Below are 115343 nucleotides of genomic sequence, written 5' to 3' on the forward strand. Positions count from 1 at the left end.
CACGTGCTTGTTCAGCTGATCCGATAGTTGAGCGGAGCATTTTCCGATAAGGTTACGGCGTGGGCGATCGAAGATAGCTGATCGTGCAAATTGCCGGTAACTTCTGTGGGAATCGAGCAGCCGATACTGCGGTAGTGAGATCGCTTAATGCTGCAAATGTTTATCGCGAGGATGGCGGAGGAGAACCGTGTCGGACTCGTGTTAACATTCTGATTGTTTTTCTTAATTTTAGTTGGCGGCATGTTTCTGGCAGTTATTCTCGCAGCACCTCATAACTGCGGGATTAGGTCACATAACCGTAAATATATTGCGGTTTGAGAAGCTTATGATTCATTGCCTCCAATGATTACGGGCGGTGATGGCGCGCTTCGATCTGACAGAATGTGAAAAGCCATTCGGTATTCCTCAGATCTTCTAAGAAACCACCAGAGGCCAGATGGGGGCTTGGAAATGCAGCGCAAGGAACATTTTTGCTCCGAATTCAGTTGAATCTTTTATCAGTCCAACTGTTGGAGTAGGGAAATGAAACGGGCCATAGTTGTCATGATGCTACTATTAATCTCTTCGAGCATGATTTTCGCACAGGAATCGGGAATGCCAACGCAATCAGGTACGCAAGAACCAGAAGTACCGGGCGACCCGCCACCTGCGCCCGGGCAGCCGCCTTCCGACCCAGATAGTGTTTACGTTCCTCAAAAATCCGGGTCCCAGAAACAGGACCGGCTTCAAATGCCTGAAAAGGATAAATGTGCGCCGGGGCAGGATGCAAAGGAATGTGTTGAACAGCAACGCGATCGCAAATGACGTTTTCTTTTTGCATTCCGACCCTACTGAAGCGCTGCATGTGCTGCATGTGTTGTATAGCGGACAGCGTGTTTCTTCGTGTCGGCGGATGTTAAATCCCACACTAAAGCGGTGAAATCCGATAAAATGACGCTACCATGGTAGCAGGTGGGGGCTTACCGAGACACATCTTCTCTTTGGCTGGGGCTCTGTGTATTCAGGCAGGCGGGCCTTTTGGGGAGGTCGAATAAGATGCCTGGTTCACGCGATGCAATCTATCCGACGTTTCGACGCCATCCAGACAACAAGTCTTCGCCGGTTGTCTGTGCTAGCGACAAATGCAGAATTGTTTCCGGACAGTTTCATAACCGTAAGTGCTCATTCCGCGCAGTGTAGGCATTGCAACTAGAGTTACGATGCGTCTTTCACAGTAATGGCAGGTATGATATTGATTTTATTTGGGATTTTTGGAGGCCTCGCCCGGAATCGAACCGGGGTGCAAGGATTTGCAGTCCTCTGCGTAACCACTCCGCCACGAGGCCTTCCGTAAAGCTGTTGCCAAATCAGTTGGCAGCGCCTTGGTCCGTTCCAATATTGATACAGACCGGTCTCGTCAAGCTGTTAGAGGCAAAAGTAGAAAATTTCTACAGAGGTTTCTACTCGCCGTGAAACCTCAAGACTGTTCGTCTTGATCCGGCGGCATTTGCGGGCGTGCAAGATTGCCCTTGGAGAAAGTATAGCCGGTTTCGACAACGCTAGATCCAAATTTGTTTCGCAAGCGGTCAACGGCGTTTTCGGCGACGGCGCGTTTGGTAGCTTGAGTGTCTACTAGGTCGGGCGGATCTGCGCGATCACTTGAGGAAAGTTCACTAACCCCAATCCCAAGCAAACGAAATCGCGTTCCATCCAGTTCTTTCTCAAGAAGCTGTAACCCATGACGGAAGATTCTGTCGGCAAGCTGGGTTGGATCTGAAAGCTGGCGATTGCGCGTGCGTAACTTGAAATCGTGGGTCTTCAGTTTCAAAACGACCGTTCGTCCGGCTATTTCCCCCGCTTTCAGTCGCCGGGAAACCTTTTCGGCAAGCGCGCGTAAAACCGGGACGAGATCGCTGGCGTCCGACAGATCGTTGTTGAAGGTCGTTTCGGCTGAAACACTTTTCATGTCATGGTCCGGCTCGACCTTGCGGCTGTCCTGTCCTCGGGACAAACGATAAAGACGCTGGCCCATAGTGCCATAGGCTTTCATGAGCGCTCCTTCCTCCATCGTCTGCAGCTGGCCAATTGAACGAATGCCGTCGCTTTCCAATTTGGCTGCAAAGGCTTTGCCGACGCCCCAGATTGTGCTGACAGGTCTGTCCCGCAGAAAAGCCAGTGCTTCCGCCTCACCGATAACGGAAAACCCCCGCGGCTTTTCGATGTCTGATGCAACCTTGGCCAGAAATTTGCAGTAGGATAGCCCAATCGAAGCAGAAATCCCGATTTCATCCTCTACGCGTTTGGCAAAGCGGGCGAGAACAATAGCAGGCGGCGCCTTATGCAGGCGCTCAGTACCACTCAAGTCCAGAAACGCTTCATCAATGGATAGAGGCTCCACAAGGGGCGTGAGGTCACGCATCATCTGTCGGATTTCGCGACCGACGCGGACATATTTTTCCATGTTCGGCTTGACGACGACAGCGTCTGGACAAGCTTCCAGTGCCTTGAACATTGGCATTGCTGATCGTACGCCATGAATGCGGGCGAGATAGCAGGCGGTTGACACGACGCCGCGTTTTCCGCCGCCAATGATGAGCGGCTTGTCCCGCAGTTGCGGATTGTCCCGCTTTTCAACAGAGGCGTAAAACGCGTCGCAATCAACATGCGCCAAGGTGAGCTTATAGAGCTCTTTATGGCGTAGAAGGCGGGGACTGCCACATGCATGGCATCGCCTGATCGTGTCCGATTTTTGCGGCGAAAGACAATCGCGGCATACACCTTTTTCCGGATTGTTTGGGGCAGTGGTGTCAGCCATGTGGACAAACCGTCTGATGAACATAAAAGGAACATCGTTTTATAGCATCGAAAGGCCGGAGCGCCACCGGGATATATGATGCTGGTTGGTCTTACACTTGACATTGCCGGGAATATCACCAAGTTTAGCGTCATGAACAACCGTTTTGCATCCATACTCCATCGGGTTTATCCGATCACGGGATAGCTACCCTCGAGTTCTGCCTAGCGCAGGGGAACTCCGGGGGACGGTACGCCGCTTGTTCGACAGCGGATTTCAAATAAGCGCTTTCACCAAAATCAATCTGAACAGCTTCGTGCCGAAAAACAGCACGCAGACTTATTACCTTTCAACAGCAGTGAGCACTCGCCATGAGCGGAAAGAATCGCAAGAAGCCCAATATCGTCGTCAGCGAAATCGACTATGAACGCCTGATGGGGCTGGCCACCAATGTTTCCGAACGTCTCGAGGAGATTGCCGAGGAACTGATGGTCGAACTCGACCGCGCGAAAGTGGTGCCCGCGAAGCGTTTGCCGCAGAACGTGATTCATATGGGCTCTACCGTGGAGTTTCGCTCCAATGATGGACATGAGCGCCGGGTGACGCTGGTATATCCGGGCGAGGCGGATATTGCGCAAGGCAAGATTTCGATTCTCACGCCCATCGGAACTGCGTTGATCGGCCTTGCGCCTGGCCAGTCAATTTCCTGGACCGCACGCGATGGCAAGCAGCATGAGCTGAACGTGTTATCGGTTTCAGATGAAGCTGAGGCTGCTGCGGCAAATCCTGCCGCTGAATAGTCAATAAAAAGCCCGGCAAGCCGGGCTTTTCAACATAACGATTGGGGCATTGAGCTAAAGGTGCCGGTTTACCCCGCCGGGCAGGTATGTCAGTGCTTTCTCGATTGTTACCGGGTCACGCCCCGCGTCTTCGCAGTAGCGCAGCAATGTCGGCTCATGCGCCAGAAAAAACTGCAATACACCGGCAAGAAAGCCTGGCTCTAGCGCTGCCTGTCGGATTGACGTGGCCTCTATGCCTGTCAGTGCTAGAAAGCGAGGCAGCAGGTCCTTGTCCTGCGCCAGCCAACCTAACGCTTCAATAGCGATCGCTTCAGCATCCGCTTGGCTCATCGGCGCCTTCATGTGGTTTCTCCGCTTCCTTCATAGCTTCGCCGAATGTGTAACGGTCGACTTGTCGAGGAACAACGGAATTATTTGCCTTTCATCAATGAAATGAGGTTAAACTATTCGCAGTCTAAAAAGTGGGGACTTTCTGGCAGACAAGAAAATCGAGAAAATGCCGGGTTGCTACAGGGAATAAGACCAAGGAATTTTCGATGCCGAAAAGCGTAATGATCGTCGAAGACAACGAACTCAATATGAAGTTGTTTCGCGATCTTATCGAAGCCAGCGGATATGAGACGATCAGGACGAGAAACGGGCTTGAGGCGCTGGATCTTGCGCGGGAACATCGGCCTGACCTGATTCTTATGGACATACAGCTACCCGAGGTGTCGGGGCTGGAAGTTACCAAATGGCTGAAGGACGACGACGAATTACGGCATATTCCAGTCATTGCCGTGACGGCGTTTGCAATGAAGGGCGACGAGGAACGCATTCGGCAGGGAGGCTGTGAAGCCTATATATCAAAGCCGATATCTGTTCCCCGCTTCATAGAAACAATTAAATCCTATCTGGGCGACGCTTAGCGGAAATAGGGCGAGGGGCATCATGACTGCACGAATTCTCGTCGTTGACGATGTGGATTCCAATGTAAAACTCCTCGAGGCTCGGCTGCTATCTGAATATTATGAGGTTGTTACGGCTTATAATGGACCTGAGGCCATAGAAATTTGCCTTGGCGGGCAGATTGACGTTGTGCTCCTCGACATATTAATGCCGGATATGGACGGTTTTGAAGTGTGTCGTCGTTTGAAGGATGATCCACGCACGTCCAATATTCCGGTCGTTATGGTCACTTCACTCGATGGTTCCGAGGATAAGATTCGCGGTCTTGAAGCCGGAGCTGACGACTTTCTGTCAAAGCCCGTCAGCGATCTCCAGCTTCTGTCGCGCGTGAAGAGCCTGGCGCGGCTGAAATTGGTTTCTGACGAGCTGTTTCAACGGACTGGTACAATTGCTGATGCCGAGGTGGAAACACTGCTGGCAAGCAAGATGGGCGGCAACTATGCCGATGAGGACGAGGTGGCGCGTATTCTCATCGTTGATGAGGACGAACTGGCGGCTGCACGCCTAAGGCTCATTCTTGGCGAGAACTATCGTGTCGACGTGGCCAGCGATGCCAACACGGCATTAATCCGGGCGATAGATACTGATTACGACAGCATCGTCGTTTCGGCCAATTTCACTTACTACGATCCGCTTCGTCTTTGTTCGCAGCTACGAACCATAGAACGCACGAGGCTGGTGCCGATCATTCTCGTCGTTCGGGAGGATGAGGGAGCACTTGTGGTGCGTGCGCTGGAGCTGGGCGTGAACGACTATCTGATGCGTCCGCTTGAGAAGCTGGAGCTCTTCGCCCGTCTGCGGACCCAGATCAAACGGAAGTGCTATAACGATCTATTGCGGCAGAGCCTCAATCGCACAATCGCCATGGCGGTGACGGATAGTCTCACAGGGCTGCACAACCGCCGTTATCTCGATACGCACATGCCTGTCCTGCTGACGCGCGCCGTGGGGCGTGAGCGTCCATTGTCAGTCATTATGCTCGACTTCGATCACTTCAAACGGATCAATGACCAATATGGGCACGATGCCGGTGACGATGTCCTTCGTGAGTTTGCAGCGCGTCTGCGCAAGAATATTCGCGGAATGGATCTCATGTGTCGCTACGGCGGAGAGGAATTCGTCGTAGTTCTGCCGGACAGTGATGTGGAAGCCGCGAAGGCTGTTGCAGAGCGCATCCGGATTGCTGTGTCGGGCACGCCCTTTGTTGTCGCCAACGGCAAGCACAAGGTCAATCTGACCATCAGCATGGGGGTCGCTGGACTGAGGTTGATGGGAGATAGCGCCGACGCTCTTTTCTCGAGGACAGATGCAGCGCTTTATCAGGCAAAGAAAGGCGGCCGCAACCGCATCGTCTCATCAGCTGCCTGAAGGCTGAACGACGGTCGGAAAACAAAAAAACCGTCTCGAAAGAGACGGTTTTTTATTTCAATCGTCTTGTCGATGACGATCGGAAGCGAATTACTTGATTTTCGTTTCCTTGAAATCGACGTGTTTGCGCGCAATTGGGTCGTACTTGGTCTTTGTCATCTTTTCCGTCATCGTGCGGCTGTTCTTCTTCGTTACGTAGAAGAAGCCGGTGTCAGCGGTCGACAAAAGCTTGATCTTGATCGTCGTAGCCTTGGCCATATCGAATTACCTGCTCTGTATCTTTGCCGGAGCATGATCTTGCCGAAAATCGGTTCCCAACTCTCGGGATCATGCTCAATGGATGGAAACCTCCAGCGATTCCGGTAATCTCATCCGGCAGCGGAAATTTGGCGCGACACTACGTATTGGCGGCGAAAAGTCAAGCCTGCTTCTTCCGCAAAAGCAGTCTTCCTGCTGCAAAGAGTGCATATGCCGCAAAAAACACACCGAGAGTCATAGGGAATCCTTTCGGCCCCAGCATGTCCATGCCGACGCCGACGGCCTGAGGTCCGGCAAGCATGCCGATGGCGTAGCAGAACACAAAGGCGGCATTGGCAGATGCAAGCTCACGGCCAGTCAGTTCCGATCCCAGATGCGCAAGGCCGATCGTGTAGAGGCCTGCGACCACGCCACCCCATAGAAACAGGATGCCGGCCATGAGATACCAATGCTGCATGAGGTAGGGCAGGGCGATCATGCCAATGAGGCCGGTAGTGGCACAGATGAGCAGGAGCTTGCGGCGATCAGAAATGCGGTCGCTGATAATGCCCAATGGAATCTGCATCAGCACATTACCGAGACCGATCATTGTAAGCAGCAGGGCCGCATCGGCCTCTGGATAACCGATGCGGGCGCCGAAGACGGGAAAGAGGGCAAAGCCTCCAGTTTCAACCGCGCCAAAAACAAAGACTGCCATCGTCGCAGTCGGAACGGCAAAGATAAAGGGCAGGAAGGGAACGTGTTCGCCTTCTTCAAAGTCCGGGCTGTCTCGCCATGCGAATGCAACCGGGATGAGGGCGATTAGGATAATGACGAAGCCAACATAGAAAGGCAGGCCGCCGGTGCTCCCAATCTTCGAGAACAGCCACGGTCCAAGCGCAAAGCCAAGTGAAAGGGATGTGGAGTAGATTCCGAGTACTAGCCCGCGTTTTTCAGGCGGTGCGGAAGCGTTTATCCAGTACTCGGACAGCACAAAGAGCACTGTCAGCGCGAAGTGGAGCACGATGCGCAGCGCAAACCACGCCCATAGCGGTTGAAAGAAGTGGAAACCCAGAAAGGCCGCACTCCCGATGAGGAGCATGAGAAAGATCGCCTTGACCACACCCAGTCGTGCAGCGATGGGGGCTGCAAGAGGAGCAGCAACGATGGAAGCCAGACCTGCAACGGCAGTGTTGGCGCCGATCAGACTTGCGGAATGACCGCGACCTTCCAGTAGAACGCTCAAAAGCGGAATGCCTAGGCCGATTGCTGCTCCTACTGCGCTGATCGTGGCTATGGCTGCAGCAAGCGAGCGCCAATGCATCTGGCCCTGTGCAGGTCCGCCGCCTGGTTCTTGCGGGACAAGATCGGCGGGTTGGATTTCTTTATTCATCGGGTTCAGATCACTTCGCGAACAAAGCGGCCATGCCGCTTGGTATATTGCACCACTGGTAAGGTGGCGGGCAGTTCGGCTTCGGTGTCCATCAGAAGCACGCGCGCTTCTTTCAGGATCGCCTGAGTAATATGGGCAACGTCGAGTTCATTGATATGGTCGATGGAAACCCAGTCCAGATCTTCCAGTTCACCACTGGGAACGAGCGGTTGCTGCTCCAGTTCCGGTATATGATCGCAAAATGCGATAAAAAACCGGGTATCGAAACGACGAACATAGTCCGGCGGTGTTATAGCACGCGCAAAATAGCGTAGACTGTTCAGCGCCGGTACCATACCGCCGTCGAGGAATGCCGACCAGTCGTGGTGCGAGGGCGAAGAAATTGGCGCTGAAGCTGCTTGCCCGATGCGAAGTCCCGTCTCCTCAAAGGTTTCGCGAATAGCACAAAGGCCAAGCGCCCGGGCGCGGCGCAGCGACGCGCGCGAGCCCATGCCCGCAAGCAGTTTGACAACATCGGTGTCATTCAGTTCGGCTGAAGCCGCAATAGCACCATCTATGGGGTCTGCCCGACCACCGGGGAAAACAAATTTTCCTGGCATAAACGCAAGACTGGCGTGACGTCTGCCCATGAGAATACGCGGCTTGCCGCCGGACCTGTCGACGAGCAGCAGTGACGCAGCATCGCGTGGCCGCAAAGCTTTGGCTGGAGAGGATGGAAGCTGAATCATGGCGGTCACGGTGACGTTCAGGTCACATCGCCATATTCACCTTCGCCCTTGCCCCCGAAACCGTGCATGTAAAGTGCCCATTGCAGACCGATGGTCGCCCCCTTCATCGGCTGCAACAGGAGCAACGACATAATAACGGTCAGCGGCCCCCAGATTGCCATATGCGCCCAGAGCGGCAGATTGGTTGTCGCTTCTACGCCCATGAAAGCGCCAACAACCACGTGTCCCACGATCAAAATGGTGAGATAGGCTGGAAGATCGTCGGCACGCTGTTCCATGTAGTCTTCATCACAGACAGAACATTGCGCCACCGGCTTCACAAAAGCCCGGAAAAGCTTTCCTTCACCGCAATGCGGGCAGCGTCCGCGAAAGCCACGCCACAACGCTTCACCCAAAGGACGTTTCGGGTGGGCAGCCTTGGGGTTTTCACCTCCGAAAACTTGTACATCTTGCGCGGAATTGGCCTCCAGCGTGCTCATCAGCGACCTCTTCTCTTCTGACGCGGAATACCCGCGGGTTTACCTCTTCGCCCACGCATCGTCCGACTCGCCTTATGGTGCGAACGGGTCGACATTGGCAGAGGATGCGGTTCCGAAACCATCTCAAAACGAAGCGCGCCCGCGATGGGGAGCGCTTCTACAAGACGAACCGTCACGGTGTCGCCGAGCCGGAAGCCTTTACCGCTCCGTTCACCGGCAATCGAATGGTTCGCTTCGTCGTATAAATAGTATTCATGACCTAAAGTTGAAATGGGTACCAGCCCATCCGCGCCATATGTCGCAAGGTTAACGAAAAGGCCCGCTCGCGTGACACCTGTAACACGTCCTTCATATTCATCACCGAGATGCGCGGCAAGGAAGTGCGCGATGAGGCGGTCTACGGTTTCGCGTTCGGCAAGCATTGCCCGACGCTCGGTCGAGGAGATCAACGCGGAGATTTCTTCGAGATGCGCTTCTTCATCCGTGGTCAGGCCGTCGCCGCCAAGGTTCAAGGTCTTGATCAGGGCGCGGTGAACGATGAGGTCGGCGTAACGGCGGATCGGTGAGGTGAAATGTGCATAACGGTGCAAATGCAGACCGAAATGTCCAATATTGTCAGGACTATATTCCGCCTGGCTCTGCGTGCGCAGCACGACTTGATTGACCAGCTCCTGATGATCGGAGCCTTCGACGGCCTCAAGAATTCGATTGAATTGCGCTGGCTGGAGTTCGGCACCTTTGGCGAGGCTCAAATCAAGTGTACGCAGGAATTCACGCAAGGTTTCCTGCTTGGCAAGCGCGGGTGCATCATGAATGCGGAAAATCAACGGCTGGCGGCGCGCTTCCAGCGTTTCGGCAGCGGCGACGTTTGCTTGAATCATGAACTCTTCGATGAGCTTGTGCGCATCAAGCCGTTCAGGAACGATCACCTTGTCAACCTTGCCGTCTGGCGTGAGCAGGATTTTCTTTTCCGGCAGGTCCAGTTCCAGTGGTTCGCGAACATCACGCCCCCGTTTCAGTACGGCATAGGCGTTCCAGAGCGGTTTCAGTATACTGTCGAGAATGGGAGTGGTCTTGTCATCCGGCGCGCCATCAATGGCAGCCTGGGCCTGTGAATAAGCAAGCTTTGCTGCCGACTTCATCATGATGCGATGGAACTTGTGCGATTTCTTGCGTCCGTCCGCCGCAAAAACCATGCGGACGGCGAGGGCAGGGCGATCTTCCAACTCACGAAGCGAGCAGAGATTGTTCGAAATCCGCTCCGGCAACATCGGCACGACGCGGTCCGGAAAATAGACCGAATTACCGCGCTTCTGTGCTTCACGGTCAAGTGCGGAATCAGGGCGCACATAGGCGGCGACATCGGCAATAGCCACGATCACAATCTGACCGCCTGGATTCTCTGGATCTTTATCTGGCTCGGCGTAAACCGCGTCGTCATGATCCTTGGCATCAGCCGGATCGATGGTGAGAAGAGGAATGTCGCGCCAGTCCTCACGGTCTTCCATCGTCGCAGGCTGGGCGGCTTCCGCTTCGCTAATTGCCTCAGTCGGGAAAACATGCGGAATTTCATGCTCGTGAATGGCAATCATCGACAGGGCTTTCTCGCTGTCGATAGATCCAACCACCTGCCGAATTTTGCCGCGTGGCAATCCCTGACGACGCGAGGAGATCAGGTCTACTTCGACAAGATCACCAGCTTCGGCATTTTCCAGCTGTGCCGGATCGAGCTGCACTTCCGGCTGCTTCCGATTGACCGGATCGAGGCGCCATTCACCGTTGCCGAGCTTGCGCACAACGCCAAGCACTGCATTCGTGCGATGCTCCAGACGCTTCATGACGCGAGCGGTATAATCCGGTCCGTCGCGATCCTCATTACGGAATATTTTTGCCAGGACACGATCCCCGACTCCGACAGCCGGACCGCCTTCCGAAGCTTTATTAAGCCGGGTACGGCGGATCAGAACAATAGGCGGCTTCCCATAACCAGCTTCGTCCCATTCCGATGGACGAGCGAGCAAGCTACCGTCCTCATCGCGCCCGGTGATATCAAGCACGGTGACGGCAGGCAATGCACCGGGGCGAGACAATTTGCGGGCGCGTTTTTCAACCAAGCCCTCGTCCGAAAGCTCGCGTAGGAGATCTTTTAGATAGATCCGCGCATCGCCCTTGATGTTGAATGCTTTCGCCAGTTCACGCTTGCCTGCCCGGTCGGGGTTCTCCTCGATATATTTGAGAACCTCTTCGCGGGTCGGCAAGAACGCATTGGGATCATTCTTTGCGTCGACGGACTTTGCTTCGGCTGCACGCCGCTCGGTCCGCGCGGACCGACCGGTATCGGATTTGGGAAAACGGCGCGCCAATTGCTACTCCTCTATCGCCTCGGCCTTGGACTTGGCTTTCGACTTCGCTTTTGCTGGTGCCTTTTTGGCAGCCGGCTTCTTCGCGGCAGTTTTCTTTTCAGCGCTGGATGAAGCTTTGCGGGCAGGGGCTTTTTTACTCTTAGAAGAGCCAGCTTTCTCCGTAATCAACGCCAATGCTTCTTCCAGCGTGACACTTGCCGGATCTTTACCCTTTGGCAAAGTGGCATTGACCTTGCCCCAGTTGACATAAGGCCCATAACGACCGTCGCGAACGGTGATCGAACCGCCTTCGGGATGGTCGCCGAGCGTTGCCAATGCCGCTGGGGTAGACCGACCACGACCGCCCTTGGACTGCTTGTCTGCAAGGACAGAAACGGCACGATTAAGGCCGACCGAGAAAACTTCCTCGGCGTTTTCCAGATTGGCGAAAGTGCCGTCGTGACTGACATAGGGACCATAGCGGCCAATACCGGCCGAAATCATTTTGCCAGTTTCTGGATGCTGCCCGATGTCGCGCGGCAGAGACAGAAGTGCAACAGCTTTTTCGTGGTCAAGCGTATCGACTGTCCAGCCTTTCGGAAGGCTGGCGCGCTTGGCTTCCTTGCCTTCGCCACGCTGGACATAGGGACCGAAACGGCCGGTCCGTGCGGTGATTTCCTCGCCAGTGAACGGATCCTTGCCGAGTGACTTCGGTTCGTCGGCAGCCGCAGATTCGCCATTGGCATCGCCGCCGAGCTGGCGCGTATATTTGCATTCCGGATAGTTGGAACAGCCAACGAACGCACCGTACTTGCCAAGCTTCAGCGAGAGCATGCCTGTGCCACAAGTCGGGCACGAGCGAGGGTCGCTGCCGTCCTCGCGTGCCGGGAACACCAGCGGCGCCAGCTCTTCGTTCAGGGCGTCGAGAACATTGGTGACACGCAGTTCCTTGATGTCATCGACAGAGCCGGAGAAGTCGCGCCAGAAATCGCGCAGCACATCTTTCCAGGAGAGTTTGCCGTCCGAAATGAGATCGAGTTTTTCCTCAAGGTCCGCTGTGAAATCATATTCCACATAACGCTCGAAAAAGCTTTCAAGGAAGGCTGTGACCAGACGGCCCTTGGGTTCGGGAATGAGCTTGCGCTTGTCGATCGTGATATATTCGCGGTCGCGTAGCGTGGCGAGCGTCGCGGCATATGTCGAAGGGCGGCCGATGCCAAGTTCTTCCATCTTCTTGATGAGCGAAGCTTCCGAATAGCGCGGTGGCGGTTCGGTTGAATGCTGGGTGGCATCGATCTTTTCGCGTGCCAGCGCTTCGCCGGAACGGATTTCCGGCAGCTTTGCGCTATCCTCGTCGTCGTCCTCTTCCTCGCGATGATCCATATAGGCTGCAAGGAAGCCGTCGAACTTCGTTACCGAGCCATTAGCGCGCAGCATTGCCGAGCGCGAGCCGTTGACGGCTTCGATGTCAGCCGTGGTGCGCTCGATATCGGCAGCCTGCATCTGGCTGGCGATGGCGCGCTTCCAGATCAGTTCATAAAGCCGGGCCTGATCTTCGTCGAGATAACGGCGCACTTCCTTCGGATGGCGCGAAAACTCGGTCGGACGAATGGCTTCGTGCGCTTCCTGAGCGTTCTTTGCTTTGCTGGAATAATAGCGCGGCTTTTCCGGCACATATTTCGCGCCGAATGTTTCGCCAATTGCCTGACGTGCGGCAGTGACTGCTTCCGGCGCCATTTGCACGCCGTCGGTACGCATATAGGTGATAAGACCGGCAGTTTCGCCGCCAATATCCACGCCTTCATAAAGGCGCTGTGCCACCTGCATGGTGCGCGATGCCGAGAAACCAAGCTGGCCGGAGGCGGCCTGCTGCAAGGTCGAGGTAGTGAAAGGTGGTCCCGGATTGCGCTTTGTCGGCTTGGCTTCGACCGAAACGGCCTTGAAGCTGGCGCTTTCCAGCATGGCGCGAATGCCGGCGGCCTGTTCGCCATTCTTGATGTCGAGCTTGCCAAGCTTCTTTCCATCGACAGCAGTCAGACGGGCGGTAAAGCTGTCATTGCGCGGCGTCTTCAAAAGTGCTGCGATATTCCAGTATTCTTCACGAATGAACCGCTCGATTTCCGACTCGCGGTCGGCAACAAGGCGCAGCGCTACCGATTGAACACGACCAGCCGAACGTGCGCCCGGTAGTTTGCGCCAGAGAACGGGCGAAAGCGTGAACCCGACGAGATAATCCAGCGCACGGCGGGCCAGATAGGCATCGACCAGAGGTTCATCGATGTCTCGCGGATTGGCGATGGCATCAAGAACAGCCTTTTTGGTGATGGCATTGAACGCCACCCGCTTGACCGTCTTGCCCTTGAGCGCCTTTTTCTGGTTGAGCACTTCAAGCACATGCCAGGAAATGGCTTCACCTTCGCGATCCGGATCGGTCGCGAGAATGATGCCGTCGCTGTCTTTCAGCGCTTTGACAATATCAGCGAGGCGCTTGGAGGAATTGCTATCCACCTCCCACGACATCGCAAAATCTTCATCTGGACGAACCGAGCCATCCTTGGCTGGCAGGTCTCGCACGTGACCGAACGAGGCCAGAACCTTATAGTTCGAGCCCAGATACTTATTGATGGTTTTAGCCTTGGCAGGCGATTCGACAACGACGACGTTCATTTAAAGCAGCCCAGATTCGCGCCCCATGGAGATAAAATACCTCCTCTCCGCGTGAAATTCGTTGCCTTCACATGAACAGCGGGCAGCGTTTGGTCAAGAGCAGGACGACAAAAATCACGAAATACAACTTAAGATTGCTGTTAAGTTGAGTGAAACCAATAGTAGCATATGATGCGAAGAAATCAGTTTATCTCTCGAGGAGATAGGTATGGACGATACGGCGAGTTTTCCAGAGATGGAAGACGGTGAGGATATGGAAACCGCGACTCGCTTCGAGACGGTAACATATATCGAGCAGATGCTCGAACAGCTCAGTTTAATGGCGAAGAATACGAATCATATGTTCCTGGCCTATATGATCGAGATGGCTCTCGTTGAGGCTCGAGAGGTCCTTCATAGTGAAGCCGAGGCCTAATTATCTTTATTCATGAGGAATCAAAGCCACCTGATTGCCCGCATAGCGGTGCAGCCTTCCGGCCAAATCTAGTTCCAATAGAACGAGCTGAACAGCTCCAGTATCCATACCTGTATGGCGAACGAGCGTGTCGATGTCGGTCGGCACGGGCCCGAGCGCATCGATGACGATATCCCGTTGCGCCTCTGTTGCAATCGGTTGGAACTCTTCTGGCTCTTCCTTGACCGGCGGCAAAAGATCGGGCTGCATTGGCATGGCCGCCTGATATATGCTTGAACCCGCCAGTGGCTGGAGTGCCTCGATAACGTCGTTCGCTTCTGTCACCAATGTTGCGCCTTGTTTCAGAAGCAGATTCGTACCGCGTGCTCGAGGATCAAGCGGAGAGCCGGGAACAGCAAACACGATGCGCCCCATGTCTCCGGCCATGCGTGCACTGATGAGCGAGCCGGAACGCTCGGCGGCTTCCACGACGATTAATCCCAGCGACAAGCCTGCAATAATACGGTTGCGGCGTGGAAAGTCACGGGAGCGGGGTTCTGCTCCCATCGGCATTTCACTTATGAGTGCTCCGCCTTGTTCGGGGATATCACGGTAAAGTGGAAGGTTTTCCGGTGGGTAGGGACGATCAAGCCCGCCTGCCAGTACTGCGACGGTTCCCGTCTTCATGCTTGCGCGATGCGCTGCGGCATCGATACCGCGAGCAAGCCCGGAAATCACTGTAAATCCGGCTTCACCGAGATCATGCGCCAGACGTTCGGTGAAGCGTGCGCCGATCACTGACGCGTTGCGCGAGCCAACGATGGCAACCGGTGGCTTGCCAAAAGCTGCGGCATTTCCTTTGATTGTAACCAGCGGCGGTGGGGCTTCACAGTTTTTAAGCTGTGGCGGATAATCCGGCTCGCCCATTCCGACGAGGCGGGCACCAGCACGTTGGATGGCTTCAAGCTCGCGCTCCGCATCGTCCATGGACATGACGCGGATCGGACGGGCACTACCGCCTCTGATGTTGAGATCGGGTAGCATTTCTATTGCGCTTGAGGCTGAGCCGCAAAACAGAATCAGATCGCGAAAAGTAACGGGTCCGATATTGTCGGTTCGGATGAGACGCAGCCAGTTGAGCCGTTGGCGATCAGAGAGGCGAATTCCAGTTTTCGAATTCGCGCTCTCCTTCATCCCTTGGCTCCGATCTTGCTTTCGGTGCCGTTCAGGAGGCGCGTGATATTGGCCTTATGTTTGACGATCACTATGATGGTCATGATCGCAAAGAGCACAGCTATCGCAGGATACCCCCGAAAATAGAGCCCAATGGGGACAACGATGCTGGCGATAAGTGCTGCAAGGGAGGAATAACGGGTCAGGAGGGCTGTTACGATCCATACTGCGGCGAAGACTAGCGCCCCGGGCCATGCAAGCCCGATAAGGACGCCCAAATAGGTAGCGACGCCTTTGCCGCCCTTAAATCCGATCCATACCGGAAAGAGATGGCCGATAAAGGCACCGAAGCCCGCGCCGATGGCAGCATCCGGACCGTAACGCGAAGCGACTAGAACGGCGACAGTGCCTTTGAGCATGTCAAAAATCAACGTCGCTGCGGCGAGCTTCTTGTTGCCAGTGCGTAGCACATTTGTCGCGCCGATATTGCCCGAACCGATGGAACGGACATCGCCCAGCCCGGCGAACCGGGTCAGAATCAAGCCAAATGGAATAGATCCAAGAAAATAGCCGAAGACGAGCGCTCCTATGAGCGTCATGCTAAGGAATCCCGGTTCGGCCATGAACGTCCCCTTGTTTATTGATTCCGCCTACCCGGAATTTTCTAATGATTGTTCCGGGTTATGCGGTGTTTTTCAAGCCGAGTAAACGGTTTTGCCGGCCACTAAGGTGTGGACGACGCGACCTTGAAAACGTGCATTTTCGAAGCAGCTGTTCTTCGAGAGTGAATGCAGGGCTTCTTCGCGCACCACCCATGGCTCGTCCAGATCGACGATAGCGAGGTCGGCCTTGGCTCCTGGCTTGAGCGTACCGGCATCAAGACCGAAAATACGCGCCGGGGCTGTCGACAGAACCTCAGCCAGACGTAACAGCGGGATGCTCTCATTGTGATAGAGGCGAAGGGCCGCGCCGAGAAGGGTTTCCAGGCCGATGGCTCCGGCTTCGGCATCTGCAAAAGGCAGGCGCTTGGTGTCAACGTCCTGCGGATCATGGGCGGAGACGACAATATCGATCGTGCCGTTCTTGATCGCCTCGACCATGGCAAGCCGGTCCTGTTCGCTGCGCAGCGGCGGCGACAAGCGGAAGAAGGTGCGGAATTCGCCAATGTCGTTTTCATTGAGCGACAAATGATTGATCGACACGCCTGCCGTCACCTTGGCACCCATATCCTTGGCACGGCGCATGGCATCCGCCGACATGGCGCAGGAAAGCTGTGCTGCGTGATAGTTACTGTTGGTCAGCGCGGCGAGGCGCAGATCACGTTCCAGCGGAATCACTTCTGCTTCACGCGGGCTGCCTGAAAGACCAAGCCAGCTTGCGAACAGGCCTTCGTTCATCACGCCGTTCGCGCCAAGGTAAGGATCGCGTGTTTCACAGGCGATGACCGCGTTGAAATCGCGGGCATAGGTCAGCGCACGCCGCATGAGCTGGGTATTGGCGATTGTCTGGCGACCTTCGGTGAAGGCAACGGCACCGGCATCCCGTAGCAGGCCGATTTCTGTCATCTCTTCGCCGTGCAGACCTTTTGTGATGGCTGCTGCCGGGTGCACATTGACGATGGCTGTATCACGCGCCGTTCGCTTGACGAATTCCACGAGCGCCACATCGTCGATGACCGGATCAGTATCCGGCATCATGATGATGGAGGTTACGCCGCCGGCTGCGGCAGCGCGGCTGGCTGACGCGATGGTTTCGCGGTGCTCTGCGCCAGGCTCGCCGATAAATACCCTCGAGTCGACCAGACCCGGCAGGATAGCCATACCGTTCAGATCGATGATTTCCGCACCTTCCGGTGCGCCCTGATTGCGGGCGTCCACCCCGGCGGCAACAATCTTTCCATCTTGGATCAAAACACTGCCGGTTTCATCCAGACCGCGCGACGGATCGACGATGCGCGCGTTTTCGAACAGGATCGCGCTCATGCTGCTTCTCCGTTGCTTGGATTACGGCGCGGATCGAGCAAGGCTTCCATCACGGCCATACGCACGGCAACGCCCATTTCCACCTGTTGCTGGATCGCACTTTGCGGTCCATCGGCAACGTCGGATGCGATCTCAACGCCGCGGTTCATCGGGCCCGGATGCATGACGAGCGCGTCAGGCTTGGCATGTTTCAGTTTTTCCTTGTCGAGACCGTAGAAGCGGAAATATTCGCGTACCGAAGGCACGAAGGAACCGGCCATACGCTCGCGCTGAAGGCGCAGCATCATAACTACATCGGCATCTTTCAGTCCTTCTTCCATCGAATTGAAGACCTCGACGCTCATATCGGACATACCGGAAGGTAAGAGCGTGGATGGCGCGACGACACGTACGCGGGCGCCAAGCGCGTTGAGAAGAAGAATGTTGGAGCGTGCGACGCGCGAATGCAGCACATCACCGCAGATAGCGACGATCAGATTTTCGATCTGTCCTTTGGTACGGCGGATGGTGAGCGCGTCGAGAAGTGCCTGCGTAGGGTGTTCGTGCGCGCCATCACCCGCATTGACCACAGAACAGCCGACTTTCTGTGCGAGCAGGGCAGCAGCCCCTGCCGAGGCGTGACGGATAACCAGTATATCCGGCTGCATGGCGTTCAGCGTCATCGCGGTATCGATGAGCGTTTCGCCTTTCTTGACCGATGAATTGCCGACCGACATATTCATAACGTCAGCGCCGAGCCGTTTTCCGGCCAGTTCGAACGACGATTGCGTTCGTGTCGATGCTTCGAAGAAGAGGTTGATTTGCGTGCGACCGCGCAGGACGGACTTTTTCTTCTCGGGCTGTCTGGAAACAGCGACTTCCTGATCTGCAAGATCAAGAAGGCAGAGAATGTCCAGGGGCGAAAGCCCCTTGATGCCTAGCAGGTGGCGGTGAGGGAAAAGCGGAGGGACCGTTTGATTTGTCATGGCAAGTCACCCGTATAGGGCCTGCAGTCGGGCCCGGCAACCGTCCTTATAGTGACTTCGGCCAATTCGCCAAGAAAAACCTGTGCTGTCTTGACGACAAATCGCGTTCGGGATGGCAAAATTTTAGCAAATGCAATGCAAGAAACATAAGCTGAACTGAATCGCACAATACGGAACGAGCTTTTGAAAACGCACGACGTTACCAACCAGACGCCGCCCATGACGGGTAACAATGCCTATCTGGGTGATCCGCTTCTAATGCAGATTGCGGCACGATTCCCAAAGGAGCTGCATGCAGATCTGGAGCAAACGGGCCGTTTCGTGTCGTCGGCTGAAGCACAGGATCTCGCTCGTCTGGCCAATACCGAACTGCCGAAATTGCGCACACACGATCGTCAGGGCAACCGTATCGACCTTGTCGAATATCATCCGGCCTATCATGCGCTGATGCGCCGTTCCATCGCGGCGGGCCTGCATTGCTCCATATGGGAAGGCAATCCACTCGAAAGCGGTCGTCGTCACCAGGCACGCGCATCGCGTTTTTTCCTGACGGCTCAGCTTGAGGCGGGGCATCTTTGTCCGCTTACCATGACCAATGCGTCGCTTGCAGCGCTCATGGCATCGCCGGAGACATATAAGGAATGGTCGCCGATCATTCTGTCGCGCAAGTACGATTTTTCGCAGAAACCCGCATTCGCCAAGCAGGGCATTACCCTCGGGATGGGTATGACCGAAAAGCAGGGCGGAACCGATGTGCGCACCAATACAACGCGCGCGACCCGCAATGACGATGGCACCTATACCATTACTGGCCACAAGTGGTTCATGTCCGCGCCAATGTCGGATGCTTTTCTGACGCTGGCGCAGGCAGAAGACGGCCTTTCCTGTTTTCTGCTCCCGCGTCTCACTGCGGAGGGAAGCGGTAATGGTTTTTTTTTCCAGCGTCTGAAAGACAAGCTCGGCAACAAATCCAACGCCTCTTCGGAAGTTGAGTTTGACGGTGCGGTCGGTCATCTGATTGGCAATCCGGGTGAAGGCGTCAAAACCATCATGGATATGGTCACGCTGACACGGCTCGATTGTGCTGTCGCGTCCGCGGGATTGATGCGTTCAGGCCTCGCCGAGGCCGTGCATCATAGCCGTCATCGTCAGATATTCGGCAAGGCTCTCGTTGAACAACCCTTGATGCAACGAGTCCTTGCCGACATGGCGCTCGATGTTGCCGGTGCGACTGCGCTTTCCATGCGGTTGGCACGTGCTTTCGATATGGCTGCCAGTGATCGTGCCGAAGCGGCTTTTGCGCGATGCATGACCCCGGTTGTTAAATACTGGGTGTGCAAGATCGCGCCAGCGCTTCTCTATGAAGCGATGGAGTGCCTTGGCGGCAACGGTTACATCGAGGAAGGCAATCTCGCGCGTGCCTATCGCGAAGCGCCGGTCAATGCGATCTGGGAGGGTTCCGGCAATGTCATGGCATTGGATGTGGCGCGTGTGTTGTCGCGTGCGCCTGGCCTTTTCGACGAAGTGCTGGAATGGATCGGAGGACAGCTTGGCCCACGCGGACAGGGGACGCTCGATGTGTTGCGTGCTGCATTGCAACTGACCGAAACTGATCCGGGTGTCGCACGCCTTCTGACTGAGCAACTGGCCTATGCGGCAGCGGCAGCGGAATTGCGCCAGTTAGGGGCCGACGACGTGGCCGATGCGTTCATCGAGACCCGTCTCGGCGGTCAATGGCGTTCGACCTATGGCATGCTGGATGCGCGCCACAACGCCGAGCGGATTCTCGACCAACTCTATCCTGCGTCGTAATCGTCAGATGCCGACCGCCTGATGCTATGCAGGCGGTCGAGTGCACCTTGAAGAATAAAGGCTGCTGCGGCTGAATCAATGCGCTCGGCCCGCTTGCCGCGTGAAACATCCATGCCGATCAGTGCGCGTTCGGCGGCGACGGTCGAGAGACGCTCATCCCAGAAAACGAATGGCAAATCGGTCAATGGCTGCATGGTTCGCACAAATGCCCGCGTGGCCTGAACGCGGGGACCGGATGTTCCGTCCATATTCACAGGCAAACCGATAACGATAATGCCGGCCTTCTCGGCGTCGAGCGCTTTCAAAAGCACCTGCGCATCGATAGAAAATTTCACCCGTTTGATGACGGGACGGGGGTTCGCGAAGGAAAACCCAAGGTCCGACACAGCAAATCCGATGGTCTTGGTGCCCAGATCCAGTCCGGCAATCGTCTGTCCAGGCTGGAGTAGCGCAGGAACTTCCTCGATTTCAACGACAGCCATCGGTCCTCATCGGATTTTGAAGTGGTTTCATATTGCCTTCAACTTTATCGGCGTCATATCTGTTCGCAAGCCGGAAATCGAGCCGGAAACAGAGATTGAGGAGAGACTTTATGAAACTTACCTGGCTTGGCCATGCAGCTTTTCGCATCGAAACCGCAAAGGCTGTCATTCTCATCGATCCGTTTCTGAACGGTAATCCCGGTGCAAAGGGTATAGATTTCAAAGAAGCAACCAAGGGCGTAACCCATATAGCGCTTACCCACGGCCATGGCGACCATGTCGGCGATACAGTAGCAATCGCCGAGGAACATGGCGCGACAGTCATCGCGAATGCCGATCTTGCGAGCTGGCTTGGCAGTCAGGGCGTGGAAAAAATCGATCCCGGCAATACGGGCGGAACGGTGGCGCATAACGGATTTACCGTCACCTTCGTCAATGCACTCCACTCCTCGGCAATGCTGACCGAAAATGGTGTCTCGCAGTCGCTGGGCAATCCGAATGGTCTGGTGTTCCATTTCGAGGATGCGCCGACGCTTTATCACATGGGTGACACGGATATCTTTTCGGATATGGGGCTTATCAACGAGCTTCACCAACCTGAGATCGGTATCGTTCCCATTGGTGATCGCTTCACGATGGGTGGTGCGGTTGCAGCTCTTGCCTGCCAGCGCTATTTCAACTTCACCACCGTGCTGCCCTGCCATTACGCTTCGTTCCCGATCATCGATAAGACGGCTGACAAGTTTGTAGCCGGAATGGCCGATCATCGGGAAACCAAAGTGCTGACCGATCCTGCAGGAACGGTTCATAGCTTCTAATGGCCTCTTGAAGCGCAAGAAATGTTGCGCTTCAACAATCGCGCCGTTATAGCCGGTAAGAAAACCTTACAGGGTGGCGGTTCGCCGCCCGATCTAGCATTTGCGGAGAACAGGATGTCCGTCGATATTTCCACCGTCAAGCGCGTCGCGCATCTGGCGCGTATCGCCGTCAGTGATGACGATGCCGAACGTATGACCGGCGAACTCAATGCTATTCTGGGCTTTGTCGAGCAACTGAATGAAGTTAATGTCGACGGTATTGAACCGATGACTTCAGTAACGCCGATGGAAATGCGCACTCGCGAGGACAAGGTAACGGATGGCGGCATTGCTGCTGCAGTGGTCGCCAATGCGCCGGTCACGGAAGATAATTTCTTCGTCGTGCCCAAAGTCGTGGAGTAGATCATGGCCATTCGGGTTTCTGTCGAGACCCCACTGCAGGATGACGTGCGCATGCTGGTCGAGGGCCTGAATGCGCATCTCCTGCCGCTGTCACCGTTGGAATTCCAGTTCAAGATGACGGTTGAGCAGATGGCGGCCCCTGATACCACGGTCTTCGTGGCCCGTGACGAAGATGGCAAGGCTGTTGGCTGTGGTGCCTTGAAGATGCATGCCGAAGGTATCGGCGAGGTGAAGCGCATGTTCACTCGACCCGAAGTACGCGGAAAGCGTGTTGGTTCGGTTCTGGTCGATGCGATTGTCGATCTGGCAAAAGCCAAAGGCATGTCCCGCCTTGTACTCGAAACAGGTATGGGTTCCGGTTTTGACAGTGCCTGGCGGCTTTATGAGAATTCAGGTTTTACGCGCTGCGGTGTGGTTCTGGATTATCCGGATTCCGAGTACAGCGCTTTTTTTGAAAAGCGTCTCGCTGAGGCGCACTGACAGGATTTGACGATGAGCGAACTGACCGCACTGACCATTGCCGAAGCGCGCGACAAGCTGAAGGCCAAGGCCATCACCGCGACCGAACTTACAGACGCCTATCTTTCCGCTATCGATTCTGCGAATGAAGCCCTCAACGCTTATGTAAAAGTGACTCACGATCAGGCACGTTCGATGGCCAAGGCTTCGGATGAGCGCATCGCGAAGGGCGAAGCGGGCGCGTTGGAAGGCATTCCGCTCGGCGTGAAGGACCTGTTTGCGACCAAGGGCGTGCATACGCAGGCCTGTTCTCACATTCTCGATGGTTTCACGCCGGAATATGAGTCGACCGTCACGGCAAATCTGTGGGCCGACGGTGCGGTAATGCTCGGCAAGCTCAACATGGACGAATTCGCCATGGGCTCGTCCAACGAGACGTCCTATTATGGTTCGGTCAAGAATCCTTGGCGTGCCAATGGTTCCAACGCCGATCTGGTACCGGGTGGCTCGTCGGGCGGCTCGGCTGCTGCTGTTGCCGCACAGCTTTGCGCTGGCGCAACCGCAACCGATACCGGCGGCTCGATCCGTCAACCGGCGGCATTTACCGGCACGGTTGGCATCAAGCCAACCTATGGCCGTGTGTCGCGCTGGGGCACGGTTGCCTTCGCTTCGTCGCTCGATCAGGCCGGACCGATTGCGCGCGACGTGCGCGATGCTGCTATCTTGTTGAAATCCATGGCTTCGCTCGATCTCAAGGATACGACATCGGTCGATCTGCCTATTCCGGATTATGAAGCTGCCATCGGCAAGTCGCTCAAAGGCATGAAGATCGGCATTCCGAAAGAATATCGCGTCGATGGCATGCCGGACGAGATCGAGGAACTGTGGCAGAAAGGCATCCAGTATCTGAAGGATGCTGGTGCTGAAATCGTCGATATTTCACTGCCGCACACGAAATATGCGCTGGCCGCCTACTATATCGTCGCTCCTGCAGAAGCCTCATCGAACCTCGCTCGCTATGATGGTGTGCGTTACGGTTTGCGCGTACCGGGCAAGGACATTGCCGATATGTACGAACAGACCCGTGCCGCTGGCTTCGGCAAGGAAGTAAAGCGCCGCATCATGATCGGCACCTATGTGCTGTCGGCAGGCTATTACGACGCCTATTACCTGCGAGCGCAGAAGGTGCGTACGTTGATCAAGAAGGACTTTGAAGACGTATTTGCCCAAGGCGTTCACGCGATCTTGACCCCTGCAACGCCGTCGGCTGCCTTTGGTCTCGCCGACGAAGACCTCGCCAATGATCCGGTCAAGATGTATCTCAACGACATCTTCACGGTCACGGTCAACATGGCGGGCCTTCCAGGTATTGCCGTGCCCGCCGGTATTAATGAGAAAGGCTTGCCGCTCGGCCTTCAGTTGATCGGACGCCCATTCGAGGAAGAGACGCTGTTTCAGGCGGCGCACGCTATTGAACAGGCTGCCGGACGGTTTACTCCGTCAAAGTGGTGGTAAAAGCCGATTTTCTTATTCGCCGGGGTCTCCCCGGCGAATTTGTTTCTATGGCTGCATTAGCGGTTCGGGCCTGGAGAGTTGCGGCTCGCAATATTGAACTGTCCTCCGAGGGGCAAGACGCTCTGGAAGCTAAGTTCCAGCGCGATCTTCATGCGAATAAAGATTGTGTCCTGATTGCCGAAAGGGCCGGGATCATTGCGGGTTGGGGCGCGAGGGTGCCTCAAAGCAATTACATTTCCGATTTATGGGTCGATCCACGCTATCACGGACAGGGAATTGGTCGGCAGTTGCTTGATGCGCTGATGGCTCAAATCCTGCTCGATGGCTTTGACGAAGCGGTGATTGGCACTCACGCGGACAATCTTCCCGCTCTCAACCTCTACAAAAGGGCAGGTTTTCGGATCGATTGGCGCGGCGAGGAATGGTCTGAAAGCATCGGAAGAACAGTTGAAAAAGTGAGGATGTGCACCAAGCTTTGAAATCCCATACTGTCGCAACCGTTGCCGAATGTTCCATCACGCCTATTCTTCTCTAGAGAGGATAATATCAGGAGGAGGGCAGGCGATGTGGATTATGCTGACGGAAGTGAACGGTGAAAAACTTGCCGTGAATTTTAATCACGTTCTTTCCTATAATGCTTATGGAACCGGCACACGCATTGTGACGCTGAGCACGGATCTAACATTCTTTGTCAAGGAATCGATTGAGGAGATTGAAGCCAAGCTCGGTATCGATGTGAAAAGCTAAAGCTAGCTTTTATCAATGGTTTGATTAGAGCGTTTCACCTTTTAACGGAACCATATCCGGCGTTTACCAAATAGTTTTGGCATTCGGCGGGCTGGATGGTTTCGACCAGCCTGCCGATATGACGCCATGTGTCTTCGATGGTGCGCTTTTGTGCATTTCTCATCCAATGCTTGATCTTGGAAAAGGCTTGTTCGATCGGATTGAGGTCCGGCGAATAGGGTGGCAGGAACCAGAGCCGCGCACCGGCGGCTTTGATCAATTGACGGATGGTTGCCGACTTATGGCTGCCGAGATTGTCCATGACGACAATGTCGCCTGGCTTGAGCACCGGGACCAACTGCTGCTCGACATAGGCGCGGAAACACTGGCCGTTCATCGGTCCGTCGAAGACACAGGGTGCTGTAAGCTGATCGTTCCTCAAAGCGCCCAGGAATGTCAGCGTGCGCCAATGGCCATGCGGTGCAAATGCCCGCAGTCGCTTGCCTTTTGGACCCCAGCCTCTGATCGGCGACATGTTGGTCTTGATCCAGGTCTCATCAATGAAGACCAGCCGTTCGGGATCGAGATGATTTTGCAGGGTCTTCCAGCGCTGTCTTTTGCGAGCGACGTCGGCACGAGCTTGCTCAAGGGCGAATAGTGTTTTTTTTGAAGCGCAGCCCTTCACTGCGAATGAATTCCCAGATCGTATTGTGCGAGACGGAAATACCCCGCTCGGTCAACGCCGCCTTCAGGCCATGGAGTGTCAGGTGTGGGTTCTCGGCGAGCCGTTGCACAATGATATCACGATGCGGTTCGAGTATCCGCTTGCGGTGGCCGCCCATCTTGCCGGGATGAACCGATCCGGTCGCACGATGGCGCTGGGACCATTTTACGACTGAAGATGCGGCAATTTCAAACCGCGTCGCCACTGAACGAACGCTTTCGCCACTCAGCACGGCGGCAACAACGCGCTCTCGAAGATCATTCGATATCGGTGCGGTCATCCAACGCTGGCCTCCATCCAGCCAGCATCAGTGAATCAGAACAAAACTGATTTGGGAAGCCCATTCGATTCAGAGAAAAACGGAAACGCTCTAGCTTTACTGAAAAAGAAAATGAACGGCATCACGCTTGCGAATTGCCGTTCATGCGGCCTGAGCATTATTGCAGGTTTTCTCTATTAGCTTTCCAGATTTTGTAGGGACATTACTGGAGACGCACTCTAGATATCCAGCTCTTCCACGAAAGCTGCTCGGTCCTGGATGAAACGGAAACGCGCTTCCGGTTTGGTGCCCATCAGTTCATCGACAGTGTTGCGGGTCTCATCAACATAATCTTCGTCCACGTGAACACGCAGAAGCGTGCGCTTCCTGGGGTCCATGGTCGTTTCTTTGAGCTGCTCGGCGCGCATTTCGCCTAGGCCTTTGAAGCGCCCGATTTCCACTTTTCCACGTCCGGTGAACATGGTGCGCAGAAGCTCGTCCTTATGCGCTTCATCTCGCGCATAGGCGACCTTCCCGCCCTGGCTCAGACGGAAAAGCGGAGGCACTGCCAGATAGAGATGACCGTTACGGATCAGATCGGACATCTCCTGATAGAAAAATGTGATGAGTAGCGATGCAATATGCGCACCATCGACGTCGGCGTCGGTCATGACGATAACGCGATCGTAACGCAGGTCGTCTTCCCGATAATTCTTACGCGTGCCGCAGCCGAGCGCCTGAACCAGATCGGCGATTTGCTGGTTCGCCGTCAGCTTTTCGCGTCCGGCACTGGCAACGTTCAAAATCTTGCCACGCAATGGCAAAATAGCCTGATTGGCGCGATTACGCGCCTGTTTGGCTGATCCACCTGCCGAGTCGCCCTCGACGATGAACAGTTCTGCCCCGGCGGCTGCGTTTTGCGTACAATCGGCAAGCTTGCCGGGCAGGCGCAGCTTGCGCGTTGCGCTTTTGCGGACTGTTTCTTTCTCTTGCCGGCGGCGTAAGCGTTCGTCCGCCCGGTCAATCACCCATTCCAGAAGGCGGGACGCTTCCTGCGGAGAGGCGGCAAGCCAGTGGTCGAATGGATCGCGGATCGCGTTTTCCACGATGCGCTGTGCCTCGACGGTCGCAAGCTTGTCTTTGGTCTGGCCGACGAATTCCGGCTCGCGGATGAAGACCGACAACATCCCCGCAGCCGATACCATCACGTCATCGGTCGTGATGATCGACGCGCGCTTGTTATTTGTCAGTTCTGCATAGGCTTTCAGCCCTCGCGTCAAGGCAATACGCAGGCCCGCTTCATGCGTGCCACCATCCCCGGTGGGAATGGTGTTACAGTAGGAATGGACGAAACCGTCACCACCGAACCACGAAACGGCCCATTCGACAGCGCCATGACCACCTTGTTTCTCGGTCTTTCCCGCGAAAATCTCACGTGTGACCTGGTGTTCCTTGCCAAGCGATGCCTCAAGATAGTCCTTCAGGCCACCCGGGAAGTGGAAAACGGCTTTTTCAGGCGTCTCCTTTTTCGGGTCGAGTAGAGAAGGATCGCAGTTCCAGCGAATTTCAACCCCGCCGAACAGGTAGGCCTTTGACCGCGCCATGCGATAAAGGCGATGCGGATCGAACTGTGCCGTCTTGCCGAAAATATCAGGATCGGGGTGGAAGCGGACGCGGGTGCCACGACGATTGTGCACTTCACCGAGCTCTTCCAGCCCGCCTTGTGGAATGCCGCGCGAGAAACGCTGGCGATAAAGACGGCGATTGCGTGCGACTTCCACTTCCAACATGTCGGAAAGGGCATTCACCACCGAAACGCCGACGCCGTGCAAGCCGCCAGACGTTTCATAGGCCTTGCCGTCGAACTTGCCGCCCGCGTGCAGCTTGGTCATGATGACTTCGAGAGTAGACTTTCCGGGCACCTGCGGATGTTCGTCCACAGGAATGCCGCGTCCATTGTCCGAAACAGTAACGAAACCATCGGCATCAAAACTGACTTCGATAAAATTGGCATGCCCCGCGACCGCTTCGTCCATCGAGTTATCGATGACTTCAGCGAAGAGATGATGGAGAGCCTTTTCGTCCGTGCCGCCAATATACATGCCGGGACGCAAGCGCACCGGCTCCAGCCCTTCCAGAACACGGATGGATGATGCGTTATAGTCGTCGCCTGCCGATGAAGCCGGCGGCGCTTTGACCGTTGCGGGTTTCTGAACAGAAAGCGACGGCACGGCCGTTGGCTGCGCAACACGCTGTGGCGCCACAGGTTTTTCACCCTGTCGCCCCTGTTCCCGTTCCCGGGCATTGCTGACCACTCTCGAGAAGAGATCGTTGCTATCGTCCATTTGTTCCGAAAAGCTCTCTATCTGAATTTCAGGGGGCGCTGCCGAGCCTGCTCGCCATCGACCGGAAAATACTGTTCGCGAATCATCTGAATGATGCCATGCGCGGCCATGAAAGGCGACTAAAGTTCGCCTTACGTTCCGTTTTCGCACGGTTTTTTCAAAGGGTTTTGTTTAGAACGGCACTGATTTGCACCAGAAAGAAGGCGAAAGTCAAACAAGCAGGACATTTCCGATCAAATTGGATGGAAACGCTGCGGCAGTTCGCATAGAGCGATGACGGGGAATGTTCCGAATACCGAGAGTTTGAAATGCAGAGCAGCGCAACAAGCGGCATGGAAGCGCACGTAAAGGGCATGGCGATTATGGTGCTCTCGGTGCTCCTGCTGCCGCTGATGGATGCCATCGGCAAGTGGCTTGCCATGGCGGACAACATGCCTCCGGCAACTGTCACCTTCATGCGGTTCTTCATTCAATGCTGGCTGATGTTCTTCATCCTGCTCATCGTGGGCGGCTTTGCTGCGCTGCGAACACAGCATCTGGCGGGCAACCTCATTCGAGGCGCGTTAATGGGGTTCGGCGGACTCTGCTTCTTTACGGCGGTGAAATACATGCCGCTGGCGGATGCGATGGCTGTCTTCTTTGCCGAGCCGCTTATTCTGACGCTCTTTTCGGCCATTTTCCTGAAGGAAAAAGTGGGTTGGAGGAGATTCAGCGCTGTTGGTATTGGCCTCATAGGCACGATGATCGTGATCCAGCCAAGTTTTGAGATTTTTGGCGCTGTCTCGCTTCTGCCGCTGGCAACAGCCGTAACCTTCGCGATCTACCTGATCCTGAACCGCAAATACGGTGCCAAGGAAAGCCCGCTTGTAATGCAGTTCTACGCGGGCGTCGGCGGGTGGGTGCTTGCCGGGATTGCCATGATTTTTGGAACTGCGGCGGGTCTTGGCGACTTGAGTTTCGGTCTGCCGCAAGGCATCCAGCCCTGGCTGCTCTTGTTGCTTCTTGGAACCATTGGCACAGTTAGCCATCTGATGGTCGTGCAGGCATTCAAGCTTGCACCAGCATCCATGCTCGCACCGTTCCAATATCTGGAAATCGTCAATGCTGTTCTGGTGGGCCTGATCGTGTTCGGCGACTTTCCGACTCCGTCGAAATGGTGCGGCATCGCGATCATTGTTGGATCGGGCTTCTATGTTTTCATGCGCGAGCGCCGCGTGAAAGTTGACGCATTGGCTTGAGGCAGGGCTAAACAGCTATTTGAGCTGACGCGCGCCGAAGACTGCCTCGAAAGCTTTTCCCATAGCGACGTCCAGGTCGCCCATCGTCACCGGTAATCCGAGATCAACAAGGCTGGTGATGCCATGTTCCGAGATTCCGCAAGGAACAATGCCGGAATAATGGCTGAGATCGGGTTCGACATTAATGGCAATGCCGTGAAAGCTGACCCAGCGGCGAAGGCGGATGCCTATGGCCGCGATCTTATCTTCGCACATGGTGCCATTTGGAAGGCGGGGCTTTTCTGGCCGTGCCACCCATACGCCGACGCGGTCCTCGCGGCGCTCGCCTCTGACGTTAAACTCGGCAAGGCTCTCGATGATCCATTGCTCAAGGGCTGTCACGAACGCGCGCACGTCCTCGCGGCGACGTTTCAGATCGAGCATCACATAGGCGACGCGCTGGCCGGGGCCATGATAGGTATATTCACCGCCGCGCCCCGTGTTGAAGACAGGAAGGCTGTCCGGAGTCAGGAGATCGGTTGCATTGGCGCTGGTGCCTGCTGTGTAGAGCGACGGATGTTCGACCAGCCAAACAAGTTCATTTGCCGTGCCTTCCCGAATGGCTTGGACACGCGCTTCCATGAAGGCGAGGGCATCCTCATAGTCCGTAAGGCCTTCTGTGACGACCCAGTCCACCGGAGGCGCATCCGCCAGGATCGGTAGAAAATGAGTATCCAGCGAATCGCGTTGACGCGGCTTTTGTGAAGCTGTCTCGAAAATGGGGGGGGCGGAACTATTCGTCATGATGAGAGCATATGGCGGTTTTGCAGCCTGACCACCAGATGTCAAAATGCCTCCCCGATCAATGAATCGCGAGCGGTACTTCCTTTTCGCATCGATTACGCCCCGCCTGCTTTGCCCGGTATAGGGCGCGATCAGCTGCGTCGACGAGATGACTATAGTCTGGGTGACCGTTGAATGCTGCAATGCCGATAGACAAAGTCACAGACTGGTGCGCACCGTCGGGAAGATTCATTGGCTGTTGCGCTATCTGGTTGCGCAGTTCCTCACCAATTGCAAAAGCCTTGTTTTCGTCGGCCTCCACAAGAGCGACCAGAAACTCTTCCCCGCCATAGCGGAACACGAAATCACTCGGGCGGCATAGTGACAGGATCGCCCCGGCAACTTGCTGAAGGACTGCATCGCCAGCACTGTGCCCATAGGTGTCGTTGATGTTCTTGAAATGATCAATGTCGATCATCAGAACGCTCAGATCCATAGCTCTTTGTGACGCCATACGTACTTCGCGGGTCAATATGGAGGGCATGAAACGGCGGTTGAGTGCGCGTGTCAGCGGATCGCGACCCGTCTCCATTGCGGCTGCCGCCTGAAACAGTTCAGACAGCAGGAACTTCACCTCACCGATCTTGGTTTGAAACAGTGCAAGCGAGGCGGCAAGTTTGGCGGGATTGTCCCTGCGCGCATTGTTGATGGCCGGCAGCAGATCAGCGTCTATATGTTCTACGTTCCGGCGGATATTCTCCAATGTACAGGAGTTGGAGAACATAAGGTCGGCCTTGTGCTGCAACCACAATCCGAAATCCGAGCTTGCGAGCGAGTGAAGCGGACTATCGGAATTGCCGTACAGGTTGAAGAGGAGTGACTGGCTCCATTCCATAAGCGCGGCGCGTTGCGATTCGCGCTCAAGTGGAAAATCGTGGCTGAGCGTGAAGGCCCGGTAAGCTTCGTCGGTCTGCGCACTTTCGCGCGCGTCCTTGACGAAAGCTTGGCTCATAATTTCAATCGCGATGTCGATGGCATTGCTGACATGCACGATAAGGTGCGCCAGGACCTCACGTGAAGCAACCTCCAGCTTCAGTTGACGAATGATCTCGTTTTTGAGCAGACGCGCGCCCTGCATAACGACATGGATCGGCACATCAATACGGGCGTGAACTTCGCCTACCTTGCGCTGTTCGCCGATGAATGCTTCGACATCGCCTGCGTTTCTCTGGAACATTTTCAGAAGCCAGTCGCTCAGTGAATTATGCAGTCGCTCCTGTACCATTTTCTGGGAGAGAAAAGTTGCGGCATCGCGGTTGCTCATGAGGCGGCTATAGAAAACGCCGACAAATTGCTCACGATGATGGCTGATCAGGTCACGGAGAAGGCGCGCGTGTTCTTCGGGCAGACCGCTGACTAGCTCGACCCATTCGGCCTGGGTGGTGCCCAGTCCTGTTTTCGACCCCCATGTGGTGTCGATTTCAGAGGTCGAATAATCCATGTTCCTACTCCTTGCGATCACCGCACAGCTCCGCTCGCTACCGGTTTTTGGAACCGGCGCCGGATCGGCTTCGCGGATTGGAGATTCTGCGGTCCCCCTTACTTCAAGAGGGCTGTATGCGAACTCAACGGGCTCCTGATATCTCGACTTTCTTAAAAATCTTTCCGCAAAATTGCAGGTTATTAGTTGGGGAGCAATCGAGGGCATTTTTTGTAGGTCGCGCTCGAGATTGATAGAGCGTCGTAAGATTAAGTGACTTTACCACATGGCTGTTTGGCCTACCTATCTGCGGGCAAGATTCCAATTCTGGCCAATTCTCGAAAGGAACCCGGAATGAGATTTAAGTTACTTTCTGCAGTTGTCGCGCTCTTCGCGGTTACCGCTGTTGCCGAAGCGGGTACGCCCGTTGCGCCGGCTCCGATTGCGGCAATTGCCGCCGATGGCACCGGCTCGGCTATTCAAGTTGATTATCGCTGCCGTCGCGGCATGGTCCGCACGCCGAGCGGTCGTTGCGTTACGGATCGTCGCTGGCGGGATGATCGTCGTGGATGGGATCGTCATTCACCACGTTATTATCGCGAACGGGACCGTGATCGCCGTTGGCGTCACGATCGCGACCGTCATCGTGATCGAATCTATATCGAGCCGCGCCGTCGTGGTCCGCACAACTAAAGAAAGCAAAGAGCAGCGATTTCGCTGCTCTTTTTTATACCGGCTCAGTTTGTGTGCCTGAAATAATGTCAATTTGCGGGAAAACATCCGGCATTATGGGCGCCAGCACATCAATGACGAGACCGCTTGGCGCGAAATTCACATCGCAATTGGCTTTCAATTCCCCGGTCAGTACGGAATAGAGCAGCCTTTGACCGAATCCGCGGCGTGCGGGGCGTTCGACTGTTGGACCACCACTTTCGACCCAGCACATGTGGAATTTCCGCTCCCCCTGCGTTTCGATGACATCCCAACTGAAGTGGACTGTGCCGTTTTCATTGGAGAGTGCGCCGTATTTCACGGCGTTGGTTGCGAGTTCGTACAAGCCAAGCGAAAGCGAAACCGTCACCCGGTCGCTCACCACAAGCGCCGGACCGTGCACGCGGATGCGATGACCGAATGTGCTGTTAAATGGGGCAAGGGCTGTTTCGCATATCTGATTGATCGTCGTCCCCGTCCAATCGTCCTTGAGCAGCATGTCGTGGGCCTGGCTGAGTGCTCGAAGCCTTTCGCTGAACAGTTCGTTGGCCATTTGGGGATTGGTAGCATTGCGCAAGGTCTGGTTGGCTATCGACTGTACCATCGCCATCGAGTTCTTGAAGCGATGCGATATTTCGCGTGTAACCAGCGCCCTATCTGCCTCGACTTTTTTACGTTCGGTGACATCAATGACGATGCCGAGAAGAGCAGGGGTTTTGCCGAGGAGAGCTTTGGCGCGGGTTTCGACCCAGCGCACCTGACCTAGCCTGTTGGTGATGCGATACTCAACTCTGAAAGGCTTGTTGGTGGCGAAAGATTCCTGAGAACGCTGGATCAGTGCCATTCGGTCTTCGAGCATCACCATTTCAATGATCTTGTCGTAGTTGACGGGTTCGTCGGGCGTCAGTCCGAAAATGCGCCTGTATTCTGCCGAGCAGCTAATTTCCCCTGTATGGTAATCCCGTGTCCAGAAACCGACATTAGCCACTTCAATGATGTATTGGAGCTGATCGAAACTACGCTGCATTTCGATTGAAAGCGTTTCGCGTTCTTTTTCAAGCTCAACCAGTTTGCCCAGTTCCAGCGTCACATCAAGCTGCGATGAAACGAAGTGATGAAGCTCACCTGCGTCTGTTTTAACCGGGGAGATATGAAGCCGGTTCCAGAATGCTTCACCTGACTTTTTGTAGTTGAGGATATCGATATCGACAGACTGTTCGGCTTCCATAGCCGTCCGGACGATCTCGATATGTTTAGGATCTGTGCCTGGGCCTTGAAGGAACCGGCAATTTTTTCCGATGATTTCGTCGGCTTCATAGCCAGTAAGGTTCTGGAATGCCTTGTTTGCAAAGATGATCGGATTGTCTGGCAGGCGCGGATTTGTGATGAGCATTGGCATGGGCGTCAGTTCAACTGCCGCCGTGAAAGGGTTCGCTTCCTGCGAGAAGGACGCTCCCAACACTTTTACGGACGGCTGTACTCCTGCTGCCAATGCAAAACCCCACTCGCTAAAAACACTTTACCAGCTGCCCTACTTCACGCAAGTTATCCCATTGTCGCTTAATTTGCTAACAAAAATAATGGAATAGCCTGAACGAAATGCCATCCTGTTCGTTAAGCGATAGATAAAAAGATCATACTTCGCGAGGCAATAACTAGGTGAAAATAAGGTGCGCACATAATTGCCCGCCGATATTCAGCGTGCATTCATAAACGGATAGCAATAATGGCATCATTGAAATGGAGAAGCACAGGATGAACACCTTCAAAAAGATGATGGTCGGTCTTGTCGGTGCGAGCTTTCTGATCGGCGCAATGGTTCCGGTCTCGGCTGCGCCTGTCATGCCGACTGCGCCTGCCGCAAGCCCGACGACTGGCAACGAGAATGTTCAGCAGGTTCGTGATGACCGCTGGCGTCGCGGACCGGGGCATGGACATTGGGGTGGACACCGGCCTGGGCCTCGTCCGGGTTGGCATGGCCGTCCTTACCGTCCGGGACCGGGTTATTGGCACGGCTACCGCGGTGATCGGTACTATCGTCATGGCTATCGTCGCCACAATGACGGGTGGTGGTATCCGCTTGCAGCTTTTGGCGCAGGAGCAATTATTGGTGGTGCGATTGCAGCTCCGCCCCCGCCCCCTCCGCCAGTCTATCGCGCGCCGGCCTATGGCTACAGCAATGCGCATGTCCAGTGGTGCTACAATCGTTATCGCTCCTATCGGGCCTCGGACAATAGTTTCCAGCCATATAACGGCCCTCGCCAACAGTGTTATTCGCCATACTGACGGTGGGAAAATGCAAAGAAGCCGCCCTTTCGGGGGCGGCTTTGTTTTTGTGGAATAAGTCTAGCAACTGTATCTATGAGTAATTGTCATCCATATCAGCGCATTCTAAAAGGCGATCGAGGCGGAGTTTCGGGGCGCACTTGTTGAATCGCTATCGGTCCCGCCATTTCACTAGCGAGCGCCAGAGGAGACGGGATGCGCCAGATTTTACCCAAAGCATTGGCCGGTGTAATTATACTCGGAATACTGAGCGTAGTACTTGGCTCATGGTACACGATTGACGAAGGTGAGCGCGGCGTTGTTTTGCGCTACGGTGCAGTTTCCGGCGTCGCACAGCCGGGGCTTGGCTTCAAAATTCCGCTGATCGATTCGATCATACGCATATCCGTGCAATCCAAGGCTGCGATTTACAACAGCATGGAAGCTTATAGCCGCGATCAGCAACCTGCCACGATGAACCTTTCCGTCAACTATCGTATTCCACCGGATCGTGTGGAAGAAGTATACGCGACCTATGGCGGCGAAGACGGCCTCCTGTCACGTCTTGTCGAGCGGCGCGTCTTTGAGGAAAGCAAAACCGTTTTTGGCAAGTTCAATGCTGTGACGGCCATTCAGGAACGCAGCCGTCTCAATCAGGAGATAGCGGAAGCGATCCAGAATAGCGTTCGCGGTCCCGTCATCATTGATACGGTACAGATCGAGAATATCGATTTCTCGGATGCCTATGAGCAATCCATCGAACAGCGCATGCTGGCGGAAGTCGAGGTGCAGCGTCTCCGTCAAAATGCAGAACGTGAAAAGGTGCAGGCTGAAATCACCGTTACACAGGCAAAAGCACAGGCCGATGCGCGCCGGGCCGAAGCCCAGGCCCAGGCCGATGCCGTGCGTCTTCAGGCTGAAGCCGAGGCTGAGGCGATACAGGTGAAGGGTGAAGCAGAGGCAACAGCCATCAAAGCACGTGGCGATGCACTTCGCGATAATCCGGGTCTCGTCGCATTGACGCAGGCTGAACGATGGGATGGTCAACTGCCAAGCACGATGCTGCCAAATGGAGCAGTTCCTATGCTGAACCTGAACAGCTCTCAGCCGCAGCAGAAATCCCCTGACTACTGATATGGTCGAGCAAAAGACCAGCGCGGCGCTTATCCGCCGCGCTGGTCATAGCCTTCGACGTTTTCCCCATCCATTTTCTGACGTAAGTGCTGCTTGAGCGCCTTGATCTTGTCTGTGTCCCAGCCCGTTACGCCGGTCACTTCCAACCACGCGTCGACGTAGTGTTCCGGAGCGTAGACATGCCCATGTCCCATCGGTGTGGTCGTCCCAAAAGCCATATCGAGTGCCAGCTGAAGCATGGTGACGACGGGATACCATCGCAATTCCGGTGAAACATCCGGGCCGCGCGGTTCGTGCATCCAGTCAGGCTGTCGATAGAGCGACCGGCTTTCAAAGAACGTCACCGGGTCGCTGGCATATTGCAGATAAACCACGCGCATCGGCCCCCAGCGTGTTCCGTTTCCGGGCGCTTCGCCGTTCTGATTCATGAAACGTGCAAAGGAACCGTCGCGGAAAACCGGCAGCCATTCGGGTGTTCCTGGGTTCCTCCGCCTGGTCATGGCTTTCCAATCGCGGCTCGGGAAGGGGGGGCCGCTCCAGAGAGCACCATTGATCGGATCATCGAGCATTTCAAACAGTTCGGCCGAAACCTCGGAGTTCATTGCACCGAGGCTCAAACCATATAGATACAGGCGAGGGCGCTGGTCGTGTGGTAGCTCTTTCCAGTAGTTGTAGATGGTAATGAACAGGGCCCGCGACGCCTCTGCTCCATATTCTGGTTGAAAAAACAGCGACAATGGACTGGAAAGATAAGAATATTGCATGGCAACGCTGGCAACATCGCCATTGTGCAGAAATTCCAGTCCGTTCATTGCTGCCGGATCTACCCATCCTGTGCCTGTTGGCGTGATAACGACCAGTACGGAGCGCTCGAACCCTTTCTGTCGCTTGAGCTCCTCAAGCGCGAGTTTCGCCCGTTGTTCGGGCGTGTCAGCTACTTGTAGCCCAGCATAGACACGTATTGGATCAACAGCCTTCTCGCCTGTCAGTGCCATGATATCCGCTGCAACAGGACCCGAGGCAACAAATTCACGTCCAGCCCGTCCAAGTTCGTTCCAGTGTAAAAGTGAAGCAGTGCTACCGGTCGCGTTCGGTGCCGTTGGTTGCGGACTATCCGGCTCGATCAGAGCATCGTATTCTCGAAACGAACGGTCCAGAATCTTGAAAGTAGATTGGATGAGCAGACCGTTGGCGATGGTCCAGATGAGCACGACCGTGATTGTGACGCCCAGGACATTTGCTACGCGCCGCGGCATGATGAGTTGCACTTTTGCCGAGACGAATCTCCCCAAGCGGATGAGGAGACGAACCAGAATCAGCAGAACCAAAAATGTCAGCACTGCTAAAGCGGACACACTTGTTGGATATGCGCTAGGCACGGGTTCCATGTTCATGACTGCGCGAACTGAGTTCTGCCAACCAGCGGCGAAATAAAGCGCTGCAATAACCACCGCAAAACAGACAACGCTGACGACGAGATTGACCCGGCTGCGCAACCGATTTCGAGGTTCGGGCAATTCTAAATATTGCCACAGCCACCGCCACAGTACGCCAATGCCGTAACCGGCTCCGAAGGCGACCCCTCCCAGTATTCCTTGCATGACGTAGGTGCGTGGAATGAGGCTTGGTGTCAGTGCAGCAGCGAAGAACAGCGTGCCGAGTGCTATGCCTACGCCGGACAAGGAGCGTCGGAAATGAGAAAATGCCTTGGTGGCCAGAGACATGAAACACCGTGCTGTTAGATTATTCCAATGAAACTAGCTGTAGCATGGACTGGCGGCAAGGTCCGACATAGAGAAGCAGAAGCTGGATAATCTCGTGTCGGGGCGTCTCGCGATTCAGAATCATATTTTCTCCGAGGGCGTTCAGTGCTCAAACGAGCCTGGAAAGTGCCTGTTTACCGTCATTACGAAGGCGCGGCGCGGCATGTGGTGTTCCAGGCCCTTAATTTTTTGAATTTATCTTGGAGAAACCTGATTTTATGGTGTTGACCAATCAACAAGCCGCCCTTATGTTCCGCCGCACTTCCAGGGGCGATTTGCTCCTCTTGGGAGCGCGTAGCTCAGCCGGTAGAGCAACTGACTTTTAATCAGTAGGTCCAGGGTTCGAATCCCTGCGCGCTCACCACTTCTCCAAATCAGTTTACTTCACCTTTGCCGCAGTGACTTTACTCCGTAAGAATGTCATGAGCCATTATGACCTTGCGTAGAAGAATTATTGGCGACCGGTCGGATACAGCCCTTTGGGTCGTGTCGTTGGCGCTTGTTATTCTTCTGCAGGGGCTGGTAACGGCATATGCGCAAGCGTCCATGGCTGCGTGGAGCGCCGGTCCTTCGTCCGTGATCTGTTCGCTTCATTCGACGCAGACTGATGACGACGCTCCTCTGAAAGACCTCGCCAGGCATTGCTGTTCGACCTTGTGTCAGGCAGCCTGCGCTATCGGAACCGGGCTCATGGAACAGCCGGTCACCATGTCTTTCGATTCCATTGTTGCGAAAGACACGGTTGCATTTCCTCTGGCTGTTCGTGCGCCACCTGGTCAGTTTGTTACTGTTACGCAGGCCAGAGGTCCACCCGTTCTGCACGATCTTTGAAAAACGACGCCGCCGCTTCGCGACGGCAATTTCATATCGTTTGGAGATATCAATGCAAAATCATCGTCTTATCGTGGTGAGAGCGGCTGGCTACACAGGCAATTTCACAGATCACGCGCTACACTTCCCTCTCTGTTCAGGAGGGTTCCGTGACGGATACGCTTCTTGAAGGAAAAGCTGGCATACATGCGCAGTCAAATGCCGCGAGTTCTGCGAGCATCGGCTTCCACGCCTTCGTCGCCCGACTTCATTTCTATGTCGGTCTGTTTGTCGGTCCTTTTATTCTGATAGCAGCCGTGACGGGCACACTTTACGTGCTGACGCCGCAGCTTGAAAACTACATTTATCGTGAGCAGTTGCGCGCCGCGTCGCTTGGAACCTTGCAGCCACTGGCAGAACAGGTGAAAGCGGCGGAGGCATTTATAGGCGAGGGCCCGAAACTTTTCGCCGTGAGGCCTTCGACCGCTCCGGGCTGGAATACACGGGTCATGTTCAACCAGCCTGAACTGGGAGAATCCGAAAGTCGGGCAATTTTCGTCGATCCTGTCACGCTGGCCGTGAAAGGTGATCTCGTTGCCTATGGCACAAGTGGAACATTGCCGTTTCGTGCAGCAATCGACTATCTGCACCGCAATCTAATGCTCGGGGATTTCGGGCGTTATTACAGCGAGCTTGCTGCATCCTGGCTCTGGATCGCAGCGCTCGGAGGTGTGCTGCTTTGGTGGTGGAAACGGGACATCCGGCGAAAACAAAAAAAAGCGAAAAACATACACCTGAAGACTCGTCGTTTTCACGGTCAGGTCGGAATCTGGATTGCTGTCGGGCTTTTATTCCTCTCGGCAACCGGTATGACCTGGTCACAACTGGCTGGTGGAAGAATTGACCAGTTCAGAGCTGGGGTAGGCTGGACTACGCCTTCGGTCTCGACCGCTTTGAACAAGGTGAACGAATCCGAGCAAGGACATGACGCACATCAAGGCCACGGTTCTATGCCGATGTCGTCCGGCACGGGGGATGTGAAGAATTATGTCCGGCAACTGGATGTTGTGTATCTGGCCGCACGGCAGGCAGGAATCGATTCATCCATGGTCGAGATCCGACTGCCGCGTTCATGGGATCAAGGCTGGGTGGTACGTGAATACGACCGTTCCTGGCCGACACACGTAGATACTATTGTTCTCGATCCAAGGAATATGAGTGTTATCAGCCGTGCGGATTTTGAAACCTTCCCGATCATCGCAAAATTGATCCGCTGGGGTATCGATCTTCATATGGGCGTGCTGTTCGGGGTGGCCAATCAGATCGTGATGGTTGCACTTGGCCTTTCGCTCATTGTGATGATTGTCTACGGCTACCGCATCTGGTGGCAGCGACGCCCGCCTGCCGGATCAATGCCGAGAACGTTGATCGCCAGCTGGTATCGCCTCTCTGTCGTGCAGCAAATCGGGGTTGCAGTGGCTTCTGTTACTATCGGTTGGACTTTGCCGCTGGTCGGAATCAGTCTGGTTGCGTTCCTGATGATTGATTTTGTGCGCTGGCAATTCGCTGGTCAAAAGCCTGCTGTTGGCTGAAGCATCAAGCTGACGCCCGCCAAGGGGGCGTCAGTTCCGGTTGCCGTCAACTAGCCGGGCGTGGTGGCAGTCCGGCACGGGCTCGCATCTTTTCCAGAAGGCTGGCGGCAATAGGTTCATAGTTTTCATCGAAATGATGACCACCAGCCAGTTTCATGACTTCCATGCCCTTCAACTCGGCTGCAGTGCAAGCGGTATCATCTTCTTCTTCGCCATAGACACAAACCACACGATCGAGCGGGATCGTCGATATGGCCGGAACGACGTCCTTGTCGCCGTCCATTCCGAGCCAGCCCTCGATGGAAACCTGGAACGTCGTCGTCGTCTCGACGCCGAGGAGCCCAATCATTTTCGTGCGGTCCTGTATGGCTGGCCCCAGAAATTTCCACGCAAAAGGGAATGTATCGGCACCGAATGAATAGCCCAACACCGCGACCGGCAATTTGTTCGTCGGGTCGGCCTTCTTGATCATGGCCGTTGTGTCGTTGGCTATTTCTTCCGGTGTCCGTTCCGACCAGAAATAGCGCAGCGAATCCACGCCGATCACATGGACGCCATGGGCCTGCAACCATTCCCCAATGGATTTGTCGAGATCACGCCAGCCACCGTCTCCCGAATAGAAAACCGCAACCATATCCGCTTTTCTGCCTTTGGCGGGAAGGTCAACGATAGGCAAGGCTTCGTTCTTGGCATCCTGATCTGCCATAGCTACGACATTATCGACGGCCATTTTCAGACGCACGGGGAATTCCGGAGCGGATTGAAGCACGGCGACATTTTCCTGGCGAGCTGTAACCGGATTGTTGACCGGCGATCCCGCCGGTCCGATCACAAGAGCTGGGGCTGGAATTGCTGCATTGAAGCCATAGGTGAAGCCTCCATCAGGAGCTTTGACGGCGTCGGCCTTCTCCGTGCACGAAGGCAGACGGGTTTTGGCTGGAGCCGGATCAAGCGACACGGCACCGGCAATGGTCGCATCGGGCGAATCCGAGGCTGCCGCATAAGCGATGGTCGCGCCTTGTCCAATACCTGTCAGAACGGGATGAAAATAAACGCCCAGATCGAGCCCGCGTAACGCTTCCTTGGCGATGGCTTCGAAATCGGAGTCCAGATAATTGCACTCGCCGTCTTCCTTATCGAGGGCGGCGCGCCAGGGGCCGAGGTCGACGGGCAGGACGATCAAATTCCGGGCAAGCATCGCATCCATGAAATTTTTTTCCCGGTCACCAACGCCACCGTCGTCGCTCAACAGAATTGCCAAGCCGACGGGGTCGTTCTTCGGCATATAAACCGGGATATTGGACAGCCTTTCGGCGCTGGCGTGAATAACCGGTTCGTCGGAATCGGTGATTTTTGTCCAGAGGCGGGCAATTTTGCCTGTGTGCATTGCACCATAAACGCCCGCGGCAGCCAACAATGCCAGCCCAAGCAGAGTAAAAAGAACGCGTCGTTTCTTCATTTGCGGATGAACTCCAGAGGGCTGCCATTGATAAGAGTGGTGGCATCGAGCAGGGCGCGTGGTGTTTCCAGTCCCCCCGGGCAAACCATGTAGTGCGGCGTCCAGACTGGATCGAATTTTTCTTTGAAAGCTTTCAGGCCGTCAAAATGATAAAGGTCGGCACCACGCTTGTAGATGAACGAACCGAAGCGGTTCCAGCGCGACGCCAATCTGCTGCCGCTCAGGCCAGAAAGAGGAGCAGCGCCGAGATTGAACCACTTGTAGCCTTCCTCCTTACTGGCCATCAGTAATTTTGCAAAAAGCGCGTCCATCATGAGTTTGTGCACATTGGGCATATAGCGCATGAGATCGACGGTGATTTCATACTTGTCCGCACCGCGCCACATATTGGCGAAAGCCACGATTTCTCCGTCACTTTTCAACACCGCCACGTCGAAACGTTTCATGTACTCGTCATCAAAGTAACCGAGCGAGAAGCCTTTTTCGCTGCCGGACTTGAAGTCGAGCCAAGCGTCAGAAATCTCGCGCAGGCGCGGAACGAGCGGTGGCACATCCGCAGCCGGAATGATTTCAAACGTCAGGCCATCCTTGTCGATCTTGCGATCGGCATAGCGGAATGGCTGACGACGTGGACCCTCGAGAGAGAAGTTGGCGAGGTCAACACGGGCAACTTCGCCAAGCTTAAGCGCAGTCAGCCCCATATCCAGAAACAGGGGCAGGCTTTGCGGGCCAACACCGTAGAAGACAGTTCGCAAGGCAAGTTTGTCGGCGAGCCCGTGAAACGACCAAGCAAGCTCCTTGCCTGTCTGTGCGTCGCCGATGGGGTCCCCAAGCGCGATCAGACTGCCTCCTGATTGCGCGTACATGACGAAGGCGCTCTTGTCGGCTGCGAGAAGAAATTGTTTGTCGCCCAGAAGAGCCAGAGCGGCATCGGTATGCGGCCATTGGGCGACGAGAGCTGGCACGGCATCGGGTATCGAATAATCCACCTTCCGTCTGCGGTGTCCAGTTCTGTTGATAATCGAATAAAGGCCGACTGCGGCGACCACTGCAAAGACAAGAACAGTCGCCCGTAGGAACCGCGGTGCATTGCCATTCCAGGCGAAATCCCACCAGAGATCGTTGGAATATTCCACGTGGCGATAAACGAAGAAGCCGAGCCATGTAGAGACGAGCACCGTCGTGCCGACAGTCGCAATCCAGTTCCAGCTCAAGTCGAACGGCCCAGAAATCGGTCGGCGGTAGAACGAGTCGCGGAAACCCCAAAGCGTGAAGGCGAAAATGCAGAGGATGGTTGCTTCTTCCCAGTCGAGGCCTTTGGCCAGAGAAAACGCAGCGCCGCTCAGGAGAAGGATTTGTGCGGCCACCCAGGCGCGTGCAAGCCGCTTCGACAGGCCGCGCGCAACGATGAGCAGCGCTACACCGACCAAGCTGGCGGCAAGATGCGACATCTCCATCAACGACTCAGGGACGATGTCAGAAAGCAGTTTCACGCGGTAGCGGAGGTCCGGCGTTGCACCAGAAACAAGAAGAATGATGCCGCCGAGAAAGATGATGCTGGCAGACAGGCTGGGGATGAGTGGCTCGACCAGACGTTTGGCGAAGCGCGCCTGCTTCCCGAGCATATGGCGACGACGCATGATCTCCCATACGAGAATACCTGCCGTCGCCACAACGAGCGGCAAAACGGTATAGATAAGCCGGTAAGCAAGTAGACCCGCAATCGCATCCGGCTTCCCGCCAAGGCCGAGACCCGCAATGATCGTTGCTTCAAATGCGCCAAGACCACCCGGGGCATGACTGGCGATTCCCAATACGATGGCGATGACATAGACCAGTGCGAAAACAGCAAAGCTTGGCACTGCGTCGGCAGGCATGAGGACATAAAGCGTAGCGGCTGCGGCGCCCACATCCACAAGTCCAGCAAATATCTGGGTCAACGCTCCTTTGGAGTTGGGCAGACGCAGACTGAACGAACCAATCGTAAAACTGCGTTGTCCATGCGACAGCCAGTAGATCAGCCAGCCGATGCCGCCCAGTATAACGATGCCTGCGACAATATCGATTCGGGAATCGATGGCGGACAGCCACGGAACATCCTGCGGGTCGATGAGAAGCGCGGCACCAACCATGATGATCAGTGCGAACCAGATCGCGAACCACGATGTTCCGACGATCTTGCCGATATCGGCAAGACTAACGCCTTCGGCAGCATAGATACGATAACGCAGAGCGCCACCGGTCAGCAGGGAAAAGCCAAGTGCATTGGAGATCGCATAACCCGCGGCGCCTGCAACGGCAGCAAGGCGACGCGGTATCTGATTGGGCGCAATCGTATCGACAGCCACGACATCGTAGAGGGCGACGGCGGCATAGCTTAAAGCCGTGAAGAACACGGCCAGGCAAAGCGTCTTCCATGAGATGTTGTGGAAGGCAGCGAGTGTTTCCGTGCGAGATGTGTGCTGGAGCAGGTTTTCCAGCACATAAATCGCAAGTAAAGCGATTGCGATGCCTGCTATCGGGAACAGAAAATGTTGGTATCGCTTGAACCAGCCGGAATGTCTCGTCGACGTTGCAGGTGGTGTTGAAGGCACGTCATCATCAATAAGGCTCATAGGAACATCGTCCGGTTGGAGCAATATATTATAAATCGCGCAATGATCTCGATTTAGGGCGAACTTGTGTTCGAGCGAGATGCCGCATTGAAAATATTCAAAGTAGAGCAGAAGTTGGTCTATATAAGCCAGCGGTTGGGCCAGACCGCAAGTGATTTGATGAAGTGAAAGAGGTATTGGTGCTCGATATTTCATATATGACCGCAGCCGGAGCCGGTGCGTTGTCGTTTCTGTCACCCTGCGTCCTACCGCTTGTGCCACCCTATCTGTGTTACATGGCGGGCGTGAGTGTTGAGGATTTCCGTGCGGAGAAAGCGACAGCGGTTGTGGCAGCTCCTTCTGCTCGCCGTTCGCTGGCGTTTGCGGCAATCTGTTTTGTTCTCGGTTTCACGACTGTTTTCGTGGCACTTGGCGCGGGCGCTTCGTCGATAGGAGCTTTCCTGCGCGCATGGCAGCAGGAGATCGCCATCGTTGCCGGTGTCGTTATCATATTGATGGGGCTGAACTTCCTCGGCATCTTGCGCCTGTCGTTCCTGTCCCGCGAAGCGCGCTTTCAGGCACGTAATGCTCCCGCATCGCCGCTTGGAGCCTATATTATGGGCCTCGCATTCGCCTTCGGCTGGACACCGTGCATCGGACCTGTTCTTGGACCGATCCTGACACTTGCGGGTGGCAGCAGCACAGTCGGTGAGGGCGCTCTATTGCTGGCGACCTATTCGCTTGGCCTTGGTATTCCGTTTTTGATTGCTGCTCTTTTTTCTGGCGCATTCATGCGGTTTCTTTCGCGGTTCCGAGTGCATCTCGGCAAGGTGGAGAAAGCCATGGGCGCGCTTCTGGTCGCAGCAGGTGTCTTGTTCCTGACCGGCGGCATGCAATCCTTCTCATTCTGGCTGCTTGAAAATTTTCCGGCGCTTGGACGGCTGGGTTAGAGTTCGAGGGCAATCCGTAAGTTTTCATAGACGCTTTGATGTTATGAGCGAAGATCATCTCAATTTTTCTGGACCACACCATGACAGACCGTACCTGCCTTTCCATCGTACTTGCTGCTGGCGAAGGCACACGCATGAAATCCAGCTTGCCGAAAGTGCTGCACGCGGTCGCGGGCCTGCCGCTGGTCTGCCATGTGGTCAAAGCCGTGCGGGGGACAGGCAAGAGCGATGTCGCGCTGGTCGTCGGACGCGGTGCAGAAGACGTGCGCGGCGCGGTTGAGAAAATCGCAGGTCCGGTTTCAGCCTTTGAGCAGACGGAGCGTCTCGGTACGGCTCATGCTGTGCTTGCTGCGCGCGAGGCGATTGCAAATGGCTATGACGATCTGCTGATCGTGTTTGGCGATACGCCTCTGATTGAAGCGCAGTCACTGCAGGCCGCGCGTGCGCGCCTGGCCGATGGCGCTGATATCGTTGTGATCGGTTTCCGCCCGGCCAGTCCGCACGGCTATGGCCGCCTGATTGAAGATGGTGACCAGCTGGTCGCCATCGTAGAGGAAAAGGAAGCGACGGACGCCCAGAAGCAGATCGGTTTCTGCAATGGTGGTTTGATGGCCGTGCGGGGTAGTCACGCTCTGGCGCTGCTGGACGCGGTTGGCAACGACAATGCCAAGGGCGAATATTACCTCACCGATATTGTTGCCATCGCGCATGACAAGGGCCTCAACGTAACGGCTATCGAAGTGCCGGTCGATAACGTGATCGGCATCAACAACCGTGCAGAACTCGCCGAGGCGGAAGCCATCTGGCAGAACCGCAAGCGCCGCGAGATGATGCTGGCCGGTGTGACGCTGATCGCGCCGGAAACGGTGTTCTTCAGCCATGATACGCTGGTTGAAGCTGATGTCATCATCGAACCGAGCGTGTTCTTCGGTCCGGGTGTACATATTGCAACGGGTGCGCTCATTCATTCCTTCTCGCATATGGAAGGCGCGAATGTTGGTCCAAGCGCGGAAATCGGGCCTTTTGCACGTCTGCGTCCGGGTGCAAAGCTTGGTGAAAAAACCAAGGTTGGCAATTTCTGCGAAGTGAAGAACGCCGATGTGCGCAAGGGCGCCAAGATCAATCACCTGACCTATATCGGTGATGCGACCGTCGGTGCTTCCAGCAATATCGGGGCAGGGACGATCACTTGCAACTACGACGGTTACAACAAGTATAAGACGATCATCGGCGAAAATGCCTTTATCGGCTCCAATTCTTCTTTGGTGGCACCGGTGGAAATTGGCGATAACGCCTATATCGCATCCGGCAGCACGATCACCGACAATGTTCCGGCTGATGCGCTGGCTTTTGGTCGCGCGCGACAGGAAACCAAGGAAGGCCGGGGAAAGATCCTGCGAGAGAAGTATGCCGCCATCAAAGCGGCTAAAATCTCATTGAAGTAAATCGACTATCAGACGACCCGGGTGAGGATGGCCTGGCTTGCCGTTCCGCCCTAGAGTCTTTAAACCGGCTGGCAAAAAGCAAGCGACCCAGATCTGGAGCACCCTATGTGTGGAATTATTGGTATTATCGGCAAGGATGAAGTCGCGCCGCTTCTGGTCGATGCTCTGAAAAGGCTCGAATATCGCGGCTACGATTCCGCCGGTATCGCCACCCTGCAAAATGGCAGACTTGATCGCCGCCGTGCCGAAGGCAAGCTCGTCAATCTTGAAAAGCGTCTGGCCGGTGAGCCGCTTCCGGGCGTGATTGGTATCGGTCATACGCGCTGGGCAACCCATGGCAAGCCGGTGGAGCGCAATGCGCATCCGCATATTACCGAACGCCTTGCGGTCGTTCACAACGGCATCATCGAGAACTTTGCCGAACTGCGCGCAATGCTGGAAGCCGAAGGCCGCAAGTTCCAGACTGAAACCGACACCGAAGCCGTCGCGCATCTGGTGACGCGTGAGTTGGAAAAGGGCAAGTCGCCGGTTGAGGCGGTGCGAGATTGCCTGCCGCTGCTTCATGGCGCTTTCGCACTCGCATTCCTGTTTGAAGGCGACGAAGAACTGCTCATCGGCGCTCGTCAGGGGCCGCCACTGGCTGTCGGCTATGGCGATGGCGAAATGTTCCTCGGCTCCGATGCGATTGCGCTGTCGCCCTTCACCGACACCATTGCCTATCTTGAAGATGGCGACTGGGCTGTACTGACCCGCAAGGGCGTCACCATTTATGACGAGAGCAACAATCAGGCCGAGCGTACGATCCAGAAGACGCAGACCGCCAATATGCTCGTTTCCAAGGGCAATCATCGTCACTTCATGCAGAAGGAGATGTTTGAGCAGCCGGAAGTGATTTCTCACACGCTTGCCAATTATCTCGATTTCACCACCGGCAAAGTGCGTCAAGAGGCTATTGGCCTCGATTTCAGCAAAATCGATCGTCTGACAATTTCAGCCTGCGGTACGGCCTATTATGCCGCATCGGTCGGCAAATACTGGTTCGAACAGATCGCTCGCCTGCCGGTCGATAGCGATATCGCATCGGAATTCCGTTATCGCGAAATGCCGCTGTCGAAGGATTCGCTTGCGGTTTTTGTTTCGCAATCCGGTGAAACGGCGGATACGCTAGCGTCTCTGCGTTATTGCAAGTCGCAAGGGCTGAAGATCGCGTCCATCGTCAACGTGACCGGCTCGACCATCGCCCGCGAATCCGATGCCGTGTTCCCGACGCTGGCCGGTCCGGAAATTGGCGTTGCCTCCACCAAGGCATTCACCTGCCAGCTTTCGGCCATGGCATCGCTCGCCATCGCTGCCGCCAAGGCGCGCGGCGCGATTGACGATGCCCGCGAACAGGAACTGGTGCGCCAGCTTTCCGAGGCGCCGCGTTTCCTCAATCAGGTGCTGAAGCTGGAAGACCAGATCGCTGCGGTTTGCACTGATCTCGCCAAGGTCAATCACGTTCTTTATCTGGGTCGTGGCACGTCTTTCCCGCTTGCCATGGAAGGCGCGCTGAAGCTCAAGGAAATCTCCTATATCCACGCAGAAGGCTATGCTGCGGGCGAGTTGAAGCACGGTCCAATCGCTCTGATCGATGAGACCATGCCGGTCATCGTCATTGCGCCGTCCGACCGTCTTTATGAAAAGACTGTCTCCAACATGCAGGAAGTCGCGGCCCGTGGCGGACGCATCATCCTGATCACTGACAAGAAGGGCGCTGAAAGCGCTAGCGTCGACACGATGGCAACCATCGTCCTGCCGGACGTGCCGGAATTCATCACGCCGCTGGTTTATGCCCTGCCGATCCAGATGTTGGCCTATCACACCGCCGTCCTGATGGGCACGGATGTCGATCAGCCGCGCAATCTGGCAAAATCGGTTACAGTTGAATAAAATCAGTCTATTACAAGATTAGCTTTATAACGTGATTGAAGTGGCCACGTGAACGGCCATTTTGCTACCCAGCTCTCAAGAGCCTGATCGCCTCGTCGCGTCCGAAGAGATAGAGCAGCACGCGCAGCGCCTGTCCGCGTTCGGATTCCAGATCGGGATCGCTGGTCAAAACATAGCGCGCATCCTTGCGGGCGATTTCCAGAAGATCGCCATGGGCTTCGATGGAAGCGAGGCGGAAACCCGGCGTGCCGGACTGGCGGGTGCCGAGCAACTCGCCTTCGCCGCGCAGTTTCAGATCTTCCTCGGCGATGCGGAAACCGTCTTCCGTCTCGCGCATGACCTTCAGTCGCGCCTGACCGATTTCGCCCAGCGGTCCCTTGTAGAGCAGGAGGCAGGTCGATGGCTTGTCGCCGCGCCCCACGCGCCCGCGCAACTGGTGCAGTTGCGACAGGCCAAACCGTTCGGCGTGTTCGATCACGATGATGGTTGCGTCGGGCACGTCCACGCCGACTTCAATAACGGTGGTGGCAACCAGAAGCCGCGTTTCGCCTTGCTTGAAGGCGCGCATGGCTTCGTCCTTTTCGGTCCCATTCATGCGGCCATGGATAAGGCCGATCCGGTCGCCGAAGACGGATTTGAGGCTTTCGAAACGCTCTTCCGCCGAGGTCAGCTCAACAAGCTCCGATTCCTCTACCAACGGGCAGATCCAGTAAATTTTCTGCCCTTCCAGCACCGCTTTGCGGATGCGCTCCACCAGTTCGCCCATGCGCTCCATCGGCAGGATTGCCGTGGTGATTGGCTGGCGCCCGGCTGGCTTTTCGGTCAGCTTGGATACGTCCATATCGCCGAAGGCGGTCAGAACCAGCGTGCGCGGGATCGGCGTTGCCGTCATCACCAGCATATCGGGGGCGGAGCCCTTTGCAGTTAGCATCAGACGCTGATGCACGCCAAAGCGGTGCTGTTCGTCGATGATGACCAGAACGAGGTCGTGATACTCGACCTTTTCCTGAAACAGCGCATGCGTGCCGATGACGATATCAATCTCGCCGCTTTTCAAGCCTTCCAGCACGGCATTGCGGTCTCGGCCCTTTTCGCGGCCCGTCAAAAGCGCGGCTTTCAGCCCGGCTTTTTCGGCAAGTGGCGCGATGGTTGCAAAGTGCTGGCGGGCAAGCACTTCGGTCGGAGCCATCAGGGCGGATTGACCACCGGATTCCGCAGCATGCGCCATGGAAAGCAGACCCACGACGGTTTTGCCGGAGCCGACATCGCCCTGCAAAAGCCGGAGCATTCGTTCCGGTGATTTGAGGTCTGTGATGATTTCACGAACGGCCTGATCCTGCCCTTGGGTCAGGCGATAGGGCAGGTTGCGCATGATTTCGGTCATAATGCGCCCGGTGCCTCCCAGCGGCCGCCCCGAAAGCCTGCGTGTCTTGGCGCGCACGAGGGCAAGCGCCAATTGTCCGGCCAGAAATTCATCATAAGCAAGCCTGCGCCGCGTAATGCCTTCAAGTGCAATGTCGGAGGGATCTTCCGGCTGGTGCAGGGTATTAAGCGCGTCCTGAAAGCTTGGAAAACGCTCGCGCGCCAGCAAGGGGCCGTCGATCCATTCCGGCAGCGGTGGAACACGCGTCAGCGCTTCCTTGATCGCACGCCCCAGTGTTTTCGGCGACAGACCGGCTGTCAGCGGATAGACCGGCTCGACCATCGGTAGATTGGCGGCGTCTTCGAGGCTCGCAATATAATCGGGATGCACCATGGAGGCGCGCCCGTTGAACCACTCCACCTTGCCGGACACGATGACGGTTTCGCCTTCAGGCAGCATCTTTTGCAGCCACGGCAATTGCGCATGGAAGAAAGTCAGCGCAATCTCGCCGGTATCGTCATGGGCAAAGACGCGATGCGGAACATTGCCTCTGCCGGGCGGGGCGGGCTGGTGCTGATCAACGACCACTTCCAACGTGACGATAGCGCCTTCCTGCGCCAGCGCAATGCCGGGACGGTTGCGCCGGTCGATGACGCTGTTCGGCGGCAGGAACAGAAGCTGGCCGACTTTCGGTTCCGCGCCGGGCCCATCGGTGCCCAGAAGTTTACCAAGCAAAACCGCAACTTTCGGGCCAATGCCGGAAAGCGAACGGACGGAAGCGAAAAACGGGTCGAGCGAAGATGGGCGCATGGCTCAGACCATTAACTGCTTCGCGGTCAGGTGCAAGTCTGCGTCATCATCTTTTCGTGCTCTTTTTGTTCTTGTCTGATAAACAGGTTCCCTGTTCGGTCCCAGATGTTATATACCGGCAGCGATTTTGATAAATGGAGCAGTTCCGACATGACTGGCAGCACACTTGCGACGGGAAATCTGGATGTACGGCGTCGCAAGCTTTTGTTTCGTGCCTGGCATCGCGGTATGCGCGAGATGGATTTGATTCTGGGCCAATATGCAGATGAGTATATTGTCAGCTTCACCGATCCCCAGCTGGATGAGTTCGAACAGATTCTGGAAGTGCTGGATCGTGATCTTCTTAAATGGGTGACGGGTGAAAGCCCTATCCCCGCAGAACATGACACGCCGCTGTTCCGCGATATCGTTGCTTTCCGTGACCGCATAGAGTTTTAAGAAATCCATGCCCGTTTTCAGCAAATTTGGTCTCAAGCCCAATACGGATACGAAGGCCGGACGTCACATCGTCATCGACGGTGTTGCCGATGGCTTCGAGGCGTTCTGTCTCGCGCGTCTGGTGGACGAGATCGGTGAACGCGGGCCACTCATGTATATCGTGCGCGACGGGCAGCGCATTGCGGATCTGGAGCAGGTGTTGGGCTTCGTCGCGCCAGACCTGCCGGTGCTGCATCTGCCCGCATGGGACTGCTTGCCCTATGATCGCGTATCGCCCGGTGCCGACGCATCGGCGCGCAGACTGACCGCGCTCGGTGCTCTGGCGGCGCTCAAGAAAACACCGCATCCGGCCATCGTTCTGACGACGGCCAATGCCGTGCTGCAAAAACTGCCGCCACAAGCGGCCATTGCCGAACAGGTGATTTCGGCGCGCCCCGGTAACCAGCTCGACATGAACGATCTGGCTTCGCGGCTGGAGCGCAACGGCTTCGAGCGTGTGTCAACCGTGCGCGATATTGGCGAATTTGCCGTGCGCGGCGGTATCCTCGATCTTTACGCACCGGGTGCGGAAGAACCTCTGCGGCTTGATTTCTTCGGCGATACGCTGGAAACGATCCGCGCTTTCGATCCCGCTTCGCAGCGTACGACGGGCACACGCAAGGAATTCGTTCTGCAGCCGATGAGCGAAATCACGCTCTCGCCCGACATGATCAGCCGTTTCCGCAAGAATTACGTGGCGATGTTCGGCGCGCCGCAGCGTGACGACGCGCTGTATCAGGCGATCAGCGAAGGCCGTCGCTTTGCCGGTATGGAACACTGGCTGCCGCTGTTTTACGATCATCTGGAAACTGTTTTCGACCATGCTGGCGGCATGCCGGTGGTGTTTGATCATCTGGTGCATGAGGCGCTGACCGAGCGCCACACCATGGTCGTTGATCACTACGAATCCCGGCTGCGTCAGGCGGAAGGCAAGGAAGCAGGCAGCGAGGCCGTTCCGTATAAGCCGGTCAAGCCGGAAACCCTTTATCTCACGCCGCAGGCGGTTGAAGATGCCGTCCAGGCGAGTGGGTTGCGCATCGACCTCACTCCTTTTGGCGCGCCGGGAGTATCGAACCGCACCATCGTTCATGCCGATGCGCATAAGGGCCGCAATTTCGCCGAGGAACGGGCCGCAACCGATGTGAACTTGTTCGAAGCAGCAGTGAAGCACATCGCCGATCTGCGCGCCTCCGGCAAAAAAGTGCTGGTTGCTGCCTGGACGGAAGGCTCGCTCGACCGTCTGTTGCAGGTTCTCGACGAACACGGGCTGGAAAAGATCGAGACGGTTGACCGACTTTCAACCGTCAAGGCTTTGTCGCGCGACAAGGTCACCGCTGCGGTACTGGCCGTGGAAAGCGGTTTTGATGCCGGCGATCTCGCAGTCGTTGCTGAACAGGATATTCTGGGCGACCGTCTTATCCGCCGGTCCAAGCGCCGCAAGCGCGATCAGGACTTCATTTCAGAAGTGGCTTCGCTGACGGCTGGCGATATTGTTGTCCATGTCGATCATGGTATAGGGCGTTTCATCGGCCTCAAGACCATCACCGCAGCGGGCGCCCCCCACGACTGTCTTGAAATCCATTATGCGGGTGATGACAGGCTGTTCCTGCCGGTCGAAAATATCGAGCTTCTGTCACGTTATGGCTCGGAAGGCTCCGAGGCCGTTCTCGACAAGCTTGGCGGTGGCGCATGGCAAATGCGCAAGGCCAAGCTCAAGAAACGACTGCTTGAGATTGCAGGCCATCTGATCCAGATCGCCGCCGAGCGCCAGATGCGCGGTGCGCCGGTGATGACGCCGCCGGATGGGCTTTATGCGGAATTCTCCGCGCGCTTCCCATATGACGAGACCGAAGACCAGATGACGGCGATCGAAGCGGTGGCTGACGATCTTGCAGCTGGTAGGCCGATGGATCGCCTGATCTGCGGCGATGTCGGCTTCGGCAAGACGGAAGTGGCGCTGCGCGCGGCCTTCATCGCCGCGATGTGCGGCGTTCAGGTTGCGGTCGTCGTGCCAACGACGCTTCTATCACGCCAGCATTTCAAAACCTTCTCGAAGCGCTTCCATGGTCTGCCGATCAATGTCGCGCATGCCTCCCGTCTTGTTGGCACGAAGGAGCTTGCGACTACCAAGAAAGGTCTGGAAGAGGGCACCGTCGATATTGTCGTCGGCACCCATGCGCTGCTCGGCAATTCGATCAAATTCAAGAATCTCGGTCTGCTCATCATCGATGAGGAGCAGCATTTCGGCGTCAAGCACAAGGAACGGCTCAAGGAGCTGAAATCCGACGTGCATGTGCTGACCCTGTCGGCAACACCAATTCCGCGCACCTTGCAGCTTGCACTGACCGGCGTGCGCGAACTGTCGCTCATCACCACGCCGCCGGTGGATCGCATGGCGGTGCGCACCTTCGTTTCGCCGTTTGATCCACTGGTCATTCGCGAAACGCTGCTGCGCGAGCGTTATCGCGGCGGCCAGAGCTTCTATGTCTGCCCGCGCATTTCCGATCTGGGTGATATTGAAGAGTTTCTGAAAGAGCATGTGCCGGAACTGAAAGTCGCCGTCGCGCATGGTCAGATGGCGCCGGGCGTGCTCGACGATATCATGAACGCCTTCTATGACGGTCAGTATGACGTGCTTCTTTCCACGACGATCGTGGAATCCGGCCTCGATATTCCGACTGCAAACACGATGATCGTGCACCGCGCCGACATGTTCGGTCTGTCACAGCTCTATCAGCTGCGCGGCCGTGTCGGACGCTCCAAGCAGCGCGCTTTCGCACTCTTCACGCTGCCGGCGGGCAAGATGTTGACGCAGATGGCGGAACGTCGCCTGAAAGTGCTGCAATCGCTGGATACGCTTGGCGCAGGCTTCCAGCTTGCCAGCCACGACATGGATATTCGCGGCGCGGGCAATCTGTTGGGCGAGGAACAGTCGGGCCATATCAAGGAAGTCGGTTTCGAGCTTTATCAGCAGATGCTGGAAGAAGCGGTCGCGACGCTCAAGGGTTCCGGCGAAGTGGAAGATAGCCAGTGGTCGCCGCAGATCGCCATTGGCACGGCGGTTATGATCCCGGAAGCCTATGTGCCGGATCTGCAATTGCGCCTTGGCCTTTATCGGCGCCTTGCCGATCTGGAAGAGCCGCAGGATATCGACGCATTCGGCGCAGAACTCATCGACCGCTTCGGCCCGATGCCGGAAGAAGTGCAGCATCTGCTCAAGATCGTCTATATCAAGGCGCTTTGCCGTCGCGCCAATGTCGAGAAGCTGGATGCCGGTCCGAAGGGTGTCGTCATCCAGTTCCGTCACGCGACGTTCAACAATCCGGTCGGTCTGGTGAAGATGATCGGCGAGCAGGGCTCTATGGCCAAGATCAGGCCGGATCAGAGCATTGTGTTCATCCGCGACTGGCCGACACCGGAAAAACGCCTCAACGGCGCTGCCGTTATCATGACTCAAATGGCGAAAATCGCGGCGGGCTAACCCGCCGCCAAATCAGTCTATCGATCCTCGGTCATCCCCGGCTCGAAACCTTCCGCTGTCTGGCGAATGGCGTCGGCTAGAGCATCGGCAGTTTGCGCGCCCATGACGGCATATTTCTGATCGATGATAAAGCAGGGAACGCCGCGCACGCCAATGCGGTTGGCGGTGTCGATTTCCTCGCGGATCGTCGCCTTGTCAGCGTCGCTTTCCAGCAGACGGGCGACGACGGCTGCGTCCATGCCGGCGCTCGCCGCGGCATCGACCAGCACTTCATGGTCGCCGATGTCTTGCCCTTGCTCAAAATAGAGCGAGAACAGCAGACCGACCATCCGATCCTGCGTATCCGGGGCAGCCTGTGCGGCCCAGTGGATGACACGATGCGCATCCAGCGTATTCGGTGCCCGGGCGATCGCATCAAAATCGAAGACGATACCGTTTTCTTCGCCGAGCTGGGTCAGCTGCTTGTGGATGTCATCGATCTTTGAGCTGCTGCCGAATTTCTCCCGCATATAGCTTTGGCGATCCTTGCCGTGCGGAGGCAGGGTAGGGTCAAGCTGGAAGGGACGCCACCGCACTTCCGCTTCTACGTCGGGCACCACGGCAAGAGCCGCTTCCAAGCGCTTGCGTCCTAGAAAACACCAAGGGCAGACGACGTCCGATACGACATCAATGGTTATCTTTCTGGTGGCCATGGCAGGTGTCTCCGTGCAGGAACCGGAGGCTCGGCCTCCCGTCGAATATCCATCATATATCGGGTGCATGTAGGGCGAATTACATCAACAATAGAGCATTTCCTGTTTTGATTGAATCATTGGAAATGCTCTATCCATTCGTTTTTCGTGCATCTCGGTCCGAAAACCGCTTCGCACTTTCAAGATGCGCTCTAGAGCCCGGTCATTGCTTCGCGCGCCACCATGTAGGCAGCTGATAGCCATAGAGTGACGTCTTTTGCGGATGTTCTATACGATCCCAGCGCGCCACCCACTGGTAGGGCAGGTGGTAAAGCGGAATATAATAGTCACCGGAGATAAGCACGCGATCAAGCGCGCGCACGGCGCTCACAAAATCAGCCCGGCTTCTTGCTGCCAGCAAAGCTTCGATCATTGCGTCGACAGCCGGGTCAGCCACGCCTGGATAGTTGAAACTTCCCTGAACATCGCGTGAGGCTGCGCCCCAGCGCATCCACTGTTCGTTGCCGGGCGAAAGTGATCCCGTCAGCGCGCCGAGAATCATGTCGTAGTCGAATGTCTGGAGGCGCTGCTGATATTGAGCGTCATCTGCGGTGCGTATTTCGGCCGTGATACCCAGTCGTGCGAGATTGCGTTTATAGGCCAGCGCGACTTTTTCTTCGTCGGGCGAGCGCGTCATGATCTCAAATGTCAGCGGCTTTCCGGATGCATCGACGGCGAGGCCATGTTCGAAGTGGAAACGGGCTTCCGTCAGCAGGTCATAGGCTTTTTTTGCCGGCGTGCGATCATGGCCGCTGCCGTCCGTCACGGGTGGGTGCCATGTGCCATTCATGACGTCTTCACGAACGGCCTCGGGGAACGGCTCCAGTAGCTGTTTCTCGCGGGTATCGGCTGGCTTGCCGACGGAAGAAAGTTGCGAACCTTCCCAGAAACTCTGTGTGCGTCGGTATTGATCGGCGAAGAGGTTGCGGTTTGCCCATTCGAAGTCGAACAGCAGCCCGAGCGCCTGCCGAACGCGACGGTCGGCGAAAATCGGGCGACGTGTATTGAACACGAAACCCAGCATGTTGGCTGGCGTGCCTTTTTCAAAGCTGTCCTTGATGACCCGTCCTTGTTTTACAGCCGGGAAATCATAAAGCTTTTCCCAGCGTGTCGGGTTTGCTTCGATGAAAACATCAAGGAGACCTTTCTTGAACGACTCAAACAGGGACGTTTCGTTTCGATAGTATTCAATCGTCAGCGTATCGAAATTGTTGAGGCCACGCTGCGACGGTAGTTCCTTGCCCCAATAGTCAGGGTTACGTTTGTAGATGATCCGCTGACCGGGCTGCACGCTGGAAACGATATAGGGGCCACTGCCGACTGGTGGTTTCAGTGAGGAATTGCCAAAGGTTTCATGGTCGATGGCGTGCTTGGGCAGCACCGGCATCGATGAAGCGATCAGCATCGGGAACTCGCGGTCCGACTTGTCGTTGAAGGTGAAGCGAACGGAGCGCTCACCCGTCCTTTCGATCTTTTCGACGCGACTCATCCGGTTGTTGTAGGGAGGTCGTCCCTTTTCCGTCAGGATTTCATAGGTGAAAAGCACGTCGTCTACCGTAACCGGCTGGCCGTCCGACCATTTCGCTTTTGGATTCAGTGTGAACTCAACCCATTTGCGCTCCGGGTCGACAGCAATTTTCTCAGCCAGCAGGCCGTAAAGGGTAAATGGTTCATCCCGCGAGCGCTGCATGAGCGTTTCATAGACCAGATTACCGAGATCGACATCCCCGAACAGGCCACGCGCTGTCGTGCGCATGCTTTTCAGCACAAATGGATTGAGGCTGTCGAACGTGCCCACAACCCCCATCGTGAGCGCGCCGCCCTTGGGTGCGTTGGCGCTGGCATATGGAAAATGGGTGAAGTCAGCTGGTAACGCCACGTCCCCATGCATGGAGAGTGCATAGTCCGGCTGTGCTTCGGCTATCGCCTGCGCCGGCACCGCGCCGACGACAGCTCCGGTAAGGCTCGCAAGAACCAATTTGCGGAGAAAGGCAATCAATCCGTTCAACTTCAATCGTCCATTGTAAATAAGTTTGATGGTCGTCGCCCGGAAGCGTCGATTCGGAACCGGAAACTAGCATGATCGTACATTATGTGCGGAATTAGGGCGTGTCCGTCACGTGACAGTAGGGGCTAAAATAAAGATTTTGGCGGATTCCGCGCGCGGAATGTCGAAACTCATCTGGATTCATACCCCTAGTCGTTGTAACACGGCTCCGAACTAGGCTCGGATAGGGCCTTGATGGGGTCCAAAATCCCCAAGGTCACGCTGTTGCCGCATTTTCAAACCAGTGACGGTCTATCGCTGACTTAAATACAGAACGGGAACTATAGATCAGAGCGTTGAAAGGAACCTGTTGATCATGTCCAGCACGAAGACAATCGCTGCCGCATCTGCCATTGCTGGCGCGTTCGCCCTGCTTGCCACCGCGACGATGCCTGCATCGGCACAGCAGCCGCCACAGGGCTGGTTCAAGGTCTGCTCGAAGCAGGAAGACAATGACATCTGCAACACGCAGAACATCGTCACTGCGGATTCCGGCCAGCTCCTGACCGCCGTCAATCTCATCGAGATCAAAGGCAAGATCAACCGCAAGATCTTCCAGGTGACTGTTCCTATCGGTCGCCTGATTCCTGCCGGCGTCGGCCTTCAGATCGACAACAACAAGCCAGTCAAACTCGAATACGGTATCTGCTTCCCGGATCGCTGCATTGCCGAAGCTCCGCTGACCGACGATCTCATCAATGCACTCAAGAAGGGCGGCAAGCTGACCCTGACTTCGGTCAACTATCAGAACAAGCCGAACCCGATTCCGGTCGCGCTCACCGGTTTCTCCGGCGCCTTGACCGGCCCGGCTCTCAAGCAGTCGGAACTGGAAGAACGCCAGAAGGAACTTCAGGACGCCGTCCAGAAGCGCCAGAAGGATTTCGAAGCCAAGATGAAGGCTGAACAGGACAAGGCAAAGGGCGCAGCGAACTAAGCTGTTCTACTACCTGTTATAAAAGAGGGGCGCTTCGAGCGCCCCTTTTTGGTTTCAACTGTACTTTAGAAGAAAGCTCTATCTTAGTTCGAATGCTGTGATTTTACGCGATAGGAGCCATTGTCCAGCCGATCGAACATATCCTCGATCTGGGGGTGGCGTAGAGGCTCGCCGCTTAAATCCGGTACAAGATTCTGTTCCGACACATAGGCGACGTATTCGGACTCCGCATTTTCAGCGAGTAGATGGTAGAAAGGCTGGTCGCGATGCGGGCGCGCCTCCTCCGGAATGGACTCATACCATTCTTCCGTATTCGCAAATTCGGGGTCCACGTCGAAGATAACCCCGCGGAACGGGAACAACCGGTGCTTGACGACCTGACCGATCTGAAATTTCGCGTGTTTTATCTGTGTCATACCCATGCAACGTTATGTAGTTCACCGCGAGACAAATTAAAGTCGGCGGGAGCCGGCAATTCTTTCAGTTTGATGTCTTGGATTACCAGACGAGTGTTCTAGTCGGGGCGCCTTCCGTTACGTCGATCCGGAAGGCTCGGGAGTTTCGGAAGAAAATGCGTGAAACCGCTGCCGGGGCGAAGGCCCTCACGCATGAAGAACGCGCGCAACGGCGCGAATGAGCGAAGCATTTCCAGCCCGACGCCACGCATGATCTGTGCCGGAAGTATGCTGGAGAGAAGCGAACGATTGAGTGCATCGACCGAGCCGGTTCTGGCCAGAATGTCTGGGCGCCTTGCGCGGTCATAGGCGCGAATGACTTGATCCGAGCCGGGATCGACAGGATCACTCTCGATCGCCTTGACCAGCGTTTCGACATCGCGTGAACCAAGATTGAGGCCTTGCGCGCCGATTGGCGGGAACACGTGCGCGGCTTCGCCGATCAGGATTGTGCGCTTGGCCGCAAAGACGTGAGGCACGAGGCCTGAAAGGGGCCAGGCCTGCGGCTTGATTTCGAGTCTGATCTTGCCCAGCATGGACTGCATCATATCCTCGATGCGTGCAGCGAGCGCAGTTTCATCAAGCGCGAGAAGCGATTCGGCACGAGCCGGATTGACCACCCAGACAAGACTTGAGCGTTTGCCTTTCAATGGCACCTGAGTGAATGGGCCTTCTTCGGTGTGAAATTCCGTCGAGATGTTTTCATGATCGACACTATGCGAGAAGGAAAGCACGACGGCTGTCTGCGGATAGCTCCAGCGGCGCGTGCGGATGCCTGCCGCTTCGCGAGCCATGGAATTGCGCCCGTCCGCCGCAACGACCAGCCGTGTATGCAACGTGTCGCCGCTTGCAAGTGTTATGGTGACATGGTTGCCATTATGGCGATACTCGATAACTGAGGCATTGATGCGTTGAACATTCGGACTACGTGCGACGGCCTCTGCCAGTTTCTCGTTCAACACGGCATTCGGGATATTGTAGCCAAATGCGACTTCATCGATTTCGCCGGCGCGGAAGGTCACGACAGGGCTTCTCACGAGGCGCCGCGTCGCGTCGATAATGCGCATGGAGGCAAGAGCTGCCGCTTCCGGCTCGATATCCGACCAAACGCCCAGCCCTTCCAGCAGTCGGATGGCAGGCATCATGAGCGCCGTGGTGCGACGATCACCTTTGTCGGTCTCCGGTCCCAGCAACACGGTGCGATAGCCTTTTGCGCCAAGTGCCAGAGCGGCCATCATTCCGGCAGGACCGCTGCCGCTGATGACAATATCGGTGAGAGGTTTGTTCACAACAAGATCGTTCATCGTGTTTCATCCCTGGTCCGGCGGTACGGACCTCGTAACCGTTCGCTACACATATCGCATCGTCTGATGATTCCAGCCGGGTGCGTTTGACCCGCACTTAACCCGAAATGTAGCCCAAAGACCATTCTTCCGTGGGATTATGGCGGATTTGCCTCACGCCTTACTTGCTCTTTTGTGCTTATTCAGGGAAAGCTGCTGTAGGATCATGGCTTTCCTTGGTGGAAGGCTCCGGGATTGATCTTGAGGGTGGGGGACGTCAGTTTGTTTGGTGTACGCGTTCCCCTATAGATGAAATGTACTTGCCGCGTTAGAGCGTCCTTTGTGCGTCTTTCCGGGCGCACAAAGGACGCTCTAACATATTGAATCTATGCACCGTGCCTTTCGAAAATCGGTTCCGATTTTCGAGCCGATGCTGTAGGAAATGTCTTGGGCGGGATATGCGCGGCGATAAATTGAAATGGCGGACGGCGTGAAAACCAGACTGACCGGAAAACTCAAAGCCAAAAAAGTCACCGCACCGCAAGCCAAGGCGTTTTCGGTTCATCTTCTGACGGCATCGGGTTCGTTTCTGGCGTTTCTTTCCATAGTGGCGGCCAGTGACGGGCGCTACACAGCGATGTGGTGGTGGTTGGGGCTGGCGCTTTTCGTCGATGGCATCGACGGTCCCATCGCACGCAAGCTCGAAGTCAAATATGTTCTGCCAAACTGGTCTGGAGAGCTTCTCGACAACATCATCGACTACGTAACCTATGTTCTGATACCGGCTTTCGCGCTTTATCAAAGCGGCTTCATGGGAACGTATCTGTCGTTCATATCAGGTGCCATCATCGTCGTATCGAGCGCGATCTATTATGCCGATACCGGCATGAAGACGAAGGAGAACTTCTTCAAGGGCTTTCCGGTCGTCTGGAACATGGTGGTATTCACTCTCTTCATCGTCAGGCCGGGTGAGTGGGTTGCCTTCGCAACGGTTGTCGTGTCGGCGATCCTGTCGTTCCTGCCGATCAACTTCCTGCATCCAGTGCGGGTTGTGCGGCTGCGCCCGCTTAATCTTACGGTTTTCCTGCTTTGGTGTGCTTTTGGCGCGGCTGCTCTCTATTATACTCTGGACGCGCCGTTATGGGTCCGCGTCGGCATATCCGTGACGGGCCTCTACATCTACTTCATCGGCGCTGTCATGCAGTTTTTCCCGGGATTGGGGCGGACTGCCACTGTCATCGCGGCTGAGAAAGCAGATGCCGCAAAGAAGAGTGGAGAAGCATGATGATCAACGCCATTCGCGTCCATCAGACCGGTGGGCCGGAAGTCATGAAATATGAACAGATCGAGATAGGTGAGCCTGGTCCTGGTGAGGCGAAGGTGCGCCACGAAGCTGTCGGCCTCAACTTCATCGACGTCTATTTTCGCACCGGGCTCTACAAGGCGGCCCAAATGCCTTTTACACCCGGCAATGAAGGCGCAGGGACGGTCATAGCGGTTGGTCCCGGTGTTGATGAGGTTCGCGTCGGCGACCGCGTTGCCTATGTCGCAACGCCGGGTTCCTATGCGGACGAGCGCATTCTGCTTGCTGATCGGCTGGTCAAAGTCCCGGATAATGTCGATCTGAAAACTGCCGCCTCCATGATGCTGAAAGGCATGACGGCGCAATATCTTCTGCGGCGTACCTTCAAGGTGGAGCCGGGGCAGACGATCCTGTTTCATGCTGCTGCCGGTGGTGTGGGGCTCATTGCAGGGCAATGGGCGAAGCTTCTGGGTGCCACCGTTATCGGTACGGCTGGATCAGAAGAAAAGATCGCGCTGGCCAGACAGCATGGCTACGACCATGTCATCAACTACCGCACCGAAAACTTCGCCGAAAGGGTGCGTGAACTGACCAATGGCACGGGCGTGGATGTGGTCTACGATTCTGTTGGCCGCGATACCTATATGGGATCGCTGGACGTCCTGAAGCCACTTGGCATGTTTGCCTGTTTCGGCCAGTCATCGGGCGTCATTCCGCCGTTCGATCTCGGCATTCTGGCGCAGAAAGGCTCGTTGTTCGCGACCCGCCCGACCCTGTTCAATTATATTGCCAAGCGGGCGGACCTCGAAAGGACAGCCGCAGAGCTTTTCGATGTGGTGGGAAGCGGAGCCGTCAAAATAGCAATCAACCAGACCTATCCGCTCAAGGATGCGAGCAAAGCGCATGAGGATCTGGAGGCTCGCAAGACGACAGGAACCACGATTCTGCTTCCATGATATGGGTGATGATTGCAGCGGTGTGCATATGTCCACCGCTGTTTGCTTTTGGGCTTTTCAAGAGCAAAGTTGCTGGATAAGGTCGCTCAAAAATACAATTGGGGAACAATGACAGCTCCTTTAACCGACCGGCCTCTTCTGGACGTCCGCCGGCTCACGAAAGTATTTGGTCAGCTGCGGGCCTGCGACGGTGTCGACCTCACCATCGGGGAAGGTGAGATTCACGCACTTCTGGGTGAAAACGGCGCCGGAAAATCCACTTTCGTGAAAATGCTGTTCGGCGCGCTTCAGCCCCTTGAAGGCGAAATTGTCTGGAAGGGACAGCCCGTCACGATTGACGAACCTGCCGCTGCAAGAAAACTCGGCATCGGTATGGTTTTCCAGCATTTTTCTCTGTTCGACTCACTTACTGCCGCCGAAAACATCGCCTTGTCGCTCGACCGCTCACTATCGCTTTGGGAGGTCGCAAAGCGTGCGCGGGAGGTTGGCAAGACTTATGGTCTTCCAGTCGATCCGCAGGCTCATGTCGGCGATCTGTCGGTTGGCGAGCGTCAGCGTATCGAAATCGTGCGTTGCCTTCTTCAGGAACCGAATCTCATCATCCTTGATGAGCCAACTTCGGTGCTGACGCCGCAGGAAGCCGACAAGCTGTTTGAAACGCTGGAACGATTGAAGGTCGAAGGCAAGTCGATCCTCTATATCAGCCATCGTCTGGAGGAAGTGAAGCGCCTGTGTGACCGAGCTACCGTGTTGCGGCATGGTAAGGTCGTCGCGCATTGCGACCCACGCAAAGAAACCGCCGCATCGCTGGCCCGGATGATGGTTGGCAATGATATCAACGTTGTGGCACGCAGCCCCATCGCGGTAGCAAATGTCGGTAACGATGCGCTTTTTGAAATCAGGTCACTGTCACAACCGCCGCGCGGACCGTTTTCGACCGCGCTCAAAGGTATTTCTCTCTCGGTTGCCGCTGGCGAAGTCGTTGGCATTGCGGGTGTTGCCGGTAACGGGCAGGGCGAATTCTTCGAGGCTGTTTCCGGTGAAGTGCTGCAGTCGAATTCATCGAATGTGCTCATTCGCGGGAAAGATGCAGGCAAGGCCGGCATCAGCGAAAGGCGCATGATGGGAGCAGCCTTCGTTCCGGAAGAGCGGCTTGGTCATGGTGCGGTCCCGACCATGACATTGACCGACAATCTGTTCCTGTCCCGGTACAAGACCGATGCGAAAGTCTTCCTGCGCGGCGGCAAAATGAAATTGATCGCAGAAAGTGCACTTCGGTCGGCTGCGAAACGCATCGTTGAACGAATGGATGTGCGCAAGAGCGCCGAAAATCCGCCTGCGTCCGCACTTTCCGGCGGAAATCTGCAGAAATTCATCATCGGTCGTGAGCTCGACCGCTCACCGTCGGTCATGGTCGTGAACCAGCCGACGTGGGGCGTGGATGCCGGTGCTGCAGCGCATATCCGTCAGGCGCTCGTCGATCTTGCGCGTTCCGGTTCCGCAGTTCTTGTCATCAGTCAGGATCTCGATGAGCTTCTTGAGATCAGCGACCGCATTGCCGTTATGAATCACGGCCAGCTTTCCGATCCTATGCCGATTGCCGATGTAACGCTCGAAAAGATCGGTCTTTTGATGGGCGGTATCTCAGGAGAGGCGGGAGCTGCATGATGCGGATCGAACTCGTTAAACGCCCGCAACCGTCGAGACTTTTCAGTGCCTTGTCGCCATTGTTAGCATTGTCGCTGACACTGATTTTCGGCGGTCTTGCTTTTGCGCTGATGGGCAAAGCGCCGCTGCATGCGCTTTACGTCTTCTTTGTCGAGCCCTTGTTCGACATCTGGTCGTGGCATGAACTGCTCGTTAAGGCCGCGCCGCTGATCTTGATTGCTGTCGGCCTCTGCGTGTGTTTCCTGTCAAATAACTGGAATATCGGTGCTGAAGGGCAGTTCATCACCGGTGCCATAGCGGGTTCGATCCTGCCCGTCATGTTTCCCGACCTGCAGTCATGGGTGGTTCTGCCCTTGATGATGCTGATGGGGATGGTAGGCGGGGCGGCATATGCATCAATTCCCGCTTTGCTGAAAGTGCGTTTCAACACCAATGAAATTCTGACCAGCCTCATGCTCGTCTACGTTGCCCAGCTGTTCCTGGATTGGTTGGTGCGTGGGCCGTGGCGCAATCCAGAAGGATATAATTTCCCGGAAACCCGGCAGTTCAGCGATAGCGCTATTCTGCCGGAAATCTGGAGTGCGTCCGGGCGCGCGCATTGGGGCTTCATCTTTGCGCTTGTTGCAGCGGTTGTCGTCTGGTTTCTGCTCAAGCACACGCTGAAAGGATTTGAGGTCAAGGTTATCGGCCAGAGCCCGAGGGCAGGCCGTTTTGCGGGTTTCAGCGCAGGCAAGATTGTTTTCTTCGTCTTCGCGGTTTCCGGTGCCCTTGCTGGCCTCGCCGGTATTGCGGAAACCTCCGGTGCCATCGGCCAGCTCCGTCCGGTAATTTCGCCGGGCTATGGCTTCACAGCAATCATCGTCGCTTTTTTGGGGCGTCTCAATCCGTTGGGAGCGATTGCAGCCGGTCTTGTACTGGCGCTTTCCTATCTTGGGGGCGAAGCCGCACAGGTTTCCATCGGCATCTCGGAAAAATCTGCACGCGTGTTTCAGGGCATGATCCTGTTCTTCGTTCTCGCTTGCGATACACTCATTCTCTATCGCATTCGCTTCATATCCGGCCGCCAAGCGGGAAGGGCCTGATCTCATGGATTTGACACAGGCTATCCTTCTCACGATTGCAACAGCAGCGACGCCACTCCTGATTGCGGCTATCGGTGAACTGGTGGTGGAGCGATCCGGCGTGCTCAATCTCGGTGTCGAAGGCATGATGCTGATGGGTGCGGTATCTGGTTTCGCCATTGCGCAGATGACCGGATCGGCCTGGCTGGGTTTGATTGCCGCTGTTCTGGTCGGAGCTCTCTTCTCGGCTGTCTTCGGGTTTTTGACGCTCACTCTTGTCACCAATCAGGTCGCAACCGGTCTTGCACTCACAATTTTGGGTGTTGGTGCGTCCGCCTTGTTGGGCGAAAGCTTCGTTGGGCTTCCCGGTGTCCGGCTTGAGGCCATCCATATTCCTTATCTGACCGATCTGCCGCTTGTGGGGCGCTTCCTATTCGGTCAGGATCCGATCTTTTATCTTTCCATCCTGCTGGTCATCGGTGTGGCCTGGTTTCTGTTCCGCACGCGGGCAGGACTTACACTGCGCGCCATCGGCGATAGCCATGGCTCGGCCCATGCGCTGGGTGTGCATGTGGTGCGCACGCGCTATCTGGCGGTGCTGTTCGGCGGCGCTTGTGCCGGTCTTGCCGGAGCGCAATTGTCGCTCGTCTACGTGCCGCAATGGGTGGAGAATATGACAGCCGGTCGCGGCTGGATTGCACTCGCTCTCGTCGTGTTCGCATCGTGGCGACCATGGCGTGTCTTGATCGGCGCTTACTTGTTTGGCGCGGTGACCATTGGCCAGCTTCACGCGCAGGCACTGGGCTTTGGCCTGCCATCGCAGTTTTTATCTGCGTTGCCTTATCTTGCGACGATCGTGGTGCTGGTCATCATCTCGCGCAACAAGCGCCTGACAATGATGAATACGCCGACTTCGCTCGGCAAACCGTTCGTTCCGGATCGTTAGAACGAATGGGTGAGGGGTAAACGCAAACCATCCCAAGGGTTTTCGTTTTGGTTAGTGGGTAAAAACAAGGAGTGCAGGGAACATGAAAAAGACGCTTATGGCCATCGCCACTGCGGCGAGCTTTATGCTCGGCGGCGCGGCGCATGCAGAAGAAAAACTGAAAGTCGGCTTCATCTATATCGGACCTCCGGGCGATTTCGGCTGGACCTATCAGCATGATCAGGCTCGCAAGGAACTTGTAGAGGCGCTCGGCGACAAGATTGAAACCACCTTTCTGGAAAGCGTGCCGGAAGGTGCCGACGCTGAACGTTCCATCGAACGCCTTGCACGTGCTGGCAACAAACTGATCTTTACGACGTCGTTCGGTTACATGGATCCGACCCTTAAGGTCGCCAAGAAATTCCCGGACGTGAAGTTCGAGCACGCGACGGGTTACAAGACTGCCGATAATATGTCCGCCTACAATGCGCGCTTCTATGAAGGCCGTTATGTGCAGGGTGTGATCGCTGCCAAGATGTCGACCAAGGGTGTGGCTGGTTACATCGCTTCCGTGCCGGTTCCGGAAGTCGTGCAGGGCATCAATGCATTTATGCTCGGCGCGCAGTCGGTCAATCCTGACTTCAAGGTCAAGGTGATCTGGGTCAATTCCTGGTTTGATCCGGGCAAGGAAGCCGATGCCGCCAAGGCCCTAATCGATCAGGGCGTCGACATCATCACCCAGCACACCGACTCCACGGCTGCCATTCAGGTGGCACATGATCGCGGAATCAAGGCGTTCGGTCAGGCTTCGGACATGATCAAGTTCGCTCCCGACACGCAGCTCACCGCTGTGGTGGACGAATGGGGCCCGTACTACATCGATCGCGCCAAGGCCGTTCTCGATGGTTCGTGGAAAAGCCAGAACATCTGGTGGGGCATGAAGGAAGGCCTCGTGAAGATGGCGCCTTATACCAACATGCCGGACGACGTGAAGAAACTGGCTGAGGAAACCGAAGCCAAGATCAAGTCGGGCGAGCTCAAGCCTTTCACCGGCCCAATCACGAAGCAGGACGGTTCCGTTTGGCTCAAAGCAGGCGAACAGGCTGACGACAAGACCCTTCTTGGTCTGAACTTCTACGTCGCTGGCGTGGACGACAAGCTGCCGCAGTAAACGCTGCTTCATCGCAAAAAAAGAAGGGCGCTGAAAGCGCCCTTTTTGTTTTCTTACAATGTAATGAAACCGCTTGTTAAAGCGATAGCTTAAGCCCCTCGTGACTATCCGTGAAGCCGAGCGACTGATAGAAACGCAGCGCATCGGAACGGGATTTGTCGGTGGTAAGCTGCACCAGTCCACAGTCCCGTTCACGGCACCGCTCGATTGCCCATGCGATCATCTGGCGGCCTATGCCGCCGCCGCGAATGTGGCTTGCGATCCGCACGCTTTCGATTTGTCCGCGCCACATGCCTCTGCGTGACAAGCCGGGTATGAAGCTGATCTGCATGCAGCCGATGATCTCTCCATCGTGTTCAACAACAGCCAGAAGCTGATTTGGATCGGCGTCGATAGCTGCAAAGGCGCTGCGATAGGAATCCCGCAAGGGGAGACCTGCATCTTCGCGTCGTGCGCCCAGCGCATCATCGGCAAGCATGGCGACAATTGCCGCCAGGTCGCCCGAAACGGCTTTTCTGATTGTTATAGCCGTTTCCGCCACCATCAGACAGCAATGCCATGCAGATCGTAGGCATCGCTCGCTTCGATCTTTACAGTTACAATATCGCCGACGCGAAGCGGACGGCGCGACTGGATGTGAACACTACCATCGATTTCCGGAGCATCGTACCGCGTACGGCCCTTGCCGATTGTGCCGTTCGCTTCATCGATGATGACGGGCAGGCGCTTGCCAACCTTCTTCTTGAGAAGATTGGTCGAAATCTGCTGCTGCTTGGCCATGAAACGATGCCAGCGGGCTTCCTTGACTTCTTCGGGCACCTGCTCAAGGCCGAGATCATTGGCCTTTGCGCCCTTGACCGGTTCATACTTGAAGCAGCCGGCACGTTCGATCTTGGCTTCGTCGAGCCAGTCGAGGAGGAGCTGGAAATCTTCTTCTGTCTCACCGGGATAGCCGACGATGAAGGTCGAACGAACCGCTAGATCAGGGCAGGTTTCACGCCAGGCCTGAATGCGACGCGAGGTCTTTTCCTGATGCGCAGGACGGCGCATGTTTTTCAGAACTGCCGGTGAAGCGTGCTGGAAGGGAATATCCAGATAAGGCAGGATCTTGCCTTCCGCCATCAGCGGAATGACTTCATCGACATGAGGATAAGGGTAGACATAGTGCATGCGCACCCAGACGCCCATGTCACCCAGCTCGCGCGAGAGATCGAGAAATTTGGTGCGGACCGTGCGGTCCTGCCACATGGCTTCCTGATATTTGATGTCGAGACCGTAGGCGCTCGTATCCTGCGAGATGACGAGGATCTCCTTCACACCTGCGCTGACCAGTTTCTCTGCCTCACGCAGCACCTGATCGATCGGGCGTGACACCAGATCGCCGCGCAACGCCGGGATGATGCAGAAAGAACAACGGTTTGAGCAGCCTTCGGAGATCTTGAGATAGGCATAGTGGCGCGGCGTCAGCTTCACGCCCTGCGGTGGCACCAGATCGACATATGGATCATGCGCGGGCGGGGCCGCTTCATGCACTGCGCTCATCACGCTTTCATAGGCTTGCGGGCCGGTGATGGCGAGCACATTCGGGTGGCGCTGGCGGATAACATCGGGTTCCGCGCCAAGGCAACCGGTCACGATGACCTTGCCATTTTCATTGAGCGCAAGCCCAATGGCATCAAGCGATTCATCGCGCGCGGAATCGAGAAAGCCGCAGGTGTTGACAATTACCAGGTCGGCGCCGTCATGCTTGCGGGAGATTTCGTAGCCTTCCGAACGGAGGCTGGTGATAATGCGTTCGGAATCAACAAGCGCTTTGGGGCAGCCAAGAGAAACGAAACTGACGCGCGGTGCGCTCATTGGAAGAACCTTGCATAATATCGGAAATTGCGCGCGCAATATCACGATAAAGGGGCAACGGTAAAGTTGAGATGATAAAAAAGCCGGAGCGCAAGGCTCCGGCTTTTGTTCGTAACGTTGGATTGGCTTATTCAGCCTGATCGGCCGGAGCCGCATTGAGCTGGCCATAGCGCTCTTCACCGATCTTGGCGAGGAGGTCGAGCTGGGTTTCGAGGAAGTCGATATGCCCCTCCTCATCAGCCAGAAGCTCATCGAAAAGCTGCTTGGAAACATAGTCGCCGAGTTCGTCGCAGATCTCGCGGGACTTCTTGTAGGAAGCGCGTGCGTCGTACTCACCTGCAAGGTCGGCTTCCAGAACTTCCTTGACGTTCTGGCCGATGCGTAGCGGAGCTACGGTCTGCAGGTTCGGAAAGCCTTCGAGGAAGATGATGCGGTCAATCAGCTTGTCAGCATGATGCATTTCTTCGATGGACTCTTCGCGTTCCTTCTTGGCAAGACGCGTGAAGCCCCAGTCGTTGAGGAGGCGGTAGTGAAGCCAGTACTGGTTTACAGCGCCAAGCTCGAGGAACAGTGCCTCGTTAAGCCGCTCGATGACCTTTGGTTCGCCTTTCATTCCATGAACTCCCGAATTTGTCGCGTAGAGAACGTACACGATCCATGAACTGGACCACGTTTTCGTCCATTTGGTTATGACGAAGATGATACTCTTCAGTCACCCTTATGATCGTTTCCACGACGTTTGGGAAGCAGCCACAGCAACGGCCGCGCTTGGACATGACATTATAGACGGTGCCAGGAACGATAAGCTGCCAGCAATCCTGATCAAGAAGCTCGATAACAACGGCTTCGATGTCTTTATCGGTAATAACGTTGCAGCTACAGACTAGCATGAGGAGCTATCCCCCGTGCTTGTAAAGCAGAAATCAGATGCGAAAAGCATCGAATGGAGAGACTTTATCGGCTCATTCTGTACTTTAACTGTACTACCGTCCCGAAAAACTGGCAGCTTTATTTCACTCGTGGCGCAAGGCCGAACTGAACCGGTCAATGGTTCCTCCAACTGCAAGGGTTAAAGGCCCGAACATTAAAGGCATTACTTAAGTGGCATTTATAAAACCCACCAAATTAAGTCAGGTTATGGCCGGTAGGGCTCTGTTCTGTCAATTTTTATGTTTTTGAAACGTTCTAAAAATCAATAACTTGGAATCATTCTAAATATGAGTTAACTACCCATCTTTAAACGATAATTGGTATTTTACGATGGTCGCGGCGGCAACCAAATGGAGCTGCCACGACATTGTGCGCTATTTCGCCGCACCTTGTGGATAGAAGCTTCTTTTAGTCATCAGGAGCCGAGCACGGCGCTGAAACCTTCAAACTGCGGAGGTCCAAGATAGAGCGGCTTGTTGTCACCGGCATTGCGATGCGCATCGCGGAACTGTTCGGACTTGGTCCAGGCGACGAAATCGTCACGATTGCGCCAGACCGTGTGCGAAGCATAAAGCGTGTAGCCTTCTTCTTCGTTGGTCGCGCGCAGCAGGTGAAAGCTTTCGAAACCGGGAAGCTCGGACAGTTTCGAGTCACGATTTTTCCAGACGGTTTCGAAATCGGATTCGCTGCCGACGCGAACTTTGAAGCGATTCATGGCTATGAACATTGCTGATCCTTTTCCATCAGGTTTGGGACTGGCTACTTTATATAGTTTCCGGCGAGTGCAGCGGTAGGGCTGCACTCGCCGCGCCACATCTCTGGATCCGAAGGCCGCCGCGGTCAGGTTGGTCGGTCTTCGTGGATGTGACGATCATGAGAGGGAGGCGTTCTCGCCTCTCAGGGTCTTTGTTATCGCATTATCCCACGCAAAACCGCTTCGCGCTTTTGCTGGAAATGCTTCAGAACTGGAACTGTGTCGAGACGAGGAATGTGCGTCCGCGACCAGAACCGTAGGTGCTGAGGGCAGGGGTGTATTCCTTATCTGCGATATTGAGCACCTGAAGCGAGAGATCGACCGTGTCGGTGAACTTGTACTTCGCGAAGACATCCACCAGCGTGTAGGGATCGGTGTCATCCCCACTGATGTTTCTGCCACTCGAAACATGCTGCACACGCAGGCCGCTTTCAAGTTTGCGCTCGAAGAAGCGCGCACCTGCAGTAACCGTTACAACATCTTCCGGAAGATACTGGTTGGCACCCATACCGGCGGTCTGTTCGGGCAGTTCGGAGGTGGAATGCGTATAAGCAATGCCACCGAACGCGAAGCCTGCATCGTAACGTGCGTCGAGTTCGAAGCCCTTGACCGTCGAAGTGCCGTCGACATTGATGAACTGGCTGTAGTCGGACGCAGCGGTGATGTAGTCTTCAACGCGCATCGTGTAGTAATTGGCCTTGAGGCGCAGTCCGTCTTCAGCAGTCAGGATGCTGTCGCGCGCAATATTGACACCGAATTCCCAGCCGCGCTGTTTTTCAGGGCGAAGATTAGGATTGCCGTGCATCATACCCGTTCCAGCATGTGCCACGCCACCGAGGAATGTTTCCTGCAGGCTGGGTGAGCGCATCGAGTGGGCATAGGTGATATAAGGCTGCAGCCAGTCAGTCACGTTATAGGCAACGGTAACCTTGGGGCTGAATTCGCTGTCGCTATTCGAGATCGAGCTGTCTTCGCTTTCGAGCTTGAAATAATCGTAGCGGAGGCCGGTGACGACCTGCAGGGCCTGGTAATTCCAGGTGGCTTCCGAGAAGACCGCGCCGCGATTAGACGTAGCATCCGTCGGATTGACCCCCGTTTTGGTGCCGCCAGCGGTGTCGCGATTGATTTCAAAACCATTTTTCCAGGCGACGGCCACTTCGCCAAAGGTGAAGCGTGATGTGTTCGATGCGGTCATGCCAGTGGTTTCGGTGGAAACCTGCCGCCCCACAAAGCTGCCATTGCCGTCTTCCCAGTTCTGCAACGTGGTGTTGTGGTAGAGGTTGACGTCGAGGCCGATGAGATCGTTATCGGACGGATTGTAGTTGTACTGTGCGAAGAATGTGCGGTTCTGCAGGAACATATCGTAAATCGTATAGGTTCCCGGACGATAACCGTTCGCATATGTTCCATAGTGGTTGTTGTAGAGGACGCCGCCAAGCGTCAGCTTCTGGTCTTCGCCAAGGCCGAATTCGGCTTTAAACAGGCCGGAAGTCAGTTCTTCGCCGGTCTTTTCGACGGTCACACCGTCGCCGTTCTTGTAATCGTTGGAATCGTGACGGCTGATTGCTGCAACAATCCCGATGGAATTGACGCGCGCTGCGCCAGCCAGCATTTCTGAGAAGCCGGTTCCATTGCTGCCCCAAGAAGCACGACCAAGAACGCCCTTGTCCTTGCCGTCGAGAATGACGTCATCGACTCCGAGCGTGCGGAAATTGACACTACCGGCAAGACCTGTGCCGCCTTCGGTCGTCACGGCGCCGCGTGTCACATCGATTTCCGACAGCAGGTTGGGGTCTATATAGGCATAGCCCTGCGCATCGTGCGCGGTGTTGCGATAGCTCTGCGGTACACCGTCGATCATCATATTGACGCGACCGGAACCTTCGAAGCCACGAATATTAACGGCCACACCCGGATTGGACGCATTCTGAAGGGTGAACACGCCTGCGGTTCCGCGCAATACATCATCGAGCTTTGTGCCACCGAAACGATCAATCGCTTCGCGGTCGATCCTGCCGACCGGCGCCGGAACAGAGGTCGGTGCCTGTGTGTCTCCCGCCCTGCGAATGGTGATTGTCTTCAGCGCAACGCCTGCTTCTTCTTCAGAAGCCTTTTGTTCCTGCGCGAATGATTGTGACGTCATCGCCACAAGAATGACAGCAAGCCCCGTGCTCGCCAGAATTGACCGTTTATGAACCCCACCAGTCGCCCGCATTTCCAATGTTTCCTTCATGACCCAGACGCGCTTCGCCGACCAGGCTGGCGGCGAAAAACTTAAAAAATCAATTGCTTGTCACTTCCCCCTCAAGAGAAGGTTGCGTGCTGGCTGGGAGGAAATTTCTTCCTGGCTTGCGCTGAAATAACGAGATTTAAACTTGACTCGTTTATTCCAGTAATGCAGTGATTAATAAACATGACCATTGATGTCAACAAAACAAATTTGCTGTCATCACCGTGTGGAAAGTCGATGCTGAGGCGAGAAAATGAACAGGCGAATCCATATCGACATGCAGGTGCGGTTACCGCGCGGACCTGTTTCCGAGAGAACCGCAAATCGCATTCCTGAAAGCCAGCTCAGCGGCGATTCAACGGGGTCTATTCCGGCTCAGATAAAACCTCGTTTCGGCGAGAGTGCGCTTGAGCCGCAACTGAAAACCTATGGCAGCCGCGAGCTCTTCGACGGTTCCCGGGAAGTGGGTATAGAGCACGGCGGCTCGCTCTATCGCCTCAAGATCACCCGCCAAGGCAAGCTAATCCTCAACAAGTAGGCAACCATCAGATGACGACCCATTCCAAGCCCTCCCCAGAGCAGATTCTCAAGGCACGGGCTGATAATCCGAAAATGCGCGAACGCGATTTTGCGCAGAGCCTCGGTATATCAGAGGCCGATTTTGTAGCAGCGCATTGCGGACAGGATGTAACGATGCCGATTTCGGCGCGGCGTATTCGCGCCGATGTTGAAACGTTGTTGAACCGCATTGGCTCTGTCGGCGAGATCATGGCGCTGACGCGCAATGAAAGTGTCGTCCATGAAAAGATCGGGCCTTTTGAAAAGACTATTTGGGGCCCGCATGCTTCATTGGCGCTCGGCAAGGAAATCGATCTCCGCATTTTCCCAAAGCACTGGGTTCACGGTTTTGCGGTCTCCAAGCAGGATGGCGAAGCAACGCGCCGCAGCCTGCAGTTCTTCGATGCCGCGGGCGAGGCAGTTTTCAAGATTCATCTGCGTCCGGCTTCCAATATTGAAGCCTACGAGGCGCTTGTCAGCGATTTGCTGCTGGACGATCAGTCACCTGCCGTTGAGATCAGCGCAGTTGCACCAAGGGGACCGAAGGCGGACGTATCACTCCTGGATATTGACGCATTCCGTGAACGCTGGGGTTCTCTAACCGATGTGCACCAGTTCATCGGCTTGTTGAAGGATTTCGGCGTGGATCGGCATCAGGCCGTGCATCTCGCCGGTCATGACTTCGCTTGGCGAGTCGATACATCGTCCGTCGAAGCCATGATGAACCATGCGGTGCAGGAAAAGCTGCCTATCATGTGCTTTGTCGGCAGCCGTGGTTGCATCCAGATCCATACTGGTCCGATCCACGAGATCAAGATGATGGGACCATGGCTGAACGTACTGGATCCCACGTTCCATATGCATCTGCGCGTCGATCACATCGCCGATGTCTGGGTCGTACGCAAGCCGACGAAGGACGGTCATGTGACATCGCTGGAAGCCTACGATGCCAACGGCGAACTGATCGTTCAGTTCTTCGGTGAGCGTCACGAAGGCGAAGCAGAACTGGCCGACTGGCGCATGATCGCGGAAAATCTTCCGCGTCTGCCGCAGTCGTCTGCTGCGTAAGGTGACGGCAATGTCGTTCATTTCCTCGCGCTACAGGCGCGGAGCTACCCTGGCTGCCATCGCATTGTCGCTGGCGGCTGGTGGTGTCGTGCAGGCCGAGACTGTCGACCATTTCGCTGATACTTCGCGCATAGTTTCCGTCGGTGGCTCGCTGACGGAAATAGTCTACGCTCTGGGTGCGGAAAAAATGCTCACCGCGCGTGACCAGACGAGTGCCTATCCCGAAGAGGTGAAGAAGCTGCCGGATATCGGATATATGCGTCAGCTCGCCCCCGAAGGTGTGCTTTCGGTCAATCCGACTGGCATTCTGCTCCTTGAAGGCAGCGGTCCACAGGACACACTCGATGTTCTGAAAAAGGCGTCCGTTCCGATGATTGTTGTGCCGGAAACCTATACTGGCGAAAGCGTCGTCAAGAAAATCGAGATCGTGGGAAAGGCTCTTGGCCTCGAAGACAAGGCCAGGGAACTCGCGGTCGAAGTCTCGCGCGATATAGAAGCGGCCGAGAAGGCTGCGGCAAGCCACAGCCTACGCAAGCGCGTGCTTTTCGTGCTGTCGGCTCCTGGCGGGCGCATGATGGCATCGGGCACAGGCACGGCAGCCAACGGAATGATCGAGCTTGCCGGTGGAGAAAACGTCATCACCGAATATCACGGATACAAGCAACTGACGGACGAGGCAGTCGAGAAAGCTGCGCCCGACATGGTCCTGATGATGGATACAGGTGCGGATGGGATGACGCCGGAATCGCTGCTCAAAAATCCCATTATTGCCGCAACACCGGCGGGGCGTAACAAGAATGTCGTTTCGATGGACGCGACTTATCTGTTGGGATTTGGGCCACGAACCGGTGCTGCCATTCGTGATCTGTCAGCAAAACTTTATGGTGCTCCCACGGGGCAATAACATGATCTGGCTTGTGGGTTTGAAAACCGCACAAGCCAGATTTGTAAGGATTTTTCGAAATGACCAGCCAAGGTCGCGTTGCGCGCGAACAGCGCTTCGCAGTGCGTCATTCAGCAAACGATACCGATGATGTGGCGGGAGACCGCGCCGCGCGCGCGCGGTTAACCATCATATTACTCGCAGTCGCTTTATGCATGGCGGCTTTGTTCAGCCTGACGGCTGGTGCTTCTGATGCGTCCGTGCTTTCGGTTCTGCGCGCTCTGACCTCCTCCGGCGCAGCCGAAGGCATGGACGCATTTCGCCGCGATCATCTGATTATCATGGAGATCCGCCTGCCGCGTATCGTCATGGGTATTTTGATTGGAGCCGGGCTTGCCGTATCCGGTGCCGTGATGCAGGGCCTTTTTCGCAATCCGCTGGCCGATCCGGGTCTCGTGGGTGTATCCGCCGGTGCCGGTCTTGGTGCTGTCTCGATGATTGTTCTTGGCGGTACCGTCCTTGCTCCCGTCATCGCGATCCTCGGCGTTTACGCGTTGCCGCTCGCCGCATTCCTCGGCGGGCTTGCCAGTACTCTGCTGCTTTATCGTGTTGCTACGCGTCGCGGGCGTACCTCTGTTGCAACCATGCTACTTGCAGGCATCGCGCTAGGTGCGTTGGCAGGTGCAGCGACCGGTGGACTCATCTATCTGGCCGATGATCGCCAGTTGCGCGACCTGACGTTCTGGGGGCTCGGTTCGCTCGCGGGTTCCACCTGGGGCAAGATTGGTGCTGCGGGACCGATCATTGCCGTCGTTCTTGTTGTTTCGCCGCTGCTTGCGCGTGGCCTCAATGCCTTGGCTCTGGGAGAAGCGGCCGCCGGTCATCTTGGCGTTCAGGTGCAGCGCATCAAAAACATAGCCATTGTGACCGTGGCTGCTGCTACTGGTGCAACGGTTGCCGTTGCTGGCGGGATTGGTTTTGTCGGTATTGTGGTGCCGCATATGTTGCGCCTCAGTATCGGCCCGGACCATCGCTATCTCCTGCCAGCGTCAGCCCTGCTTGGCGCGACGCTTCTGCTTCTGGCTGATGCGGTAAGTCGCACGATTGTGGCCCCGGCAGAATTGCCGATCGGCATTATCACCGCGCTTTTCGGAGCGCCGTTCTTCCTCTGGATATTGCTGCGCCAGCGCGGCCTGCTTGATCTTTGAGACCATCATGATTGAAACGAAAGCATTGGGCGTAAGCCTGTCGGGAAAGGCCATCATCAGCGATATCGCCTTTTCGGCGAAGCCGGGTGAGGTGACCGCAATCGTCGGACCAAACGGTTCAGGCAAAACCACGCTGTTGCGCGCGCTTTCCGGTGACATTGCATATACAGGAATGGCCTATCTCGATGGGCGATCCTTCGCAGAAATCAGGCCGTGGCAGATGGCGGCGCGCCGGGCGGTGCTTCCACAGGCAAGCGCCCTGTCATTTCCGTTCACGGTTCGTGAGATCGTAAAGATCGGGCTTACCGGCGGTTATAGCGGCGTTTCTCGCGATGAAGAAAAGCGTTTGCCCGATTTCGCACTGCAGAGGGTCGATCTTGCTGGCTTCAGCGGGCGGCTTTATCAGGAGCTTTCTGGTGGAGAGCAGCAGCGCGTGCAACTCGCCCGTGTTCTTTGCCAGGTCTGGAAACCAGTCGTAGACGGTAAGCCGCGCTATCTGTTTCTGGATGAACCGATTTCAAGTCTCGATATCCGGCACCAGATCGTCGTGATGGAGATTGCGAAGGATTTTGCGGCGGCAGGCGGCGGGGTGATTGCCATCCTGCACGATCTCAACCTGACTGCCATGTTTGCAGATCGCATTGCGGTCATGAACAAGGGCAGGCTCGATATAATGGGCACGCCGCGTGAGGCCCTGACCGACGAACGGCTCGAACGTGTCTATGAATGCTCGTTGCGCGTGGGAGTTCCACCGGAAAAGGGTGTGCCTTTTGTATTGCCGCAGTCTGCTTATCGTGCAGCCGTAGAATAGAAAAAGGTCCGGCTGTAAGCCGGACCTTTTCGTTTAAAATTTGTACTGAAATATCAGCTAGCTACGCGCTCTTCTTCCATTTCATCGAGACCAAGCAGGTGACGCACATTCGGGCGCGCCTTAACGAGGTCTGCGATGCTGTATTTCATCAGCACGCCGAAGAAAGCATTGAGGGCTTCACGCAGCGCGGAATTAAGCGCACAGCTATCAACAAGCGGGCATTCCGTGGCTTCATTTTCGAAGCACTCTGCCATGGCGAAATTTTCTTCGGTTACACGCACGACATCAAACAGTGAAATGTCCTGAGCCGCGCGACCAAGGCGCACGCCGCCATTGCGTCCGCGTACTGTTTCCACCAGTTTGTGCTCGACGAGCGGCTGAAGAATCTTGAACAAAAACAGCTCAGAAACGCCGTAGGCGCGCGCAATTTCTGGAATACGGCTAAGTTTGCCGTCATTGGCAGCGCAATACATGAGCATACGAACGGCATAATTCGTCTGGCGGGTAAGACGCATCACTGTTCCTTTCAACACGTCTCGGAGCGAATGCATACCTCGATGTCGAGGAGGACGACGCTCCAATCCTTGAGTTCGCAACTCCAAACCGAAATCGGAGTATTCCCTGTTTCGGTCTGTTTCGGAATTGCTCCAAAATTCTGGTCTTGTCGCATTTACGATCCGCAAAAGGTTCAAGGCCCGGTCGGATCATGCGCTAAAGCGAATATCTGTTTCTTAATCCACTTTAGAATCATTCTTAAAATATATGAAGTCTTTTCTCACCTTTAAAGGGGAAAATTTGTTACCGGTATCAATTAACTGCGAGTTCCTCCCAGACCCGCTACAAATGCCCAGTTGGGCCTATTGGCAGACGTCTATCCATTGGGCACTGACGAGTTCAGCCATTTTGTGCGGAGCAATGCGCACGGCACTGTTGGTGGCTCCGGCCGCAGGTACGACTTCCTCGAAATTCTTCAGCGATATATCGCAATAGACGGGCAGGGCCCTCGGCAGACCGAACGGGCAAACGCCTCCTACCGGGTGGCTGGTTTCTGCAAGAACAGTCTCGGCATCCAGCATGCGCGGCTTGGTTCCAAACTGATCCTTGAACTTGCGATTATCGATGCGGGCGTCTCCACGGGTAACGACGAGAATGGTCCGATCCTTGGCAGAAAAGGAAAGTGTTTTGGCAATCTGCCCCGGTTCCACGCCATGCGCTTCGGCGGCTAGAATAACAGTGGCAGTACTGGTCGGCAGCTCAATTACTTTGATTTCGGGCGCCTTGGCTGCAAAAAAGGCCTTAACGGAATCCAGACTCATAGCTTCCCTTCTTCTTATTTTGATTATTAAACTCAAGTTTAAGCCGCAACGAGCCAAAGAACAAGCCTGGTCGTTTCCTTGCGGCATTTTGGCATTGAGTTTCTATCAGATCGAAGTCTCGATCTGCAATAATCTCAAAAGAGAATGGACGGAAGATAAGCGAGGCGGCCTTGGCTCATAACACAGCAGCCGCTGCCCTGTGTTATGAGCAGGCTCTTGGGCCGATGTTAGAGATCTACCGGGCGACCCGAAGCTTCTTCTTCCAGGGTTACTGCCACGTCGGCATTGGCTGACAATCTTACCTTGTTACCTTCGATGTCGGCAACAAAGCCGAGCTCTATATAGTGATGATGATTACTATGCATTCCGGAATTATCGGTCTTTTTCAGCTTGATACGGTTATCTTCAATGCGGTCGACCGTGCCGACATGCACGCCATCGGCTCCGATGACTTCCATATTCTCCCGGATTTTCTGCTGCATGGGGAATCCTCCGTGTTGAATGATGCCGCAAGGGCAATCTGCGATTAAGGCTGCATGAGGGAACTTAGCGCGCTTTCTGCAGCCGCCCATGGCTGCAACATTGAAAGTTTTGTTCTTGGGGCTGGATCGAACTTTTGGATTGGGTGCCTAACACTGACTTTCTCCTCCGGTGTTCAGAATGCTGGCAAATGGAACAGTGCACGTTGACGCGACAAGAAAAGCTGCTAAGAAGTCACTCGCTGAGCGATTGGGCGCAAATCGGTAGCTTGCTGCGATTTGGTGCTTTTCCAAACTTTGGAAAAGCATAAATAAAACAGTTGCCTGGAGGGGTGGCCGAGCGGTTTAAGGCACCGGTCTTGAAAACCGGCGTGCAGGAGACTGTACCGTGGGTTCGAATCCCACCCCCTCCGCCATTGATTTCCATGGAATTTTCACAAAAGTTGATGAGTTCCAAGGTCCTAGAGCAAACTTTGTACGCCCCTCAACTATTCGCGCATCAATTCGTGTTTCCAGGTCGTCCACATATTTGCAGCGGTTGAAGTGAACATATGCTTTGTGAAAACAAACCAAAAATCTCACAATGTTCCATTGGTGTTAATTCCAATAATTATCATGAACATTATCACTATTATGGCCGCAAACAGCACAAAATATTGGATAAAAGAGAATGTATCAATATCCATATTCTTAAATCCTAAAATATTATATAAATAAAGAATATCATATAACTTGTTATATTTACATTAAAATGAGCTATACAATTTTGTATCGTTTTTTGATTGATATAGGTGAAATTAATTTCAGTAAAAACTCGGAATTATCTGGTGGTTATCTTACTAGTGCTCGCAGTTCTGGAGGTCGTGTACGAATGACGTAGGCAACACAGGGTAAGAACCGGGAATGAACGCACGTGCACCGCCTACGACGCTTCTTCTTCGATAGCATTTTGTGCGACTTGTTCGATGCCGCCATTGAAACGTTCTGCGGCAAGCAATCCGAGCCATACGGCGATGAGGCAAAGCACGACAGAAAAGCCAATATTGAACAAGGCTTTGCCCGGTTGCCCGGCACGCAGAAGGTCCATTGTCTGCAGGCTGAAAGAGGAGAAAGTGGTAAAGCCACCACAGATCCCAACCATGAATGCAATGCGCCAGACTTCCGGTACGGGAAAGCGGCCTTGTTCCAGCGTCAAGGCACCGAAAAAAGAGATTGCAAAAGAACCGACAATATTGATGACAATAGTGCCCCAGGGAAGTTCGCGGCTTATCGGCAACATCAGCAGGGCTAGCCAGTATCGCGCGACGCTTCCGATTGCTCCTCCGAGCGCCACCATGAGGGTTGCTTGCATTGTTCTGTGTCCATTCAATAATGGATTGAGGCTTCGACCGGTGACTTCTGAAAGCTTGATATAGAATCTCGCATCAAGAGGTCTTGCGACGCACTCTTCTCCTGTTTCAATTCAAGCAGGAGTCATCAGCCAATTGCTGGCAGTTTCGGGAGAACCCCATTCCCATCATGCGCGGCGAAAGCCATTATCGTTTATACTGAAAAGTAAGGTTGCCCGTCAATCTGGTGAACGCGGATGCAACGCCGTTGCTGATCACAAACCGGTAATCAGTTGAGCGCACCGCTCTTGTGGCGCCCGAGCCGACGTCTTGCCGCGTCGTTTACCCTGTAAATGAACGAGGCAGGCGCTGGCAAAGTGCGTCGCATGAAAGCGACCTTGCGCAGATAGGTGTCGATTTTCCAGATTGCCCATGTACCGCCACGGAAATAGGCGACGTCGCCAGCTCGTAAAGTGCGCGTGCCGCCATCTGCATCGGTGACATGGACTTCGCCTTCCAGAATATAGACGGTTTCATCCCAGCCGAAATACCAGCGGAACGTGCCAGCAGTGCAATCCCAAATGGCTGTATAAGCTGCACGGTCATTGCTTGCCGATTGCTCGCAGGAGCGCGCCTGCGGATTACCGTCCAGCACCCAGTCGGGATTGATAGGTGCGGATTTGAGTGTCATCTCCGTGGCATTGTCGGAAACCACAGCCGGTCCCCTGGGCGCAACGAAGGCTCTCGGCATCGTTCGCGCAACAGCGAGAACGGCGCTTGCTAGCATGAATTTCCAAGCCATGATTTCCCCCCGATTGGCAATCGTATTTCTGAATAACGGCAATTCGTCAGAAATGCGTTAAAGCGCGGGGAGAAATCGCGCTTTCCATGCAACTGTTGCAGTACTTCGAGCCCGATACGACAGTATCAAGCAGCGACTATACTATCACTGCTGGCAGGCAGTTCGAAGAGCCGAGCGCCGTTATCTGTTCCCATTTCCTTATAGCCGATGATCTTGAACCATTTCACGATATCGGACCGGTCGAGCCAGCTTCGCGAATGGACGGGCAGGTCGCCCGCCAAGGCTTGAATCTGCCGGATATGCTGTTTGCAGAAGCGGACCGTATTTCGGTTGAAGAACGCTTCCTTCGCCGCAAAAAGCGTATCCGTGGCGCCGTTTGCCTCATGCCAAGCGATGATTGCGACCACTTTGTCGTTCTGCAGCAGAGCATGCGCCCGGCCTTCCCGCAGGTTCATCATCAGGTTGTCATAGGCAGCCTTGGTATCCTTACCGGCCGCGATATACTCTATCGCCATACGCCTCGAAAGGTCGTGAAAAACGCTTTCAAGATCACCGACAGTCGCTGTACGTGCTTTCATTTTTCTGACCTCCCTTCACTTCGCATTCGTCGTGGAAACACGACGGCACCATATTGGCCACTTCTGGCCATCGCTTTCAACGCGAAAAGCCCGTGTCGGTTCCGCTCAGTCGAAGCAAGTTCCGCTATAACTATGAGGCAGGGCGGCAAGAGCAGTGAATGTCCGTCGGTTGAAACCTGTGTTCACGTGATTGTGAGATCAGCGTGCAACGAGATTTTATTCAGCACGATTTTGGACATTTACCGGGCTTTTCAGATTCCATCAGGGCGCTAGTTTTACAGTGAATCTCGGTTGGTTTTGCACAACTAGGGTACAAGATATTTGAACTATTCTGGAGGTGTGTGTATCCAACGTATATGTTTCTCATCTGCGCATCGTGGATTTTTCTCGGAAACACCTCAAAAAGTCTTACCCACCTAATCGGCAGGAAACGACAATGACCGACCTTCCCGGATATCCAAGTCGGCGTAGTTTTCTGAAAGCTTCCGCAGTAAGTGTGATGCTTTCGGGACTCGCTGTTTCGGCAAAAGCGGAACCCCAAACGCCTCCGGTTCCTCTTGAACAATATGAACGCCAGTATTTTAACGAGGTCGAATGGGCTTTCATTCTGGCCGCAACGGCGAGACTGATCCCGTCTGACGGTGATGGCCCTGGTGCTATCGAAGCCCGTGTTCCCGTGTTCATCGATCTCCAGCTTGCCGGCGATTTCGGTCGCGCGGACGATTGGTACATGGTCGGCCCTCACGATGCTTCTGCCGATCCGACCCGCGGCTGGCAAACGCCGCTCAATCCGGCGCAGATCTACCGTCAGGGCATTCCTGCCTTCAATGCATGGTGTGAACAGAAGCACGGTACAGCCTTTTCCGCACTGACGGCGGAACAGCAGGATGCGGCGCTGACTTCGCTGCAAAAAGGGGAGGTGGGTCTGCAGCCTGAACTGCGCGACTTCTTCACGCTCCTCTTGCAGAACACCAAGGAAGGCTATTTCGCTGATCCGATGTATGGCGGCAATCACGGCATGCAGGCGTGGAGTTATATCGGTTTCCCCGGTGCGCGCGGCAGCTACAAGGAATGGGTCGAACGCTACAACGTTCGTTATCCGCTGGGCCCGATTTCGATCAAGGGCGAGAGGGCTTAACAATGGCACGTCAGGAAAAGAAAAAAGACGTGGTCGTGGTCGGCCTCGGCTGGACCGGGGCCATTCTGGCTATGGAGCTGGCGCAGGACGGGCTTGAAATCGTTGCGCTTGAGCGCGGGCGCGATCAGAACACCGTTCCCGATTTCCAATATCCGAATATGATCGACGAGCTGAAATATGGCGTGCGCCTGAAATTGATGCAACGCGCCAGCCAGCAGACGGTCACGATCCGGCGCAACGAGAACGAAATTGCGTTGCCTTATCGCAGCTTTGGTTCGTTTCTGCCCGGCAACGGTGTCGGTGGTGCGGGCACGCACTGGAACGGCCTGAACTGGCGTCCTCAGCCGGAAGAACTGCGCCTGCGTTCTTACGTCAAGGAACGCTGGGGCGAGCAGATTATCCCTGAAGATATGCTTCTGGGCGATTATCCGATCCATTATGACGAGCTGGAACCGTTCTTTGACCGTTTCGAGCGTATCGCTGGCATTTCCGGCAAGGCAGGCAATCTCAAGGGAAAGACTGCCGAAGGCGGCAATCCGTTTGAGGGATGGCGTTCGAACGATTATCCAATGCCGCCGATGCACACGACCTGGGACGGGCGGAAATTTGCCGATGCCGCTCAGGGGATGGGGTATCATCCGTTCCCGTCGCCGGGCGGCATTGCCTCGACCGCCTATGTCAACGAGTACGGCATGCAGATGGGGCCGTGCAATCATTGTGGCTTCTGCGAGCGCTTTGGCTGCTACCAATATTCCAAGTCTTCGCCACAAACGGCAATTCTCGATGCGCTGAAGCGTATGCCTAATTTCTCCTATCGCACGGAGTCGGAAGTTCTGCGCGTCGAAATGGCGCCGGACGGCAAGACGGCCACCGGCGTGACCTATTTCGACGAGGCGACGCAAGAAGAAGTCTTCCAGCCAGCGGATATCGTCATTCTCGCCTCCTTTTCGCTTAACAACGTGCATCTGGCGCTGCTTTCCGGGATCGGTCAGCCTTACGATCCGGCGACCGGCGAGGGTGTTACCGGGCGTAACTACGCCTATCAGATGAATGGCGGTGTGACGCTCTTCTTCAAGGATGAAGAGTTCAATCCGTTCATCGGCACGGGCGCAAACGGCATGTGCATAGATGACTTCGGTGTTAACCAGATTGATTTCGGACGGGAAGGCTTCATTGGTGGTTCATACTGGCGCTCGGGCCAGACCAACGGCCAGCCAATCCGTAGCATGCCGCTGCCGTCCGGTACGCCGGGTTGGGGCGGGGCGTGGAAAAAGGCCATTGCCGAATGGTACGGCCACGCCATGTCCATCGGCAGCCATGGTTCCCATATGTCTTACAAGACGAACCATCTCGATCTGGACCCGACCTACAAGGACCGTCACGGTCGCCCGCTCATGCGCATGACCTTCAACTGGAATCCGAACGATATCCGGATGACCCAGTACATGAGGACCAAGATGGAAGAGCTGGCCAAGACGATGAAACCGGATCTGATGCAGTCGTCCTTCAAGAAGGAGGGTGCACAATATGACGTGCGCCCATACCAGACGACACATAATACCGGCGGCCATATCATGTCGGAGAATCCGCGTGAGGGCGTGGTCAACCGCTATTCGCAGGCATGGGACAAGCACAATGTGTTCATGACTGGTGCGGGTAATTTCGTGCAGAACACGCAGTACAATCCGACAGGTCTGCTCGGTGGGCTTGCCTATTCGACTGCTCACGCGATCCGCACGCAATATCTGTCCAATCCGCGTCCGCTGATCTGAGGAGAATGGTGATGAAAACTTTTCTTCGCATAATCGGCGCTCTGGGCGTCATCGGGATTGTCGCGCTGCTGGCCTTCATCTTCGTGCCGGTACAACTGACCAAACCGACGAAAGAACTGGCTGCAGACTGGAAGCCCGCCGAAGGGCAGGGCCAATATGTCATGTATGCCTCCGACTGCATGGCCTGCCATACGGCAGAGGGTGGCAAGCCTTTTGCGGGTGGACGCCCGATTGCAAGCCCGATGGGGACAATCTGGACGACCAACATCACGCCTGACAAGGAAAGCGGCATTGGAAACTGGACGCTCGATCAGTTCCGTGCTGCTCTCTATGACGGCATTCGTGCCGATGGCTCGCATCTCTATCCGGCAATGCCTTACGAAAACTATCGCAAACTGACAGAGGAAGATGTCCGCGCGCTGTATGATTATTTCATGCATCAGGTAGAGCCAGTGAACAATGTGGTTCAGGAAACCAAGCTCGGCTTTCCGTTTAACATGCGTTTCGGCATTCGTGCCTGGAACTGGCTGGCTCTCGGTCAGGAGGCGGGCTTCAAGGCCGCTGGCAAGTCGGAAGCCCAGGATCGAGGTCAGTATCTGGTGGAAGGACCGGCTCACTGCGCCGCCTGCCACAGCCCGCGCAATCCTCTCATGGCGCAGAGCGGCACGCAGATCGGTGACAAGGACTTCCTTACCGGTGGCGTTGTCGATGGCTGGAATGCACCGTCACTGCGTGGCGCTAACTCCGCTCCGCAGAAATGGTCCATTGAGGAACTGGCCACTTATCTCGCAACGGGTCGCAACTCCTACTCCACGGCCAACGGTGAAATGGGTCTCGCGGTCGAGCACTCGCTGCAGCATCTCACAGATGCCGACAATCTGGCTATTGCTGCCTTCCTGAAGGGGATCGACGGAGCGGCTGTCGAAGTGCCGCAGAGCTTTGCTTCAAAGGCATCGATGGCGCTGCCAGCAGCTCCGGCAGATGCTGCCGGTGAAGAAACGGCAAAGATGTTGACGGAAGCTTCTCCGGATATGCCCCTTGGCGCGCGCCTCTATATCGACAACTGTGCCGCCTGCCATTTCGTGACGGGCAAGGGGGCGCCGGGAATCTTCCCTGAGCTTGCCGGTAATGATCTTGTGACAGGTTCGGAAACGAAGCCACTGATCTCGATCATCCTGCACGGTGCAGAGGTCCCGTCCACGGCGAAGCGTCCAATGCGTCTGGTGATGCAGGGCTATGCTGACCGTCTGTCGGACGACGAAGTTGGCGAACTGGCCACATTCGTCCGTTCTGCATGGGGTAACAGCGCTGGACCGGTGAAGGCGGCAGACGTCGCAGCGGTCCGCAACAGCCAGGCTCACTGACAATAAAAACGGCGGAACGAGAGTTCCGCCGTTTTTCTTTATGCGATTTAAGCCGCTTCGATGTCTCGCATCGGCGGGTTTCCATAGAACCGGCTATATTCACGACTGAACTGCGACGGGCTTTGATAGCCCACGCGATGGCCTGCCGTACCGGCATCCAGCCTTTCGACCAGCATGAGCCTGCGTGCTTCGTTCAGGCGAAGCTGCTTTTGATACTGAACCGGTGTCATTGCTGTGATCGCCTTGAAATGATGATGAAAGGACGACGCGCTCATATTGACGTGTTCGGCAAGCTGTTCGATGCGCAACGGTGCCGCAAAATTCTGCCGAAGCCATGCGATTGCCCGCGCTATGCGGTTGGCCTGACTGTCGGCAGTTGCAATATTGATCAATCGTTCTCCGCCGGGACCTGTCAAAAGGCGATAGAGGATTTCCTGTTCGATCAGCGGCGCCATCACCGGAATATCGTCCGGGCTGTCGAGAAGCCGCAACAGGCGCAGGACCGCATCCAGCAGTCCCGCAGGCGCGGCATTGACGGTGATGCCCCATTGATCATCATCGCTCATTGTGTGTCTGCGAACATCGACGCGCCCGATCAGGTCGGTCAGCTTTTCGCTGTCGATGGCGAGGGCCAGACAAAGATGCGGTGCTTCCGGACTTGCCTCGACCACGCGCCAAGTGACGGGCAGATCGAGGGACGTCACAAGATATTCGCCCTTGGTATAGTTGATCGTCTCGGAACCGAGACGCAGGGATTTCGCACCCTGCAGCACCATGGCGAGGCAAGGACGATAGCTGCTATGGCACGGTATGCTTGGCGTTGTCCGCCTGCTGATCCCCAGACCTTCGATCGGTGTGCGATATTCACCGTCCTGCACGGTGAAACGCTTCGCAAGAGCGGCAAGCTCCTCATAGGTGTCTGTCAGTGACGTCATAGGTATTCCGCTTCAGATGAGGTAGAATGCTGTGATTATTTATCAGGCTGTATATATCGGCAATCTCGAAGCAGGCAGTTTTGCAGGATCGTGCAAGAAGCTTGCAGGATCGGTCTACCGCTTCTGCCCTTGCTTCCGGCATATTCCGCGTGCTTCCCCAATCCAATAAATGGAGTCTATCATGGCCATAGCAAGAGGTTACGCTGCTACGGATGCAGATGAGCCGTTGGTTCCGTTCACTTTTGAGCGGCGCGAGCCCAATGCGGATGACGTGGTCATCTCGATCCAGTATTGCGGCGTTTGCCATTCCGACATCCATACCGTCCGTGATGAATGGAAGAACGCCGTTTATCCAATCGTTCCGGGGCATGAAATCGCTGGCGTCGTTACCGCCGTCGGCGGTGCGGTCACCAAATTCAAGGTCGGCGACAAGGTCGGCGTCGGCTGTTTCGTGGATTCCTGTGTTGGCTGTGCCAGCCGGGATCTCGATAACGAGCACTATCTTCCAGGCCTCATCCAGACCTACAATACCTTCGATGCCGAGGGAAAAGACCGGACGCAGGGCGGATACTCCGATCATATCGTCGTCAAGGAAGGCTACGTCCTTTCCATGCCGGACAATCTTCCGCTCGATGCGGCGGCGCCCCTGCTTTGCGCGGGTATCACCCTTTATTCGCCGCTGCGCCACTGGAATGCAGGCCCCGGCAAGCGTGTCGCCATCGTCGGCATGGGTGGGCTTGGGCATATGGGCGTCAAGCTCGCCAATGCCATGGGCGCGCATGTTACGGTTTTGAGCCAGTCACTTTCCAAGAAGGAAGACGGTCTCAAACTTGGCGCCCACGAATATTATGCCACCAGTGATGCAACCACTTTCGAGAAGCTGGCGGGATCGTTTGATCTCATCATCTGCACGGTCGGTGTTGCCATTGACTGGAATGCTTATCTTGGCCTGCTTAAAGTGAACGGCACGATGGTTGTTGTCGGCGTTCCTGAGAACATGGTGCCCGTGCACGCGTTCTCGCTTATTCCCGGTCGCAAGTCACTGGCAGGGTCGATGATCGGATCGATCAAGGAAACACAGGAAATGCTGGACTTCTGCGGTCAGCACAACATCGTTTCCGAGATTGAGAAGATCAAGATTCAGGACATTAACGAAGCCTACGAACGTGTTCTGAAGAGCGATGTGCGCTATCGCTTCGTCATCGATATGGCTTCGCTCGCAGCCTGATCAAATAGCCTGCGCGGCGCTCTTTCACGGTGCCGCGCAGGCAGAGCCATTCTAGTCTGTTTTGGTTACGTCGTTGTCGGCACCGGAGATCGAGATGGTCGGTTCAGTGGAGCCGCCGGCGAGCGACCAACTCACCTGATGGCTCACGCCGCTCACATCGAACTGCGAAGGTCCATCGACCTTTACATTCACGATATTCTCCGCACCGGTAACCTCCAGAGTTGAAGGAGCTGTTCCTTCCTTCAAAGTGGCGGTGACCTGATTGTTCGATACTCCAACGATCAGCTTCCCCGTCGTTCCTCCCGAAACCGTGTTGTTCGTACCGGATATCGAAAGCTGCTGTGCGTTTTCGAAAGTCACGGTTTGCGAGACGCCATGAACGGTGACATGGCCGCATTCTCCTGTGAGCTTAATCGTATTTTCCGCGCCGTAGATCCCGACATCGCCGGATGTGCAGGTGATTTCCCTGCCAAGATCGACACCTTCGATTTTTTGTTCGTCGGCGAGAGATGAGGTAGCGGTGAGAAGTGTCAGGCCGCCTGCCATCAACGCAATTTTCAACATGTCAATCTCTTTCACCAAAACCATATGTGGCAATTGTTAACCATAGCGCATCTGATCTGTATAGATATGGCGTCACCAAGGCCGATGTCTGTTCGATATGAACATTTTGCTTATCGCTTATTATCAATGACTGAATTACACTTGGGTGTGTAGCGGGCATGTGGCAGGGGAATACTACTTGGGATTCGACCAGAATACGTTGTTTTTTGCGACTGGTATCTGCTCTCTGGCAGTCGGCCTTACGATTCTCAGCGTCTGGTATCAGAACTCGCGTGACAAATTCCTGCTTTGGGGCTGTCTCGGCATGATCCTGCTCGGCGCAGGAGCGGTGCTTTATTATGCTGGGCCTTTGTCGCTGGTCACGGCCTCCATTGTTGCCTTCGGTTTGGAGAGCGTGGGTTTCGTCCTTCTGATTGTCGGTTCACGGCATATTTCCGGGCGTCCGATACACCGCAGCTCTCTGGTCGTTCTGGCGATTGCCGTCATATGTGCCACGACGCTACCCATTCTGGCCGGACAGACTGGCACGGGCACGGCGATCTTCAACCTGACTTCGGCCCTGTTGCTCCTGCTGACGGCGAAGGAATATTTCCATGTCTTTCGCGAAGCGCCGGTTCCGGTCACTGGCATGGTTATTCTCTACGCTCTGACGGCCATTTCATTCTTTCTTTGCGGCGCTGTCATCCTGCATGAGCGGCAATGGGTAATGACCGCGATTCCAAGTAATTGGGCCGAGGATATCAATGCCATCACCGCCATTATAGGCATTACCGGCATTGGCGCTCTATCGCTGAATTTCACCCAGTCACGCATTGCGCGCCGCCATGCCACTGAGGCACGCACAGACAGTCTGACGGGATTGCTGAACCGGCGCGCTCTTTATGATGTGCTGGGCGACAATGAACTGCAGCTCGGGGATTCGGTTGTGATCTTCGACCTTGATGCGTTCAAATCCATCAATGATACGCATGGCCACATTATCGGCGATCAGGTGTTGGGCACCTTTTCCGACGTTTTGCGCAGCCATGTCAAAGGCGCGGCTCTCATCTCCCGCATCGGCGGTGAGGAGTTTGTTCTGATCTTGAGGCAGAGACACAACAGCGACGTTCTCGCTCTGGCCGACACGATCCGCAGAGCCTTTGCGGCGATTGCCTTTGAGGCTTCGGCTGGGGAGTTTTCAACGACGACAAGTGCCGGGATCGCTTTCTGCATGCCGGGAGGGGATGACTTCCAGACTGTCTTCCGCAGAGCGGATGCCGCGCTTTATCGCGCCAAGCATCTTGGCCGCAACAAGGTCTGCACCGAACTGCACAGCGTCGCTTGAGCTTCTTGCAAACGACGAATGAATAGGGGCCTGAAATCAGGCCCCTATCGGTTTATTCCGTTATGACATCACGTGCCGAAGCGCTCTTCACTGAGTGCTGCCGCCATCAGGGCTTTGGTATAGTCCTCACGTGGATGATCGAAGACCTGTTCGGTATCGCCCTGTTCTACTATCTTGCCGTTTTTCATCACGATCACATAGTCCGAAACCGCGCGCACGACAGCCATGTCGTGGCTGATGAAGAGATAGGACAGGCCATGATCCGTCTGCAAATCGCGCAACAGGGTGACGATCTGTTTCTGTACCGAGCGATCCAGCGCACTTGTCGGCTCGTCGAGCACGATCACACGCGGCTTCAGGATCATCGTGCGCGCAATGGCAATGCGCTGACGCTGGCCGCCTGAAAACTCGTGTGGATAGCGATTGCGCATGGCTGGGTCCATGCCGACCTCTCGCAAGGCTTCCTGTGCACGGCGATCGCGCTCCTTCGCCGAAAGCGCCGGTTCGTGAATCAAAAGCCCTTCGGTGATGATGCGCCCAACAGTCATACGGGGGCTGAGCGAGCCGAACGGGTCCTGAAAGACGAGCTGCAGCTCACGGCGTTTTGGACGCATCGCCTGCGATTCATGCGGCAATTCCTGTCCGAGATAGGCGATGCGGCCTTCTGACGGAAGAAGACGTAGGATTGCGCGGCCTAGTGTGGACTTGCCGGAACCGGATTCGCCCACGATGCCGATGGTCTGGCCTTCCTTCAGCGTCAGCGAAACATTGTTGACGGCCGTGAGATAATTCGCAGCGCCAATCCAAGGCTTGTTGATGAGGAAGTTGACCTTCACATTGTCGGCGCGAATGAGCACCGGCGCATCGTCGGGAGGAGGAGCTTTCTCGCCTTCGGGTTCTGCATCGAGCAGCATCTTCGTATAGGGATGCTCAGGCGCGGTGAAAAGCTTCTCCGTCTCGTTGGTTTCAACCACTTCGCCAGAACGCATGACATAAACCCGGTCGGCAAAGCGCCGCACGATGCCAAGATCATGCGTGATGAAGACCACAGCCATTCCCAACCGTTCCTGCAGATCGGCCAGAAGGTCCAGAATCTGCGCTTGAATGGTGACGTCGAGCGCCGTCGTTGGTTCGTCCGCGATCAGAATGTCGGGTTCATTTGCGAGTGCCATGGCGATCATGACGCGCTGGCGCTGTCCGCCAGACAGCTCGTAGGGATAGCTGTCGATGCGGCGCTCCGGTTCTGGAATGCCAACCAGCTTCAACAGCTCAAGAATACGCGGGCGCGCCTGCTTCTTGTTCATGCCGCGATGGTAGCGAAGCGGCTCGGCAAGCTGATCACCGATGCGGTAAAGCGGATCAAGCGACGTCATCGGCTCCTGAAAGATCATAGTGATCTTTGCGCCGCGGATATTGTTCAGCTTCTTTTCGGTCATGCCGATCAGATCCTGACCGCGATAGAGCGCCTGGCCGGTCGCTTTGCCGTTCTGCGCCAGAAGGCCCATCATCGCCATGGTCGTCTGGCTCTTGCCCGAGCCGGACTCGCCGACGATGGCAATGGTCTCACCGGCTTTGACATCAAGATCGATGCCGCGCACCGCCTCTACCGGGCCGTCATGCGTGTCGAAAGTGACCTTCAGGTCGCGTACGCTCAGAATGTTTTCCTTCGTCATCTCAGCGATCCTTCGGGTCGAGGCTGTCGCGCAGGCCGTCACCAAGGAAGTTTAGCGCAAACAGGATGATGGTCAGCGTTGCGGCAGGCCAGATCAATTGCCAGCCTGCGCCGCGCATGTTCTGGGCGCCTTCAGAGATCAGCAGCCCCAGAGAGGTGAGGGGGTCCTGAACGCCGAGGCCAAGGAAGGAGAGGAGACTTTCGAGCAGGATTGCCTTCGGCACCAGCAATGTCACGAAAACGATGACAGGACCGAGCGCATTGGGAATGATATGGCGAGTGATGACGCCGCGCCGCGTCGCGCCAAGTGCTTCTGCCGCCTGCACGAATTCCTGGCGCTTGAGGCTCAATGTCTGTCCGCGCACGATGCGCGCCATATCCAGCCATTCCGTCGCACCAATGGCGATGAAGATGATGAAAATGGATCGCCCGAAGAAGACGAGCATCAATATCACGAAGAAGATGAAAGGCAGCGAATAGAGAATATCGACCAGTCGCATCATCACATTGTCGGCACGCCCGCCCAGGTAGCCGGAGACGGCGCCATAGGACACACCCAGAACCAGCGCCATTGCGGAAGCGAGCAAGCCGATGGCAAGCGACATGCGTACACCGATGAAGATGCGCGTCATCAGATCGCGCCCCAGATTATCTGTGCCGAGCGGGAAGTAATTGCGTGTCACGTCGAGGGTCAGCTTGCCCGATAGGCCGTCTGAAGCGATGTCGATTTTGGGATTGCTGAAAAGATCAGAGCGCTGGAAATAGCGCAGCACACGTTCGTCTGTCGGACGCTGCGCGGTGAAGTCGACAACGACATTGTTGCCGTTCAATTCCGGTTCGCCGGCAGCTTTCAGTCGTGCGCGGGCGAGTTCGCGTTCAAGGCCGGGCATGATCGTATCCGAACGCGGATAGGCCTCAAGGCTCGGTGCCACACGCACGAACTGCGGGTAGATCTTGTCATAAGGATGCGGGCTCAGCATTGGGCCGAATACGCCCAGAAAAGCCATCAGCAGAAGGACGATGGCGCTTGCCACGGCAGCCTTGTTCTTACGCAGGCGCAGCCATGCATCCTGCCAGAGCGAACGGCTGGGAACTTCCAACCGGGCTGTTTCCGTCGGTACAGAAAGATCAGTCATAGCGAACCCTCGGATCAAGCCATGCATAAAGAAGGTCGACGATCAGGTTGAACACCACGACGAAGACCGAAATAACGACAACAGTTCCCATGACGAGGGTGTAATCGCGGCTGAGCGCGCCCTGCACGAAGTAACGGCCGATGCCGGGAATGCCGAAGATTGTCTCGACGACGACCGAACCCGTCAGCAGGGCTGCAGCAGTCGGGCCGAGATAGGAAACGGCGGGGAGCATGGCGGCGCGCAATGCGTGCACACCCACCACCACGCGCGAAGGCAGGCCATAAGCGCGCGCGGTGCGCACGTGATTGGCGCGCAATGCTTCGATCGTGGCGCCGCGTACGAGGCGCGCAATGACGCCGACCTGCGGCAATGCAAGCGTCAGGACCGGCAATATCCAGTAGGTTATATTGGCCGAGGACCAGCCGCCCGCCGGAACCCATCCGAGTATGACGCCGAACAGAAGGCTGAGGAGCGGGGCCACGACGAAATTCGGCGTGGTGATACCGAATGTGGCCAGCGCAACGACGAAATAATCGACGGCCGAATTCTGCTTCAGCGCTGCCAGGGTGCCGAGAAACGTTCCGATGATTGCCGCAAGTGTCAGGCCCAATGTACCGAGCATGATCGAAACCGGCAGGCCGGATGCGAAGAGATCGTTCACCGTGAAGTCGCGCCGGGTGAAGCTTGGCCCAAGATCGCCGTGCAGAAGATTGCCCAGATAAATCAGGTACTGCTGCCAGAGCGGCGCATCCATATTATAGGCTTTCTTGAGGTTCTCCAGGATCAGCGGATCGATTGGCCGTTCAAGGTCGAAAGGTCCGCCGGGCGCCAGTCGGATCAGAAAGAATGTCAGCGTGATGATGATGAAGATCGTGGGTATCGCACTACCCAATCGTCGGAGCGTATAGCCCAGCATGTTCTTTTCCCTTCTTTGTCGAACCATCTTGCGATGGTTCGACAAATCCCGATCCCTTTTTTACGCATTATCCTATGCAAACGGCTTCGCACTGTTGCTGGAAATGCTCCTTGGGTATTATTTTTCTTGTGTTTTTTAATTCTTGACTGATAGCCAGCGCGTGCCGTGTGAATTCATCAGGTTATCTTCGTAACCTTGGATACGGTCGGCAACGAGTGCGGTGGACGAATAGTACATCAACGGCACAACGGCCCCATCGCTGAGCAGGATTTTCTCTGCTTCGGCGAGGATTTTCGCCCGTTCTGCGAGATCGGTCGTTGTCGCGGATTTCGCCATCAGCGCGTCGTAATCCTTGTTCGACCATTCGGCATAATTGAAGTAATTGCCGGTGGTATAAAGCTCCAGGAACGAATTCGGATCGTTGTAATCGCCGATCCAGCCGTCACGGGTGATGTCGAACATCCCCTTTTCCTGAAGGTAGTTGTAGAAGGTAGCACCTTCGACTTCATTGAGCGTTGCCTTGATGCCGATATTGCCCAGCATGTTGGCAAGCGCGGCCATGGTATTCTTGTGGTTTTCGGAGGTGTTGTAACGCAGGGTCACCGAAAGGGTGCCGGGCTGCACACCGGCTTCCTCCAGCAGTTCCTTGGCCTTGTCTTCGCGATCCAGCACATCCTCATCAGCGAAATCCAGCTTCGGTGCGTCCTTGACGTAATTGGCAATACCGGGCGGCACCATCGAATTGGCTGGCAGCATCACGCCGCGCCAGACTTCATTGGCGATGAAATCGCGGTCGACAGCCATCGATATGGCACGGCGCACACGCGGATCGCGCAGCTTGCTCGACGGTTCGCCTTTGATGTCGACATAGTAAATGCCCAGATAAGGAGCGAGGTGGAACTGACCACTGAGATTCTTTTTCACATAGTCCATCTGTTCGGCTGGAACATCGGAGCAGATATCTACCTCTTTCGCCTCGAAGCGGCGCATGCAGCTCGCACGATCTTCAAACGGTATCCAGTTCACGGCATCGACCTTCACATTGGAAGCATCCCAGTAGTTCGGGTTCTTCTTCATGGCGATCTTGTCATTTGGAGTAAAGCTGACCAGCGTATAGGCGCCATTGGTCACCATATTGCCGGGCAGGGTGAACTTGTCGCCGAACTTCTCGACTGCCTTCTTGTTGATCGGAAAACCGGTCTGATGGGTGAGGAGTTCAAGGAAATAGGGGGCAGGGTTCTTGAGGCTTATCTGAAGCGTCTTGTCATCAAGCGCCTTCACGCCAAGCTGATCGGCCGGCATCTTGCCGGTGGCAACTTCCTCGGCGTTCTTGATGGCGTAAAGGACGCTGGCATAACCGGCGGCTGTTTTGGGGTCCATGATGCGGCGGAAGGAAAATTCGAAATCACCAGCGGTAACGGGATCGCCGTTCGACCATTTGGCATTCTCGCGCATATGGAAAGTGTAGGTGAGGCCGTCTTCGGAAATATCCCACGAGGACGCCGCACCGGGAATAGATTCGCCCTTCTCGTTCTGCGCGAGCAAACCTTCATAAAGGTCGCGCAGAACACGGTTTTCCGAAACAGTTGTGGTGTGATGCTGGTCCAACGTGGCGGGGTCGGTATCGTTTCCCCGGTTAAGCACTGTTTCTGCCGCTGCGGCACTGCTCAGCGCTATCAGGCAAACGCCTGTCATCAAGAATCCGCGAACCATTGAAAAACTCCCATATGCTTTTTAAAAATGTTTGCCCCGATAAATGAGGGCCCTCCGGAACTGCCGGAAGAAAAAAGGGCCGCGCCAACAGGCGCAGCCCAAGCTGAAAATTTATTGTTTAAACGAGAGCCAGCGCGTCTTGTGGCTATCCATGAGGTTGTCGTTCCAGCCGTCGATCTTGTCTGAAACAAGGGCGCGCGACGAATAATAGAGGACTGGGATATTGCTCATCTCATTGAGCTTCAGCTGTTCAGCTTCTGCCAGTGTCTTGGCGCGCTCATTGAGATCGAGAATTTTTTCGGCCTTCGCCATCAGCGCATCGTAATCGGCGTTCTTCACCTTGGAGTAGTTGAAGCTCACATTGCTCTGGCTGATGAAAAGGAAGTTCTGCGGATCGTTGTAGTCGCCGATCCAGCCCGCACGGGCGATATCGAACGGGCCATCATCACGCATGAAGTTGAAGTAAGTCGCGCCTTCGGTTTCGTTCAGCGAAGCCTTGATGCCGACATTGCCGAGCTGATCGGCGATAGCGGCCATCGTGTTCTTGTTGTTTTCCGAGGTGTTATACAGCAGTTCGATTGAAAGCGTGTTCGGTTCGACGCCTGCTTCCTTCAACAGTTCCTTGGCCTTGTCTTCCCGCTCCAGCATATCGTCGGAATAGTCGAGCTTTGGCGCATCCTTCACGTAGTTGGCGATGCCCGGAGGAACCATCGAATAGCCCGGCAGCATGGTGCCTTGCCAGACCTGGTCGGCGATGAAATCACGGTCGATCGCCATGGAAATCGCCTGACGGACGCGTGGGTCCTTCAGCTTGCTGTCCGCAGTCTTGCCCTTTACCGGCAGATAATAGACGCCGAGGTACGGCGCCATGCGGAATTCCTTGGAAAGGTTCTTCTTCACGTAGTCCATCTGCTCGGCCGGAACGTCGGAGCAGATCTGCACTTCTTTCGCTTCGAAGCGACGCATGCAGCTTGCGCGGTCTTCGAACGGTATCCAGTTGACCGTATCGATCTTTACCTGATCCGCTTCGTAGTAATACGGGTTCTTCTTCATCACGATCTTGTCGTTCGGCGTGAAGCTTTCCAGCATGTAGGCGCCATTCGTCACCATTTTGCCGGGCGTGGTGAACTTGTCACCATTTTCCTCGACGCTTTTCTGGTTCATCGGAAAACCGGTCTGGTGGGTCAGAAGTTCAAGGAAATACGGAGCAGGAGCATTCAACGTAACCTTGAGGGTATGGTCATCGACAGCTTCGACGCCGAGCTGGTCAATCGGCTTCTTGCCACCGGCAATGTCTTCAGCGTTTTTGATGATGAACAGCATGCTGGCATAACCAGCGGCGGTCTTCGGGTCCATAAGGCGGCGGAAGGTGAACTGGAAATCACCGGCTGTAACCGGATCGCCGTTCGACCATTTTGCGTCATCGCGCAGATGGAAGGTGTAGATGGTGCCGTCTTCGGAAACATCCCAGGACTTTGCTACGCCCGGAACTGCCTCGCCATTTGCATTCTGAATGGTCAGGCCGTCATACAAGTCGCGCATGACATTGCCTTCAGCCACTGTTGAAGTGCGGTGATGGTCCAATGTCGCCGGATCGGTGTCGTTACCGCGATTGAGAACGACTTCAGCCGAAGCTGCACCGGCTAGCGCCAGAAGACACACACCTGTCAGTAGAAATTTACGATACATCTGAGAACCCCTCCATTGTAATTTTTGAAATGGCTCGCATCTTATGGATAAGCACGCTACTTGCAAGAGAACTTATCAACGCTTTGACTTAATTAACATATTCACATTTTACTGGGCAATTTCCGCGCCTGTTTTCTGGTACGGAACGATGCGGTTTTATCAAATTTACAAACGAAGAACACCGACCCTGCGTGTCAGAAAAACGCCGCAATTTCCGAGATTTGCGACGTTTGAATGACAGCCGGATTGATGTCGAAAGTCACCCGATTCGCTGAAAGTTACATGTGCGATTTTGGCGGGCGCTATCCTGTGAATAGTCTGCGTCCTGTGCGAAAAATGCGCGGGTTTTGATACCAGACCTTGATAGGTACTGCTCGTGTTACGGGATCAGGAGTGCCCGACAGGGATTTGATTCAACAGTGCGAACAGTATGGCGGAGAGGATTGCGGCAGCAGGAACCGTTACCACCCAGGCTGCGGCAATCGTCAATGCGTGCGAGCGGCGGACCAGCTTGCGACGACGGCGTTCTTCAACCGGAATGGAATCGTCTACCGGCAGCGCTTGGCGTGCCTTTTTCAATCGGCGTTCCGTATCCCATTCGCGAAAGAACCCGACGCCAAAGATTGCGCCAATAGCGATGTGGGTCGAACTGACCGGCAAGCCCAGCCAGCTCGCCAGAATGACCGTAATCGCGGCTGAAAGAGACACGCAGTATGCTCGCATCGGGTTCAGCTTGGTAATTTGATTGCCAACCATTCGAATGAGCTTGGGGCCAAATAGACATAGCCCAAATGAAATGCCAATTGCGCCGATCAACATAACCCAGAGCGGAATTACGACGCCATCGTTCAACATGCCGGTCTGCGATGTCTGGACAATTGCAGCGAGCGGCCCGACAGCATTTGCCACATCATTTGCGCCGTGGGCAAAGCTAAGCAACGCAGCTGAAACGACCAGCGGGATGCTAAACAGCACTTTGAGCGACTTGTTACGGTTTTCGAGTCCATGTGACTGGCGGCGGATGACAGGGATTAAAGTAAACCAGCTCCCGACACCGACAGCCAATCCGATGATCAGGGCCACGCCAATCGAAACATCGATCAACTGCTTGAGCCCCTTCATGATCAGGTAGGTTGCAAAGGTTCCGGCCATAAGGCCAACAAGGATTGGCACCCACACCCGAGCAGCCGCAATTTTATCTGGGCGATAGACGATACGGGCTTTGATCAACCAGAGAAAACCAGCAGCTATGATCGCGCCCAGCAAAGGCGAAATAACCCAGCTTGCGGCGATGGCCGTCATCTGGGACCAGTTTACGGCTCCAAAGCCTGCTGCAACGATACCGGCCCCTACGACCCCTCCGACAACGGCATGTGTGGTCGAAACAGGAGCGCCGATCCATGTGGCAAGGTTGACCCAAAGGGCGGAGGCGAGCAAAGCTGCCATCATTGCCCAGATGAAGGTAATCGGGGTTGCGAGTGTTTCCGGCGCAATGATGCCGGTTGCCACCGTCGACACCACATCGGCTCCGGCAATGAGAGCGCCTGCGCTTTCAAACACGGCGGCAATCGCGATCGCGCCCCCCATGCTCAGCGCATTGGCACCAACAGCCGGTCCCATATTGTTTGCCACGTCATTGGCGCCGATGTTCAAAGCCATGTAGGCGCCGAAAACGGCCGCAGCTACTACAATGAGCATTTGGCTGGTCTGGCCCAGCAGTACTGCCGCGCCAAGCCCGGCAAGCATGATGAATACAAGAGCGATACCTGGTGCAATGAGTGGGCGTGAGACGTAACTCGCCGCTGTTTCCAGCTTGGCGAAGCGGCCTAAGTCCCGATCCAGAGTCTCTAGATGCCGAGCTTCGAGATCTTCATTTGCCATGATTTACTCTTGATTTCTAACGCAGCGTGCCGGTCAATATGGACGCTTTTGAATGACCCGTTCCGGGAATTTGCCCCGTGTTTAAATGCGGCCGTTTTGAAAAGTCAAGGATTCGGTTCTGCGACCATCGAGATGGACAGCTACCTTTGTCTACAGGACAGAGAGAGCGTTTGCTTTCCTCACCTTGTCAGGTAGGGAAAAGGCGGGCGGTACGCTTGTTGCCTTTATGAGAGCAAAAGCCTCTACCGATGGCGTTATCCGGGTGTGTTCGCGGCCGCTTCAAGCTCAGACGTGCGATGGCGCCACCCAATGTTCTCCGCCGATCGCCGGTCGATCTGCAGGCGGGCAATCAATACAAAATCAAAAAACGCTCAGATTGCACTTCCTTGGCTCGACGTAAAGCTTTGCCGTGCCAAGGAATCCTGCCGCTGATGCGGGTATCAGGCGTTTATCCCTGAACGACGAGTGCGAGCGCTCGGACTGGCGACCCGGTGCCCTTCACGAACTTCAAGGGCGCAGCGATCAGTATGGCGCCCTTGGCGGGCAATTGGTCGAGGTTGCTCAGGCTTGCCAGCCCATATCGGTTTGCCTTGTGCATTAGATTGTGTGCGGGAAACGGTGGAGTCATGGCTCCCGCAGATCCTGCGTCCGTGCCGACTGTTTCCTGGCCCCAACCGATGATGCCCTTGGAGAGCAGGTACTCGATTGCTTCGACCGTCGGTCCTGGAGAATGTGGACCGTTTTCATCGGCGTTCAGAAATGTATCGACCGAGCCATTGCGCTTGTACCAGTCGGTGCGCATCAAAACCCATGACCCGGCTTCAATTTCGCCATGCTCCGCTTCCCATTCCTTGATGCTGTCCACCGTCAGCAGATAATCGGCGTCAGCGGCGGCCTGCACAGAACGGTCGATTACGTTTACGGGGGCAACGAAGTTCTGCGGCGGGATCGTATCGGTGGTGTTGTTGGGGTGATCCTTACCGGTAATCCAATGGCAGGGAGCATCGAAATGGGTGCCAGTGTGTTCGCCAAGCTCTATCCAGTTCCAGGCCCAGAACGGACCGTCCTGATCGTACTGGCTGATAGTATGAACTTTAACGTTAGGCGTGTTTCTGCCGAATTGCGGGGGAAGGTAGAGGACGGGCGTATCCGGGCCGAGCGGCGCGGTGATGTCAACCACTTTGACAGCGCCAGACAGCAATCCGGACGCGAGGCTGGAAAGAGCAGATGTATCGTTCATGAAGTCCCCATTTCGTCCTGAGCCGGCGCCGGCATTATTGTACGGTCCTTGATGAACCGGTCTCTTTCGGACGTTGGCTCGAAGCCTATGGCAGAGAATATGCTCTTGCAAGTATCTCTTTTGCAGAATCTCCATGGAATTTACTCAAGGCCGAAGGAGAGGCGACGTAAACCCCAATTTTCCGGAGTTCATGATTGGGGTGACCTGGCGTAACTGGCAGCAAAACCTCACCCAAGGAGATCTTATTATATGCATTCAGGTATAATATCGGCCAGGCTGTACAAACTGAGCCCGCATGTCGGGGCGCAAGAACAGCGTTTTTGAACGCTCGATTGCGTTATGATGAGATTTTGGCGCGGTCTATCAGCGGATAAGGGATGGCGGACGGTGGTCCGGATTGATTTAGACTTGAAATATCTGTTGCTTGGCGCAATTCTTGTCGATTGCAGCGCAACGATAGGTACCGGACAGTAATAATGGATCTTGAATTTATAGTCACCGAAGCCGATGAGGGCGAAAAGCAGGAACTGCGTCTCTGGCTGCGTATGCTGGCAACAACCAGGCTGATTTCACAGGAGATCCGTCGCCGTCTGCGCAATGAATTCGGTGCCACGCTGCCGCAATTTGATATTCTTGCTCAGCTTTATCGAGAGCCGGACGGGCTGCGGCTAGGGGAACTCTCGCGCCGGACCATGGTGACCAATGGCAACATTACCGGCTTAATCGAACGACTGGAAGCCGACGGGCTGGTGCGTCGCGAGACACCCGGTACTGACAGGCGCGTTACTGTCGCGCGATTGACCGATACGGGGCAGACGGTTTTTGCAAAAATGGCACAGGTCCATGAAGGTTGGTTGCGTGATCTGATGGCTGAGGTTGACCACGACACAATCGGTTCGCTGTTGAAAGATATGAAGCTCGTCAAGACGTCCGTAGGCAATCACCTTGTGGATAACGATGAAGAATAACGTCCCCTCATTATCCGTTGTTCCACTGGGCCCCGATCTTTCTCCTGCTCTCGTACCGTAAGCGAGATGAAAATATTAATAAAACCTATTAGTTCTAGATAGTTAGGTTGTTTCTATGCGAGCGGAAGTTTTCATGGAAGATTCTACTTGCTTATTTGATCAAATGATCTTTAGATATGTACGAACGTTGGATGACGATCCAGATTGGAGCCGCATTGGTGCGGTCTGCTCAGAACAAATATGTGAGAACAGCGGAACAGGGCGACGCTGGCTTGAGTGCGCCGACTGACCAAGTCGCTGGAATGCCGGCTTTGATCGTCGCTGCGGGGCGAAGTGCAAAGGCGGAAAACAACAGGAGAGATAGATTCATGGTTCGGCTTGCCAAACGTATCACCGAAAGCTCCAGAAAATCGTTTGGCATGTATGCCCGGGCGGCGGCGCTTGGCACAGATGCTGGCGACCTCATTCACATGGAATTAGGCAGCCCACATGCCGATACGCCACTGCATATCAAGCAGGCGACGATCAATGCACTGATGGCAGGCGATGTCCATTACTCGCATTTTCAGGGCATTCCGAAATTGCGCGAAGCGCTCGCGACCCGTTTGCGTGAAAAGAATGATATGGATGTTTCGGCTTCCGATGTCGTCGTCACCAACGGGCTGACCCATGCGTCCTTTGCCGCTTTCATGGCACTGCTTGACCCGGGTGATGAGGCAATCCTGCTGGAACCTTATTACCCCCAACATATAGGCAAGATAGAGCTCGCTGGAGCCAAACCCGTTCTTGCGCCGTTGGATGCCAGCGACCGGTTTTCGATCAAGGCGGAACTGATCGAACCGAAGATCACAGCCCGCACGAAAATGATTGTTCTGATCAATCCGTGTAACCCGACGGGTCGGGTCTATAGTCGCGAGGAACTGGAAGTTCTGGCGGATATCGCCCGTCGTCACGATCTTGTCGTGGTTTCGGACGAGGTTTACGAAGAGATACTGTTCGATGGCGCGCGCCATGTTTCAATCGCTTCGTTGCCCGGTATGAAGGAGCGAACGATTTCAATGTTTGCTTTCACCAAGAGTTTCGCCATGGATGGCTGGCGGCTTGGCTACCTGACGGCACCCGCGCATCTGATCGAAGGCATCTTGAAGATCACGACCAACGACGTCACTCATGTGAACACATTCATCCAGGCGGGCGCGTTGGCGGCAGTCTCCGGCCCGGAGGAGATATTGGCCGAACTGGTGACGGAAGACAAAGTGAAACGCGACATTGTCGTATCGCGATTAAACCAGATGTCTGGCGTCACATGCGACTGGCCAGAAGGCACGATTTACGCGTTTCCCAAAATCGCCGCGCTGGGTCTCAAGTCTCAGGACATGGCCGAGCGTATCATGACAGAGGCAGGCGTTGTCGTAGAGGCGGGGAGCTTTTACGGAGCGTGCGGCGAAGGGCATCTGCGTGTCTGTTTCGGTTCGCAATCGCTTGCGCGTGTCAATGAGGCTATGGATCGTCTCCAGCGATTCTTTGGTTCCCTTTGAGTGTAAGCGTGTTCGTGACGGTGCGGTTGCCCCACAATGCGATTTTAGTTGAAACTTAAAATTCCATGTGATCAAATAATCAAATAGGTCGGCACTGGTAGGGTTAGAGACTTCTACCGAAAAGAAACGACCCATAGAGGGAATAACAATATGATGATCTGTCGTCGTACTTTTCTGGCTATGGCAGGCCTTGCGAGCGCCCTTGCCATGACATCTGCGTCGCTGGCTGCCGATGCGCTCAATATTGGTGCTTATCCCAGCAATCCTCCTTTCGAGCTGAAAAATGCCGATGGGACATTCGAAGGCTTCGAAATCGATATGGCGACCGAGGCAGCAAAACGGGCTGGTCTGGAGCCGGAAATTGCCGATTACGGGTTTCAGGCCCTGTTCGCTGCAACCACTTCACGACGTATCGACGTGGCGGTTTCATCCATAACAATCACGCCGGAACGCCTGAAATCGCAGTCCTTTACCCAGCCTTATTACGATTCCGACATCGGGGTCGCCACCAAGGCGGATAGTGCCATTACGGGACTGGCCGATCTGAAAGGCAAGACCGTTGGTGCCCTTTCTGGCTCTACCGGCGAGAAATGGGTCAAGGAAAACAAGGAGGCCAAAGGCTTCGCCGATATCAAGGGCTATAACTCGCAACAGGATCTGTTTCTCGATCTGGGTGCAGGCCGTATCGATGCGGTCATTTCTGACATACCCGGCATGGAGCATCTCTTTCTCAAGATGAAGGGGTATGCCGTGAAAGACCGGATCCAGACCGGCGAACAATATGGTCTGATGATGGCGAAAGACCATCCGTTGCTCGGCAAGCTCAACGACGCAATCACCGCCATGAAGCAGGACGGTACCACAGCGGCTATTCACAAAAAGTGGTTCGGGACGGACCCTGCAGCCAATTCATCGACGGTTACCGTCGTACCGATCCCGCAGCCATAATCTTTTGACGTTGGTGACAGATGGGCCGCATTTGCAGGATCGGCCCATCTTCGACCGTTGCTTGTGAAACTGACCGGTCGTGCGCTCCCGGGATTTGCCTGCGAAGGACGCCAATATGACATTCGCCGAAACCTTCCTGAACGCCGATGTTCTCGCTTCGAGCCTGCCGGCGCTCGGACGCGGCCTGCTCAATACGTTTCTTATCGGTATCGCCAGCATTTTCTTTGGAGTTCTGTCGGGCTTGCTGATCAGTATTGTCCGTATCTATGGACCGAAACTGCTGCGTTATCTCGCGATTGCCTATATTGACGTATTCCGCGCCATGCCGGTTCTGGTCGTGCTGATCCTGATCTATTATGCACTGCCATTCATCGGGATACGCCTTTCCGCCTGGACCTCCGCTATCCTGTCTTTTTCCATGGTTATGGCGGCATATTCGGCGGAAGTGTTCCGGTCCGGCATTGAAAGTGTGCCGCGCGGCCAGTTCGAAGCCGCTTCGGCCCTCGGGATTCCATTCCCGATTACTCTGTGGAAAGTGGTTTTGCCACAGGCAATCCGTATCATCATTCCGCCGACTACCAGCAATTGCGTTTCCATGTTCAAGGACACCGCCCTGGCGTCTACCGTGGCTCTGCCTGAGCTTTTGAAGGAAGCGCAAGACGCACAGGCACTTTATGCCAACCCAACGCCGTTGATTGGCGCGGCGCTTATCTATCTCATCCTCCTGTTGCCGCTGGTGCGCCTTGTGGCGCTTCTTGAGGCGCGCTTCAAAAAGGAGAAAGTCCGATAGATCCAATTCCGGTTTCATCGGCGGCATCGGCAACAGCAATATGGCGGACAGAACATGAGCGGTTATTTTCTCTATCACTCGATAGGTACCTTTCCGGGTAAAGCGGAAAAAGTGAAAACGGCACTCGACCGTTACTCGGATATATGGTCGGCAGAAAATGACGCTCAGTGGCCGGCAATGCTGGCGGAGCGCGGACATTTCATCCGAAGCTGGGAGAAGCTGATTGATGCTCCTGCCGGATCCATGACGACTGCGGAGAATGTGACGCTCGCCCTTTACAATCTGATCGGTGCGCTGCCTGAGGAATTATTACGCGGACGCCGAATTCTGGCTGCGGCTGATTGCTTTCCTAGTCTGCATTTTCTGCTGGCCGGGTTGCAGGCTCGGTTTGGGTTTACGCTTGAAACCGTACCCATGCGACCGGGCGAGAGTTTTGTACGTGACGAGGATTTCGTCGATGCCTGGGGCAGCGATGTGGCGATTGCGTTGATAACATGGGTGTCGTCTACCACATCGAAGCGTGCCGACCTGGACCTGATCAGTAATCACGGCAGGCAACAGGGTACGATCATCGTTGCTGATGTCACCCAGGGCGTCGGCATTCGTCCCTTTTCCGCAGGAGAGATTGATGTCGTGGTGGGATCGTCTCTCAAATGGCTTTGTGGAAGTTCGGGAGCAGGGGTAATCTATGTGCGTCCGGGGTTGCTGGCTACATGCAAGCCGGAATTGCGTGGCTGGTTTAGTCAACCCAATCCGTTTTCATGGGATCTCGATAGGTTTGCTTATGCCGACGATGCGCGGCGCTTCGATCATGGGACGCCTGCCGTGCTGGCGGCTATAGCCTCGCAACCCGGCCTTGATTTCGTTTCCGCGACGGGTGTCGACGTGCTGGCCCGGCACAACGAACGGTTGACCGGTATGATTGTGGATCGGGTGGCTGCCAACCCTGCGCTGACACTGGTCTCTCCGGAAAAGTCTGAAGAACGCGGCGGCAGCGTAATGGCACAGGCGGTATCCGCTGAAAAGGCATCGGCGATAGTGACCGCACTGAAGGCAGACAGTTTTTACTGCGATTGCCGCAGTCGGATTCTGCGGTTTTCGCCCGGCTCGGTGACCTCTCTGGCTGAAACGGAAGCCTTGTGCGATGCGCTGGACAGCCTGACCATAGGTTAAGCCTTCTGGTTATATGTCGATTTCTGCCCCATCCTGTTGTTTTCACCGTATTTATGCGACACCCGGTGATCTTATCGGGCTGTAAAATGCTATAACCGAGGAACACGGAGACAAGGGATTTGAAGCAAATGATCGGTGAAACCCGTCTGTCGAAAGTATCATCGCGCGTAACTGTACAGGACGGTGTCTACGAACAGCTTCGCCAAGCTTTGATGTGGGGCTCGTTCGAGCCGTCGCAGGCGGTGACGATCGCTTCGCTTGCCGCAGAGTTCGGCACGAGCCATATGCCTGTACGCGAGGCGTTGCGACGGCTCGCAGCGGAAAACGGACTGGAAATTGCCCGCAACGGATCGGCACGTGTTCCCGATATATCACGGGCGCGGCTGGATGATATTTGTCGGGTCCGCGTTGCCCTCGAAGGGCTCGCCACCGAACTTGCTACGCCACGGATGAAGACCGCCGATATTGACCGCTGTCTGACACTCGCCCAAGAGCACGAAGCTCTCGGTCAAGAAGGCAAGATTTATGAGATGTTGCGCAAGAACCAGGAATTTCATTTCACGATCTACGAATTATCGGGATCGGAAACATTACCTCAGATGATTGAAACTCTGTGGCTGCGGCTCGGACCCTATATGCGTCTTCTTTCCAACCATGTTCGCCAACAAGTGGATAAGGGGATTATCCATCCGTATTCAGCCTATCATTACGAAATGCTGGATGCCATTCGTGCCGGCGACGCGAAAAAGGCGGGTAGCCTGATGGTCCAGGACATCGAAGCGACGCAGCGGCTTTTGCAGAAACTCTGTTAGGCGCGCAGGAAACTGTGGATCTGCCGTTTCAAACGGCAGATCGTTGCCATGGGCGCTAAACCCTTTCGAGCGCAATGGCGATGCCTTGTCCTACGCCGATGCACATCGTGGCGAGAGCAAAGCGACCACCGCCGAGTTTCAGTTCCAGCGCTGCTGTGCCGGTGATGCGCGCTCCGGACATGCCGAGCGGATGTCCGAGAGCAATGGCACCGCCATTCGGATTGACGCGGACGTCGTCATCGGCAACCCCAAGAAGGCGCAACGTGGCCAATCCCTGGCTGGCAAAGGCTTCATTCAGTTCGATTATGTCGAACTGCTCCTGCCTCATTCCCAGCCGTGTCATCAGTTTCTGGCTTGCTGGGGCTGGGCCGATACCCATGATGCGTGGAGGAACGCCAGCCGTCGCGCCACCCAGAACCCGAGCAACAGGCGTGAGGCCGAATTTGCGGGCAGCCGCTTCCGAAGCGATGATGAGTGCCGCAGCTCCATCATTGACGCCTGACGCATTGCCAGCCGTAACCGTTGCGCCTTCCAGCCGGTTGATTGGCTTCAGTTTGGCCAGCGCATCAAGGGTGGTTTCGCGTGGATGTTCGTCAGCACTGACGATCACGGGATCACCCTTGCGCTGAGGGATGGAAACGGGTGTGATTTCCTGCGCCAGCCGACCATTGCTTTGTGCCGTCGCGGCCTTCTTCTGGCTGCGCAAGGCAAATTCATCCTGATCGGCGCGCGTGACTGCATAATCGACAGCCACATGGTCCCCGGTCTCCGGCATGGAGTCGATGCCGTATTGGGCTTTCATTACTGGATTGACGAAGCGCCAGCCAATTGTCGTATCGTGGATTTCTGCACGGCGCGAGAACGGGCTGTCTGCTTTAGGTAAAACAAAGGGCGCACGGCTCATGCTTTCCACGCCACCCGCAATCATAAGCTCTGCTTCGCCTGCACGAATGGCGCGCGCCGCAGCGAGCACGGCGTCCATCCCGGAACCGCAAAGCCTGTTGATCGTCGTACCGGTGGCGGTAACGGGAAAACCGGCAAGCAGTGCCGCCATACGCGCAACATTGCGATTATCTTCCCCTGCCTGATTGGCGCAGCCGAAAATCACGTCCTCTATCGCTTCGCAATCCAGCGCAGGATTGCGCTCGACAAGTGCCTTGAGCGGAATAGCGGCAAGATCGTCCGTGCGGACGCTGGACAAAGCCCCGCCGAAACGCCCTATGGGTGTGCGGATATAGTCGCAGATGAAAGCTTCGCTCATCGGGTTTCTCCAGTCTGACGTGTCGCGAACATCGGGCCACCCTTGATTGACGGGAAGCCGTAGCCATTGACGAGAACGAGATCGATGTCGTCGGAATGGCGCGCAATGCCTTCTTCAAGCAGGGCTTGCCCTTCTTGCGCCATGGCGGCGAGCAGGCGCTGCATGATCGCGTCGTCGCTGAAATTGCGAGGAACAATGGCGTTGCGCGCACGGTAATCATCGATCAGCGCGTGCACGTCCGGGTCGCTGGCGCGAACACCATCCGCATAGCGATACCAGCCGAGGCCAGTCTTGCGTCCAAAACGCCCGGCTTCGCATAATTTGTCGGCAACATCGAAATAGGGAAGCTTTGGATCGCGGCTTGCCGCCGCTCTCTTGCGCCGCGCCCAGGCAATTTCCAGCCCGGCCATGTCGTAAACCGCGAAGAGCCCCATCGGAAAGCCATAGGCTTCCATGGCGCGATCGATATCTTCGGGATAAGCGCCCTCGGCCAGCATTTTCTCGGCTTCCGTGCGGTAGGCCGAAAACATACGGTTGCCGATGAAGCCTTCGCAGACACCGGTGACGATGGGCAGCTTCTTGATCTTGCGGGCAAAGGCGATGCCGGTTGCAAGCGTCTCGTCGGACGTTTCCGCGCACCGCACGACTTCCAGGAGCCGCATGATATTGGCTGGCGAGAAGAAATGCAGTCCCAGCACCCGGTCGGTGCGGTTAGTGACGGCGGCCAGCTCATCCGGATTGAGATAGCTCGTATTGGTTGCCAGAATGGTTGCCGCAGGCAGCAAGGCGTCGAGCTCGCGAAACAGCGATGCCTTGACGGTGAAATCATCGAAGACGGCTTCGATGACCAAATCGGCATCGGCAAGCGCTGTCATCTCGGCGCTGACGGAGAGCTTCGCGCGTTGGGCGTCAGCGGCCTCAGCGGAAAGCCTGCCGGTATCGACAGCCTTCTGGATCATATCGCTGATCCGCGCATGGCCCTTGGCGGCTGCGTCTGCCGTCGTTTCATAGCCGATGACGTTGTAACCAGCGGCAAGACAGGCAACGGCAATGCCCGATCCCATCAGGCCGGTTCCGGCAATGCCGATAGTGGAAAGCGCCAGAGGCTTTGCCTCCATGCCGTCCACTTTTCCAGCGGCACGTTCGGCAAAAAACAGGTGCCGTAAGGCGGCGGCCTCTTCGCTCTCACGCAGGCGAATGAAGGTTGCGCGTTCTTCGGCCAGACCTTCGGCAATAGAGACCGTTGTCGAAAGCTGCACCAGTCGCGCCGCTTCGCCGGGGGCGGTCGCCCCACGCGCTTTCTTCAGTATCTTGGCTTTGGCCTGTTCAAAGGCGGTGGCATCCGGTGCGGTAACAGGCAAATCGCCGGTCCGGCGCAAAGGCTTGCCGACCAGCGTATTGGCAAGCGCCATGGCATCGGCCACGAGATCGCCGCTCGATATCTGGTCTATCAGGGCCAGTTGCTGCGCTTCTTCGGGGGCAATCTGGCGTCCCGTGGCGATCATGTCGAGAGCGGCAAATAGCCCGATCAACCGAGGCAGGCGCTGTGTGCCGCCTGCACCGGGCACGATCCCAAGCTTGACTTCCGGCAGGGCAAAAGAGGCGCTGGTCGAAGCGATGCGGGCGTGAGCGGCAAGTGCAACCTCAAGCCCGCCGCCCAAAGCGGGGCCGTTGATCGCGGCCACCACGGGTTTGTCGGCGCTTTCGATGATCGTGATCACGTCCGGCAATGTCGGTTCGACCGGCGGCTTGCCGAATTCGCGAATGTCCGCCCCGCCGATGAAGATCTTGCCCGCACCGCTCAGCACAGTCGCGCGGATCGCCGCTTCTGCGGAAGCATGGTGAATGGCTGCGGCAAAACCTTTGCGCACCTCGGCGGAGGTGGCATTGACCGGCGGGTTGTCGACCGTGACGACAAGAATGCCATCGACAACCGTGCCTGTCACAGCGGGGGAGAATTCGCGTCTATCGGCCATGGCGGTCTCAGTCCGGTATAACGGCAAAAGCCTGTATTTCGATCTTGGCCCGGTCTTCGACCAGCGCGACGACCTGCACCGCCGCCATTGCGGGGAAGTGCTTGCCGATCACATCGCGATAGGCGCGGCCGATGCCTTTCAGATTGGCGTTATATTCAGCCTTGTCGGTGAAATACCAGGTCATGGAGGCGATGTGTTCCGGCCCGCCGCCAGCTTCCGCCAGAATGGCGACGATGTTCTTCAATGTCTGCTCGGTCTGCTCGACGAAATCGTCGGTCTCGAACTGTTGCTGTTCGTTCCAGCCGATCTGGCCGCCGATGTAGACGGTGCGCCCACGCGCTTCAACGCCATTGGCATATCCGATGGGGCGGGCCCAGCCTTGCGGCTGAAGTGTCTTATGCATGTTGTGTCTCCAGAAAATACGTGCGGTGAAAGGCGTTAATTGGCCTTCAGCAGTTCGCGCGCGATAATGAGTTTCTGCACTTCCGTTGCGCCCTCATAGATGCGAAGTGCGCGTATCTCGCGATAAAGCCGCTCGACGATTTCGCCGCTTTTCACACCGCGACCGCCAAACATCTGGACGGCCTTGTCGATGGTTTGCTGGGCGTTTTCCGTCGCAACCATCTTGGCCATGGCGGCTTCCTTGGTGGTGTTCAGCTTCTGAACGTCGCGCCGCCATGCTGCGCGATAGGTCAGAAGTGCTGCGGCGTCGATATCGGTCGCCATGTCACCGAGCGTGGCTTGCGTCAGCTGCAAGTCGGCCAAAGCGCCGCCGAACATCGGACGCGACCGTGCATGGGACAGCGCCTCGCTGGCTGCACGGCGTGCAAAGCCAAGTGCTGCTGCCGCAACCGATGCGCGGAAAATATCAAGCGTGCGCATGGCGATCTTGAAGCCTTCGCCCGGCGCGCCGAGGCGACGCGAGGCCGGGATGCGGCAATTGTCGAAGCGGATCGTGGCCAGCGGATGCGGCGCTATCACATCGATGCGTTCCGCAATGGAAAAGCCGGGATCGGTGGCGAAAACGACAAAAGCCGAAATGCCCCGCGTGCCGGGTGCTTCGCCGGTGCGGGCAAAGACGGTGTAGACATCGGCGATGCCGCCATTGGAAATCCAGGTCTTTTCACCGTCGAGCACATAATGGTCGCCATCGGCTCTGGCGGCGCAGCTCATCGCCGCCACATCGGACCCTGCCAGTTTTTCCGAAAGGGCAAAGGCCGAAATCCATTCGCCGCTTGCCACTTTCGGCAGCACGGCCTGCTTGAGTTCGTCCGATGCGGTGAGGCTGATCGCACCGGTGCCGAGGCCCTGCATGGCAAAGGCGAAGTCGGCCAGACCGTCATGATAGGCCAATGTCTCGCGGGCAATGCAAAGCTTGCGGGAATCGATGCCTTCGCCGCCGGTCAGGCTGACGGCTGCTTCCAGCAGCCCGGCTTGGCCCAGCGCTTTCACCAAAGCGCGGCAGGCATTGTCCGTGTCGCTGTGATCGACGCTAGCCAGCGCCGGACTTTTAGCAAAGGCATCGAGTTTTGCGGCCCAGTCGGCATGGGCTTTGTCAAAAAACGGCCAGTCGAGATGCTCCCGCGTGAGCGGCTTTGCTGCGGAACTATCCATCGTCAGTTCCCCTCGAAAACGGGCTTTTGCTTGGCGGCGAAAGCCTCGAAGGCGCGGCGGAAATCCTGCGTCGCCATGCAGATCGCCTGCGCTTGTGCTTCCGATTCCACCAGTTCTTCAATGCCCATTGCCCATTCCTGATTGAGCATGGTTTTGGTCATGCCATGCGCGAACCATGGACCGTCGGCAATATTGCGCGCCAGCGCCTCGGCCTTGCCAAGCAGGTCGCCCTGCGAATGCAGCGCGTTGAAGAAGCCCCAGCGCTCGCCTTCGTAGGCACTCATAAAGCGTCCGGTATAAAGCAGTTCCGACGCACGGCCCTGACCGATCAGTCGCGGGAGAATGCCGCATGCACCCATATCGGCGCCAGCAAGGCCGACACGGGTGAAGAGGAAGGCCGTCTTGGCTTCCGGCGTCGCGATGCGCAAATCCGATGCCATGGCCAGAATTGCGCCTGCGCCTGCGCAAATGCCATCAACGGCGGCAATGATCTGCTGCGGACATTTGCGCATGGCCTTGACGACATCGCCGGTCATGCGCGTGAAAGCCAGAAGATCGGGCATCGCCATTTTGGTCAGCGGTTCGATGATCTCGAACACATCGCCGCCCGACGAGAAGTTTCCGCCAGCGCCGGTCAGCACGATGGTGCGCACGTCGGAGGCATAGACGAGATTGCGAAACAGATCGCGCAGCTCGGCATAGCTTTCAAATGTCAGCGGATTTTTCCGGTCTGGGCGGTTCAGGGTCAGCGTGGCAACGCGACCATCTTCGCTTGTCTGCCATAGAAAATGCGTGGCCTGATAGTCCTTGAAAGGCTTCAGATTGCTCGCCATCGAAATCGTGCTGTCGTTCATCCTGCCATTACCTCCCCACCGGCGATTGCAATCGCCTGTCCAGTTATCGATTGCGCGCCGGGCGATGTCAGCCACAGCACGGTTTCAGCCACTTCTTCCGGCTGTATCAGGCGTCCCTGCGGGTTCGCCTTGACGAATTCTGCCAGAACATCTTCCTCCGACCGCCCGGTTTTGGCGACAATGGCCGCAATAGAGCGGGAGATGATCGGCGTGTCGGTGAAACCGGGGCAAACGGCATTGACCGTCACGCCCTTGCGGGCGAGTTCCAGCGCCAGTGCGCGGGTCAGGCCCACGACCCCGTGCTTTGCCGCGCAATAGGCCGAAACATAAGCATAGCCGCTCAGGCCCGCCGTGGAGGCGATATTGACAATGCGCCCGCCCTTGCCGCCCGACTTGATGTCATCAAGGGTCGCCTGCGTCACATTGAAAACGCCGGTCAGATCTACATCGAGAACGCGGCTCCACATGTCGAGGCTGGTTTTCTCGAAAGGTGCGCTCGGTGCTTCCCCGGCATTGTTGATAAGAATGCTGACCGGCCCGAATGCGGCGCGCGCGCTGTCCAGCCCGGTTGCAATGGCTTCGCAGTTGGTCACATCGAAACCATCGGCGATAAAGCACCGTTGCCAGTCCAGAAGGGCGGCGGTTGCTTCCAGCGGTTCGCGGCGGCGGCCCGCCAGCGTCACATTGGCCCCGGCGCACGCAAGGCCAACGGCGATAGCGGCGCCGATGCCGCTACCGGCGCCGGTGACCAGCGCATGCTTGCCGGAAAGGGCAAGGCCAACAGCAGCATCGTTCATCGCAATCTCCCCGTTATCTCACCGGCTCTATTTCGCGCCTTGCGGCGCAGCGGCGGCGCGGGCGAGATTGGCTTCATACTGATACTTGGCGGAGCGATATTGCTTCGGCCACGCGATGGAATTAATGCCAATTTTTGCCGCCTCATGCAGCGCCCAGGACGGATCGGCCAGATGCGGACGGGCCACGGCGCAGAGATCGGCGCGCCCAGCCGCAATGATCGAATTGGCATGATCGGCTTCCGAAATCGCGCCGACGGCAATCGTCGGAATGTGGATTTCGTTGCGGATCTTGTCGGAGAACGGGGTTTGGAACAGACGGCCATAAACCGGCTTTTCTTCCTTCCAGACCTGACCCGACGAACAGTCGATCAGATCGGCGCCTGCGGCTTTGAACATGTCTGCAAAAATGGCGGCATCTTCCGGCGTGTTGCCGCCTTCAAACCAGTCGTGACAGGAAAGGCGAACCGAGATCGGCTTATCCTGCGGCCAGACTTCGCGGACTGCATGAAAGACTTCCAGCGGATAGCGCGCACGGTTTTCGTAGCTGCCGCCATATTCGTCCTCGCGCCGGTTGGTGAGCGGCGAGAGGAAGCTCGACAGAAGATAGCCATGCGCACAGTGCAGTTCCAGCCAATCGACGCCCGCTTCTGCAGCGCGTTTGGTGGCAGTGACAAAATCCGCTTTCACCCGGTCCATGTCGGCGCGGTCCATCGCCTTCGGCGTCTGGCTGTGCTTGAGATAGGGCAGGGCGGAAGCAGACAGAAGCGGCCATGAACCCTCTTCCAGCGGCTGGTCGATCCCTTCCCATGCAAGCTTGGTTGCGCCCTTGCGCCCGGCATGGCCGATCTGCATGGCAACCTTGGCATTGCTGTTGCCGTGGACGAAATCGACGACGCGCTTCCAGCCTTCGGCCTGCGCATCGTTCCAGATGCCGAGACAGCCAGGGGTAATCCGTGCATCGGGGGACACGCAGGTCATTTCGGCAAAGACCAGTCCCGCGCCGCCCATGGCGCGGCTGCCGAGATGCACCATATGGAAATCGTCGATCAGGCCGTCGGTCGCGGAATACATGGCCATTGGCGAAACGACGATGCGGTTTGGCAACGTCACGCCGCGCAGCGTATAGGGCGTGAACATTGGCGGCAGGCAACGCTCGTCTTCCGTCACGTTCAGCCCCTGCTTGCGGGCGAACCAGCGCTCATAACCTTCCAGCCAGTTCTTGTCGCGCAGGCGCAGATTTTCGTGGCTGATGCGCTGCGAACGCGTGAGCATGGAATACATGAACTGTTCCGGCTCCAGCGTGTCGGCATAACGTTGGCCTACGACCTCGAACCATTCCATGGCGTTGCGCGCAGCGTTCTGGATGCGAGCAACATCGACCCGGCGGATTTCCTCATAGGCATGCAGGACTTCAGGAATGCCTTCCTTGCCGTGGCCGAGCTTCTGGAACTGGTTGGCCAGTTCAATCGCGTCGTCGATGGCGAGTTTGGTGCCCGAGCCGATGGCGAAATGCGCGGTATGGGCGGCGTCACCCATCAACACCACATGGGAATTGCCGTTGAAGTGGCTCCATTTTCCGCAAATCAGACGGCTGAAGTTCAGCCAGGCGGACCCGCGCATATGGCGCGCATTGGTCATGAGCGGCACGCCTTCCAGCGTTTCCGCAAAGAGCTTCTCGCAGAAATCGATAGATGCCGTCTGGTCCATCTGGTCCAGACCATGCGCCTGATACGCTTCCTCAGTGGTTTCGATGATGAAGGTCGAGGTCTTGTCGTCGAATTTGTAGATATGCGCCTGGAACCAGCCGTGATCAGTCTTGCGGAAGTCGAAGGTAAAGGCGTCGAACAGCTTTTCCGTGCCGAGCCAGATATAGCGATTGGGCCGGACGATCATATCGGGCTCGAACACGTCCTCATAGCGATTGCGAATACGGGAGTTCAGGCCGTCCGAAGCGATGATGAGATCGGCGTCCGGGAAATCGAGATCGCTTTCCACGTCGGTTTCAAACTGAAGCTTCACGCCGAGCGCTTCGCAGCGCAGCTGAAGAATGTTGAGCAGACGCTTGCGCCCGATGCCGACGAAGCCGTGGCCGCTGGTGCGCTGGCGCGTGCCCTTGAACAGCACCTCGATATCGTCCCAGTGATTGAAGGCGTCCTGAATTTCAGCCGCACTTTCCGGGTCCCAGACTTTCATCGATTCCATGGTCGCGTCGGAAAACACCACGCCCCAGCCGAAGGTGTCGTAAGGGCGGTTCCGCTCCACGACCGTAATGTCATGTTCTGGATGAAGTTTTTTCATCAGAAGGCCGAAATAAAGGCCAGCCGGACCTCCTCCAATACACACGATACGCATGTTGAGTTCCCTTTCCGATATGCTGCCGAACGGCGCCGGTTAATTATTTTAAGCTTAAAATATAATTGGGAGTTTCGGTACGTCAAGCAAAAAAATCAGCTTATTTTTCATGCTGTTTGGGAAGAGGGCAGCATGGCGTCAAACTGATATATGCAAATGCAATAATTATAATCCGGCCAAAAACCACTATTGACACAGTTTAGAATTGGAAAATATGCTGATGCAAATGAATTGATATTCCGGAGAACGGAAAAGGGGAATTGTCATGGCGGAGCGCTCATTCGCCCGCGAGGTCGAG

102 protein-coding genes, 3 tRNA genes and 1 riboswitch (1 of these 106 running past the window's edge) are annotated in these 115343 nt (G+C 55.8%); of the genes, 50 read left to right on the forward strand and 55 right to left on the reverse strand.

From position 1 onward, the window contains the following. The first annotated feature begins 522 nt into the window (after nt 1-522). Entirely contained in the window at nt 523-804 is a 282-nt protein-coding gene (locus tag CQZ93_RS19715) for a hypothetical protein (protein WP_105544257.1), read from the forward strand. Between the two features lie 447 nt (nt 805-1251). On the opposite strand, the gene CQZ93_RS19720 is transcribed toward CQZ93_RS19715, so the two are convergent. Both CQZ93_RS19720 and CQZ93_RS19725 read right to left on the reverse strand, forming a co-directional pair. Then, nucleotides 1252-1325: transfer RNA gene (locus CQZ93_RS19720), tRNA-Cys, on the reverse strand. A 131-nt stretch (nt 1326-1456) separates the two neighbouring features. Beyond that, nucleotides 1457-2794 (reverse strand): DNA polymerase IV, encoded by a 1338-nt coding sequence (locus tag CQZ93_RS19725; protein WP_105544258.1) that lies wholly within the window; start codon nt 2792-2794, stop codon nt 1457-1459. A gap of 350 nt (nt 2795-3144) precedes the next feature. Here CQZ93_RS19725 and rnk point away from each other — a divergent pair, with 350 nt between their 5' ends. Continuing rightward, nucleotides 3145-3573, forward strand: coding sequence for a nucleoside diphosphate kinase regulator (gene rnk / locus CQZ93_RS19730; RefSeq protein WP_105544259.1), 429 nt, complete (start codon nt 3145-3147; stop codon nt 3571-3573). A 54-nt stretch (nt 3574-3627) separates the two neighbouring features. Here the strand turns inward: rnk and CQZ93_RS19735 are convergent, their stop codons facing one another. After that, the gene (locus CQZ93_RS19735; protein WP_105544260.1) at nt 3628-3915 is read right to left on the reverse strand and encodes a DUF3572 domain-containing protein; all 288 of its coding nucleotides are present in this window, start codon (nt 3913-3915) and stop codon (nt 3628-3630) included. A 194-nt stretch (nt 3916-4109) separates the two neighbouring features. Here CQZ93_RS19735 and CQZ93_RS19740 point away from each other — a divergent pair, with 194 nt between their 5' ends. Further along, a complete protein-coding gene (locus tag CQZ93_RS19740; protein ID WP_010658876.1) occupies nt 4110-4481 on the forward strand; it encodes a response regulator in 372 nt (123 codons plus the stop codon). 22 nt (nt 4482-4503) lie between these two features. Then, nucleotides 4504-5889 (forward strand): PleD family two-component system response regulator, encoded by a 1386-nt coding sequence (locus CQZ93_RS19745; RefSeq protein WP_105544261.1) that lies wholly within the window; start codon nt 4504-4506, stop codon nt 5887-5889. 90 nt (nt 5890-5979) lie between these two features. Here the strand turns inward: CQZ93_RS19745 and rpmG are convergent, their stop codons facing one another. The 6 genes from rpmG to topA all read right to left on the reverse strand — a co-directional run bounded on the left by rpmG (nt 5980) and on the right by topA (nt 13735). Continuing rightward, complete coding sequence (rpmG, locus tag CQZ93_RS19750; RefSeq protein ID WP_007878621.1) at nt 5980-6147, reverse strand: 50S ribosomal protein L33; 168 nt, start codon at nt 6145-6147, stop codon at nt 5980-5982. A 160-nt stretch (nt 6148-6307) separates the two neighbouring features. Beyond that, nucleotides 6308-7450, reverse strand: coding sequence for an MFS transporter (locus tag CQZ93_RS19755; RefSeq protein WP_105545231.1), 1143 nt, complete (start codon nt 7448-7450; stop codon nt 6308-6310). A 74-nt stretch (nt 7451-7524) separates the two neighbouring features. Beyond that, nucleotides 7525-8247: an NUDIX hydrolase gene (locus CQZ93_RS19760; RefSeq protein ID WP_181153495.1), complete on the reverse strand. Its 723-nt coding sequence runs from the start codon at nt 8245-8247 to the stop codon at nt 7525-7527. 17 nt (nt 8248-8264) lie between these two features. After that, entirely contained in the window at nt 8265-8726 is a 462-nt protein-coding gene (locus CQZ93_RS19765) for a DUF983 domain-containing protein (protein ID WP_105544263.1), read from the reverse strand. Further along, nucleotides 8726-11089 carry a ribonuclease R gene (gene rnr, locus CQZ93_RS19770; protein ID WP_105544264.1) on the reverse strand — a complete coding sequence of 788 codons (2364 nt, stop codon included), beginning with the start codon at nt 11087-11089 and terminating at the stop codon, nt 8726-8728. The genes CQZ93_RS19765 and rnr overlap by 1 nt, the downstream gene beginning before the upstream one ends. A gap of 3 nt (nt 11090-11092) precedes the next feature. Continuing rightward, complete coding sequence (topA, locus tag CQZ93_RS19775; RefSeq protein WP_105544265.1) at nt 11093-13735, reverse strand: type I DNA topoisomerase; 2643 nt, start codon at nt 13733-13735, stop codon at nt 11093-11095. Between the two features lie 208 nt (nt 13736-13943). Between topA and CQZ93_RS19780 the strand changes: the two genes are divergently transcribed. Further along, entirely contained in the window at nt 13944-14150 is a 207-nt protein-coding gene (locus CQZ93_RS19780; RefSeq protein ID WP_105544266.1) for a hypothetical protein, read from the forward strand. A gap of 6 nt (nt 14151-14156) precedes the next feature. On the opposite strand, the gene dprA is transcribed toward CQZ93_RS19780, so the two are convergent. The 4 genes from dprA to CQZ93_RS19800 form a co-directional block, all read right to left on the reverse strand. Continuing rightward, nucleotides 14157-15323 carry a DNA-processing protein DprA gene (dprA, locus tag CQZ93_RS19785; RefSeq protein WP_105544267.1) on the reverse strand — a complete coding sequence of 389 codons (1167 nt, stop codon included), beginning with the start codon at nt 15321-15323 and terminating at the stop codon, nt 14157-14159. Continuing rightward, a complete protein-coding gene (gene plsY / locus CQZ93_RS19790; RefSeq protein ID WP_105544268.1) occupies nt 15320-15925 on the reverse strand; it encodes a glycerol-3-phosphate 1-O-acyltransferase PlsY in 606 nt (201 codons plus the stop codon). Before plsY ends, dprA begins: the two co-directional genes overlap by 4 nt. Before the next feature lie 72 nt (nt 15926-15997). Beyond that, nucleotides 15998-17284, reverse strand: a complete 1287-nt coding sequence (locus tag CQZ93_RS19795) for a dihydroorotase (protein WP_105544269.1) — start codon at nt 17282-17284, stop codon at nt 15998-16000. Then, complete coding sequence (locus CQZ93_RS19800; RefSeq protein ID WP_105544270.1) at nt 17281-18249, reverse strand: aspartate carbamoyltransferase catalytic subunit; 969 nt, start codon at nt 18247-18249, stop codon at nt 17281-17283. The genes CQZ93_RS19795 and CQZ93_RS19800 overlap by 4 nt, the downstream gene beginning before the upstream one ends. Before the next feature lie 183 nt (nt 18250-18432). On the opposite strand from CQZ93_RS19800, the gene CQZ93_RS19805 reads away from it, so the two are divergent. After that, nucleotides 18433-20061, forward strand: coding sequence for an acyl-CoA dehydrogenase family protein (locus CQZ93_RS19805; RefSeq protein ID WP_105544271.1), 1629 nt, complete (start codon nt 18433-18435; stop codon nt 20059-20061). On the opposite strand, the gene ruvX is transcribed toward CQZ93_RS19805, so the two are convergent. Continuing rightward, nucleotides 20046-20543 (reverse strand): Holliday junction resolvase RuvX, encoded by a 498-nt coding sequence (gene ruvX / locus CQZ93_RS19810; protein ID WP_105544272.1) that lies wholly within the window; start codon nt 20541-20543, stop codon nt 20046-20048. The two genes, CQZ93_RS19805 and ruvX, sit on opposite strands and share 16 nt — an antisense overlap. A gap of 110 nt (nt 20544-20653) precedes the next feature. Here ruvX and CQZ93_RS19815 point away from each other — a divergent pair, with 110 nt between their 5' ends. The 6 genes from CQZ93_RS19815 to CQZ93_RS19840 all read left to right on the forward strand — a co-directional run bounded on the left by CQZ93_RS19815 (nt 20654) and on the right by CQZ93_RS19840 (nt 24484). Then, nucleotides 20654-21361: a metal-dependent hydrolase gene (locus CQZ93_RS19815; RefSeq protein ID WP_105544273.1), complete on the forward strand. Its 708-nt coding sequence runs from the start codon at nt 20654-20656 to the stop codon at nt 21359-21361. 114 nt (nt 21362-21475) lie between these two features. Continuing rightward, nucleotides 21476-21763: an Asp-tRNA(Asn)/Glu-tRNA(Gln) amidotransferase subunit GatC gene (gatC, locus tag CQZ93_RS19820; RefSeq protein WP_105545232.1), complete on the forward strand. Its 288-nt coding sequence runs from the start codon at nt 21476-21478 to the stop codon at nt 21761-21763. A gap of 3 nt (nt 21764-21766) precedes the next feature. Continuing rightward, nucleotides 21767-22243, forward strand: coding sequence for a GNAT family N-acetyltransferase (locus CQZ93_RS19825; protein ID WP_105544274.1), 477 nt, complete (start codon nt 21767-21769; stop codon nt 22241-22243). Nucleotides 22244-22255: 12 nt separating this feature from the next. Continuing rightward, nucleotides 22256-23737, forward strand: coding sequence for an Asp-tRNA(Asn)/Glu-tRNA(Gln) amidotransferase subunit GatA (gene gatA / locus CQZ93_RS19830; RefSeq protein WP_105544275.1), 1482 nt, complete (start codon nt 22256-22258; stop codon nt 23735-23737). Nucleotides 23738-23784: 47 nt separating this feature from the next. Next, on the forward strand, nt 23785-24216 hold the full coding sequence (locus CQZ93_RS19835) for a GNAT family N-acetyltransferase (RefSeq protein WP_181153439.1): 432 nt from the start codon (nt 23785-23787) through the stop codon (nt 24214-24216). 85 nt (nt 24217-24301) lie between these two features. After that, nucleotides 24302-24484, forward strand: coding sequence for a hypothetical protein (locus tag CQZ93_RS19840; protein ID WP_105544277.1), 183 nt, complete (start codon nt 24302-24304; stop codon nt 24482-24484). A gap of 34 nt (nt 24485-24518) precedes the next feature. Here CQZ93_RS19840 and CQZ93_RS19845 read toward each other — a convergent pair. Both CQZ93_RS19845 and parE read right to left on the reverse strand, forming a co-directional pair. Next, nucleotides 24519-25467, reverse strand: a protein-coding gene (locus CQZ93_RS19845) for an IS630 family transposase (protein WP_105544278.1) whose coding sequence is annotated in 2 segments (ribosomal slippage) — nt 24519-25130 and nt 25132-25467 — 948 coding nt in all. Because the reading frame shifts where the segments join, the coding sequence is not laid out codon by codon here. A 218-nt stretch (nt 25468-25685) separates the two neighbouring features. After that, a complete protein-coding gene (gene parE / locus CQZ93_RS19850; RefSeq protein WP_105544279.1) occupies nt 25686-27791 on the reverse strand; it encodes a DNA topoisomerase IV subunit B in 2106 nt (701 codons plus the stop codon). 308 nt (nt 27792-28099) lie between these two features. Between parE and CQZ93_RS19855 the strand changes: the two genes are divergently transcribed. Continuing rightward, on the forward strand, nt 28100-29029 hold the full coding sequence (locus tag CQZ93_RS19855) for a DMT family transporter (protein WP_105544280.1): 930 nt from the start codon (nt 28100-28102) through the stop codon (nt 29027-29029). A gap of 15 nt (nt 29030-29044) precedes the next feature. On the opposite strand, the gene lipB is transcribed toward CQZ93_RS19855, so the two are convergent. Both lipB and CQZ93_RS19865 read right to left on the reverse strand, forming a co-directional pair. Then, nucleotides 29045-29812 (reverse strand): lipoyl(octanoyl) transferase LipB, encoded by a 768-nt coding sequence (gene lipB, locus CQZ93_RS19860; RefSeq protein ID WP_105545233.1) that lies wholly within the window; start codon nt 29810-29812, stop codon nt 29045-29047. Nucleotides 29813-29870: 58 nt separating this feature from the next. Further along, the gene (locus CQZ93_RS19865; protein ID WP_105544281.1) at nt 29871-31292 is read right to left on the reverse strand and encodes a GGDEF domain-containing protein; all 1422 of its coding nucleotides are present in this window, start codon (nt 31290-31292) and stop codon (nt 29871-29873) included. A 333-nt stretch (nt 31293-31625) separates the two neighbouring features. On the opposite strand from CQZ93_RS19865, the gene CQZ93_RS19870 reads away from it, so the two are divergent. Further along, a complete protein-coding gene (locus CQZ93_RS19870; protein WP_105544282.1) occupies nt 31626-31964 on the forward strand; it encodes a hypothetical protein in 339 nt (112 codons plus the stop codon). A 34-nt stretch (nt 31965-31998) separates the two neighbouring features. Here CQZ93_RS19870 and CQZ93_RS19875 read toward each other — a convergent pair whose 3' ends face one another. Next, nucleotides 31999-33474 (reverse strand): HWE histidine kinase domain-containing protein, encoded by a 1476-nt coding sequence (locus tag CQZ93_RS19875; RefSeq protein ID WP_105544283.1) that lies wholly within the window; start codon nt 33472-33474, stop codon nt 31999-32001. Nucleotides 33475-33737: 263 nt separating this feature from the next. Here CQZ93_RS19875 and CQZ93_RS19885 point away from each other — a divergent pair, with 263 nt between their 5' ends. Together CQZ93_RS19885 and CQZ93_RS19890 are read left to right on the forward strand one after the other, a co-directional pair. Then, entirely contained in the window at nt 33738-34268 is a 531-nt protein-coding gene (locus tag CQZ93_RS19885; RefSeq protein ID WP_105544285.1) for a BA14K family protein, read from the forward strand. 195 nt (nt 34269-34463) lie between these two features. Then, the gene (locus tag CQZ93_RS19890) at nt 34464-35381 is read left to right on the forward strand and encodes a prohibitin family protein (RefSeq protein WP_105544286.1); all 918 of its coding nucleotides are present in this window, start codon (nt 34464-34466) and stop codon (nt 35379-35381) included. A gap of 29 nt (nt 35382-35410) precedes the next feature. On the opposite strand, the gene CQZ93_RS19895 is transcribed toward CQZ93_RS19890, so the two are convergent. Continuing rightward, nucleotides 35411-37105, reverse strand: a complete 1695-nt coding sequence (locus CQZ93_RS19895; RefSeq protein WP_105544287.1) for an alpha/beta hydrolase — start codon at nt 37103-37105, stop codon at nt 35411-35413. Between the two features lie 327 nt (nt 37106-37432). Between CQZ93_RS19895 and CQZ93_RS19900 the strand changes: the two genes are divergently transcribed. From CQZ93_RS19900 to CQZ93_RS19910, 3 genes are all read left to right on the forward strand, one after another. Beyond that, a tRNA-Lys gene (locus CQZ93_RS19900) sits at nt 37433-37508 on the forward strand. A 68-nt stretch (nt 37509-37576) separates the two neighbouring features. Further along, nucleotides 37577-37975 (forward strand): hypothetical protein, encoded by a 399-nt coding sequence (locus tag CQZ93_RS19905; RefSeq protein WP_105544288.1) that lies wholly within the window; start codon nt 37577-37579, stop codon nt 37973-37975. A gap of 149 nt (nt 37976-38124) precedes the next feature. Next, the gene (locus CQZ93_RS19910) at nt 38125-39546 is read left to right on the forward strand and encodes a PepSY-associated TM helix domain-containing protein (RefSeq protein ID WP_105544289.1); all 1422 of its coding nucleotides are present in this window, start codon (nt 38125-38127) and stop codon (nt 39544-39546) included. 46 nt (nt 39547-39592) lie between these two features. On the opposite strand, the gene CQZ93_RS19915 is transcribed toward CQZ93_RS19910, so the two are convergent. Both CQZ93_RS19915 and mprF read right to left on the reverse strand, forming a co-directional pair. Beyond that, nucleotides 39593-41005, reverse strand: a complete 1413-nt coding sequence (locus CQZ93_RS19915; RefSeq protein WP_181153440.1) for a virulence factor family protein — start codon at nt 41003-41005, stop codon at nt 39593-39595. Further along, nucleotides 41002-43620 carry a bifunctional lysylphosphatidylglycerol flippase/synthetase MprF gene (mprF, locus tag CQZ93_RS19920; protein ID WP_181153441.1) on the reverse strand — a complete coding sequence of 873 codons (2619 nt, stop codon included), beginning with the start codon at nt 43618-43620 and terminating at the stop codon, nt 41002-41004. Before mprF ends, CQZ93_RS19915 begins: the two co-directional genes overlap by 4 nt. Before the next feature lie 179 nt (nt 43621-43799). On the opposite strand from mprF, the gene CQZ93_RS19925 reads away from it, so the two are divergent. From CQZ93_RS19925 to glmS, 3 genes are all read left to right on the forward strand, one after another. Then, nucleotides 43800-44549, forward strand: coding sequence for a cytochrome c biogenesis CcdA family protein (locus tag CQZ93_RS19925; protein ID WP_105545236.1), 750 nt, complete (start codon nt 43800-43802; stop codon nt 44547-44549). An 80-nt stretch (nt 44550-44629) separates the two neighbouring features. Continuing rightward, entirely contained in the window at nt 44630-45994 is a 1365-nt protein-coding gene (gene glmU, locus CQZ93_RS19930) for a bifunctional UDP-N-acetylglucosamine diphosphorylase/glucosamine-1-phosphate N-acetyltransferase GlmU (RefSeq protein WP_105544290.1), read from the forward strand. A gap of 105 nt (nt 45995-46099) precedes the next feature. Further along, the gene (gene glmS, locus CQZ93_RS19935; RefSeq protein WP_105544291.1) at nt 46100-47923 is read left to right on the forward strand and encodes a glutamine--fructose-6-phosphate transaminase (isomerizing); all 1824 of its coding nucleotides are present in this window, start codon (nt 46100-46102) and stop codon (nt 47921-47923) included. 64 nt (nt 47924-47987) lie between these two features. Here glmS and recG read toward each other — a convergent pair whose 3' ends face one another. Beyond that, nucleotides 47988-50096 carry an ATP-dependent DNA helicase RecG gene (gene recG, locus CQZ93_RS19940; protein WP_105544292.1) on the reverse strand — a complete coding sequence of 703 codons (2109 nt, stop codon included), beginning with the start codon at nt 50094-50096 and terminating at the stop codon, nt 47988-47990. A gap of 150 nt (nt 50097-50246) precedes the next feature. Between recG and CQZ93_RS19945 the strand changes: the two genes are divergently transcribed. Together CQZ93_RS19945 and mfd are read left to right on the forward strand one after the other, a co-directional pair. Further along, nucleotides 50247-50534 carry an FAD assembly factor SdhE gene (locus tag CQZ93_RS19945; RefSeq protein ID WP_105544293.1) on the forward strand — a complete coding sequence of 96 codons (288 nt, stop codon included), beginning with the start codon at nt 50247-50249 and terminating at the stop codon, nt 50532-50534. Between the two features lie 7 nt (nt 50535-50541). Next, nucleotides 50542-54054: a transcription-repair coupling factor gene (gene mfd, locus CQZ93_RS19950; RefSeq protein WP_105544294.1), complete on the forward strand. Its 3513-nt coding sequence runs from the start codon at nt 50542-50544 to the stop codon at nt 54052-54054. Between the two features lie 17 nt (nt 54055-54071). Here the strand turns inward: mfd and CQZ93_RS19955 are convergent, their stop codons facing one another. Further along, nucleotides 54072-54746, reverse strand: coding sequence for a DsbA family oxidoreductase (locus CQZ93_RS19955; protein WP_105544295.1), 675 nt, complete (start codon nt 54744-54746; stop codon nt 54072-54074). Between the two features lie 202 nt (nt 54747-54948). Continuing rightward, entirely contained in the window at nt 54949-56793 is a 1845-nt protein-coding gene (locus CQZ93_RS19960; protein ID WP_181153442.1) for an extracellular solute-binding protein, read from the reverse strand. Between the two features lie 355 nt (nt 56794-57148). Here CQZ93_RS19960 and CQZ93_RS19965 point away from each other — a divergent pair, with 355 nt between their 5' ends. Next, entirely contained in the window at nt 57149-57766 is a 618-nt protein-coding gene (locus CQZ93_RS19965; RefSeq protein WP_105544297.1) for an invasion associated locus B family protein, read from the forward strand. Between the two features lie 83 nt (nt 57767-57849). On the opposite strand, the gene hspQ is transcribed toward CQZ93_RS19965, so the two are convergent. Together hspQ and CQZ93_RS19975 are read right to left on the reverse strand one after the other, a co-directional pair. Next, the gene (gene hspQ, locus CQZ93_RS19970; protein ID WP_105544298.1) at nt 57850-58188 is read right to left on the reverse strand and encodes a heat shock protein HspQ; all 339 of its coding nucleotides are present in this window, start codon (nt 58186-58188) and stop codon (nt 57850-57852) included. A gap of 92 nt (nt 58189-58280) precedes the next feature. Then, complete coding sequence (locus tag CQZ93_RS19975) at nt 58281-59525, reverse strand: UbiH/UbiF family hydroxylase (protein ID WP_105544299.1); 1245 nt, start codon at nt 59523-59525, stop codon at nt 58281-58283. A gap of 457 nt (nt 59526-59982) precedes the next feature. Between CQZ93_RS19975 and pcsA the strand changes: the two genes are divergently transcribed. The 6 genes from pcsA (at nt 59983) to CQZ93_RS20005 (ending at nt 66588) form a co-directional block, all read left to right on the forward strand. Continuing rightward, entirely contained in the window at nt 59983-60789 is an 807-nt protein-coding gene (pcsA, locus tag CQZ93_RS19980; RefSeq protein WP_105544300.1) for a phosphatidylcholine synthase, read from the forward strand. Continuing rightward, nucleotides 60789-61763, forward strand: a complete 975-nt coding sequence (locus CQZ93_RS19985; RefSeq protein WP_105544301.1) for a quinone oxidoreductase family protein — start codon at nt 60789-60791, stop codon at nt 61761-61763. Before pcsA ends, CQZ93_RS19985 begins: the two co-directional genes overlap by 1 nt. Before the next feature lie 108 nt (nt 61764-61871). Continuing rightward, the gene (locus CQZ93_RS19990) at nt 61872-63431 is read left to right on the forward strand and encodes an ABC transporter ATP-binding protein (RefSeq protein WP_105544302.1); all 1560 of its coding nucleotides are present in this window, start codon (nt 61872-61874) and stop codon (nt 63429-63431) included. Beyond that, complete coding sequence (locus tag CQZ93_RS19995) at nt 63431-64513, forward strand: ABC transporter permease (protein ID WP_105545237.1); 1083 nt, start codon at nt 63431-63433, stop codon at nt 64511-64513. The genes CQZ93_RS19990 and CQZ93_RS19995 overlap by 1 nt, the downstream gene beginning before the upstream one ends. 4 nt (nt 64514-64517) lie before the next feature. Beyond that, complete coding sequence (locus tag CQZ93_RS20000; RefSeq protein ID WP_105544303.1) at nt 64518-65438, forward strand: ABC transporter permease; 921 nt, start codon at nt 64518-64520, stop codon at nt 65436-65438. Between the two features lie 82 nt (nt 65439-65520). Continuing rightward, on the forward strand, nt 65521-66588 hold the full coding sequence (locus CQZ93_RS20005) for a BMP family ABC transporter substrate-binding protein (protein ID WP_105544304.1): 1068 nt from the start codon (nt 65521-65523) through the stop codon (nt 66586-66588). Nucleotides 66589-66664: 76 nt separating this feature from the next. Here CQZ93_RS20005 and CQZ93_RS20010 read toward each other — a convergent pair whose 3' ends face one another. From CQZ93_RS20010 to CQZ93_RS20040, 6 genes are all read right to left on the reverse strand, one after another. Continuing rightward, entirely contained in the window at nt 66665-67132 is a 468-nt protein-coding gene (locus tag CQZ93_RS20010; RefSeq protein ID WP_105544305.1) for a GNAT family N-acetyltransferase, read from the reverse strand. Then, the gene (gene rimO, locus CQZ93_RS20015; RefSeq protein ID WP_105544306.1) at nt 67132-68445 is read right to left on the reverse strand and encodes a 30S ribosomal protein S12 methylthiotransferase RimO; all 1314 of its coding nucleotides are present in this window, start codon (nt 68443-68445) and stop codon (nt 67132-67134) included. The genes CQZ93_RS20010 and rimO overlap by 1 nt, the downstream gene beginning before the upstream one ends. 127 nt (nt 68446-68572) lie before the next feature. Next, nucleotides 68573-69058, reverse strand: coding sequence for a bacterioferritin (gene bfr, locus CQZ93_RS20020; protein WP_006468896.1), 486 nt, complete (start codon nt 69056-69058; stop codon nt 68573-68575). Further along, a complete protein-coding gene (locus CQZ93_RS20025) occupies nt 69024-69335 on the reverse strand; it encodes a (2Fe-2S)-binding protein (RefSeq protein WP_012093011.1) in 312 nt (103 codons plus the stop codon). The genes bfr and CQZ93_RS20025 overlap by 35 nt, the downstream gene beginning before the upstream one ends. Before the next feature lie 455 nt (nt 69336-69790). Continuing rightward, nucleotides 69791-70102, reverse strand: coding sequence for a heme-degrading protein HmuQ (gene hmuQ / locus CQZ93_RS20030; protein ID WP_105544307.1), 312 nt, complete (start codon nt 70100-70102; stop codon nt 69791-69793). Between the two features lie 232 nt (nt 70103-70334). Continuing rightward, the gene (locus CQZ93_RS20040; protein ID WP_105544309.1) at nt 70335-72362 is read right to left on the reverse strand and encodes a TonB-dependent receptor domain-containing protein; all 2028 of its coding nucleotides are present in this window, start codon (nt 72360-72362) and stop codon (nt 70335-70337) included. Between CQZ93_RS20040 and CQZ93_RS27040 the strand changes: the two genes are divergently transcribed. From CQZ93_RS27040 to CQZ93_RS20065, 6 genes are all read left to right on the forward strand, one after another. Then, a complete protein-coding gene (locus CQZ93_RS27040; RefSeq protein ID WP_286154227.1) occupies nt 72361-72492 on the forward strand; it encodes a hypothetical protein in 132 nt (43 codons plus the stop codon). The genes CQZ93_RS20040 and CQZ93_RS27040 overlap by 2 nt on opposite strands. 246 nt (nt 72493-72738) lie before the next feature. Further along, the gene (gene hemP / locus CQZ93_RS27295) at nt 72739-72897 is read left to right on the forward strand and encodes a hemin uptake protein HemP (RefSeq protein WP_339561766.1); all 159 of its coding nucleotides are present in this window, start codon (nt 72739-72741) and stop codon (nt 72895-72897) included. An 11-nt stretch (nt 72898-72908) separates the two neighbouring features. Beyond that, the gene (locus CQZ93_RS20050; protein ID WP_105544311.1) at nt 72909-73985 is read left to right on the forward strand and encodes a hemin-degrading factor; all 1077 of its coding nucleotides are present in this window, start codon (nt 72909-72911) and stop codon (nt 73983-73985) included. Nucleotides 73986-73995: 10 nt separating this feature from the next. Next, nucleotides 73996-74889 (forward strand): heme/hemin ABC transporter substrate-binding protein, encoded by an 894-nt coding sequence (locus CQZ93_RS20055; RefSeq protein ID WP_105544312.1) that lies wholly within the window; start codon nt 73996-73998, stop codon nt 74887-74889. 59 nt (nt 74890-74948) lie between these two features. Beyond that, nucleotides 74949-76076, forward strand: a complete 1128-nt coding sequence (locus tag CQZ93_RS20060; protein WP_105544313.1) for a FecCD family ABC transporter permease — start codon at nt 74949-74951, stop codon at nt 76074-76076. Nucleotides 76077-76083: 7 nt separating this feature from the next. Then, nucleotides 76084-76887, forward strand: coding sequence for a heme ABC transporter ATP-binding protein (locus CQZ93_RS20065; protein WP_105544314.1), 804 nt, complete (start codon nt 76084-76086; stop codon nt 76885-76887). Nucleotides 76888-76940: 53 nt separating this feature from the next. On the opposite strand, the gene rirA is transcribed toward CQZ93_RS20065, so the two are convergent. From rirA to CQZ93_RS20080, 3 genes are all read right to left on the reverse strand, one after another. Then, a complete protein-coding gene (gene rirA / locus CQZ93_RS20070; RefSeq protein WP_105544315.1) occupies nt 76941-77402 on the reverse strand; it encodes an iron-responsive transcriptional regulator RirA in 462 nt (153 codons plus the stop codon). A 342-nt stretch (nt 77403-77744) separates the two neighbouring features. Next, a complete protein-coding gene (locus tag CQZ93_RS20075; RefSeq protein WP_105544316.1) occupies nt 77745-78203 on the reverse strand; it encodes a YbaK/EbsC family protein in 459 nt (152 codons plus the stop codon). Nucleotides 78204-78430: 227 nt separating this feature from the next. Then, nucleotides 78431-78685, reverse strand: coding sequence for a DUF2171 domain-containing protein (locus CQZ93_RS20080; protein ID WP_105544317.1), 255 nt, complete (start codon nt 78683-78685; stop codon nt 78431-78433). A 323-nt stretch (nt 78686-79008) separates the two neighbouring features. On the opposite strand from CQZ93_RS20080, the gene CQZ93_RS20085 reads away from it, so the two are divergent. Beyond that, a tRNA-Ser gene (locus tag CQZ93_RS20085) sits at nt 79009-79098 on the forward strand. 506 nt (nt 79099-79604) lie between these two features. Here CQZ93_RS20085 and crcB read toward each other — a convergent pair. From crcB to CQZ93_RS20100, 3 genes are all read right to left on the reverse strand, one after another. After that, on the reverse strand, nt 79605-80033 hold the full coding sequence (gene crcB, locus CQZ93_RS20090; protein ID WP_105544318.1) for a fluoride efflux transporter CrcB: 429 nt from the start codon (nt 80031-80033) through the stop codon (nt 79605-79607). 109 nt (nt 80034-80142) lie between these two features. Continuing rightward, nucleotides 80143-80206: riboswitch (Fluoride riboswitch) on the reverse strand. 93 nt (nt 80207-80299) lie between these two features. Then, on the reverse strand, nt 80300-80812 hold the full coding sequence (locus tag CQZ93_RS20095; protein ID WP_105544319.1) for a cupin domain-containing protein: 513 nt from the start codon (nt 80810-80812) through the stop codon (nt 80300-80302). A gap of 125 nt (nt 80813-80937) precedes the next feature. Further along, complete coding sequence (locus tag CQZ93_RS20100; protein WP_105544320.1) at nt 80938-81390, reverse strand: hypothetical protein; 453 nt, start codon at nt 81388-81390, stop codon at nt 80938-80940. A 436-nt stretch (nt 81391-81826) separates the two neighbouring features. Between CQZ93_RS20100 and CQZ93_RS20105 the strand changes: the two genes are divergently transcribed. Genes CQZ93_RS20105 through CQZ93_RS20115 form a run of 3 tightly spaced genes read left to right on the forward strand, consistent with a single transcriptional unit; the run spans nt 81827 to nt 85664 of the window. Continuing rightward, nucleotides 81827-82528 (forward strand): gluconate 2-dehydrogenase subunit 3 family protein, encoded by a 702-nt coding sequence (locus tag CQZ93_RS20105; RefSeq protein ID WP_105544321.1) that lies wholly within the window; start codon nt 81827-81829, stop codon nt 82526-82528. Nucleotides 82529-82530: 2 nt separating this feature from the next. Beyond that, the gene (locus CQZ93_RS20110) at nt 82531-84300 is read left to right on the forward strand and encodes a GMC family oxidoreductase (RefSeq protein ID WP_105544322.1); all 1770 of its coding nucleotides are present in this window, start codon (nt 82531-82533) and stop codon (nt 84298-84300) included. Nucleotides 84301-84311: 11 nt separating this feature from the next. Then, nucleotides 84312-85664 (forward strand): cytochrome c, encoded by a 1353-nt coding sequence (locus tag CQZ93_RS20115; RefSeq protein ID WP_105544323.1) that lies wholly within the window; start codon nt 84312-84314, stop codon nt 85662-85664. Between the two features lie 47 nt (nt 85665-85711). Here the strand turns inward: CQZ93_RS20115 and CQZ93_RS20120 are convergent, their stop codons facing one another. Further along, nucleotides 85712-86599, reverse strand: coding sequence for an AraC family transcriptional regulator (locus CQZ93_RS20120; RefSeq protein ID WP_105544324.1), 888 nt, complete (start codon nt 86597-86599; stop codon nt 85712-85714). Nucleotides 86600-86780: 181 nt separating this feature from the next. On the opposite strand from CQZ93_RS20120, the gene CQZ93_RS20125 reads away from it, so the two are divergent. Next, nucleotides 86781-87827 (forward strand): NAD(P)-dependent alcohol dehydrogenase, encoded by a 1047-nt coding sequence (locus tag CQZ93_RS20125; RefSeq protein WP_105544325.1) that lies wholly within the window; start codon nt 86781-86783, stop codon nt 87825-87827. 51 nt (nt 87828-87878) lie between these two features. Here the strand turns inward: CQZ93_RS20125 and CQZ93_RS20130 are convergent, their stop codons facing one another. Next, nucleotides 87879-88391 carry a DUF3060 domain-containing protein gene (locus tag CQZ93_RS20130; protein ID WP_105544326.1) on the reverse strand — a complete coding sequence of 171 codons (513 nt, stop codon included), beginning with the start codon at nt 88389-88391 and terminating at the stop codon, nt 87879-87881. Nucleotides 88392-88569: 178 nt separating this feature from the next. Between CQZ93_RS20130 and CQZ93_RS20135 the strand changes: the two genes are divergently transcribed. Continuing rightward, a complete protein-coding gene (locus CQZ93_RS20135; protein WP_105544327.1) occupies nt 88570-89715 on the forward strand; it encodes a GGDEF domain-containing protein in 1146 nt (381 codons plus the stop codon). 68 nt (nt 89716-89783) lie between these two features. On the opposite strand, the gene CQZ93_RS20140 is transcribed toward CQZ93_RS20135, so the two are convergent. The 7 genes from CQZ93_RS20140 to CQZ93_RS20170 all read right to left on the reverse strand — a co-directional run bounded on the left by CQZ93_RS20140 (nt 89784) and on the right by CQZ93_RS20170 (nt 99962). After that, on the reverse strand, nt 89784-91388 hold the full coding sequence (locus CQZ93_RS20140) for an ABC transporter ATP-binding protein (protein ID WP_105544328.1): 1605 nt from the start codon (nt 91386-91388) through the stop codon (nt 89784-89786). Between the two features lies 1 nt (nt 91389). Continuing rightward, nucleotides 91390-92523: an ABC transporter permease gene (locus CQZ93_RS20145; protein ID WP_105544329.1), complete on the reverse strand. Its 1134-nt coding sequence runs from the start codon at nt 92521-92523 to the stop codon at nt 91390-91392. Beyond that, nucleotides 92516-93439, reverse strand: a complete 924-nt coding sequence (locus tag CQZ93_RS20150) for an ABC transporter permease (RefSeq protein WP_061345341.1) — start codon at nt 93437-93439, stop codon at nt 92516-92518. Before CQZ93_RS20150 ends, CQZ93_RS20145 begins: the two co-directional genes overlap by 8 nt. Before the next feature lie 135 nt (nt 93440-93574). Then, a complete protein-coding gene (locus tag CQZ93_RS20155; RefSeq protein ID WP_105544330.1) occupies nt 93575-95152 on the reverse strand; it encodes a peptide ABC transporter substrate-binding protein in 1578 nt (525 codons plus the stop codon). A 111-nt stretch (nt 95153-95263) separates the two neighbouring features. Next, nucleotides 95264-96841: a peptide ABC transporter substrate-binding protein gene (locus CQZ93_RS20160; protein WP_105544331.1), complete on the reverse strand. Its 1578-nt coding sequence runs from the start codon at nt 96839-96841 to the stop codon at nt 95264-95266. A gap of 387 nt (nt 96842-97228) precedes the next feature. Beyond that, nucleotides 97229-98722, reverse strand: coding sequence for an inorganic phosphate transporter (locus CQZ93_RS20165; RefSeq protein ID WP_105544332.1), 1494 nt, complete (start codon nt 98720-98722; stop codon nt 97229-97231). 448 nt (nt 98723-99170) lie between these two features. Beyond that, nucleotides 99171-99962, reverse strand: a complete 792-nt coding sequence (locus tag CQZ93_RS20170; protein WP_105544333.1) for a cyclase family protein — start codon at nt 99960-99962, stop codon at nt 99171-99173. Nucleotides 99963-100438: 476 nt separating this feature from the next. Between CQZ93_RS20170 and CQZ93_RS20175 the strand changes: the two genes are divergently transcribed. The 6 genes from CQZ93_RS20175 (at nt 100439) to CQZ93_RS20200 (ending at nt 106191) form a co-directional block, all read left to right on the forward strand. Then, entirely contained in the window at nt 100439-100930 is a 492-nt protein-coding gene (locus tag CQZ93_RS20175) for a MarR family winged helix-turn-helix transcriptional regulator (RefSeq protein WP_105544334.1), read from the forward strand. A gap of 191 nt (nt 100931-101121) precedes the next feature. Continuing rightward, nucleotides 101122-102468 (forward strand): pyridoxal phosphate-dependent aminotransferase, encoded by a 1347-nt coding sequence (locus CQZ93_RS20180; RefSeq protein WP_286154228.1) that lies wholly within the window; start codon nt 101122-101124, stop codon nt 102466-102468. A gap of 150 nt (nt 102469-102618) precedes the next feature. Next, complete coding sequence (locus CQZ93_RS20185; protein ID WP_105544336.1) at nt 102619-103416, forward strand: ABC transporter substrate-binding protein; 798 nt, start codon at nt 102619-102621, stop codon at nt 103414-103416. A gap of 115 nt (nt 103417-103531) precedes the next feature. Beyond that, nucleotides 103532-104206 carry an amino acid ABC transporter permease gene (locus CQZ93_RS20190; protein ID WP_105545238.1) on the forward strand — a complete coding sequence of 225 codons (675 nt, stop codon included), beginning with the start codon at nt 103532-103534 and terminating at the stop codon, nt 104204-104206. Nucleotides 104207-104260: 54 nt separating this feature from the next. Continuing rightward, a complete protein-coding gene (locus CQZ93_RS20195) occupies nt 104261-105379 on the forward strand; it encodes an aminotransferase class V-fold PLP-dependent enzyme (RefSeq protein WP_105544337.1) in 1119 nt (372 codons plus the stop codon). A 128-nt stretch (nt 105380-105507) separates the two neighbouring features. Further along, nucleotides 105508-106191 carry a GntR family transcriptional regulator gene (locus CQZ93_RS20200; protein WP_105544338.1) on the forward strand — a complete coding sequence of 228 codons (684 nt, stop codon included), beginning with the start codon at nt 105508-105510 and terminating at the stop codon, nt 106189-106191. A gap of 55 nt (nt 106192-106246) precedes the next feature. Here the strand turns inward: CQZ93_RS20200 and pcaF are convergent, their stop codons facing one another. From pcaF to CQZ93_RS20235, 7 genes are read right to left on the reverse strand one after another with little or no spacing between them, the layout of a single operon-like run. Continuing rightward, complete coding sequence (pcaF, locus tag CQZ93_RS20205) at nt 106247-107452, reverse strand: 3-oxoadipyl-CoA thiolase (protein WP_105544339.1); 1206 nt, start codon at nt 107450-107452, stop codon at nt 106247-106249. Continuing rightward, nucleotides 107449-109428 carry a 3-hydroxyacyl-CoA dehydrogenase NAD-binding domain-containing protein gene (locus CQZ93_RS20210; RefSeq protein ID WP_105544340.1) on the reverse strand — a complete coding sequence of 660 codons (1980 nt, stop codon included), beginning with the start codon at nt 109426-109428 and terminating at the stop codon, nt 107449-107451. Before CQZ93_RS20210 ends, pcaF begins: the two co-directional genes overlap by 4 nt. A gap of 7 nt (nt 109429-109435) precedes the next feature. After that, nucleotides 109436-109831, reverse strand: a complete 396-nt coding sequence (locus CQZ93_RS20215; RefSeq protein ID WP_105544341.1) for a RidA family protein — start codon at nt 109829-109831, stop codon at nt 109436-109438. A 35-nt stretch (nt 109832-109866) separates the two neighbouring features. After that, nucleotides 109867-111042, reverse strand: coding sequence for an acyl-CoA dehydrogenase family protein (locus tag CQZ93_RS20220; RefSeq protein ID WP_105544342.1), 1176 nt, complete (start codon nt 111040-111042; stop codon nt 109867-109869). Nucleotides 111043-111044: 2 nt separating this feature from the next. Then, a complete protein-coding gene (locus CQZ93_RS20225; RefSeq protein WP_105544343.1) occupies nt 111045-111896 on the reverse strand; it encodes an enoyl-CoA hydratase family protein in 852 nt (283 codons plus the stop codon). After that, nucleotides 111893-112693 (reverse strand): SDR family NAD(P)-dependent oxidoreductase, encoded by an 801-nt coding sequence (locus tag CQZ93_RS20230; RefSeq protein WP_105544344.1) that lies wholly within the window; start codon nt 112691-112693, stop codon nt 111893-111895. The genes CQZ93_RS20225 and CQZ93_RS20230 overlap by 4 nt, the downstream gene beginning before the upstream one ends. A 27-nt stretch (nt 112694-112720) precedes the next feature. Further along, the gene (locus tag CQZ93_RS20235; protein ID WP_105544345.1) at nt 112721-115045 is read right to left on the reverse strand and encodes a bifunctional salicylyl-CoA 5-hydroxylase/oxidoreductase; all 2325 of its coding nucleotides are present in this window, start codon (nt 115043-115045) and stop codon (nt 112721-112723) included. A gap of 265 nt (nt 115046-115310) precedes the next feature. Here CQZ93_RS20235 and CQZ93_RS20240 point away from each other — a divergent pair, with 265 nt between their 5' ends. Continuing rightward, nucleotides 115311-115343, forward strand: the 5' portion of a protein-coding gene (locus CQZ93_RS20240; RefSeq protein WP_105544346.1) for a ferredoxin family protein. The gene runs 2121 nt beyond the window's last position; only the first 33 of its 2154 coding nucleotides appear in the window; it begins with the start codon at nt 115311-115313; its stop codon lies beyond the right edge, outside the window.

The sequence above is a fragment of the Ochrobactrum vermis genome, assembly GCF_002975205.1.
In the GTDB taxonomy this organism is placed as follows: domain Bacteria; phylum Pseudomonadota; class Alphaproteobacteria; order Rhizobiales; family Rhizobiaceae; genus Brucella; species Brucella vermis.

Excerpts from the sequence above, each read along its gene's own strand:
- CQZ93_RS20100 (WP_105544320.1), bottom strand. The coding sequence starts at position 81,390 with ATGAAAGCACGTACAGCGACTGTCGGTGATCTTGAAAGCGTTTTTCAC.
- CQZ93_RS19840 (WP_105544277.1), top strand. The coding sequence starts at position 24,302 with ATGTGGATTATGCTGACGGAAGTGAACGGTGAAAAACTTGCCGTGAAT.
- hspQ (WP_105544298.1), bottom strand. The coding sequence starts at position 58,188 with ATGGGTATGACACAGATAAAACACGCGAAATTTCAGATCGGTCAGGTC.
- CQZ93_RS20025 (WP_012093011.1), bottom strand. The coding sequence starts at position 69,335 with ATGCTAGTCTGTAGCTGCAACGTTATTACCGATAAAGACATCGAAGCC.
- CQZ93_RS20060 (WP_105544313.1), top strand. The coding sequence starts at position 74,949 with ATGACCAGCCAAGGTCGCGTTGCGCGCGAACAGCGCTTCGCAGTGCGT.
- CQZ93_RS20175 (WP_105544334.1), top strand. The coding sequence starts at position 100,439 with ATGGATCTTGAATTTATAGTCACCGAAGCCGATGAGGGCGAAAAGCAG.
- CQZ93_RS20200 (WP_105544338.1), top strand. The coding sequence starts at position 105,508 with ATGATCGGTGAAACCCGTCTGTCGAAAGTATCATCGCGCGTAACTGTA.
- CQZ93_RS20105 (WP_105544321.1), top strand. The coding sequence starts at position 81,827 with ATGACCGACCTTCCCGGATATCCAAGTCGGCGTAGTTTTCTGAAAGCT.
- CQZ93_RS19855 (WP_105544280.1), top strand. The coding sequence starts at position 28,100 with ATGCAGAGCAGCGCAACAAGCGGCATGGAAGCGCACGTAAAGGGCATG.
- CQZ93_RS19800 (WP_105544270.1), bottom strand. The coding sequence starts at position 18,249 with ATGACAAATCAAACGGTCCCTCCGCTTTTCCCTCACCGCCACCTGCTA.
- CQZ93_RS20040 (WP_105544309.1), bottom strand. The coding sequence starts at position 72,362 with ATGAAGGAAACATTGGAAATGCGGGCGACTGGTGGGGTTCATAAACGG.
- CQZ93_RS20080 (WP_105544317.1), bottom strand. The coding sequence starts at position 78,685 with ATGCAGCAGAAAATCCGGGAGAATATGGAAGTCATCGGAGCCGATGGC.
- bfr (WP_006468896.1), bottom strand. The coding sequence starts at position 69,058 with ATGAAAGGCGAACCAAAGGTCATCGAGCGGCTTAACGAGGCACTGTTC.
- CQZ93_RS20140 (WP_105544328.1), bottom strand. The coding sequence starts at position 91,388 with ATGACGAAGGAAAACATTCTGAGCGTACGCGACCTGAAGGTCACTTTC.
- CQZ93_RS20120 (WP_105544324.1), bottom strand. The coding sequence starts at position 86,599 with ATGACGTCACTGACAGACACCTATGAGGAGCTTGCCGCTCTTGCGAAG.
- CQZ93_RS20225 (WP_105544343.1), bottom strand. The coding sequence starts at position 111,896 with ATGAACGACAGCACGATTTCGATGGCGAGCAATCTGAAGCCTTTCAAG.
- CQZ93_RS19975 (WP_105544299.1), bottom strand. The coding sequence starts at position 59,525 with ATGAACGATCTTGTTGTGAACAAACCTCTCACCGATATTGTCATCAGC.
- CQZ93_RS19735 (WP_105544260.1), bottom strand. The coding sequence starts at position 3,915 with ATGAAGGCGCCGATGAGCCAAGCGGATGCTGAAGCGATCGCTATTGAA.
- glmU (WP_105544290.1), top strand. The coding sequence starts at position 44,630 with ATGACAGACCGTACCTGCCTTTCCATCGTACTTGCTGCTGGCGAAGGC.
- dprA (WP_105544267.1), bottom strand. The coding sequence starts at position 15,323 with ATGAAGGAGAGCGCGAATTCGAAAACTGGAATTCGCCTCTCTGATCGC.
- CQZ93_RS19985 (WP_105544301.1), top strand. The coding sequence starts at position 60,789 with ATGATCAACGCCATTCGCGTCCATCAGACCGGTGGGCCGGAAGTCATG.
- CQZ93_RS20150 (WP_061345341.1), bottom strand. The coding sequence starts at position 93,439 with ATGCTGGGCTATACGCTCCGACGATTGGGTAGTGCGATACCCACGATC.
- rpmG (WP_007878621.1), bottom strand. The coding sequence starts at position 6,147 with ATGGCCAAGGCTACGACGATCAAGATCAAGCTTTTGTCGACCGCTGAC.
- lipB (WP_105545233.1), bottom strand. The coding sequence starts at position 29,812 with ATGACGAATAGTTCCGCCCCCCCCATTTTCGAGACAGCTTCACAAAAG.
- CQZ93_RS20155 (WP_105544330.1), bottom strand. The coding sequence starts at position 95,152 with ATGGTTCGCGGATTCTTGATGACAGGCGTTTGCCTGATAGCGCTGAGC.
- rirA (WP_105544315.1), bottom strand. The coding sequence starts at position 77,402 with ATGCGTCTTACCCGCCAGACGAATTATGCCGTTCGTATGCTCATGTAT.
- CQZ93_RS20190 (WP_105545238.1), top strand. The coding sequence starts at position 103,532 with ATGACATTCGCCGAAACCTTCCTGAACGCCGATGTTCTCGCTTCGAGC.
- CQZ93_RS20220 (WP_105544342.1), bottom strand. The coding sequence starts at position 111,042 with ATGGATAGTTCCGCAGCAAAGCCGCTCACGCGGGAGCATCTCGACTGG.
- CQZ93_RS19740 (WP_010658876.1), top strand. The coding sequence starts at position 4,110 with ATGCCGAAAAGCGTAATGATCGTCGAAGACAACGAACTCAATATGAAG.
- CQZ93_RS19825 (WP_105544274.1), top strand. The coding sequence starts at position 21,767 with ATGGCCATTCGGGTTTCTGTCGAGACCCCACTGCAGGATGACGTGCGC.
- CQZ93_RS20125 (WP_105544325.1), top strand. The coding sequence starts at position 86,781 with ATGGCCATAGCAAGAGGTTACGCTGCTACGGATGCAGATGAGCCGTTG.
- CQZ93_RS19870 (WP_105544282.1), top strand. The coding sequence starts at position 31,626 with ATGAGATTTAAGTTACTTTCTGCAGTTGTCGCGCTCTTCGCGGTTACC.
- recG (WP_105544292.1), bottom strand. The coding sequence starts at position 50,096 with ATGCGCCCATCTTCGCTCGACCCGTTTTTCGCTTCCGTCCGTTCGCTT.
- CQZ93_RS20180 (WP_286154228.1), top strand. The coding sequence starts at position 101,122 with ATGACGATCCAGATTGGAGCCGCATTGGTGCGGTCTGCTCAGAACAAA.
- CQZ93_RS19835 (WP_181153439.1), top strand. The coding sequence starts at position 23,785 with ATGGCTGCATTAGCGGTTCGGGCCTGGAGAGTTGCGGCTCGCAATATT.
- CQZ93_RS20145 (WP_105544329.1), bottom strand. The coding sequence starts at position 92,523 with ATGACTGATCTTTCTGTACCGACGGAAACAGCCCGGTTGGAAGTTCCC.
- CQZ93_RS19725 (WP_105544258.1), bottom strand. The coding sequence starts at position 2,794 with ATGGCTGACACCACTGCCCCAAACAATCCGGAAAAAGGTGTATGCCGC.
- CQZ93_RS20235 (WP_105544345.1), bottom strand. The coding sequence starts at position 115,045 with ATGCGTATCGTGTGTATTGGAGGAGGTCCGGCTGGCCTTTATTTCGGC.
- glmS (WP_105544291.1), top strand. The coding sequence starts at position 46,100 with ATGTGTGGAATTATTGGTATTATCGGCAAGGATGAAGTCGCGCCGCTT.
- rnk (WP_105544259.1), top strand. The coding sequence starts at position 3,145 with ATGAGCGGAAAGAATCGCAAGAAGCCCAATATCGTCGTCAGCGAAATC.
- CQZ93_RS20130 (WP_105544326.1), bottom strand. The coding sequence starts at position 88,391 with ATGTTGAAAATTGCGTTGATGGCAGGCGGCCTGACACTTCTCACCGCT.
- CQZ93_RS20165 (WP_105544332.1), bottom strand. The coding sequence starts at position 98,722 with ATGGCAAATGAAGATCTCGAAGCTCGGCATCTAGAGACTCTGGATCGG.
- CQZ93_RS19955 (WP_105544295.1), bottom strand. The coding sequence starts at position 54,746 with ATGGCCACCAGAAAGATAACCATTGATGTCGTATCGGACGTCGTCTGC.
- mfd (WP_105544294.1), top strand. The coding sequence starts at position 50,542 with ATGCCCGTTTTCAGCAAATTTGGTCTCAAGCCCAATACGGATACGAAG.
- CQZ93_RS19780 (WP_105544266.1), top strand. The coding sequence starts at position 13,944 with ATGGACGATACGGCGAGTTTTCCAGAGATGGAAGACGGTGAGGATATG.
- CQZ93_RS19885 (WP_105544285.1), top strand. The coding sequence starts at position 33,738 with ATGAACACCTTCAAAAAGATGATGGTCGGTCTTGTCGGTGCGAGCTTT.
- CQZ93_RS19995 (WP_105545237.1), top strand. The coding sequence starts at position 63,431 with ATGCGGATCGAACTCGTTAAACGCCCGCAACCGTCGAGACTTTTCAGT.
- CQZ93_RS20230 (WP_105544344.1), bottom strand. The coding sequence starts at position 112,693 with ATGAACGATGCTGCTGTTGGCCTTGCCCTTTCCGGCAAGCATGCGCTG.
- pcaF (WP_105544339.1), bottom strand. The coding sequence starts at position 107,452 with ATGAGCGAAGCTTTCATCTGCGACTATATCCGCACACCCATAGGGCGT.
- CQZ93_RS20095 (WP_105544319.1), bottom strand. The coding sequence starts at position 80,812 with ATGGCTTGGAAATTCATGCTAGCAAGCGCCGTTCTCGCTGTTGCGCGA.
- crcB (WP_105544318.1), bottom strand. The coding sequence starts at position 80,033 with ATGCAAGCAACCCTCATGGTGGCGCTCGGAGGAGCAATCGGAAGCGTC.
- CQZ93_RS20215 (WP_105544341.1), bottom strand. The coding sequence starts at position 109,831 with ATGCATAAGACACTTCAGCCGCAAGGCTGGGCCCGCCCCATCGGATAT.
- CQZ93_RS20195 (WP_105544337.1), top strand. The coding sequence starts at position 104,261 with ATGAGCGGTTATTTTCTCTATCACTCGATAGGTACCTTTCCGGGTAAA.
- CQZ93_RS19965 (WP_105544297.1), top strand. The coding sequence starts at position 57,149 with ATGTCCAGCACGAAGACAATCGCTGCCGCATCTGCCATTGCTGGCGCG.
- CQZ93_RS20075 (WP_105544316.1), bottom strand. The coding sequence starts at position 78,203 with ATGAGTCTGGATTCCGTTAAGGCCTTTTTTGCAGCCAAGGCGCCCGAA.
- CQZ93_RS19765 (WP_105544263.1), bottom strand. The coding sequence starts at position 8,726 with ATGAGCACGCTGGAGGCCAATTCCGCGCAAGATGTACAAGTTTTCGGA.
- CQZ93_RS19865 (WP_105544281.1), bottom strand. The coding sequence starts at position 31,292 with ATGGATTATTCGACCTCTGAAATCGACACCACATGGGGGTCGAAAACA.
- CQZ93_RS20160 (WP_105544331.1), bottom strand. The coding sequence starts at position 96,841 with ATGTATCGTAAATTTCTACTGACAGGTGTGTGTCTTCTGGCGCTAGCC.
- topA (WP_105544265.1), bottom strand. The coding sequence starts at position 13,735 with ATGAACGTCGTCGTTGTCGAATCGCCTGCCAAGGCTAAAACCATCAAT.
- CQZ93_RS20055 (WP_105544312.1), top strand. The coding sequence starts at position 73,996 with ATGTCGTTCATTTCCTCGCGCTACAGGCGCGGAGCTACCCTGGCTGCC.
- plsY (WP_105544268.1), bottom strand. The coding sequence starts at position 15,925 with ATGGCCGAACCGGGATTCCTTAGCATGACGCTCATAGGAGCGCTCGTC.
- CQZ93_RS20115 (WP_105544323.1), top strand. The coding sequence starts at position 84,312 with ATGAAAACTTTTCTTCGCATAATCGGCGCTCTGGGCGTCATCGGGATT.
- CQZ93_RS20110 (WP_105544322.1), top strand. The coding sequence starts at position 82,531 with ATGGCACGTCAGGAAAAGAAAAAAGACGTGGTCGTGGTCGGCCTCGGC.
- CQZ93_RS19755 (WP_105545231.1), bottom strand. The coding sequence starts at position 7,450 with ATGCATTGGCGCTCGCTTGCTGCAGCCATAGCCACGATCAGCGCAGTA.
- CQZ93_RS19715 (WP_105544257.1), top strand. The coding sequence starts at position 523 with ATGAAACGGGCCATAGTTGTCATGATGCTACTATTAATCTCTTCGAGC.
- CQZ93_RS19890 (WP_105544286.1), top strand. The coding sequence starts at position 34,464 with ATGCGCCAGATTTTACCCAAAGCATTGGCCGGTGTAATTATACTCGGA.
- parE (WP_105544279.1), bottom strand. The coding sequence starts at position 27,791 with ATGGACGATAGCAACGATCTCTTCTCGAGAGTGGTCAGCAATGCCCGG.
- CQZ93_RS20170 (WP_105544333.1), bottom strand. The coding sequence starts at position 99,962 with ATGAACGATACATCTGCTCTTTCCAGCCTCGCGTCCGGATTGCTGTCT.
- CQZ93_RS19915 (WP_181153440.1), bottom strand. The coding sequence starts at position 41,005 with ATGAAGAAACGACGCGTTCTTTTTACTCTGCTTGGGCTGGCATTGTTG.
- pcsA (WP_105544300.1), top strand. The coding sequence starts at position 59,983 with ATGGCGGACGGCGTGAAAACCAGACTGACCGGAAAACTCAAAGCCAAA.
- CQZ93_RS19905 (WP_105544288.1), top strand. The coding sequence starts at position 37,577 with ATGACCTTGCGTAGAAGAATTATTGGCGACCGGTCGGATACAGCCCTT.
- CQZ93_RS19945 (WP_105544293.1), top strand. The coding sequence starts at position 50,247 with ATGACTGGCAGCACACTTGCGACGGGAAATCTGGATGTACGGCGTCGC.
- CQZ93_RS19815 (WP_105544273.1), top strand. The coding sequence starts at position 20,654 with ATGAAACTTACCTGGCTTGGCCATGCAGCTTTTCGCATCGAAACCGCA.
- gatC (WP_105545232.1), top strand. The coding sequence starts at position 21,476 with ATGTCCGTCGATATTTCCACCGTCAAGCGCGTCGCGCATCTGGCGCGT.
- CQZ93_RS19760 (WP_181153495.1), bottom strand. The coding sequence starts at position 8,247 with ATGATTCAGCTTCCATCCTCTCCAGCCAAAGCTTTGCGGCCACGCGAT.
- CQZ93_RS20065 (WP_105544314.1), top strand. The coding sequence starts at position 76,084 with ATGATTGAAACGAAAGCATTGGGCGTAAGCCTGTCGGGAAAGGCCATC.
- gatA (WP_105544275.1), top strand. The coding sequence starts at position 22,256 with ATGAGCGAACTGACCGCACTGACCATTGCCGAAGCGCGCGACAAGCTG.
- CQZ93_RS20010 (WP_105544305.1), bottom strand. The coding sequence starts at position 67,132 with ATGGTGGCGGAAACGGCTATAACAATCAGAAAAGCCGTTTCGGGCGAC.
- CQZ93_RS20050 (WP_105544311.1), top strand. The coding sequence starts at position 72,909 with ATGACGACCCATTCCAAGCCCTCCCCAGAGCAGATTCTCAAGGCACGG.
- CQZ93_RS20185 (WP_105544336.1), top strand. The coding sequence starts at position 102,619 with ATGATGATCTGTCGTCGTACTTTTCTGGCTATGGCAGGCCTTGCGAGC.
- CQZ93_RS20210 (WP_105544340.1), bottom strand. The coding sequence starts at position 109,428 with ATGGCCGATAGACGCGAATTCTCCCCCGCTGTGACAGGCACGGTTGTC.
- rimO (WP_105544306.1), bottom strand. The coding sequence starts at position 68,445 with ATGAGCGCACCGCGCGTCAGTTTCGTTTCTCTTGGCTGCCCCAAAGCG.
- mprF (WP_181153441.1), bottom strand. The coding sequence starts at position 43,620 with ATGAGCCTTATTGATGATGACGTGCCTTCAACACCACCTGCAACGTCG.
- hmuQ (WP_105544307.1), bottom strand. The coding sequence starts at position 70,102 with ATGTTCATAGCCATGAATCGCTTCAAAGTTCGCGTCGGCAGCGAATCC.
- ruvX (WP_105544272.1), bottom strand. The coding sequence starts at position 20,543 with ATGGCTGTCGTTGAAATCGAGGAAGTTCCTGCGCTACTCCAGCCTGGA.
- CQZ93_RS27040 (WP_286154227.1), top strand. The coding sequence starts at position 72,361 with ATGACCCAGACGCGCTTCGCCGACCAGGCTGGCGGCGAAAAACTTAAA.
- CQZ93_RS19895 (WP_105544287.1), bottom strand. The coding sequence starts at position 37,105 with ATGTCTCTGGCCACCAAGGCATTTTCTCATTTCCGACGCTCCTTGTCC.
- CQZ93_RS19990 (WP_105544302.1), top strand. The coding sequence starts at position 61,872 with ATGACAGCTCCTTTAACCGACCGGCCTCTTCTGGACGTCCGCCGGCTC.
- CQZ93_RS20005 (WP_105544304.1), top strand. The coding sequence starts at position 65,521 with ATGAAAAAGACGCTTATGGCCATCGCCACTGCGGCGAGCTTTATGCTC.
- CQZ93_RS20000 (WP_105544303.1), top strand. The coding sequence starts at position 64,518 with ATGGATTTGACACAGGCTATCCTTCTCACGATTGCAACAGCAGCGACG.
- CQZ93_RS19795 (WP_105544269.1), bottom strand. The coding sequence starts at position 17,284 with ATGAGCGCGATCCTGTTCGAAAACGCGCGCATCGTCGATCCGTCGCGC.
- CQZ93_RS19745 (WP_105544261.1), top strand. The coding sequence starts at position 4,504 with ATGACTGCACGAATTCTCGTCGTTGACGATGTGGATTCCAATGTAAAA.